Annotated in this window: 74 protein-coding genes, 7 pseudogenes and 1 other annotated feature (1 of these 82 cut by a window edge); of the genes and pseudogenes, 43 read left to right on the forward strand and 38 right to left on the reverse strand. The window is 57.6% G+C overall.

The window, feature by feature from the left end; genetic code table 11:
- Together AWB79_RS25125 and AWB79_RS25130 are read right to left on the reverse strand one after the other, a co-directional pair.
- A protein-coding gene (locus tag AWB79_RS25125; RefSeq protein ID WP_061170149.1) for a cadherin-like domain-containing protein crosses the window boundary here: on the reverse strand, positions 1 to 2,367 show its 5' end (the start). Its footprint begins 8,133 nt before the window's first position; the window shows 2,367 of its 10,500 coding nt (coding positions 1-2,367); the start codon lies at positions 2,365 to 2,367; its stop codon lies beyond the left edge, outside the window.
- Positions 2,368 to 2,603: 236 nt separating this feature from the next.
- On the reverse strand, positions 2,604 to 3,080 hold the full coding sequence (locus tag AWB79_RS25130) for a hypothetical protein (RefSeq protein ID WP_096031609.1): 477 nt from the start codon (positions 3,078 to 3,080) through the stop codon (positions 2,604 to 2,606).
- A gap of 659 nt (positions 3,081 to 3,739) precedes the next feature.
- Between AWB79_RS25130 and AWB79_RS25135 the strand changes: the two are divergent.
- Both AWB79_RS25135 and AWB79_RS25140 read left to right on the forward strand, forming a co-directional pair.
- Positions 3,740 to 4,546 (forward strand): annotated as a pseudogene (locus AWB79_RS25135) (transglycosylase SLT domain-containing protein); the annotation flags it as partial.
- Between the two features lie 85 nt (positions 4,547 to 4,631).
- On the forward strand, positions 4,632 to 5,396 hold the full coding sequence (locus AWB79_RS25140) for a bestrophin-like domain (protein WP_061170150.1): 765 nt from the start codon (positions 4,632 to 4,634) through the stop codon (positions 5,394 to 5,396).
- Positions 5,397 to 5,522: 126 nt separating this feature from the next.
- Here the strand turns inward: AWB79_RS25140 and AWB79_RS25145 are convergent, their stop codons facing one another.
- From AWB79_RS25145 to AWB79_RS25160, 4 genes and pseudogenes are all read right to left on the reverse strand, one after another.
- Positions 5,523 to 6,116, reverse strand: a complete 594-nt coding sequence (locus AWB79_RS25145) for a hypothetical protein (RefSeq protein ID WP_157695844.1) — start codon at positions 6,114 to 6,116, stop codon at positions 5,523 to 5,525.
- 342 nt (positions 6,117 to 6,458) lie between these two features.
- Positions 6,459 to 6,836, reverse strand: a pseudogene (locus AWB79_RS25150) (MFS transporter); the annotation flags it as partial.
- 508 nt (positions 6,837 to 7,344) lie between these two features.
- On the reverse strand, positions 7,345 to 7,836 hold the full coding sequence (locus AWB79_RS25155; protein WP_061170219.1) for a hypothetical protein: 492 nt from the start codon (positions 7,834 to 7,836) through the stop codon (positions 7,345 to 7,347).
- Positions 7,837 to 7,894: 58 nt separating this feature from the next.
- The gene (locus AWB79_RS25160; RefSeq protein WP_061170153.1) at positions 7,895 to 8,386 is read right to left on the reverse strand and encodes a hypothetical protein; all 492 of its coding nucleotides are present in this window, start codon (positions 8,384 to 8,386) and stop codon (positions 7,895 to 7,897) included.
- A 22-nt stretch (positions 8,387 to 8,408) separates the two neighbouring features.
- On the opposite strand from AWB79_RS25160, the gene AWB79_RS25165 reads away from it, so the two are divergent.
- From AWB79_RS25165 to AWB79_RS25185, 4 genes are all read left to right on the forward strand, one after another.
- The gene (locus tag AWB79_RS25165) at positions 8,409 to 9,434 is read left to right on the forward strand and encodes an IS30 family transposase (RefSeq protein WP_061170154.1); all 1,026 of its coding nucleotides are present in this window, start codon (positions 8,409 to 8,411) and stop codon (positions 9,432 to 9,434) included.
- 1,124 nt (positions 9,435 to 10,558) lie between these two features.
- Complete coding sequence (locus tag AWB79_RS25175; protein ID WP_061170156.1) at positions 10,559 to 10,753, forward strand: hypothetical protein; 195 nt, start codon at positions 10,559 to 10,561, stop codon at positions 10,751 to 10,753.
- A 471-nt stretch (positions 10,754 to 11,224) separates the two neighbouring features.
- On the forward strand, positions 11,225 to 11,419 hold the full coding sequence (locus tag AWB79_RS25180; protein ID WP_061170157.1) for a CsbD family protein: 195 nt from the start codon (positions 11,225 to 11,227) through the stop codon (positions 11,417 to 11,419).
- 130 nt (positions 11,420 to 11,549) lie between these two features.
- A complete protein-coding gene (locus AWB79_RS25185) occupies positions 11,550 to 11,735 on the forward strand; it encodes a hypothetical protein (RefSeq protein ID WP_061170158.1) in 186 nt (61 codons plus the stop codon).
- A gap of 42 nt (positions 11,736 to 11,777) precedes the next feature.
- Here the strand turns inward: AWB79_RS25185 and AWB79_RS25190 are convergent, their stop codons facing one another.
- From AWB79_RS25190 to AWB79_RS25200, 3 genes are all read right to left on the reverse strand, one after another.
- Positions 11,778 to 13,238, reverse strand: a complete 1,461-nt coding sequence (locus AWB79_RS25190; RefSeq protein ID WP_074169425.1) for a type II toxin-antitoxin system HipA family toxin — start codon at positions 13,236 to 13,238, stop codon at positions 11,778 to 11,780.
- A complete protein-coding gene (locus AWB79_RS25195) occupies positions 13,235 to 13,585 on the reverse strand; it encodes a helix-turn-helix domain-containing protein (protein WP_232471005.1) in 351 nt (116 codons plus the stop codon). The genes AWB79_RS25190 and AWB79_RS25195 overlap by 4 nt, the downstream gene beginning before the upstream one ends.
- Before the next feature lie 631 nt (positions 13,586 to 14,216).
- Positions 14,217 to 15,242, reverse strand: a complete 1,026-nt coding sequence (locus AWB79_RS25200) for an IS110 family RNA-guided transposase (protein WP_061170160.1) — start codon at positions 15,240 to 15,242, stop codon at positions 14,217 to 14,219.
- Positions 15,243 to 15,342: 100 nt separating this feature from the next.
- On the opposite strand from AWB79_RS25200, the gene AWB79_RS25205 reads away from it, so the two are divergent.
- The 5 genes from AWB79_RS25205 (at position 15,343) to AWB79_RS25225 (ending at position 23,569) form a co-directional block, all read left to right on the forward strand.
- Positions 15,343 to 17,571 (forward strand): AAA family ATPase, encoded by a 2,229-nt coding sequence (locus AWB79_RS25205; RefSeq protein WP_061170161.1) that lies wholly within the window; start codon positions 15,343 to 15,345, stop codon positions 17,569 to 17,571.
- A 1,237-nt stretch (positions 17,572 to 18,808) separates the two neighbouring features.
- Complete coding sequence (locus AWB79_RS25210; RefSeq protein ID WP_061170162.1) at positions 18,809 to 20,374, forward strand: ABC transporter ATP-binding protein; 1,566 nt, start codon at positions 18,809 to 18,811, stop codon at positions 20,372 to 20,374.
- A gap of 11 nt (positions 20,375 to 20,385) precedes the next feature.
- Positions 20,386 to 21,495 carry an ABC transporter permease gene (locus AWB79_RS25215; RefSeq protein WP_061170163.1) on the forward strand — a complete coding sequence of 370 codons (1,110 nt, stop codon included), beginning with the start codon at positions 20,386 to 20,388 and terminating at the stop codon, positions 21,493 to 21,495.
- A gap of 12 nt (positions 21,496 to 21,507) precedes the next feature.
- Positions 21,508 to 22,437 carry an ABC transporter permease gene (locus tag AWB79_RS25220; protein WP_061170164.1) on the forward strand — a complete coding sequence of 310 codons (930 nt, stop codon included), beginning with the start codon at positions 21,508 to 21,510 and terminating at the stop codon, positions 22,435 to 22,437.
- Positions 22,438 to 22,876: 439 nt separating this feature from the next.
- Positions 22,877 to 23,569 (forward strand): ferredoxin reductase domain-containing protein, encoded by a 693-nt coding sequence (locus tag AWB79_RS25225; RefSeq protein ID WP_061170165.1) that lies wholly within the window; start codon positions 22,877 to 22,879, stop codon positions 23,567 to 23,569.
- A 366-nt stretch (positions 23,570 to 23,935) separates the two neighbouring features.
- Here the strand turns inward: AWB79_RS25225 and AWB79_RS25230 are convergent, their stop codons facing one another.
- From AWB79_RS25230 to AWB79_RS25245, 4 genes are all read right to left on the reverse strand, one after another.
- Positions 23,936 to 24,895: a LysR family transcriptional regulator gene (locus AWB79_RS25230; RefSeq protein ID WP_198399098.1), complete on the reverse strand. Its 960-nt coding sequence runs from the start codon at positions 24,893 to 24,895 to the stop codon at positions 23,936 to 23,938.
- Positions 24,896 to 25,038: 143 nt separating this feature from the next.
- Complete coding sequence (locus AWB79_RS25235) at positions 25,039 to 25,398, reverse strand: BON domain-containing protein (RefSeq protein ID WP_063963539.1); 360 nt, start codon at positions 25,396 to 25,398, stop codon at positions 25,039 to 25,041.
- Positions 25,399 to 25,616: 218 nt separating this feature from the next.
- Entirely contained in the window at positions 25,617 to 26,717 is a 1,101-nt protein-coding gene (locus AWB79_RS25240; protein WP_061170220.1) for a BMP family ABC transporter substrate-binding protein, read from the reverse strand.
- Between the two features lie 58 nt (positions 26,718 to 26,775).
- A complete protein-coding gene (locus AWB79_RS25245; RefSeq protein ID WP_061170168.1) occupies positions 26,776 to 27,630 on the reverse strand; it encodes a hypothetical protein in 855 nt (284 codons plus the stop codon).
- A gap of 524 nt (positions 27,631 to 28,154) precedes the next feature.
- Between AWB79_RS25245 and AWB79_RS25250 the strand changes: the two genes are divergently transcribed.
- Complete coding sequence (locus AWB79_RS25250; protein ID WP_061170169.1) at positions 28,155 to 29,132, forward strand: isopenicillin N synthase family dioxygenase; 978 nt, start codon at positions 28,155 to 28,157, stop codon at positions 29,130 to 29,132.
- 110 nt (positions 29,133 to 29,242) lie between these two features.
- On the opposite strand, the gene AWB79_RS25255 is transcribed toward AWB79_RS25250, so the two are convergent.
- From AWB79_RS25255 to AWB79_RS25275, 5 genes are all read right to left on the reverse strand, one after another.
- Positions 29,243 to 30,205 carry a LysR family transcriptional regulator gene (locus tag AWB79_RS25255; RefSeq protein ID WP_061170170.1) on the reverse strand — a complete coding sequence of 321 codons (963 nt, stop codon included), beginning with the start codon at positions 30,203 to 30,205 and terminating at the stop codon, positions 29,243 to 29,245.
- 264 nt (positions 30,206 to 30,469) lie between these two features.
- Positions 30,470 to 31,813 (reverse strand): nucleobase:cation symporter-2 family protein, encoded by a 1,344-nt coding sequence (locus AWB79_RS25260; RefSeq protein ID WP_061170171.1) that lies wholly within the window; start codon positions 31,811 to 31,813, stop codon positions 30,470 to 30,472.
- A 206-nt stretch (positions 31,814 to 32,019) separates the two neighbouring features.
- Positions 32,020 to 33,117 carry an IolE/MocC family protein gene (locus AWB79_RS25265; RefSeq protein WP_061170172.1) on the reverse strand — a complete coding sequence of 366 codons (1,098 nt, stop codon included), beginning with the start codon at positions 33,115 to 33,117 and terminating at the stop codon, positions 32,020 to 32,022.
- Between the two features lie 38 nt (positions 33,118 to 33,155).
- A complete protein-coding gene (locus AWB79_RS25270) occupies positions 33,156 to 34,226 on the reverse strand; it encodes a Rieske 2Fe-2S domain-containing protein (RefSeq protein WP_061170221.1) in 1,071 nt (356 codons plus the stop codon).
- Between the two features lie 340 nt (positions 34,227 to 34,566).
- The gene (locus AWB79_RS25275; RefSeq protein WP_061170173.1) at positions 34,567 to 35,643 is read right to left on the reverse strand and encodes a Rieske 2Fe-2S domain-containing protein; all 1,077 of its coding nucleotides are present in this window, start codon (positions 35,641 to 35,643) and stop codon (positions 34,567 to 34,569) included.
- Positions 35,644 to 36,002: 359 nt separating this feature from the next.
- On the opposite strand from AWB79_RS25275, the gene AWB79_RS25280 reads away from it, so the two are divergent.
- The 8 genes from AWB79_RS25280 to AWB79_RS25315 all read left to right on the forward strand — a co-directional run bounded on the left by AWB79_RS25280 (position 36,003) and on the right by AWB79_RS25315 (position 43,723).
- A complete protein-coding gene (locus AWB79_RS25280; protein WP_061170174.1) occupies positions 36,003 to 36,665 on the forward strand; it encodes a GntR family transcriptional regulator in 663 nt (220 codons plus the stop codon).
- Positions 36,666 to 36,849: 184 nt separating this feature from the next.
- Positions 36,850 to 37,701, forward strand: a complete 852-nt coding sequence (locus AWB79_RS25285; RefSeq protein WP_061170175.1) for an aromatic ring-hydroxylating oxygenase subunit alpha — start codon at positions 36,850 to 36,852, stop codon at positions 37,699 to 37,701.
- A gap of 18 nt (positions 37,702 to 37,719) precedes the next feature.
- The gene (locus AWB79_RS25290; protein ID WP_063963540.1) at positions 37,720 to 39,486 is read left to right on the forward strand and encodes a Rieske 2Fe-2S domain-containing protein; all 1,767 of its coding nucleotides are present in this window, start codon (positions 37,720 to 37,722) and stop codon (positions 39,484 to 39,486) included.
- An 11-nt stretch (positions 39,487 to 39,497) separates the two neighbouring features.
- A complete protein-coding gene (locus tag AWB79_RS25295; protein WP_061170176.1) occupies positions 39,498 to 40,175 on the forward strand; it encodes a glutathione S-transferase family protein in 678 nt (225 codons plus the stop codon).
- 60 nt (positions 40,176 to 40,235) lie between these two features.
- Positions 40,236 to 41,342 carry an S-(hydroxymethyl)glutathione dehydrogenase/class III alcohol dehydrogenase gene (locus AWB79_RS25300; RefSeq protein WP_061170177.1) on the forward strand — a complete coding sequence of 369 codons (1,107 nt, stop codon included), beginning with the start codon at positions 40,236 to 40,238 and terminating at the stop codon, positions 41,340 to 41,342.
- A gap of 9 nt (positions 41,343 to 41,351) precedes the next feature.
- Positions 41,352 to 42,218 (forward strand): S-formylglutathione hydrolase, encoded by an 867-nt coding sequence (fghA, locus tag AWB79_RS25305; RefSeq protein ID WP_198399099.1) that lies wholly within the window; start codon positions 41,352 to 41,354, stop codon positions 42,216 to 42,218.
- A gap of 434 nt (positions 42,219 to 42,652) precedes the next feature.
- Positions 42,653 to 42,895: a hypothetical protein gene (locus tag AWB79_RS39680; protein ID WP_157695845.1), complete on the forward strand. Its 243-nt coding sequence runs from the start codon at positions 42,653 to 42,655 to the stop codon at positions 42,893 to 42,895.
- 528 nt (positions 42,896 to 43,423) lie between these two features.
- A complete protein-coding gene (locus AWB79_RS25315; protein WP_061170179.1) occupies positions 43,424 to 43,723 on the forward strand; it encodes a hypothetical protein in 300 nt (99 codons plus the stop codon).
- Positions 43,724 to 43,831: 108 nt separating this feature from the next.
- Here the strand turns inward: AWB79_RS25315 and AWB79_RS39170 are convergent.
- Positions 43,832 to 44,195, reverse strand: a pseudogene (locus AWB79_RS39170) (cation:dicarboxylate symporter family transporter); the annotation flags it as partial.
- Between the two features lie 431 nt (positions 44,196 to 44,626).
- Between AWB79_RS39170 and AWB79_RS25320 the strand changes: the two are divergent.
- Complete coding sequence (locus AWB79_RS25320; RefSeq protein ID WP_061170180.1) at positions 44,627 to 45,646, forward strand: IS110 family RNA-guided transposase; 1,020 nt, start codon at positions 44,627 to 44,629, stop codon at positions 45,644 to 45,646.
- Between the two features lie 481 nt (positions 45,647 to 46,127).
- Positions 46,128 to 47,301 (forward strand): annotated as a pseudogene (locus AWB79_RS25330) (IS3 family transposase).
- Positions 46,355 to 46,471, forward strand: a sequence feature (AL1L pseudoknot). Its footprint overlaps the pseudogene before it by 117 nt.
- 36 nt (positions 47,302 to 47,337) lie before the next feature.
- Here AWB79_RS25330 and ligD read toward each other — a convergent pair.
- The 3 genes from ligD to AWB79_RS38475 form a co-directional block, all read right to left on the reverse strand.
- Positions 47,338 to 48,351 carry a non-homologous end-joining DNA ligase gene (ligD, locus tag AWB79_RS25335; protein WP_232471006.1) on the reverse strand — a complete coding sequence of 338 codons (1,014 nt, stop codon included), beginning with the start codon at positions 48,349 to 48,351 and terminating at the stop codon, positions 47,338 to 47,340.
- Complete coding sequence (locus AWB79_RS25340; RefSeq protein WP_063963541.1) at positions 48,299 to 48,598, reverse strand: hypothetical protein; 300 nt, start codon at positions 48,596 to 48,598, stop codon at positions 48,299 to 48,301. Before AWB79_RS25340 ends, ligD begins: the two co-directional genes overlap by 53 nt.
- Before the next feature lie 322 nt (positions 48,599 to 48,920).
- The gene (locus AWB79_RS38475; RefSeq protein ID WP_074169427.1) at positions 48,921 to 49,118 is read right to left on the reverse strand and encodes a hypothetical protein; all 198 of its coding nucleotides are present in this window, start codon (positions 49,116 to 49,118) and stop codon (positions 48,921 to 48,923) included.
- 436 nt (positions 49,119 to 49,554) lie between these two features.
- Here AWB79_RS38475 and AWB79_RS25345 point away from each other — a divergent pair, with 436 nt between their 5' ends.
- Complete coding sequence (locus tag AWB79_RS25345; protein ID WP_061170183.1) at positions 49,555 to 49,785, forward strand: CsbD family protein; 231 nt, start codon at positions 49,555 to 49,557, stop codon at positions 49,783 to 49,785.
- Between the two features lie 545 nt (positions 49,786 to 50,330).
- Here the strand turns inward: AWB79_RS25345 and AWB79_RS25350 are convergent.
- From AWB79_RS25350 to AWB79_RS39685, 3 genes are read right to left on the reverse strand one after another with little or no spacing between them, the layout of a single operon-like run.
- Positions 50,331 to 51,224, reverse strand: coding sequence for a GntR family transcriptional regulator (locus AWB79_RS25350; protein WP_061170184.1), 894 nt, complete (start codon positions 51,222 to 51,224; stop codon positions 50,331 to 50,333).
- Positions 51,225 to 51,258: 34 nt separating this feature from the next.
- Positions 51,259 to 53,886 (reverse strand): aconitate hydratase AcnA, encoded by a 2,628-nt coding sequence (acnA, locus tag AWB79_RS25355; protein WP_061170185.1) that lies wholly within the window; start codon positions 53,884 to 53,886, stop codon positions 51,259 to 51,261.
- Entirely contained in the window at positions 53,873 to 54,106 is a 234-nt protein-coding gene (locus tag AWB79_RS39685; RefSeq protein ID WP_157695846.1) for a hypothetical protein, read from the reverse strand. Before AWB79_RS39685 ends, acnA begins: the two co-directional genes overlap by 14 nt.
- Positions 54,107 to 54,130: 24 nt before the next feature.
- Between AWB79_RS39685 and AWB79_RS25360 the strand changes: the two genes are divergently transcribed.
- The 4 genes from AWB79_RS25360 to AWB79_RS25375 all read left to right on the forward strand — a co-directional run bounded on the left by AWB79_RS25360 (position 54,131) and on the right by AWB79_RS25375 (position 57,983).
- Positions 54,131 to 55,192, forward strand: a complete 1,062-nt coding sequence (locus AWB79_RS25360; RefSeq protein WP_061170224.1) for a lactonase family protein — start codon at positions 54,131 to 54,133, stop codon at positions 55,190 to 55,192.
- 53 nt (positions 55,193 to 55,245) lie between these two features.
- Positions 55,246 to 56,568: an MFS transporter gene (locus AWB79_RS25365; RefSeq protein ID WP_061170186.1), complete on the forward strand. Its 1,323-nt coding sequence runs from the start codon at positions 55,246 to 55,248 to the stop codon at positions 56,566 to 56,568.
- A gap of 363 nt (positions 56,569 to 56,931) precedes the next feature.
- Complete coding sequence (locus tag AWB79_RS25370; RefSeq protein ID WP_061170225.1) at positions 56,932 to 57,678, forward strand: ABC transporter substrate-binding protein; 747 nt, start codon at positions 56,932 to 56,934, stop codon at positions 57,676 to 57,678.
- Positions 57,679 to 57,701: 23 nt separating this feature from the next.
- Complete coding sequence (locus AWB79_RS25375) at positions 57,702 to 57,983, forward strand: antibiotic biosynthesis monooxygenase family protein (protein ID WP_374728564.1); 282 nt, start codon at positions 57,702 to 57,704, stop codon at positions 57,981 to 57,983.
- Positions 57,984 to 58,097: 114 nt separating this feature from the next.
- Here AWB79_RS25375 and dctA read toward each other — a convergent pair whose 3' ends face one another.
- Positions 58,098 to 59,447 carry a C4-dicarboxylate transporter DctA gene (dctA, locus tag AWB79_RS25380; protein WP_061170188.1) on the reverse strand — a complete coding sequence of 450 codons (1,350 nt, stop codon included), beginning with the start codon at positions 59,445 to 59,447 and terminating at the stop codon, positions 58,098 to 58,100.
- Between the two features lie 279 nt (positions 59,448 to 59,726).
- Between dctA and AWB79_RS25385 the strand changes: the two genes are divergently transcribed.
- The 8 genes from AWB79_RS25385 to otnK all read left to right on the forward strand — a co-directional run bounded on the left by AWB79_RS25385 (position 59,727) and on the right by otnK (position 70,272).
- Positions 59,727 to 60,665: a GntR family transcriptional regulator gene (locus tag AWB79_RS25385; RefSeq protein ID WP_061170189.1), complete on the forward strand. Its 939-nt coding sequence runs from the start codon at positions 59,727 to 59,729 to the stop codon at positions 60,663 to 60,665.
- Between the two features lie 270 nt (positions 60,666 to 60,935).
- Positions 60,936 to 62,039, forward strand: a complete 1,104-nt coding sequence (locus AWB79_RS25390) for a porin (RefSeq protein WP_061170190.1) — start codon at positions 60,936 to 60,938, stop codon at positions 62,037 to 62,039.
- 28 nt (positions 62,040 to 62,067) lie between these two features.
- A complete protein-coding gene (gene pyk, locus AWB79_RS25395) occupies positions 62,068 to 63,546 on the forward strand; it encodes a pyruvate kinase (protein WP_061170191.1) in 1,479 nt (492 codons plus the stop codon).
- Positions 63,543 to 65,168 carry an NADP-dependent glyceraldehyde-3-phosphate dehydrogenase gene (locus AWB79_RS25400; RefSeq protein ID WP_061170226.1) on the forward strand — a complete coding sequence of 542 codons (1,626 nt, stop codon included), beginning with the start codon at positions 63,543 to 63,545 and terminating at the stop codon, positions 65,166 to 65,168. Before pyk ends, AWB79_RS25400 begins: the two co-directional genes overlap by 4 nt.
- 54 nt (positions 65,169 to 65,222) lie before the next feature.
- Positions 65,223 to 66,554 carry an MFS transporter gene (locus AWB79_RS25405; protein WP_063963542.1) on the forward strand — a complete coding sequence of 444 codons (1,332 nt, stop codon included), beginning with the start codon at positions 65,223 to 65,225 and terminating at the stop codon, positions 66,552 to 66,554.
- Between the two features lie 303 nt (positions 66,555 to 66,857).
- A complete protein-coding gene (locus AWB79_RS25410) occupies positions 66,858 to 67,928 on the forward strand; it encodes an isocitrate/isopropylmalate dehydrogenase family protein (RefSeq protein WP_061170193.1) in 1,071 nt (356 codons plus the stop codon).
- Positions 67,929 to 68,086: 158 nt separating this feature from the next.
- Positions 68,087 to 68,998, forward strand: a complete 912-nt coding sequence (locus AWB79_RS25415) for an amidohydrolase family protein (RefSeq protein WP_061170194.1) — start codon at positions 68,087 to 68,089, stop codon at positions 68,996 to 68,998.
- A complete protein-coding gene (otnK, locus tag AWB79_RS25420) occupies positions 68,995 to 70,272 on the forward strand; it encodes a 3-oxo-tetronate kinase (protein ID WP_061170195.1) in 1,278 nt (425 codons plus the stop codon). Before AWB79_RS25415 ends, otnK begins: the two co-directional genes overlap by 4 nt.
- 91 nt (positions 70,273 to 70,363) lie before the next feature.
- Here otnK and AWB79_RS25425 read toward each other — a convergent pair whose 3' ends face one another.
- Genes AWB79_RS25425 through otnC form a run of 3 tightly spaced genes read right to left on the reverse strand, consistent with a single transcriptional unit; the run spans position 70,364 to position 73,980 of the window.
- Entirely contained in the window at positions 70,364 to 72,097 is a 1,734-nt protein-coding gene (locus tag AWB79_RS25425) for a cobaltochelatase CobT-related protein (protein ID WP_232471007.1), read from the reverse strand.
- 2 nt (positions 72,098 to 72,099) lie between these two features.
- Positions 72,100 to 73,302: an ATP-binding protein gene (locus AWB79_RS25430; RefSeq protein WP_061170197.1), complete on the reverse strand. Its 1,203-nt coding sequence runs from the start codon at positions 73,300 to 73,302 to the stop codon at positions 72,100 to 72,102.
- Positions 73,303 to 73,341: 39 nt separating this feature from the next.
- Positions 73,342 to 73,980, reverse strand: coding sequence for a 3-oxo-tetronate 4-phosphate decarboxylase (gene otnC, locus AWB79_RS25435; protein ID WP_061170198.1), 639 nt, complete (start codon positions 73,978 to 73,980; stop codon positions 73,342 to 73,344).
- A gap of 157 nt (positions 73,981 to 74,137) precedes the next feature.
- On the opposite strand from otnC, the pseudogene eno reads away from it, so the two are divergent.
- The 4 genes and pseudogenes from eno to AWB79_RS25455 form a co-directional block, all read left to right on the forward strand.
- A pseudogene (gene eno, locus AWB79_RS25440) lies at positions 74,138 to 75,418 on the forward strand (phosphopyruvate hydratase); the annotation flags it as partial.
- Positions 75,419 to 75,477: 59 nt separating this feature from the next.
- A complete protein-coding gene (gene tpiA, locus AWB79_RS25445) occupies positions 75,478 to 76,248 on the forward strand; it encodes a triose-phosphate isomerase (protein ID WP_061170199.1) in 771 nt (256 codons plus the stop codon).
- Positions 76,249 to 76,780: 532 nt separating this feature from the next.
- Complete coding sequence (locus AWB79_RS39690) at positions 76,781 to 76,984, forward strand: hypothetical protein (RefSeq protein WP_157695847.1); 204 nt, start codon at positions 76,781 to 76,783, stop codon at positions 76,982 to 76,984.
- Between the two features lie 14 nt (positions 76,985 to 76,998).
- Complete coding sequence (locus tag AWB79_RS25455) at positions 76,999 to 78,306, forward strand: NAD(P)/FAD-dependent oxidoreductase (protein ID WP_061170201.1); 1,308 nt, start codon at positions 76,999 to 77,001, stop codon at positions 78,304 to 78,306.
- A 245-nt stretch (positions 78,307 to 78,551) separates the two neighbouring features.
- Here AWB79_RS25455 and AWB79_RS25460 read toward each other — a convergent pair whose 3' ends face one another.
- Positions 78,552 to 79,292, reverse strand: a complete 741-nt coding sequence (locus AWB79_RS25460; RefSeq protein WP_232471008.1) for an aspartate/glutamate racemase family protein — start codon at positions 79,290 to 79,292, stop codon at positions 78,552 to 78,554.
- A gap of 238 nt (positions 79,293 to 79,530) precedes the next feature.
- Here AWB79_RS25460 and AWB79_RS25465 point away from each other — a divergent pair, with 238 nt between their 5' ends.
- Positions 79,531 to 80,379 (forward strand): amidohydrolase family protein, encoded by an 849-nt coding sequence (locus tag AWB79_RS25465; RefSeq protein ID WP_082862463.1) that lies wholly within the window; start codon positions 79,531 to 79,533, stop codon positions 80,377 to 80,379.
- A gap of 325 nt (positions 80,380 to 80,704) precedes the next feature.
- Here the strand turns inward: AWB79_RS25465 and AWB79_RS25470 are convergent, their stop codons facing one another.
- The 3 genes from AWB79_RS25470 to AWB79_RS25475 form a co-directional block, all read right to left on the reverse strand.
- Positions 80,705 to 80,992: a hypothetical protein gene (locus tag AWB79_RS25470; protein WP_061170204.1), complete on the reverse strand. Its 288-nt coding sequence runs from the start codon at positions 80,990 to 80,992 to the stop codon at positions 80,705 to 80,707.
- 100 nt (positions 80,993 to 81,092) lie between these two features.
- Positions 81,093 to 81,320 (reverse strand): hypothetical protein, encoded by a 228-nt coding sequence (locus tag AWB79_RS40595; RefSeq protein WP_074169426.1) that lies wholly within the window; start codon positions 81,318 to 81,320, stop codon positions 81,093 to 81,095.
- A gap of 208 nt (positions 81,321 to 81,528) precedes the next feature.
- Entirely contained in the window at positions 81,529 to 81,732 is a 204-nt protein-coding gene (locus tag AWB79_RS25475; protein ID WP_061170227.1) for a cold-shock protein, read from the reverse strand.
- Positions 81,733 to 83,190: 1,458 nt separating this feature from the next.
- Here AWB79_RS25475 and AWB79_RS25480 point away from each other — a divergent pair.
- The 3 genes from AWB79_RS25480 to rpoD all read left to right on the forward strand — a co-directional run bounded on the left by AWB79_RS25480 (position 83,191) and on the right by rpoD (position 85,886).
- Complete coding sequence (locus tag AWB79_RS25480; RefSeq protein ID WP_061170205.1) at positions 83,191 to 83,472, forward strand: hypothetical protein; 282 nt, start codon at positions 83,191 to 83,193, stop codon at positions 83,470 to 83,472.
- Positions 83,473 to 83,621: 149 nt separating this feature from the next.
- Positions 83,622 to 83,837, forward strand: a complete 216-nt coding sequence (locus AWB79_RS25485; RefSeq protein WP_061170206.1) for a hypothetical protein — start codon at positions 83,622 to 83,624, stop codon at positions 83,835 to 83,837.
- A gap of 102 nt (positions 83,838 to 83,939) precedes the next feature.
- A complete protein-coding gene (gene rpoD / locus AWB79_RS25490) occupies positions 83,940 to 85,886 on the forward strand; it encodes an RNA polymerase sigma factor RpoD (protein WP_061170207.1) in 1,947 nt (648 codons plus the stop codon).
- Positions 85,887 to 86,415: 529 nt separating this feature from the next.
- Here the strand turns inward: rpoD and AWB79_RS38485 are convergent.
- The 5 genes and pseudogenes from AWB79_RS38485 to tnpC form a co-directional block, all read right to left on the reverse strand.
- Positions 86,416 to 86,640, reverse strand: a pseudogene (locus AWB79_RS38485) (transposase domain-containing protein); the annotation flags it as partial.
- Positions 86,641 to 86,771: 131 nt separating this feature from the next.
- Entirely contained in the window at positions 86,772 to 87,779 is a 1,008-nt protein-coding gene (locus AWB79_RS25500; RefSeq protein WP_061170209.1) for a site-specific integrase, read from the reverse strand.
- Positions 87,772 to 88,734 carry a tyrosine-type recombinase/integrase gene (locus AWB79_RS25505; protein WP_061170210.1) on the reverse strand — a complete coding sequence of 321 codons (963 nt, stop codon included), beginning with the start codon at positions 88,732 to 88,734 and terminating at the stop codon, positions 87,772 to 87,774. The genes AWB79_RS25500 and AWB79_RS25505 overlap by 8 nt, the downstream gene beginning before the upstream one ends.
- The gene (locus AWB79_RS40600; RefSeq protein WP_232471009.1) at positions 88,731 to 89,498 is read right to left on the reverse strand and encodes a tyrosine-type recombinase/integrase; all 768 of its coding nucleotides are present in this window, start codon (positions 89,496 to 89,498) and stop codon (positions 88,731 to 88,733) included. Before AWB79_RS40600 ends, AWB79_RS25505 begins: the two co-directional genes overlap by 4 nt.
- Before the next feature lie 640 nt (positions 89,499 to 90,138).
- Positions 90,139 to 90,849 (reverse strand): annotated as a pseudogene (gene tnpC / locus AWB79_RS25515) (IS66 family transposase); the annotation flags it as partial.

Here is a 90,849-nt window from a genome sequence, read left to right on the forward strand (position 1 = left end):
CGTCGACGAGTCGTCGCTCACCGAGCCGCCTGTCAGGTTGAGCCGGTCGAGCAGCAGCGTCGCGGCGACCGTCGCGTGGTTGCCGAACGAATCGCCCTCGTTGATGTCGCTTTGCGTGTAATTGCTCGCGTAGCGCTGGCCGACCACCGCGAGATAGTCGATGCGCGCCGTGGTCGCGCCCTGCCGGCTGCCATCGGAGATGATGTCGCCCGCCAGCGCGCCGGGCCGCAGCGCGCCCGCCGCCGCAATCGACGCGCCGACGTCGAAGGCGAGCGTGGTCGTGCCGTTCGCGTTGACGGTGCGCGTCGAGACGAGCGCGATGGTGTGCGTGACGCCGTCCTGCGTGTAGGTGAGCGTCGGGGTGCCGGTGAGCGTCTGGCCGTCGCCGAGCTGGTCCGTCACGATGAACTGTCCCGCGCCGAGCTGCGTCTTGCCGAGCGCGAAGTAATCGGACAGCGCGACATCGAGGGAATAGGCGAGCGTGTCGCCGGGCGTCGCACCCGCCGTGCCGGTGTCGGCTTGCTCGCTGACCTGCTTCTCCAGCGTCGCCGCCTTGGCGATGAATGTCGTGCCGGTGCCATCGGCGGTGTCGGTGAAGGCGATGCTCGTATTCGGCGGCGTGAGATCGCGCGGATCGAGCGGGACCCACTGGCCGCTTCCCGATGCCGTGCCGAACGCGATGCTCACCGGCGCGCCCGTGGTCGGATTGATCACGCTGGCGCCGGACGCATTCGTCTGCGGCACGTAGAAGCTGACCACGGTATCGACCGAACCGCTGAGACTCGCGTATTCCACCGAGTACGAACGGATGAACACGCTGTCGCTGCTGATCGCGGCACTGATGAGCGCCGCATTGGTCAGCACCGACCCGTCCTGCAACGTGAGCGACGTGATCGTGCCGCCCGCTCCCGGCGTGATCGCGGTGATTTGAACGTTTGCGGGGATGTCCTGATTGATGACCACGTCGGTGAGCGTCTGCCCGGTCGCGGCGGTTGCGGTGACGGTTTCCGTGCGCGTGAAGTTGGGGCCGGTGGCCGTCTCGCCTTCGGGCGTGTTGACGGTCTGCTTCAGCGATACGACCGTCGGATGCACGATGAAGTCCTGCAGCGCGGTCTCGATGATCGTCGGGTCCGCCGTGGGATTGTCGAGCGAGTCGTTGCCGAACTCGAATCCGCCGCGCGCGCCGATCGTCAGGTTGGGGCTGCTATTGGAGAACGACGTGTCGGCGAGGTTGCTCAACTGCGCGTTGACCTGCACCGTGATGCCGGGCTGACCCTGCGCGACGCTCGCGAACGGCAGTTCGAGCACGACGAGCTCGTCGCCGGGGCGCAGGCCGTAGGTGGCGGCGTTGACGACGAGCGCGTTGCCGCTCGCGTCCTTGGCGAGCGGATGCACCGCCCGGCCGTTGGCATCGAATGTGATGGTGAAGGCCGTGACCGCCTGGCCGAGATAGCTCGCGGAGACGAACGTGACGCCATCGTTGCCGTCGCGGCCGGTGGAGGGCATCAGGAGGTCGACATAAGGGCCGTATCCCACCTGAGTAGATGTGTTCGTGAAGGAGACATCGAAGGAGAACTGATTGCCGAGCAGGACGTTTTGCGTGGCGGTCGTGAGCGTGACCGTCGGGCTTGCGTCGGCGAGCAGGTGGTCATAGTGCGCGAGCGCGTAGGCGCTCAAGGCGATCGGTTTGTCGAGCGTGCCGCTCGTCACTTCGAGCGTCCAGTCGCCGCCGAGCGTGGCGCTGCCGGTTGCGTCGTCGGATGCGCCGACGGTTGCGCCCGTTGCGCTTGAAAGCGTCTGCACGAGTGCCTTGCCGGCATCGCCCGCGCCGATGTCGCATCCGTACAGCTCGATGTCCGCGTCGCGGTTCAGATGGCTGCGCCACGTGCCGAGCGCATCGGCCATCTGTATGAGTGTCGTGCTCGTGAAGGCCTGATTGCCGAGGGTGAACTGGCCCGCCGCGCCGTGCGAGAAGATCTGCACAGAGTCCGCGTGGCCCATGCCGGCGAGGGCGGCTGTGATCGCGCCGATCGCATCCTGCCCCGGCTGAACGACGAGCACCTGCGTGCCGGGCGGCGTTTGCGCAAGCAGTTCGCTGCCGTTCTCGACGCGGCTGTCCAGTACCACCAGGTTACGTGGCGCGACCGGCGCTGCCGCTGGCGCCGAGGCCGTTGCCGTGCCACTGCGCGCGTCCGGTGCTGGAGCGACTTCGGGCGCGGCTGCGGCATGGGCGGAATCGGAATGATGCTGGTGATCGGCGGCCGATGCGGCGGCGCCGTCGAACAGGATGCGCTGTTCGAGCGCCAGGGCCTGGCTGCGCGGCCGCAGATGAAGGGCGCCATTCGACGAACACGGGAAGTCGGCCATTTTCGCCTCGCAGATGCCTGCTGAATTGAAAGCGCTCCCCGGATTTCATTTTTCGACTTCAGAGACACGCAGAATTTCGATTTCCGAAACGAAACGGGTCCGTATGTCTATCTTGTTCGAAATGCATCTCGTTCTTTCGAATGAATTGGTATACGTAAATATATGAAGGACGGCTCCGAACGCAACACGCGGCTGGAGATTTTTTCGAGTTTTTCGCGCCGCGTTGCAGCAATCGGTCAGTCGCGTCGGGGAGGGAGGGGGCCGAAGAAGATTGTTTTGAGTCGATCTTGGCCGAATGCGCGGCCGAGTTCTGCGATCATGCAATAGTTGAATATCAGGGTGACGAGCAGAATCTGAATGGCCCAGAAGTGCGACCAGTTGATGCCGGCCCACAGGTCGTGATTTGCGGCGATGAGGTTGGGCGCGTCCTTCCAGAAATCGTACAGGCGCTCGAGGTAATGAACGAAGAGTGCGACGAGCGCATACATCAGCGTTTTCCAGGAGACGTTCCAGATCAGCGGCTTTTCGGGGAAGCGGTTGATGAACGGAAGCATATCGGCGACGAGCACCGACTTGCCGAGAATGAGCGACGCAAAAAGGACCGATGCCGACGACTCCATCGAAATGCCGGTGCCGCGGATCATCAGTGCGCGCATCAGTGCAACGATATGCAGAATCACAAAGAAGAAGATCGTAGGAGGCAGCGCCTTGATGAGTTCATGTTAGAGTTTTGCTGCGACCGTGCTCATGATTCGAACCTCCCAATGTTTCCCGGTACCGGCAGAGTCGTCGTAATGCAGACGTCCTTGCCGCTACGAAAGCGATTCGTTGTCAAACGGCGGACCTCGGCAAGGCCGCGAATACCACCCCGTCCACGCTGACCCGTCTCGCGTTCATCGCGGATATCGACAGACCGATAGGCGGAATGATCCACGTCGAGACCCGAGAGATGACAAGACTTATAACTTCTCTTGAACAGTAAAATAACGCGGATAAAAGGCAGTGTGAAATGGGTGACGGGCGCTTCGCCCACAGCTTCTGTCGCGCTGTAATCGTCTGAACGAAAATAATTCTTGCCAATCGCCCGTGGAAGCTATATCGCTTCGACGTGCACGTGTCAGCTATTGTTTGCCCTTCTCGCGGCCGTTGGTCCGGTACGCGGGTGATCAGCTTCCATGTGTCGTGCGTCGCAGCCCGGATGGTCAGGCCGATAGAACTACCTTTGCAGCGGAATCAAGTGCTTTCACGATCACGCGGGGTCTGCGCTCAACAACTTGCGAGGCAATGCGCGTGAGGGATCGCGTCGCTCATGGAGCGACGAGGACGCACGGGGAGACTGGATATGCTTCACTGCAGATTGTCGATCTGGGCAATGGCGCTATGCATTTCGGTCGCGTCCACGATTTCGCAGGCCGCAGAGCCGGCCGCGCCCGCATCGGCGCCGGCAGCCGCCAGCGCGCTTCCCGAATCTTCCGCCCCGCCTGCGGAGCCGAAGGGTGATGCCCGGCAATTGAGCCTCATGAACAAGCCCTGGACGGGCGACTTCGATGCCATACTCGACCGGCGCATGATCCGCTTTTTGGTGCCGTACAGCCGTACCCTTTACTTCGTCGACAAGGGACGCGAGCGCGGGCTTGCTGCCGAGCTGGCGCGCGACTTCGACCGCTATGTCAACAAGCAGTATGCGGCCCAGTTGAACAAGCGGCCGCTCACGGTCTATCTCATTCCGACGACGCGTGACAAGCTGCTGTCGTCGCTCAATGATGGGCTAGGCGACATTTCTGCGGGCAACCTGACCGCAACCGACGAGCGCCTGAAAATCGTCGATTTCATCGCGCCGCGCGATCGCAAGCCTGTGCGCGAACTCGAAATCACCGGACCGAAAGCGCCACCACTGGTCAAGCTCGACGATCTCGCGGGCAAGGAAGTCTTTGCGCGACGTTCGTCGAGCTACTACGAGAGCCTGAATGCGCTCAACGAGCGCTTTCAGAAGGGGGGCAAGGTGCCGATGCGGATCACGCCGCTGCCGGAAGCGCTCGAAGTCGAAGATAAGATGGAAATGCTCAACGCCGGGCTGCTAGGCATTATCGTGGTCGACGACTGGAAGGCGTGTCTCTGGGCTCAGGTGTTGCCGCGCATTGAAGTGCATGAGGATCTTTCCGTTAGCGGCGAAGGCTACCCGATGAACCGCCGGGCATTCGTCACAATGAGTTGTCTCGCATAAACCGGGCCGAGCGCGTCAAGTAGCAACATGGAGGCATCGTATGGCAGCATTTGTCGACCATCCGGCGATCTTGTTTCTGGTGCTCTTCGCCTTGCTCCTTGTCGCCGTGGCGTTTGGGGTCTACGTCATGCGGCGCTTCGCTCCGCTACGCGATGACGAAAGAGACGATTTCAATGCCGTCCAGGGCGCTACATTTACGCTGCTCGCGCTACTGATCGGCTTTAGTATCTCCATGGCGGTGAACCGCTATGACCAGCGAAAGAACCTTGAAGAAGCCGAGGCCAATGCTATCGGCACCCAGTTTGCGAGGGCGGATCTGGCGGAGCCACAGATCCGAGATTCAATGAGAGGAGCGTTGGTCCAGTACACACGGTTGAGATTAGCGGAGTATCAGACGCGCGACCCCGAGGCGCGAAAACGTCTTGACGGTGAAATCGCGAACCTTCAATCCAAACTGTGGCAGCAGGCAGCGCAGGTTGCGAAGATGCAGCCAACGCCTATCGGATCGCTCGTCGTTGCAGGGATGAATGACGTGCTGAATTCGCAGGACTATTCGGAGGCAGCGAGAATCAACCATATCCCAGTCGGAGCATGGGTACTGATGATCTTGATCGCAGTGTTCGGATGCGCCGTGCAAGGTTATGGCGCAAGGGGACAACGCCGCGCGGCACTGCTCATGACCATCTTGCCTGTGACGATATCGTTGTCTCTTGCCTTCATTGCTGACATAGATAGCCCTCGTGGAGGAATTATTCGGGTTCAACCACAAAACCTCACCCGCCTCCTTCAATCGTTGGAAAAGTAAGTCGTTCGCCGAGCGAACAGTTCTTACGGACGACCGCAAAGAGCAGCGCCACTCACGCTGGGGGCGAGTTCGTTCCACGCGATCGGTTGACATAACGCCGTCATAGCATCGACACAGCGTTATTTATTAGGAATGCTTATCTTGCTTTGTCGGCCTCGGTGACTCTGCCTCGCTTGGCAACTCGGCTGCGAGTTTTCGTGCCTCGACGCGAAGTTCGTTGGGCAGTGGGGACGCCCTTTGGCTGCGAATGAAGTGTTCGAGCCGTTCAATCGCCGTTGTCAGGTCTTTCAGTCTGATCGCGCTTAACTGGTAGTCGTGCAGGGCTAGGATTTGTTCCAGCAGCGATGCTGTCCGCGCGTCGACGAACCAGGCTTGGTCCTCTTTTCGTTTCGACAATGAGGCGTTCATTCCGAATTCGGCGCCCGCGAACACTTGCAGTGGTAGGGCGCCGAAGCCCATTTCCTGTAGGTGATACGCGATGTACAAGGCGCGCAACAGTTCGTTGAACTGGTACGAATTTCCGTTACCTTGCTGACGGCAGGCCGCTAGCGCGAGATGGAACTGGAGCGACATCTTCTTTGTTGTTGCCGCAGGCAGGGGCAACAACATCGAGCGAGTCATCGGACGACGGGAACCGGCCGGCTTGCCCGGCGTTCGTGTTGTTTGGTTGGCGCTGCGAGGCATGGAAAAGCCGGTAGAAAAGCGGAGAATTTCTGGCATGGGAATTTTAACGCAGCGACGCTCGCGAGCGGCTGCGTCTGCGCAGCTCTTCCAAGCAGATAGCCCGCGTTATCGACTCGCGGCGCGGCTGGCGGCATGCGGATTTTTCGAAAATCGTCGAAGCGTCGACCTCACGCAGCATCGAGCAGGGTAACTTGGCCGTGGGTCAGATGAACAAAGTCACGCAGCAGAAAGCTGCACTTGTCGAACAGGCATCCGGGACGGCGCACGCACTGGCGGAGCAGGCAGGTTAGCCTCAAGCGCGTCCGGCGCAAAACGGGGGACGATACTGCGGAAGTCGTCTCTGCCTGTCCTTCTAACAGCGCAGAACGGGTTGTTGATTTACACGGCTACGCGATGCTTCCGGATGAGTTGAATAGCCACCGCAGCGGTGCAGGCAACCGCAACAGCGCTGACGAGGAAAACGGCGCGAAGGCCGGCGTGGCCGCCCACCCACCCCAGAGCGGGACGGCCTACGGCCATCGCGACATCAAGAAAAACGGTGTAGACGCCCATCCCCATGCCGCGGTTTTTGGGCGTGATCCCGCGGACCGCTTCGACGCCTAGCCCCGGATAGACGAGTGAATAGCCGAAGCCTGCAAGAGCCGCCCCGGCGGAGGCGAGTAACGTGGTGTTCGCCAACCACATGAGCAGCAACCCTGCCGCCTGAACGATGACAAATATCGCAGCAACTCGCGCCCCTCCAAACCGGTCAGGAAGGTGCCCTGCCGTCGCGCGTGCTGTTGAGCTCCGTTAATTTTGCTACTGGGTGCACTAAATCCGCTAATGCAGGATAGTTCAGGCAAGTTGAGGACGTCTGCGGGGTATGTGCTCAAAGGCATGAGCAATCGTCCGCATTACATGGCAGCGGCGCATTCTTGTCTAAAGTCGTGCGACTGTTGTCCTGTGCGCCTTCGATGTTGCGACTTCGGAGCCCAGCCAGGTTCGTTACCAGCGAATTGCGGCTATGTATATAATTTTCACAAAGGGCTTCGAAAGTCGTACGGAGTGCGTATGGTCTAGCATTCGCCTAGACAACGTCCGCTTGCGTGCGAGCTTTATCGACCAATCTGCGGTAGCTTAATAAGCGCACCGGACCGGGGTATTAGCGGGATCAGCGCGCGCATTAAGGAGAAACGTTGCGCCGCGGCAACGGCATTTCGCAAGTCCGAAATCACAGCAATACTCATTAAATCAATGAGTTGCCGGGTCTTTTCCATTAGCGCTATTAGCACACATGGGTAGCAGAATTAATGCACCTCAACAGATGCGTCCCGCCATGCGCAGCGGCATAGTCGGCGAGCCGAACAGCGTCGATTTTGAGAGTTATATTTTCAGTCTTCCAACCGGATGGGAGCGTCCCGTCCAAAAGTCGCTGAATCAATTCGAGGTCGCCCTCGAAGTCATAGCACAGAATCGGCTTTGGCTTAGACGGGCACGCCCGCAACCACGCGCGAAGTTCATCACGTAACTGCAAAAATGGCATGGAGCGGCCAGGCGGGTGACCAAGTTGGGGTAGTACAGTAGCGCGAACGAAATCGCTGCAATGCACTCGATCGAAATCCGAGCATTCGGCATAAAACTCGCGTCGATCCTCGCCAACGATCGCTATGCTGATCAACTGACGGACGTCGAAGTCGGTGAACTCAGTATCGAGAAAATAGCGGATCTTCCACGGGTTTCGAGATATGCGGCTGCTTGAGGTTGCCGGCGAGTTCATTAGCATTTCGTTCGCGGTAGGGACTTCTCGGGCACCGTTCGCAAAACAGAAGCTCGGTCTAGAGCATCGGCTTCTGCGGCAATTGATTTGCTCGACCTTGCGATCTGCTGCAGGTGTTTCTTGGGTACACCTGCATAAGCTCGAAGTCAGTCGCAGTCGAGTCGCTGGATAAAAACAAACGTCTACCACGCGGTGTCACGACCAGGACGACGGTACGTTGCTCGTCGTGAGAAATCCACAATTCAGAAACCGGGTTGGACGTCCATGGCGGGCTGTCGGAGGTAGTCGGTGCCATCAAAACGCCGCCGAGGATCGTCGGTCCAGGCGTAGCGAACGCCGCAGCTATGTCGGCAGGCGCGGCGATCATGTCGAAGATGGTTTCTCCACCACACTCGGCCGCCATACTCTCATCCCGGTACCGGATTACGAGCCAGCAATTCTCTTTCGAAATCCAGCCGCATCGATAATGAACGAACTCCCGTGGCAATTCTTGAACGTCAGGCAATCGAACGATGTTTGAGCTGGCGGCCTCAAAAGCGAAGTGCAACACTTATCTCGTATAAGGTGTTGCAATGCCCGACAAAACTACTTCATACCAGCAGCTTCAACCTGAAGAACGCCTCGCCATCGCAAGCCTACGACTGCAGGACGTGAGCATTCGGGCCATGGCCCGAATGCTCGGGCGCTCGCCGTCGACCGTGAGCCGTGAACTGACGCGCAACAGCTCTCCTGCTGGCTACGCATCCGTGCCAGCTCAAGCACTTTGCGCCGCCCGCCGTAGCGCTGGGCGCGGCCCGGCCAAGCTTTGCACGCAAGGCGTTCGCTGGCGGGTTGTGCTCACGTTGCTGGACTGGAAGTGGTCTCCCCAGCAGATATCGGGCACACTTAGGCGAATGTATCCGACCGACCCAACCCAGCACGTATCGCATGAAACCATCTACACGGCTATCTACGCTCAGCCGCGTGGCGAATTGCGCCGCCAGTTGATTGCCTGCCTGCGCCACGGCCACAGCACCCGTATGTCCCGCACGCGCGGTACAGACCGACGCGGGCAGATTCCCGACATGGTCAGTATCCACGTGCGACCGCCTGAAATCGAAGACCGCCTGCTGCCTGGTCACTGGGAAGGTGACTTTATCAAAGGCGCTGGGAACCAATCCTCCGTTGGCGTACTGGTTGAGCGCACCAGCCGCCTGGTGTTGCTTGCCAAGATGGAGGATGCTACCGCCGCCTCAGCTCTGGCGGGCTTCTCGGCCAAACTCAATTCGATTCCCGAACCCCTGCGCCAGAGCTTCACCTATGACCAGGGCAAGGAACTCGCGCGCCATCAGGAACTCGCTGCGGCCACCGGCGTGCGCGTGTACTTCTGCGACCCCCATAGCCCCTGGCAACGCGGCACATGTGAAAACACCAACGGGTTGCTTCGTCAATATTTGCCCAAGGGAACCGACCTCTCGGTCTACACGCAGGACGAACTCGATGCTATCGCCGACAGTTTGAACAACCGGCCGCGCGCAACTCACGCGTTTCATTCACCGTTCGAGGTCTTCGCCGCCACGCTCGCCTCAGCAAGCCAACCTCAAGGCGCTAAGCATTAACCCCCCTTGTTGCACTTCGGCTTGAAACCGCCGCTCGAAATCACAGTACCTCCGCGAAGGACTAGCTGTCTACGGCAAGTCAGACATCGTAGAATATTCCCAATATGTTAGGAAGACCCCGGCATTCGAGCGCTGAAAATCCTCCCAATATGTTAGGAGGATCCCTCGAACACAAGGTCGCGTTAGGAAAAGTGCTTCGGCGCTTTCTGAAAGCGCGGGATTAAGCCAAGAGCAGTTGACGCTTGAAGCCGGCGTACGCCGTACATACGTCAGCCTGATCGCGGCAAGAGCGCGTGGTTTTTGATGCAAGAAGCTGGTCACAAAGCATGCCTGTTTCTTGATCGCTCACGCTCGTATGCAGCCTCTCTCCCCGTATCCCACAAATCCTCGCCACGAAGAGCGCTCAAGGCGATCGAATACGGCCAACGCCAGCGATACTCGCACCACGCATCTAACCGACTAACGCAGTCACTTCTTCCAACTCACTGTCAGTAAAAACAGCACCCGTGATAACTCTCGTTATCAACGGTGCGGTTTTTGGGAAAGCGCGGAGAAGGATTTTCACTGGTGAAAATGGCTGTCGAGCCGTCGTAGGTGTCCTACGCTAGGCGGCCAGCAACAACGAAACGCCGCGGCTGGTTTGCCAGTGCGACGCGAGCACTAGACAGCCAGTCGGCAGGTAGTTTCAGCGCATGTTTGTCTTCGTGAAACTGCGCGCGACGCAGGCCGCTCGCGCGACTCGGGACTTACCCACATGGTTGTCCCCATTTTCTGTGGATAAATAGACACGCTTCCCCAGGACAGCCTCAAAAAGTGTTTTTGACGTCGAGCAGGAAAGTGGACTTTTTCCGGCCTCGAATGGATGTCATCCACCGTACGCTTCGGGGAAGAAGGAGGCTGACGATCAGCAAAGCATCCGCTGCGCATCAGTTTTTCCGGTACACGCCGATAATGCGATCGGAGCGTTTCCTCGTCCTGATGTTGCCGGTTTTCCTGGCGACCACGGCCGAGCAAACGCGAATGACGTGGCCGCTGCTTGTTGATTCGACACGCGGGGCGTCTCTGATCGACCATTTTCCGCGGTCGGTCTACGTGCATCGGAGATAACAACGAATGAGGGAAGCATGACATTAGACGAGAACATTGACTTGCTGCGTAACCTGCAAAAGGCCGGTGCCCACCTTGCCCGCCTGACGGGATATATGACGATCGGCGTACAACCGAGCCGCGAAAATCTCTTGAACGCGCAACGCTGGTTTGAGGCAGCGTCCGCTGAAGTGGAGGTGATGCTGCACGCAATCGAGACCGACAAAGCCTGAACCATAGACCCTCTGCTATTTTTGACGCCGGAAGCGCGAGCCGGAAAGTCCAAGTCAAGTGACCCGAAGTTCGCATAGTTCAAAATTAAGTGAACCAGCAGTTCGAAGTTGAACGACCTCGGCGTTCGGAAAGCCTCCGCCTTAGCTGTAGCAGACGTTTCGAGGTGCCTGAATCCCGACATGGGCAGCGGTGACGCGTCCGGCTACCCACCGCGACGCGGCATCGTCCTTGGATTTTTGGGAAGGGCGGTGACGGGGATTTTCACTGGTGAAAATGGGCCAGCCACAGCGTCCAGTCCAACTACTCACCACGACGCGGCATCGTTCTTGGATTTTTGGGAAGGGCGGTGGCGGGGATTTTCACTAGTGAAAATGGGCCGGACACAGCGTCCGAGCTACCCACCCCGACGCGGCATCGTCCTTGCGCTGTCTCTGTTACACCTGCATGCCGCAGGGAAACGGGAGGCGATCATGAACGAAGACCAAGTGAAGGGCGTCGGAGAGAAGGTCAAAGGCAAGATCAACGAAGGCGTCGGGAAGATGACGAACGATCCCGCGCAAGAAGCGAAGGGCGACGCCCAACAGGTCGAAGGCCAAGTGCGCAAGGACCTCGGCGATGCCAAGGAGGATCTGAAGGACGTCACTGACGATACGGCGAAGCCGTAACTCGATCAGCGTTTAGCGCCGAGCTACCTCAGCGGCCTGGCCCGCGACGGCCTTCAGCACCCGCCTTGCGCGGCGCTTTCATTTGCTACCCTTCCGGGGAGCCCGCCGCGTTTCCTGTAGAAGGAGCTGAATGGAACACGACATAGACGAGACCGTTACCTTACGGATCTACCGCGCACCCTCGGGTCAATGGGCTGGCCGCATCTTCGCCGGAGAGGAGGAGATCGGCGCGGTTGCCGGGTGTGAGAGTCCGGCGGCAGTAGAGCAAGCGGCGCGGGAAACCGGCGTGTTTCCGAATCATGTCGAGGTGTATTAGCCGCGGTGGCCTGCGCTCGCCACGCCTTCGGCTTCTGGCGCGCTATCTCCCGCGACGGCGCCCGCGTGTTTTCGCCGGCCGGCCCACCGACGCATCGTGTAGTTGCCCATCTCGATACGAAACATGTAATTCAGCGCCCACCTTCAGATCCGCGAGCTTCGTCAGTGGGGCGCGCGGGTGCGCCACCGTCTCTCCGCCACCGGACGTCTGAAACACCGTATCTCGACGCAGCGCGATGATCCGACCGTCGTACTGGCCGTGCGCAGTGTTGGGCGGTACCGCTGCATCGGGCGCCTTCCCATACGCCGCGTCCAGTTGCCGATCGACCAGAACGAACCGCTGGCAGGCGTCAATGTCGCGCTCACTGACGCCCGCCTGCCTGAACGCCTCCGGCCAGCGCGACAACACCACCAGCATATGCTCGACTTCGGCATTCGCCTCCGCGCTCGTGAGCATGAAGCGGCCGGCGTGCGACAGCGCGTTTTCAATCGAGGGCTCGTGCGCCTGAGCGCCCACGATCAATTGCTGATAGCCGATGCCCTGAAGCTGAGGCTGCAGGTCGTAGGCGGGCGAGAGTTTCCACTTGCCGTTGTCATTCAAAAACGCATGGTTCTTCTCATGATCGTCCGTGTTCTCCATCAACACGTTGAAGACCATACGCCGGAACAGCTGCCGACTGTCCACTCGCGGATCCGGCGAGAAACGCCGGGCGACTTCCGCGACATCGCCATAGGCGACGTTCTCAATGTCATGACCTTCGGCTACGAGTAGCGTCTTCGCGCTCGCGAAGTGCCGCCGTGCGCCGGAGCGATCACGGTCGAAGCGCTCGACTATCAGCACGCTTTTGCCGCGCAGCGCCACCAGCCGGGAATCGGGCACTTCAATGCCACAAGCTTGCGCAAGACGCAGCGACGCGTGCTCGACGGCGCTGACGTCGACCTCATCGCCCTCGGCTGGGAACTTCGCGATCCAGTACCGGCCTTCGTCCTGAATGATGGCCTTGGGGCGCGCTCCACCGACGCTTCGACCAGGTTGGAGGAGTCGTCGCAACCGTTCATCGATCGGTAGATGGGCCTCGATCGCATGGGCGGCACTGACCAACGCTTCAAGATCGGCGGCATAGAATGCCTGATCCTTGGGCGTTTCGTAGTTCTCGGCTGACCACGAGAAACCCAGCGCACCGATGCGGTCCTCGCCGGCGAGCGCCAGATAATCAATCGGCGATTTGCGTTCCGGCCGGAAGGCCGTATCGATCACGCGTCGTCCCCATCGGTCGGGGCCGGCGTCCTCGAAAATCGGATGCAGGTCGAGCCCTTTCTCCGGCTCAAAGGCACCCGAGCGCAGCGGCAAGTCCGGCGACAACGGGAAGGCTCGCCGGTCACTCAGCCAGCTCTCAGCGTACGAAAACAAGCATCGGCGCCCGCCGATTAGATCGAGCGCCCCACAGTGCTGGGGCGCCAATTCGCCAGGCGGATAAATCCAGATGTGCAGCTCAGTCTTCATTTCTTGCTTTTTCGGCCCGTCAGATTTCGCAGTTCAAGCATGAGCGCAGTTTCGTCAGCGACGGGATCGGCAATCGCGCCGAGGAACTGGACGCGCCCGATGAGCCACAGCGCCGATGCGACGACGCCAATCGAAACGGTCGGATCGCCTTTTTCCATTTTCTGAAGCGTCGGCACCGACACCTGCATCCGTTCCGCGAACGAAGCTAGCGACTCCCCTCGGCGCTTGCGGGCGATGCGAAGGTTTGTCCCCAAAGTCGCCAGCGCTCGCGCAGCGGGCGTCGGGAGCATATCAACCGCTGTTGCGCGACGTGGCATAAAGAATAAGATCAAATATTGGCAATTCATGAAGCTATTTTTTATATTATGCTATCGGCAGGGAGTGATCAACAACAATGAATCGCGTGAAGCTCAGTTTCTTGCGGATTGCAACGGCCGAGCACCGTGATCGCTCCTGCAATCGACCGAGCGGTATTTAGGTTGCGACGATTTTCACTGGTGAAAATTCTCACGGTCGAGAAGACCGGCCGGTAACCTTTCTTGCTTGTCTGCCAGCGGCCCATTGGTGGAAGAGAACGTGTTGAACGAAGTGTGTTTTCCTCATACGATCACGCTTCCGCAGTCGGACACTGATCTTGTTGGCGCATTCGCAGCGCTCGGTGGGTGTCTAACGTTTCTGCGATGCAATTCCGTCCAACTTAAGCGGCAGAAAAAATCTATGGTCACCCCCGTTTTTGCAACCCCTGATTTTTGACGTTGTGGTTGGCTTGCTTAAATCTATCCGGCGTCGTTGTGGGGAAATCTCCCCGCGCCACGATGAGAGTCGCGCCTGACGATCCTGAAAAGTCCATCGGCTTCAAGAGCCAATTTTTTTGGCAGGTTGTTCGTCAGGCCGATGTACCGTTCACGTCATCAAATTTCAGGCTATCGCAAAACCAGATGGGTAGACTTCGGTAAAGCAGGAAGCGGGCGCGGCTGTTCAGGCAGGCATGGCGGCCGAGCCCGCATCGAATGTCGAATGATGGGTCGCCAGCGCCCACGCGGTGCGCGCCAGCTTGTTGGCGAGAGCGCAGGCCACCACGTTCGGGTGTCGCCGCGTCAGCATCGCGCGGACCCAGTCGGCCAATCGGCCGGCGTGCTTATCGAGCCGCTGCATGTACGATCTTGCACCCAGGACCAGCAGTCTGCGCAGGTTTTTGTCACCTCTCTTGCTGATGCCCAGCAGGTTGGACTTACCGCCGGTGCTGTACTGGCGCGGCACCAACCCGATCGAGGCGGCGAAGTCCCGGCTACAGCCGTATTGCTTGCCATCGCCCATTTCGGCGGCCAGCACGCTCGCCGTGATAGGGCCCACACCTGGGATGCTCAGCAAGCGCTGGCCGAGGTCGTCTGCAGCGAGCTGGCGGCCCAATTCCTTGTCGATCTCGTTGATTTGTTCGCTCAGGTACTTGAAGTGGGCGTGCAGGCGCTCAAGAATGGAAACCAGCGACGGCGGAAGGGAATGCTCGGCGAGTACCGCCGACAAGCGCCTGATCACAGCTTGTCCGATGGGCAGACTGATGCCGAATTCGAGCAGGAATGCGTGCATCTGGTTGCTCGTCTTTACGCGGTCGCGCACCAGCGACTCACGTACTCGGTGCAGGGCAGACAGGGTTTGCTGCGATTCGGTCTTCGGCGTGACAAACCGCATGGCTGGTCGCGACGCCGCCTCGCAGATCGCCTCGGCATCCACGAAATCATTCTTGTTGCTCTTGACGAAGGGGCGCACAAACTGGGGCGAGATGAGCTTGACCTGATGCCCGAACGATGCGAGTTTGCGGGCCATATGATGGGCCCCGGCACACGCTTCCATGACCACGGTGCAGGCGTGAAACGTGGCGAAGAACTCGACCAGTTGCTTGCGGCTTACCTTCTTGCGAAACACGGGTTTACCGTGCTGGTCCTGGCCGTGAAGGTGAAACGAATGTTTGCCCAGATCGATTCCAACCAGCGTCACGTCTTGCATGATGGCCCTCACCAGAGAGAAAGACACCCTACAGCGTAACCCGCTCGTAGGGTGGGGGTGACCATCTCATTAGTCCACATCTTCTCGTCAGGAGACGAGCGTGATCAAAAGCATTTCGATCAGTAAATACAAGAGTTATCATCCGACGACGCCGACGGTCATCAACATCGACACCGCTAAACAAGCGACGTTTATCTACGGGTCAAATGGAGCCGGTAAGTCTGCAATCGGCGAGGTGGTCCATGGTCGTTTCGTCAACGATCCCACTTTCCAACATTGCCATGTGGAAACGACTGGGATGGGTCCTTTTCGCCATCTTGTGTACAACCATGCGTTTGTGGCCCGGGTCATTGGGGAGGCCATGCAGGGCATCTTCACGATTGGCGAGATCGATACGGCGAAGCAAAAAGAAATTGACGCGCGAGAGGTCGAACTCAAAGCTTTGAACGCGCAACTCATCAGTGTCCGCGAAAAGATTGCCACCGCACAGAAATTAGTGAACGTAGAAACCGCCCGGGGAATCGATGAAGTGTGGAAGGGGTATGGCCTCGGTAAAGCGACAAAACTCGCAAAATTGCTTGAGGGCTATGGACGAGACAAGCGAAAGTTCTTCGACGAGCTGAGTCGCTATGCAACTGACAAGGCTGCATCACTTGACTCGATAGAGCGTCTTGAACAGCGCTGGGCAGATGCCTCCAGCGCGGAGAGTAGCAAGAGCTTCCCGCAAGTTGACTTGACTGGCTTTGCTGAGATCGAAGGCGACAGCATTTGGGCTGAGACGATCGAAGTGTCTTCAGCAAGCAATCTCGCGGCCTTAATCGCCCAATTAGGCAACGGAGACTGGGTCGATCAGGGGCGGAAATACCTGAAAGACGAGCAGTGTCCTTTTTGCCAACAAGGCCTGCCTCATGACTTTAAGCTCGAACTAACCAAGTTGCTGGAAGGAAACCGGAAGCAAAAAATCGAGAAAATCGATGCTCTAACGTCAAACTACCTTTTACGACTGGAACGTCTCGAACGCTCCATGAGCGTGGTATTCGAGGAGGCGCTTTCTAAGGGAACAGTGCTCGAGTCCGAATGGAGGGCGCTCCAAGCGAAAAAGAAAGCGAATCTTGCTCTGATGCGTCAAAAACAAGCTCGGCCAGGTCAACCTGTGACGGTCGAGGTTGTCGAGCAAACGGGGTTGCTTTTGACGCTCGCGTCGCTAAAAGAGAAGATAAGCGATTTCAATCAACGCATTCTCGACCGGAACGCAGAACGCACCAAAATAAAAGCAATGTTTTTTCAGGTCATCTGTGCAGATCGCTCAGATGCCTATGCAACCCACACAGCCGCGCTCGCGCCGCTGGCGGCCCAACTCGATGCGGAGACGACAGAAGCAAGAAAGATTGAAGACGGGATCAAGATGAACGGTCTGCTCCTGAAAGAACTTCGTAAGTCTCAGACGGGTGTCGATGCCTCAGTCGAGGCCATCAATGCTTCATTGAGAGACATGGGAATCGTCTCCTTCTGGATTGCCAGAAAAGAAGGGGAGGGCCATCTCTATTGCTTGGCTCGACCAGACGACGCAGACTCCGGAACGCATTCTCTCAGTGAAGGAGAAAAGACGCTCATCTCGTTTCTTTACTTTGTCGAGCTGATAAAGGGTTCGCATGAGGAGACGGGAGCAGTCGACGTCAGCAAGACCATCGTGGTGATCGATGACCCAATTTCCAGTCTGTCGCAGAACTTTATCTACGACGTTGCAACGATTATTCAGCACCAGTTGATCAAGCCTTCTGGCGAGGTTGCCAAGGTGAAGCAGGTGATCGTGCTGACTCACAATCTCTTCTTTTTTCACGAGCTCGTTCATCAACTTTCCGCGAGCAAGCTTGCCAATGCATCGAAAAAATGTCAGATGTTGAGGGTCCACAAGAACGACTATTCCGTCGTGCTACCGCTCGATCCAACAACGTTCATGAACGACTACGACGCATTGTGGCAAGTACTCCGAGACGCAAAAGAAAACCGCGCTCCTATTCAGGTCGTGCCCAACACGATCCGATGCATCCTCGAGCAATTTTTCACGTTCACGACTGGCATCGACGATTTTGACAAAGCGCTCGAGAAAATGACCGCTGAGGATCGGTCTCAAAAATTCAAGGCGCTGCATCGGTTTCTGAACCGAGGGTCGCATAAAGATGGGATTAACGGTCCCCCGATGGACTGGTCGCAATATGACATTGCCTACTATCTTGACAAGCTCCGTGCTCTTCTTACAGCGTGCGGGAACGAACACCACTACGTGAGAAAAATGGGAGAAGTCAAAGAAGAGGCCGTAGCAGGTTGATGCTTCTGACGCTGAAAGCTCTACCGCCACAAGCGAGTCCACGTGGCGGACTACAGTTCCGTTGATAGCCTTGTACTCGAACAAACGCACGAACTTTCCGCAGCTGCCGAAAAAGAAGAAGCCCCAGCTGACAACTTACGCCGGGGCCAACGGCAGCAACCTTCGAACTTCAACTTCAAAAACATACAGCGGTGCTGCGGTGTTTTATTTATTAAAGCCAACGCTGCGTTCCAGCGCCTGCTTGCGATCTCGATACGTCCTGACTTCCGGTAAGGATTGGTAGGTGAGCCGGCTCGTTCAGTCTGTATCGTCTCGGTGCGGCAGCGATCAGCTGCATCACGGAAAGCAGTGTAGCGGCCGATGATCAGGGTCAATTGCTCGAACATGGCGTCTATTCACCCTCTGTCCGGTGGTTGACGCCTCTAGCGTCCTTCGCGGCGTGACAAGAGCTGGGCGTTGTCAGTCGCAATGGGGCGTGTCCGTCGTCCTCCACGTCTGAGGGCGACTTCCAAACTACGAAAAGCGACATCTCGATGGGCCTCGCCGCCGCTATCGTGGCTATCGTTCCGGTGCGCTTGGGACAACGGGAGTGGACCTTAAGCCTGCCCTTGGGGGCTAGAGCTTGAGTGGAAGCATTGTTGGTACTGTTTTACTAATTCTTAATTCGTGGCTCTCCCTCAGTACTTGTCCCAACGAGATACTGCTTGCAGCGGCGTACTTTTTCGCTATACAGTCTGGTATACCAGCAATGAACTCTAGCGAACCAGCGTAGAGTTGGATCTTTCAACCGGCATCTCTTGGAACGACCGGGGCACGCATGCCATTGCCACAACGTGTACTGGCGTGCAGGTGTCTTTCGAACGGCTGGTTTGTCTCAAGCCACGACTCTTTAACGTGCTTCGCCCTTCGCGTACCAAAGCGATCAAGGGAAGTATTGCTCTGCCCTTAATGCTTATGCGGCAAGGGAATGGGCGTCCGGCTCAGTTGCAACAGACTATCGTCGGTTGAACTGCTGCTATGGAATCGAACGCTGCGGCGCGGACGTCGCCGGCAACCGGGTTTAGCAGGTGAACTTTGACAGTGGCCTCACTTATTGCGCAACCTTACGTACGCCATAAGACCGTTAGTATTCCATACTACATTATCGTTACTTCGTGCCGATTGATTTGCGGAATTCGAGGACCGGTAACTTTATACGAGCCTTGCCTAGTCCGCGGCCGGGCGCTAAGGAATCTCAATGGATCACTCCATTCTCGCGTCGACCAGGCCACCGCGCCTGGTGTTATCCGGCATCAGCAAGCAATATCCGTCGGTCAAGGCGAACGACGGCGTGAACCTCGTCGTCATGCCGGGTGAAATCCACGCCGTGCTCGGCGAAAACGGCGCGGGCAAGTCCACGCTGATGAAGATCATCTACGGCGCTGTGCGGCCCGACGAAGGCGAGATCCGCTGGCAGGGCGAAGCCGTTGAGATTGGCAGCCCGGCCGCCGCGCGCAAGCTCGGCATCGGCATGGTGTTTCAGCACTTTTCGCTGTTCGAGACGTTGACGGTGGCGGAGAACATCGCGCTCGCGCTCGACGATAGATTCGACATGAAGGCGCTCGGCAATCGCATCCGCGAAGTGTCCAAGGATTACGGGCTCGATGTCGATCCGCAGCGCCACGTGCATAGCCTCACGGTCGGCGAGCGGCAGCGCGTGGAGATCGTGCGATGCCTGTTGCAGAATCCGCGGCTGCTCATCATGGATGAGCCGACTTCCGTGCTCACGCCGCAGGCGGTTCAGAAGCTCTTCCTGACGCTGCGCCGGCTCGCGTCGGAAGGCTGCAGCATTCTCTACATCAGCCACAAGCTCGACGAAATCCAATCGCTTTGCGAGAACGCCACCGTGATGCGTGGCGGACGGGTAACCGGCAACGTCGATCCACGTCGGGAAACGCATGCATCGCTCGCGCAGTTGATGGTCGGCCATTCGCTGCCCGATTACACGCGCCGCGAGCACCGGCCGGGCGAGGTGCGCCTGGCGGTGACGAATCTGTCGGTCGCGAGCCCCGATCCGTTCGGCACGTCGCTCGACAACGTCTCGTTCTCCGTGCATGCAGGCGAGATTTTCGGCATCGCGGGCGTGTCGGGGAACGGTCAGGCAGAGTTGCTCGCGGCGCTGTCGGGCGAAATCCGCGACAAGCACGTCGCAGCCGATGCCATCTCGATCTGCGGCAAGCCCGCCGCGCGTTTCACAGCGGGCGGCCGCCGGCGCCGGGGCTTCGCGTTCGTGCCCGAGGAACGGCTGGGACGCGGCGCGGTGCCCGCGATGTCGCTCGCCGATAACGGCCTGCTCACCGCGCATCGCGAAAATCTGGTGCGCGGCGGCTGGATCAAATCGAACGCGGTGAAGGCGTTCGCGGACCGCTGCATCCAGTTGTTCGACGTGCGCTGCGGCGGCAGTCATTCGCTCGCGCAAAGCCTGTCGGGCGGCAACTTGCAGAAGTTCATCGTCGGACGAGAGATCCTTCAGGAGCCGAAGGTGCTCGTCGTCGCTCAACCGACCTGGGGAGTCGATGTCGGCGCGGCGGGCTTCATCCGTCAGCAACTGCTCGATTTGTCGGCGCGCGGCGTCGCGATCCTCGTCATTTCCGAAGAGCTCGAAGAACTGTTCGACATTTGCGACTGGCTCGCCGTGATCGCGCGCGGCAAGCTCTCGCCAGTGCGCAAGACGAGCGAAACCAACGCGGAAGAAATTGGGCTCTTCATGGCCGGTCTCTTTGAAGGGAAGCGCCAGAGAGCGGTCGAAATTGATACCGTCTGAACGAGAACACAATGACTATTTTCCCCTACCGACTCGAAGCGCGCTCGACACCGTCGAGCCTCATGCAACTCGCCGTGCCGGTTATGGCCACCGTCGCGACGCTTGTCATCGGCTTTCTGATTTTCAGTCTAGTCGGCCAAGACCCGTTGCGCGCGATGAACGCGTTTTTCATCGAGCCGCTCTCTAGCATCAACGGCTGGTCCGAGCTCGTGCTCAAGGCGTCGCCGCTTTGCCTGATCGCGCTCGGGCTCGCGCTCGGGTATCGCGCGAACGTTTGGAACATTGGTGCGGAAGGACAGATGCTGCTCGGCGGAATCTTCGCGAGCGGCATCGCGATTCATGCGGGCGACGCATCGGGCTGGTGGACGCTGCCGCTGATGATGCTGGGTGGCATGGTTGGCGGCATGATCTGGGCGGCGATTCCCGCGCTGCTCAAGAGCCGCTTTAACACGAATGAAATCCTGACGAGCCTGATGCTTACCTATGTGGCGACGCAATTGCTGATCTATCTCGTCAGTGGCCCGTGGCGCGACCCGGAGGGCATGAACTTCCCGATCTCGGCGATGTTCGTCGACGCCGCCTTGTTCCCGCGCCTCTACGGCGACTGGCACTGGACGTGGCTCAAGGGCACGCGCATCAACGCGTCGGTGTTTCTGACGGCGATCGCGATTCCGTTCGTGTGGATCTTCATGCGCAAGAGCTTCGCGGGCTTCCGGATGAACGTCGGCGGTCTTGCGCCGCTCGCCGCGCGCTATGCCGGTTTCTCCGACAAGAAGACGATCTGGACGTCGCTGCTGCTCTCCGGCGGTCTCGCAGGGCTCGCCGGCATGGGCGAAGTGGCAGGGCCGATCGGCCAGCTTCAGGCGGGCTGGTCGCCGGGCTATGGCTTCACCGCGATCATCGTCGTGTTCGTCGGGCGGTTGCATCCGGTCGGCATCGTGCTCGCAAGTCTGCTGATGGCGCTGCTCTATCTCGGTGGTGAAGCAGTGCAGACCACGCTGCAATTGCCGCAAGCGCTCGCGGGCGTGTTTCAGGGCTTGCTGCTCTTCTGTCTGCTCGGCTGCGATCTTTTCGTGAATTACCGCGTCACGCGCCGCGCGATCGCGCATCACGCCGCATAAGAGGACAAGAACATGGACATCAATCAAGCTAGCAATCTCACGTCGAGCGCTGTCATCGCCGCCATTCCGTTGATGTACGCCGGCGCGGGCGAACTCGTCGCTGAGAAGTCGGGCGTGCTCAACCTCGGCGTCGAAGGCATGATGTTGATGGGCGCGGTTACGGGCTACGCCGTCACCGTGATCACCGGCAATCCGTGGCTCGGCATCGTCGCGTCGATGTTCGCCGGGCTCGCGATGGCGCTGCTCTTTGGCTTTCTCACCATCACGATGCTCGCGAATCAAGTCGCGACGGGTTTGTCGCTGACCATCTTCGGCATCGGTTTTTCGGCCTATGTCGGCAAGCCGTACACGTCGGCGGCGATGCGCTCCACCATCGACGTGCTGCCGGTTCCCGGCCTTTCATCGATTCCCGTGCTCGGCCCGGCGATCTTCTCGTTGACGCCGCTCGGTTATCTCGCGTTCATCATGTTCGCTGTGATCGGCTGGTTTCTCTACAAGACGCGCGCGGGGCTCGTGCTGCGTTCGGTCGGCGAATCGCCTTCGGTCGCGCATTCCGTGGGCTTTCCGGTCATTGGCGTGCGCTATGGCGCGACGCTGTTCGGCGGTGCAATGGCGGGCCTCGCCGGTGGCTACTATTCGATCATCTATCTACACATCTGGCAGGAGCAACTGACTTCAGGCCGCGGCTGGATCGCGCTCGCGCTCGTCGTATTTGCGACGTGGCGGCCGGGGCGGTTGCTCATCGGCGCGCTCTTGTTCGGCGCGGTGATGGCGCTGCAGTTCTACGCGCAGGCCATCGGCGTCCCTGTGCCGACACAGTTCCTCGCGATGCTGCCGTATCTAGCGACCATCGTCGTGCTGGTGCTCATCTCGCGCAACCAGAACACGATCAAGCTCAACGCGCCGGCCTCGCTCGGCAAGCGCTTCTTTGCGATGAATTGATAATTGCCACAGAGGCCGTGCAATGGGCTTCGGCGTCATCGCACGGAGCACCCGATCGGCAGCGTGGCTGTGTGCGTGCGCGGCGCGCCGGCAGAAGGCAAGGGCATCGCGACATCGCGTGCCCTCGTGAGCTGGCCGCGAAAGCACCGGGTAACCCTCCAGCTCGCCGCTTGTAGATACGCGTTGGTTGGATCAGATGGCCGTTCTGGCAACGTTTCATTTCCGAGACGGTAGGTTTCGTAAATAGAACGAACTACAAACGACCGCTGCTTAGTATCGTAATCGGCATATACAAGCCATTCGCGTTTCATACCTTGTCGTAGTTTATTGGAGCGGCCTACCCTGAATCCAATAAGCAAAAGCAAAGCTCGGTCAACTGCAACGCTGCTTGTTACGCCGGGCAATCCCTAAAGTTCATCGGGCTTGTACTGGAGAAGACATGCACAGCAACATGATTGCCGCGATAATTACGCGCAGATGGCAACTCGCCCAGGGCTACCACGCGGTTGAAGTCGAAACTAAATATCGTTCGAAAGTTCCGCCGTTCGAAGACGGAGCAATCGTCGACCTTACCCCGAGCCACGGATGTCGCGCCGTGCGCTCTCATCCGCTGTGGCACCTTCCTTCCCGAGAGGATGCATTTGTCGTGGGTGTTAGGCAGGCCTCGGACGCCCAAGCGGCGCATGACGCCGACTTTATGTGGAATCGAGGCGACGAATTCTACATTGGCATGCCTCGAAACACCGAGATAGCGATGGACTCCAACTCCCGGTACATCCTGTTCTCTGCGGGGCTTGGAGTAACCGCAATTGCTGGCATTGCCAAACGACTTGCTGCCGCCGGCAAGCCATTCGAGATTCACAACTTCGCACGAACTCTTGAGCGGACGGTCTTTCGGGAAGAACTTGATTCACTTAGCGCGTACGGCCAAGTGCATCACAGAATCGGACTCAAGGAAGAAGAAATTGAGCGTGCTACATCGTTCGCGGTGAGCCCCACGCACGCGGACTCGCAGATCATACTTAGTGGGCCGCCATTGTTCATGAGGCAAATCGAGCGGCAGGCGCGCGAGTGGGTCTACCCATCGAACATCCACAAAATAGTGCTCGGCGATAAGGGAGTTCGAAGGTGAGTCTCGCGGCGGTCGGCATGCGTAAGCGGTTCATTGGTAAAGCGAGCGTCGCCCGCTCCTGATCGGAGGACGGATCGACGCTGGTGCTGCCATTGAAGGTCGACTTCCGTACGATAGTGACGTCGGGCAGGTGACAGACGTCTATCGAGCTATGGTGCCACCCGGAATCCCCAAAAATTGTCGACTGGGAGCCTGTGGACTTAGAGTGAAGTGTTGCCGATGGAAGGGACATCAGTGAAGATGCCTCCTTCCGCCCCGCCTATCCAAAGATGGCGCGTAGAACTTGCGTTGCTCGGTAGCGTGGGAACTGCCCGGCATTTCATAATCATTAGAGGAAGTCGAAGAGCTGCTGCGCCGGTACGCGTGTCAATCGTCCGCGATTCGCGCTTCTTCGAAACCCGTCCCGCATGCGGACCTTACCTTCGATGCAACCCAAGCAACACGAAGCGGGTCCTTGGTCGCATAGGTCGACGTTTGAAAATACTGGATGGTCGGCAAGTCCGCTTCCAGCGTCGCGGTATGAAGCGGCAGGAGTGTGGCGTAATACGCCGCGAACTTTCGGCTCGTGGTAAATAGAAGATCTGACCGCTGTAGAAGGTGCGGAATCACATCGGCGAAGGGCAGGGTAACGGAGTTACGACGCCGTATCCCGCAGTCTTGAAGAATCTGATCGAAGGTGGATCGTCGACTCCAGAGGTGTGAATTCAGCGCGACATGCTCGGACCGCTTATATTGAGCGCGCGTCAAACTTTCATGGCGGGCGAGCGGATGCCTCTTGCTCATCATACAAACGATGTCATCGGTTCCGACTAATTCATGCCCGGCAGGCGCCGCGCCGAAACCACTCACGATTGCGGTATCCAACCTGCCGGCGTCGAGTTCGACGAAAACGTCGAACGAGATCATCGAACGGAACTCTATCGAAATGCGCTCGGAGCTCGCGAGAACTTCTGCAGTAATGACCGGAATGAGGAAGGTTGAGATTTCATCAACGCATGAAACAGTGCATTTGCGCGGTACTATTACTTCCGACCTTCCTATCGAACGTGCAGTCATAAGATCGACGCACTCGCCGATAGTGGCCAGCGAAGGCATCATTTCCTGTGCGCGTTCGGTGGGAACCAGTCGTGACTTTCCGCGAACGAGAAGCGGGTCTCCATATAGGTTTCGAAGTCGTGCTAAAGCCGCGCTGACGGATGATTGTGACATGTTGAGCTGTACCGAGGCGCGCGTGACACTTTGCTCCTTCAAAATTGTATTCAGAATCGTAAAAAGATGAAGGCTGATCCGCTCTTGGTTCTGGCACTCGTCGTAACGATTCGTCATGGGCATAAACTTCCCTGCGCAGCCGGGCATAACGCTTAAAGACGGCTACCGTGTTTAGAATCCACGGTAGCCGCTGAAGGAATGGACTTATTGGAGCGACCAACGGCAGCGAGCGTCTCAGAGGGCTCGCTCGACATCGGGCATCACTTCCATGAGTAGTTCGGTCGCGCCACCGTGAGCGTGTTCTTCACGGAGATGACGCCAGGCACCTCCCTCGCGACCTTGCCGGCGAGGTCAATTTGTTCCTGATTTTTCACGCTGCCCTGGAGCGTTACTTCCCCGTTTTTCGCACGCACCGCAATGTCGTAAGCAGTCAGCCCCTTTGTCTTCTTCAGGGCTGCCTTTACTCGGCGACGTAGAGTGCCATTGCTAACCTGCGCCGACGAAGCGCCGGTCGCCTCCTGCGTCGCGCTTCCGGGTTGGTTTGGTTGGGCTGGCGCATTAACTGCCCAAGCCAATACCGCCGCGCTCAGCGTCATTCGGACAATTTCGTTTAACTTCATATCTCTTTCTCCTCTGTCGGTTCTCGTACATTCCTATCGGGAGCGGCCAGCGCGCTCTTCTGTCCTATTGGAGAGGCCAGCGCGCTCGCTCATCTCATTGAATCACCATCACATGAGGCTTGCAAAGCGAACGCTTTCGTCGACTCAGCCTTCAACCGCAGGTCGAAGACTTGCGTGCTTCCCGAGACATCCGACTGAGCAAGGCTCGCGGAGACTGGTCAAGGCGCCAGCTTCCCCTGAACGCCTTCGACGAACCAATTCATGCTGCCGACTTGTTCCGGAGACAGCGTTTTTCCAGATTCCACGCGAACCTTGCCGGAATCGTCTTTGATTGGCCCGGCGAACGGGTCAAGGCGGCCGCTTTTCAAACCGTCTCGCGCGTCGCTCGTTACTTTCTGCGCGCGTTCAGGAACGATGGTCGTGTTGACATGGGTGAGGTCCACCATGCCTTCCTTGACACCCCAATACACCGGCTTGTTCGTCCACGTTCCGTGCTGAATCTCGTCGATGACCTTGACGTAGTACAAACCCCAGTTGTACTCGACGGCACCCAGTTGAGCCTTGGGACCCCAGCTACTCATGTCGGCGTCGAAGCCGAAGGCGTACACCTTATGCTCCTCTGCGACAGACATCATCGCGGTTGAGTCAGTGTTCTGAGTAAGCACATCCGCACCGAGGCCGACCAACGTCTCCGCAGCTTGCTTTTCCTTGCCTGGGTCCCACCAACTGCTAATCCATACAACCTTGACCACCGTGTTAGGTGCGACGGAACGCGCCCCTAAGGCGAAGGCATTGATGTTACGCACAACCTCAGGAATTGGCATCGACCCAATGAAGCCCAAGACGTGCGATTTAGACATCTGACCCGCAAGAACACCGGCGAGATATTCGGCTTCATACACGCGCCCATTGTACGTTCCGAGGTTTGGCGCACTCTTATAGCCGGAGCTGTTGAGGAAAACCGTGTCAGGATAGTCCTTAGCTACTTGCAACATCGGGTTCATATAGCCGAAGGCCGTACCGAAAATGACCTTGTCGCCTTGGGATGCGCGGTTACGGAAGACGCGAGCGGCGTCCGCGCTCTCCGGAACGTTCTCAACCCGCGTGATTTTGACTTGGTTGCCGTATTTCTTCTCCGCCTCCTGGATGCCGATCTCGTGGGACCGAGTCCAGCCTCCGTCGCCGGGATTGCCGAAGTAGATGACGGAGACGTTCAAGGGTGCGCTTGCTGCGTGCGATGCAGTCGACAGTGTCAGAAGCGGAAGAGCGAGCAGTGCTAACGCGGTGCGATACAGCGCACCTCGGTATTTGTTCAACATGACGAACTCCAAGGGTCCTACAGCAATAAGGAAGTGAGTAGATCCGACGGGTTAAACGTTAGAAGTGCAGTTTCGCCTCGACGAACGGGGTGCTTTGAATATTCCCACCGACGGAATTATTGGCACCGAACTTGTGATACCAGTATTCCCAACCCACGCCGGCTTCAATCCAGTTTTTCTTGCCAAAAGCTAACTGGCCGATGTCAACCATGATTTTGGGATGCAAGAGCACCTCAGTTTTCGTCGGTTGCGTATAGTCGTTGCCCTTCGGACCGATCACGCTTAAGAACCCTTGAAGACTCAAAGGAACCGGACCTACAGCAAAGGGTATGTTCCAAGAACTCTCGACGCTGTAGGTCCAGTGAAAGCTTGTCGGACCGAAGTAGCCATCGTTGTTGAACTCCTTATAGGCGCCGACCGACACTTGCCAGTACCCGACAGGCACCTTCATTTGAAAGCTGGGACCAAACCGAACTGCGAACTCCCCGGAGGCGTAATAGTTATTCTTCGCGTCCCAGTTGAAACCAGAATTGAAACCGATATCTGAGAACGGACCAAAGGTGAACTTGTCCGTTTTGAAAATCTTGTTGAAGCTGAGGTCATTGCGGAACACGAACCACCCTTCGTAGGCACCTTGAGGTTGGTGACCGGTCGCGTTGGCCGGGTCTTGCCGGTTCGACATCAGCAATTGAGCGTCGAGGAAGTTCGTACCGTACTTGAAGCCGTCCGTATGGGTGAACTCGATGACGTTCAGCCCGACGTCATTGCCGTTGGGATGGTTAGGGCTCGTTGCCCCCGGCATTTTGAAGTACGGCCCGTACCAGTATGAGATGGAATCGTCCACCCATTCAAACGCATGTGCTTGTGAGGCAAACATGAGGCCCGCCGCCACTGCCAACAAACTTCTTTTCATATAGTTCTCCTAATGTCAGAACGTGGCATCTGTGCTCGATGCCGACCGTGCGCGTGCTTCTATCTTCCTTGCCAGTCCGGTGGCGGTCGGTCCGCTGAGCGGCGGCTGCGACCTATGTGGGGAATAGGCCGGTTGGGGTCAAGGAACTGACTTCACGCCATCGGTACTCACAAAAAGGCTTGACGATTTGGCCTTCTAGTGCGCAAAACTGGTACACCAGAAGGTATTCCAAAAAAGCCAAACGGCCAAGTGTTTCAAAATCAGTGAAAGCCCTACCGTCGCAGGTTTAACGTTTGACGGGTTCCCGTGACCGATATGCACAGTCATAACCAACGCCGTGAAACGCCCTATCGACGCGGCCTCAGTCACTTGAGGACGATTACATCCAGATCGTCCCAAAAGTGAAACGTTGCGTTTCACGAATGCCCTTCCGCACCGAAATCTGGAGCGATAGATTGGGACTACCACATGCCTAAGCCGTTTAGTGGTACCCCACATAGAACGTACGCATTGGAACGAGAATCATGCTTATCTATCAGCCGCCAACTGCCGCGAAGTTCATCCCGGTCATCGACCTTGAGGGAAGCTTCTCTGAAGACTTAGAGACAAGAAAGAAGGTCGCATGGGAGGTGCATAAAGCCAGCCGCGATACAGGCTTTTTCTACATTTCGAACCACCGCGTTCCGGAGGAGGTCACAGTCGGACAGCTCGCGCTGGCGCGCGAGTTCTTCGCGCTTCCAATCGAGGAAAAGCTAAAAATCAACGTCACGAACAGCGCGTCGATGCGCGGCTACGAACGAATGTCGAGCCAAGCTCTAGATGACGGTTCGATGCCCGATTTGAAGGAAGGCTTTATGGCAGGTATCGATGGTCTGCAGGCATATGTCACTAAGGGGGCGTACAACAGCAAAAATCAGTATCCCGAGTCTATGCCTGCGCTGAGCCACGCGACGGACACTTACCTCCAGACCATGCTTTCGCTAGGACGACATCTCTTGAGCGTCCTCGCACTGTCGTTGGACCTGCCAGAAGACTACTTCTCTCAAGGCGTGGAGAAGCCGATGATTACCACGCGACTGCTGCACTATCCGCCGCAGGACAAGATCGGCGAAGGGAACCAGCTTGGCGCTGGTGCGCATACTGATTGGGGGATGTTGACGATGCTGCTTCAGGACGACGTCGGCGGACTGGAGGTCAGAAATGCGGATGGTGAATGGGTGCGCGCGCCTTACATCCCTGGCACCTTTGTCGTCAATCTGGGCGACATGGTCCCCCTGTTGACGAATGGGCTGTATCACTCGAATATGCACCGCGTGTTGAATACAGCGTCGGACCGGCACCGCTACTCTGTCCCGACCTTCTTCGACCCGAATTACTTCTACCGTATCGAGCCACTCGCTTCTTGCGAGGCGGCACAGGATCGGTCAGCTGGAGAGTGCACGGTAGGGGAACACATTGCAGAGATGTACGCAAAGACCTACGGGAATGCCACCGCGGCGTAGGCCACACCGTGCAACACGGTCGAGCAGGAAAAGGTCCAAGCTCGGGGCCTTCCTGCTCTGCCGGGGCTTCGTTGAAAACAGAACGAGTCGTTGCGCAGGTGGGTAACGCCTCATCCTGCCGGCAGTTCTGGAAGTATGGTTGCCGAGGATGCGACGTAGTTGTTGAACGTCGGGATGTCCACGACGTTCTGAGCCACGAGATCGATGAAGGTCTTAAGTTTGTTGCTCCCGTAGCGTTGTCGATGGTAAGCGCAAAAGATTCGTCGCATCTCTGGCTTCCAGTCAGGAAGGACGGGTATCAAGCTACCATGCCGTATTTCCGGCTGAACAAAATAGTCGGGCAGTAGAGCAATCCCCATCCCATCGACACAAAACGTCTTCATCACCCAGTAATCATTCGTCTCGATGATGGACCGACTGATGTAGGCGCAAGAGGAGTGGTTCGAATGAAGGGTAACTTGGCCCGTATGCTCGGGCTCGCGTAAGGCGATCCGTTCGTAGCGAACCAACTCCTTCGGCTCCGTAGGCAGTCCCTGTCTCCGCGCATAGACTGGACTGGCGTATAGCCCGTAGCTGAGCCGTCCCACCGGCTTGGCTATGACATTCGGCAAGTCGGGCGCCTCTGAACAAATGTAGCAATCGGCGTCTTCAACCCGAGGTGATGAAGGGAGCCCAGCGGCATAAAGTTCGCAAACAACGTTGCTGTATTTGGCCAAGAACTGCCGAGTCACGTGACACACGAAAGTCGTCGTGAAATGATTCTCGGCAAGGATACACAGCCGTCCCTTCATACCACTGCTGAGTTCTTGCACCTCAGCGCGGGCAAGCTCCAAACGGCCGCCCATCTCCAAGAGTAGCGATTCGCAGCGGATATAAAACGCTTTCCCCGCCTCGGTCGGGACGACTCGCCTCGATGAACGCTCGATGAGTTCGACGCCGAGGTCCTCCTCAAGACGCTGGAGATGACGGCTGAGGGTTGACTTCGATATGCCAGTCAACGCCTCGGCCTTAGTGAGGCTGCACGTTCGCACGATTACCGCAAACGCTTCGATAAGCTTGATATCCAGTGCCATCGACGGTCAGAGCGACAAGCTGCGGACGCCAGCGCCCGCCGGAGGATCTGCGACGCTGAGCCTAGGGCACGACTTACCTGCCTCTCGTCGCAAATTAGCTCCAGAGTACCAGAACGGATCGACCTCGGCGAGGCGCAGTAGAACTTACCCGCTTGCGCCGCGTTTTGTATCTAGCTGCGACTCAGGCCGTCATAAAAAGTAAAGCGGCGCTGCGTTATCTAAAACACGCCGCGCCGCCCCCGCACCTTTTGGTGTGCAACCGCTCTAGACTTCGAGGTCTCGTGCTGTCTCCAAGGTGAGCCGCGCCGCTTCTTCGTTCGAGCTCAAACCATTCAGGACGACATTGAGGACAATGGCCACGACTGCGGTAAGCAGGATGCTGCTGCTCAAAATCGGGGCCAACGCGCTGGGAAGCTTGGCGAAGAGCTTGTCCGAGACCACGGGAATCATCCCGACGCCGACGCTGATAGCGACAATGTAAAGGTTGTGGGTATGATTAAAGTCCACCTTCGTGAGCGTCTTGATGCCGTTTGAAGCCACCATACCAAACATGACAATCCCGGCTCCGCCCAAGACGCACGGTGGAATTGAAGCAACGAGCAGAGACAGCTTTGGGACCAGACCCAGCATCATCAAAATGATGCCGCCAACAGCGCATACCCAGCGACTCTTCACACCCGTCACGGCAACGAGACCAACGTTCTGAGCGAAAGAGGTGTAGGGAAACGTGTTGAACAGGCCTCCAATGATGTTGCCGACGCCGTCGGCGCGAAAGCCGCGTGTCAGGGCTTTTTCGTCGATGGGCTTCCCAGTGATTTCACCAATCGCCAAGAACATCCCGGCTGACTCGACGAAGGTCACTAGCATGACAACACACATCGAAGCTGTCGCCCAGAGATCGAACTTCGGAAGACCAAAGTGAAGCGGCATTACCCATCCAATCCAAGCTGCATCTTGTAGCCCGGCAAGCGAGACCTGTCCAAGGGGCACTGAAATGGCGAAGCCAAAGACAAGGCCGAGGAGAATCGCAAGATTCGCAAAAAACCCGCGCGCAAATTTGACCATGAGCAAGACGAAAAGCAGTACGGCACCGGCGATTCCGAGGTACACCGGATTGCCGAAGTCCGGGCTCCCAAACCCACCACCGGACCACGCTGCAGCCACACCCATCAGCGACAGACCGACCATGAGAATCTCCGAACCGGTAACAATCGGCGGAAAGAATCGGAGCAACCTGCCCACGAGCGGCGCCATGAAGATGCCAAAGATCCCGGCAGCAATGGTGGCGCCGTAAATGCCAAGCAAGCCAAGCTCGGGATTGGACCCGATTGCAAGCATCGGGCCGAGCGCGGTGAAGGTGACGCCCATCATGATAGGCAATCGGATACCGACGCCCTTGAAGCCAATCGTTTGAATCAACGTGGCTATTCCTCCGGCCATCAAGTCTGCATTTATCAGAAAGGCTACTTGATCCTTCGGCAGTTTAAGCACAGCGCCAATAATCAGCGGCGTCGCAATCGCGCCCGCATACATAATCAACACGTGCTGTATGGCCAGGAGGACCAGCTCGCCCAATGGCAACTTCTCATTGCTTTCAGTATCTAACATGACTCACTCTCTTGGGCAGATTCAGAGTTCCACCAGCATTCACGTGTGTGCGTCGTTGATTCACGACGTTGGTTCTAAATCTTTGTGCAAAAGGACACTACGCGCAATAGTGCGGCGATTTGCCGGTAGCAAATCACCGCACGCTTAACACTCCTCCACGCGGTTCGACAGGCGTGTGCGCAGGGCTAGGAACGGTGTGCGCAGGGCTACGAACGGTGTGCGTTTACAAAGGCGTCCAACGTCTCAGCCTTTTTCTTAGCTTCGTACACCGCTACCCGCTCCGCGTACAACTCGCGAACAAACTTCGCAACCAGGCAACTATCGGCGAACATGTTGTACTTCCAACCTGTTCCGTAAGCGGCGAGGTTGATGTTATCGATGGTCATGATTTCCATCTTCGAATCGTCGACTTCCAGGTACTGGTCAATGACCTTGCGAACCAATTCCTTCGTTGTTGCGAGCTTGTGGGCATGCCACTCATCCGTATGCCACTCACCCGGCTTCGGATTCGAAAACGGGTACTGAATGGACCGACCGGGTCTGTTATACCCCAGACCATCCCATGGGCCGGTTTCGAATGCCCACCAGTTAAGCGGACCGTTGGGTGCCGCCGGTCGGACTTGCGTCCAGACAACCATGTTTTGCTTGAGCCATTCATCGGCAAAACTGTCATCGTTGAAAGGATCGAGCTTTCTGATGGACTCTTTGTCACCGCGCATCTGAGACACGGCATGCTCCACCTCATTCTCGATCTTGAAAATGCAGTGGCTGTAGTCCATACAGAAGTTGAATGGAATGCCTCGGCTCCGTACCATCTCTGCTACTTTCGTAACCCGGCGAAAGTCCTCCGACCACATGTCGACATGACCTTCATACGAGATAGTGATCCCGTGAAGCTTCGCAAGGTCATACGTGTGTAAGTAAGAGTCGGCCACCTCCTGGTCAGTCACGTAGTGTCCGTCCGCGTGCTTGGCCCAGACCATAAGGTTGTGAAACTTTGAGCCGACTTCGCGAGCGCGGACCAAGTTCGACTTCAGCGTTTCTTCGTCCCTGCCTAATACGTAAGTCCAACTGCCCGACAAAACGGGAAGGTTATATTTGTCGCTCGCCTTCAAATACAGCTTCAGTTGGTCATCATCTACGGGAATCCGATCCATACCGTCCCACAGACCCGTCTCGTGCAAAAGACGGAACTGTTCTTCGACTGGAAGTTCCTCGGCCAGCCAGTCAGTAACCGGCTTGTCCATCGATGACGGTTGAACGCCTCGGCCGGCGCACGCCAGCTTGAACATCTTTTTAGTCATTACATCTCCCTAGAAGAATCGGAATTCGCTCCAATGCTTTAACGAGCGCGCAAATCCGCGTACTGGCGATCGCTCTCAATTACGGGCTCGTGCAGAGCGGCCTTGAATGCTTCGGCGCCGTCTCGTGCTGCTTCGCTCAGTTCCCGCATCCACTTCCGGTACTGGACCGAGACCTTGTCAGTAACCACCGGAACCTCGTCGGTTGTCATTTGTGCCGGCCACTGCGATTCAATGACCGGCTTGTCTTCTGCGAAGACCACATCGTTGAATGTAATGTGGAGATGGTCTGAATCGTCTGCTTGCTCGCGCGCGAAGATAAGGAAGTTCTTCGTGTGCGAGTCGTCCAGAGGGCACGAGACGTTAAAGAGCACGTGCAAGGATTTGGTTGAATACTTCTCTACCGCAAGATTGATGGCGAACGGCATGCTGCAGTGGTAGGTGAACGTTCCAATCGCTGCATGGTTCGGGACATCCATATCCGGAGGCGTATCGTAGACGAAGCGGAACTGACCGTTGACTCGGTCCATCGGCACGATGGGCGGCTCGGCGTTGTTCGGGTCGAAAAGCGTACCCGGATGGATGAACGCGAAATGCGAGAAGTCCGTAAAATTCTCCCAGCGCCGCTCGGCGGAGGCGTCCCACCAGTACGGCTCTTGCACCACAATACGCATCTTCGGGTCTTCGGCCGCGCTGAAGTAGGGAATCTCCGTGCAGTTGAACGATGAATCGAGGCGAACCCAAATCAAGCCGTACTTTTCCTCGCAATCGAAGGTTTCGACGCGGGCCTTGTTTGGAATGGGACTGTCGGGACAAGCGGGAATCTTCGTGCAAGCGCCTGCCGTATCGTATTTCCAGCCGTGGTACGGACATTGCAATTCGCCGCCCACAACCTGACCACACGAGAGCTTCGCTGAGCGGTGCGCGCATCGGTCCCGCATCGCGACATACTTGCCTTCCAGTTTTGCTACCACCAGTTGCTCTCTGAGCAAGGTGACTGCGAGCGGGCCGAAGCTAGAGGGTTTGGCCTTCTCGAGTTCGGTAACCGTGCACACCGGATGCCAAAAGTGGCGGAGGTACTGGTTATCCTTTATTAGCGGTGCGTATTCCATGCCTGTCTCCATCGTTTCTTTGGGGAACTAAATAACAGACGTTCTTAGGAGAGCCCGCTCTCCTAGCGTCCCTTTAAACTACGACAGCCGTTCTTGGTCTCTTTGATTCATGAACTGGTACACCAAAAAGTACGAAAACAATATCGACGTGTCAAGCGCGTCTCGTAGCTGGAAGGGGGAGCGGTGCCCTGCAACTCAGGTAAGCAACTCTGGTAGAAGCGCTTACCTGAGAGGCTTAGGTACATTCGGTGCTAAAAACTTGCTGCCGCCGTTCTGTCAATCGCGTACTTTGGACGAACGGGACAGCTCGTCCGTGCCTGAGCAGTAAACAGACGGTCGTCTAGCTCGCCGTCTCGTCGATGATGTTGGTGCGCAGGGCCTCCCGGAATGCCTCTTTCCCGTGCGGAGCCGCGAGCGAGAGTTCGCGATGCCACTTCCGATACTGGATGGAGACCTTGTCGGTCGCGACGGAGATCTCGTTCGCAGAGACTTCGGCAGGCCATTGAGACTCGATGATGGGCTGGTCTTCCGCCAAAACGCGCTTTTGAAACGCAAGATGCATGTGGTCAGGCTGATTGTCGCGCTCGCGAATGATGACCATGAAGTTGCGGCAAGTCTTTTCGTCAACCGGACACGCGGTCGTCCACAAGATGAATCGCGAATCGTCGCGCCAAAGCTTTATCTCCAGATTGATGGAATAGGGCATGGTGCATCGATAGGTGAAGTCACCCATCGGCGCCTCTTCCGGAATGCCCTCCATCTCTCGCGGCGGTGCCAATTTGAACTGCAGCTCGCCGTCTACGCGGTTTACGAGAACCAGCGGGTGACTTGCAAAAAAGGGGTCGTAGAGCGTCCCCGGATGAACGAACGCGAAGTGCGAAAAGTCGGTGAAATTTTCCCAGCGCCGCTCGGCAACCGTGTTCCAGATGTAGGAGTCGGCGACAATGACCTGCATGTCAGGGTTGTCCCAATCGCCGAGGAACGGGATCTCGGTGCAGTCGTACGAGTTGTCCAGACGCACCCAGACCATTTCGTACTTGACTTCGCAGTCGTAGATCTGAATCTTCGCTCGCGGCGGCACTGGCTTGTCGGGGCAGGCGGGAATGGACTTGCATGCGCCTTCATTGTCGTACTGCCAACCGTGATAGGGGCATTGGAGCCTGTCTTGGCCGTCGCATTTTGCAATGGTTCCAATGGAAAGCTGTGCAGACCGGTGGGCGCAGCGGTCCGGCGCCGCTACGATTTTGCCGTTTAGCCTCGCCAATACCAGCTTTTCACCCAGCAGTGTGACCCCCATCGGGCCATGTCCCGAAGGATTTGTGCGCTCGAATTCGGCCAGCGTACAGACCGGGTGCCAGAAATGGCGAAGATACGACTTGTCTTCCAAAAGAGGCTTGTACTGCTCACGCGCACTCATCGTTGCTCCTGTGGGGTAGGGTGATGCAAATCGTTGTATCTGAGAGACCAAAACACTCATCTGGTATACCAGACTAGGCGGCAAAAAAAATGGATGCAATCAGGGATTTCCTGCATCCGGGTTCCGACGGTGACGCAGCCGTCATGAATTGTGCCAACGTAGCGTTTCTCCGGATATGCGTTTCGGGCGGCCTGATAGCAAAGAACGCTAGAATGTGTAATCGGACTGTCGGCTGACGAGACGGTTGCGCTGCTGGCGCACTTTCCCATTCTGTGGTGCCAAAACGCCCAACTCAAGTACCAACGTCTCCGATTGTTGCCCCAACCTCCTATGCGCCAGGCCGGCGTTCTGCCCATCACATGCTCACTCAGAAGATCGTAGGTGCAATCTCGGATGCGATTTACCACCGCAAGCTGCCGCCGGGCGCCAAGTTAAATGAACGCGACATCGCGGATCTCTACGGAGTCAGTCGAACCGTGGTACGGCAGGCACTGATCCGCCTTTCGCAAGATGGGCTCGTGGAAATTTCACCAAAGCGCTCGTCTTCGGTGTGGCGCCCGACATTCGACGACGCGTTTGAGCTCTACCAGATGCTGCTAGTGCTTGAAAGTGGGGTAATTGATCAGTTGATTAAAAGCATCACACCTGACCAACTTAAGACGCTTCGCGCGCACACCACCAAAGAAAAGGCAGCATTCGAGAAGGGGCGGCACGACTTGGGTGATAAGCTTGGGCGAGAGTTTCATGAACTGATTATTTCCTTCCTCAACAACGCAACGCTCACGCAGATCCATCATCATTTGAGGCGCCGCGAAGCACTCATCAACGCGATGTTTCGTGTGGGATTCGACTATTGTCAACTGCGCGGTGAGCATTCCCAGTTGGTCGAATGCCTGGAAAAGAAGGACGCTGACGCGGCCAAAGCGCTTCTCGCGTCGCACTACAACTTGGTCATCCGTGGTTATCGATTTGACGCCCTGGTTACGCCGGAAGTGGACCTCAGGCTGGCTTTAGCGCTCTAAACTCCGCTGCATTAGTCTGGCCCGCGTCCGTGGGCCGGAACATCCTCTCGACGGTTCATGCAGCCTTCTGACAGGCTACCTCAGTGTTACTCCCAACAAGAAATCGCTTGCCCCGGCGATTTTTTTTGTTATAGAGTCTGGTATACCAGTTGAGCTATCTGACAAGCCAATATAGGAGGGACATGTGAATTTTGACCAGCAATTGTTCGATGACTGGCACCCCGTCGCGGCATTGGAAGACATTCTTCCGGACCGCAGATTTCACACTTGCCTGCTCGGTCGCGTTATCTCGTACAGCCGCAAAGGTGCTGAGGTGACGGCGCAGTGGGATGACGACGGCACGGAGCGCCCGATGTCTGCGAAAGAGCAGTACGGCGCACTTTGGGTGTCGTTCTCATCAAACCCGAGAGATCTTTTCGAGGTGCCCGAATTCGCGGAGCCGGACCGGCGCGTCGTAAGCGCCGGGTCCACACGCGTGAACACGTCTGGTCTGCGCGCGGTTGAGAACTTCCTTGATATGGCGCACTTTCCGTTCGTCCACACGGACATCCTCGGCGCTGAGCCACACACCGACGTCGCGCCTTACAAGGTCAAATACGACGAGACGGTCGATGAAATCATCGCGACCGAATGCAAATTTCCGCAGCCCCGCGGTTCCGCGACGGCGACAGACGCACTCGACATGGACTACATCTATCGCGTCACCCGGCCATACGTCGCGATTCTGTACAAGACGTGTCCGCCGGATCCGTCACGCTGGGACGTCCTGTGTCTGTTCATACAGCCCGTCGACGAGGAATGGTGCATCGCTCATACGTTGATGTGCTACGTGGATGACGTGAATTCGGACGAACAACTCCGTCATTTCCAGCAAACCATCTTTGGCCAGGACCTGATGATTCTCGTCAACCAGGTGCCGCGGCGCCTTCCCCTTACGGCGAAGACGGAGAATCCGGTCCGTGCTGATGTTCTAGCAACGGCATATCGCAAGTGGATACGTGACGGTGGCCTTACATACGGCGCGATCCGGGACTGACATTAGGGATTGAGATTCATGAGTTCATTTGATTCGAATCGCTGGTATCCAATTTCCAGCAGCGAGGTCCTCAGTGAGCGTCACGTCTACCAGACGTCCCTCGCAGGTCAAGAGTTGGCGGTATGGCGCGATGACAACGGCATTGCAAACGCTTGGGAAAATCGATGTCCTCATCGCGGATTGCGGCTCTCGCTCGGCGTCAATCTTGGCCACGAACTGCGGTGCCAGTATCACGGTTGGACGTATGAGAGCGGATCGGGCGGCTGCACGTTTGTGCCGGCACACAGGGACGCAACGGAACCCAGTAAGGCATGTGTGAGCACATTCGCGGTACGTGAAGCCGGTGGGCTTGTTTGGGCGTCACTCGGCGCGCCTGTCGGCGATCCGCCCCTCATCAAAACGCAAGAAGGTGGCACCATCTTCACGTTCATGAGAAGCTTACCTTTCAATTTGCCTGTTGCCGAGGTTGCGAAAGGACTCCTCGAAGATGGCGTCTGCTTCGCGGAGTGTTTTGACCAAGAACCCGGGAGCGTAGGACTTCGGCAATTTGGCAATGACTCGGTTGCGCTGTCTGTTGGCGAGAACGGCCGGTCCGGATTGCATTTCTATATTCAGCCCCATTCCGCGGACAAGACGATCGTCCATGTGAATGCGCTCCTTCAAGAGCCTGTAAGCCGTAGCTTCGTCGAGCGCTTCTCGCATGTGTTCGGCGAGTTTCGACGAGCGCTTGAGCGGCCTCGAGTCGAGCAGCCGGTTACAAAGGTCGCCGCCGCTCGCAAGTCGACGCAGACACCCGTGCCCGTACCGGTCGTTGTCGCTGTTCCTCAGACTTCGTCGGCTGAGTACCGCTGCAAGGTCACCTCTCGCGTGCAGGAAACCGGTGACATCGTTTCGTTTGGCCTTACGCCGATTGGCCGGACGTTGCCGCAACTCACCCCGGGTATGCACGTGAGCGTCACCACGCCCTCTGGAGTCGTTCGCCAGTATTCGGTTATCAACGGGCCGCATGAGCGCGAAGCCTTCCTGATCGGAGTCAAACGGGAGCTGCAATCTCTCGGCGGCTCGAGATCCATGCATGACGACGTAAAGGAAGGTACAGAACTCAAAATCACGGTGCCTCGGAACGGATTCCCGTTGCGGCGTAACGGCCGCACGCCTGTCCTCATTGCTGGCGGCATCGGTATCACTCCGATTCTCGCGATGGCGCAGGCGCTTAACGCGAGCGGCGACAAGTATGCGATGCACTACTTCGTGCGCGGCCCGGAGCACACCCCGTTTGAGGAGCGGCTGCGTACGTTGGGGCGCAACGTCTTCATTCACACAGGCCTGGATGTCGAGGGTACCCGACGTCGGCTTGAGGAAATCGTCGAAAAACTCAATCCTGAGCAGACCGAGGTCTACACGTGCGGACCCGGCCCGATGATCGACACGGTTAAGGATGTCGCGTGTAAGCGGGGTATTCCGGAAGAGTCAGTGCGCTTTGAATACTTCAAGAACACAGATATTCCGACCGGTGGTGACGCCTTCGAGGTCACGTTGGCGAAATCCGGCAAGACTTTCATGGTGCCGTCGGACAAGACACTTCTCAAAGCTTGTTGGGACGAAGGCGTACCTCTCGAAGCCTCCTGTGAGCAAGGCGTTTGTGGGACTTGCATGACCGCAGTACTTAGCGGCGAGCTGGAGCACCACGACACCTACCTTTCAAAGCGGGAACGCGAAAGCGGCAAGTGGATTATGCCCTGCGTATCCCGATGCAAGAGCCAGAAGCTCGTGCTCGACGTCTAATGTGAGTCAATATGATTACGCTCTACGATTACGAACTTTCCGGCAACTGCTACAAGGTCCGACTGCTGCTCAACATCCTTGGTTTGGAGCACAAGCTGGAGCCTGTCGAGTTTTACCCGAGCAAGGCGCACAAGTCGGACGCGTTCCTTCGGATCAACCCGCTCGGCCAGTTGCCTGCACTCACCGATGGCGACTTCACGATTCGGGATGCACAAGCGATCTTGGTCTACCTTGCCTCAAAGTACGATAAGACCGGCCAGTGGTACCCGGTCGCAAACGCGACGCTCGCCGGTGAAGTCCAGATGTGGCTTTCCTTCGCCGATAGCCTCACGGGGTCCATTTCTGCTGCCCGCCTGCACGATCTTTTCTTCTTCGATTTCGATGCAGAGGCGTGCAGAAGGCGCGCGCACGAGTTGCTGAGAATCCTCGACGAACATCTTTGGTTGCGCGAGAAGGGCGGCGACAAATTTCTCTGCAGCGCTGCGCATCCGACCGTCGCCGATATTGCTTGCTTCCCGTACATCATGCTGTCCGATGAGGGCGGCGTTTCGCTGGGAGACTACCCGGCCGTACGTCGTTGGACCGACCGCGTCAAGCGCTTGCCCGGTTTTATCGTGATGTCCGGCGTGTTCCCCGCCGCTCAGTTGCCGACACGACAGCCAGAGATGCCGCGTGAAGCGTGCGCCTGACGCTCTGCTGGGGCACGCAATGCCGCAAAACCAATTCTTTAACAATTAAGGTTTAGATAGATGAAGACGAAAGCAGCAGTTGCATGGAAGGCGGGTGAGCCCTTGACGGTAGAAGAAGTGGATCTGGCCGGTCCGCGTGCGGGCGAGGTCTTGATTGAGGTCAAAGCGACCGGCATTTGTCATACGGACTACTACACGCTCTCTGGCGCAGACCCCGAAGGCATCTTCCCCGCGATTCTCGGTCACGAAGGCGCAGGCGTGGTTGTTGATGTTGGTCCGGGAGTGGGCACCCTGAAGAAGGGTGACCATGTTATTCCGCTCTATACGCCGGAATGTCGTCAATGTAAGTTTTGTCTCTCGCGCAAGACGAACCTGTGTCAGTCGATTCGCGCCACCCAGGGCAAGGGCTTGATGCCTGACGCAACCTCTCGTTTTTCGCTTGACGGCAAGCCCTTGTTCCACTACATGGGCACGTCTACATTCTCGAACTACATTGTGGTGCCCGAGATTGCCGTCGCAAAAGTACGTGAGGATGCCCCTTTCGACAAGATTTGCTATATCGGCTGCGGCGTGACCACCGGCGTGGGTGCAGTGGTTTTCTCTGCGAAGGTCGAGGCAGGTGCCAACGTTGTCGTGTTCGGGCTCGGCGGAATCGGTCTGAACGTGATTCAAGGCGCGAAGATGGTCGGTGCGGACAAAATCATCGGTGTCGACATTAATCCGGGACGAGTCGGACTGGCGAAGAAGTTCGGAATGACTCACTTCGTGAATCCCAAAGAAGTGGACAACCTTGTCGACCACATCGTGCAATTGACCGACGGTGGCGCAGATTACTCCTTTGAGTGCGTAGGCAATACGACGCTGATGCGCCAGGCACTGGAGTGCACGCATAAGGGATGGGGTCAGTCGTTCATCATCGGTGTCGCTGCCGCGGGCCAGGAAGTCAGCACGCGCCCGTTTCAACTCGTCACGGGTCGCGAGTGGAAGGGTTCCGCCTTCGGCGGAGCGCGCGGTCGTACCGACGTTCCGACGATTGTCGACTGGTACATGGAAGGCAAGCTCAACATTGACGACCTGATCACTCACCATCTGAAACTCGAGCAAGTGAACGAGGGCTTCGACCTGATGAAGAAGGGCGAATCCATCCGGTCTGTCATCATCTATTAAGGAGCTTTGATGGTGCTCGCTAAGGTCGAGGAACATGCAAGTTTCGGCGGTACGCAGGCGGTTTATCGGCACTCTTCAACCGCGGTCGGCGTGCCAATGAAGTTTTCGATTTACCTTCCGCCGCAGGCAGCTACGAGGAAAGTGCCGGCGCTTTTCTACCTCGCCGGGTTGACCTGTACTGAAGAGACGTTTCCCATTAAAGCCGGTGCTCAGCGCTATGCGGCCGAGCATGGCATTGCGCTAATTTCGCCGGATACCAGCCCCCGAGATACCGGCATTCCTTGGGAGACGAACTCATGGGAATTTGGTGCCGGCGCGGGCTTTTATGTCGATGCGACCGTGGCACCTTGGAACAAGCATTTCAAGATGTACTCGTACGTGAAGGACGAGCTTCGAGAACTTGCGTTGGAGCATTTCCCTATCGATGCAAGCCGCATTGGTGTCTTCGGCCATTCGATGGGCGGTCACGGCGCCTTAGTCCTGGCGCTGCGCAACCCGCATATCTATAAGTCGGTTTCTGCATTCGCCCCAATTGCAGCGCCGATGCAATGCGATTGGGGGTTAGGCGCGTTCAGCGGCTACCTCGGAGATGACCGCAACGAGTGGAGGCGCTACGACGCCAGCGAACTGATGTGGACCATGAGTAGTCGGTTTCCCGACGGCATTCTCATCGACCAAGGGCTGGACGACAAGTTTCTCACGGAGAAGCAGTTGAATCCGGAGGTGTTTGAAAAAGCATGCGAGACGATGGGACAGCCTCTTACGCTGAGACGGCACGAAGGGTATGACCACGGTTATTTCTTTATTTCGACGTTTATTGCCGACCACATCGCTCACCACGCAAGAGTATTGAACGGAGCGGCCGGCTTGAACTGATTTCGTTCTGGGGTCTCGGACACGCTGGCCTCCTCCGGCGCGTCCTTTTACGCCCCGGCATGTCTGGGGCTTTTTTCATTCTGTAACGTGCTTATGTACTTTCAGGGGCTGACCGTCGAGAGACGAAAGGCCCATGCCAGCTTCGGAGCCCACGAATCTCTCCTGTCAAGAACGGGCTCCGACCTCGTCCCCCGGTCACCGACCGGGGGCCTTTTTCGCCTATCAGCGAACACGGAAAGCACTGTGAATATAGGAGATCTGTACGGTGAGAATCAGGCGGGCACGCCGGAGGGGAAGGCCGTTACGCAGACCAGAGAATCGCTTCCTCAAAGCACCATAACCTTACCCGCAACGCGATGCCATCTCTCATTGCACCTCCTGCGAAGGGTCGCGGCTCGGCATCTTCCGTAAGGACGCCCCTAGAAGTCATCATCGTGGCGGGAATTTTGTCAGCGCGTGGGTACGAACTAGTGTGTGCTAAAAGCCTGCGTGACGCTGAACTGGCAATCACGCGCATCGTGGTGAAAGGAGCGAATCTTGGGCATTGGATGCTTACAGAAGACGAACTGCGTGCCATCAAGGAAGTCGTTGGTACTTTCGAAGAGCAGATAAGGAGGGCGCCAATCGCCGATATAGAAGCTGATTTTAAGAATGCGAAAGATATAGCAGGGTTTTGAGAAGGCATCGCGCGTCATGGGTTTGTCGTACTTGCACCCCCTTTTGCGATCCGCTAAGTTCTTCGCATCATGTTCGCATCCTCTTCATTTATGGCGGAGACACTCGGCAGCGACGACATTTGGGCCTCTGGCCCGAAGCGCAAGGAAGGAAAGGTCGCGTCAAATGCGAAATCGGAGGTGAGCAAAATGTTAGTCAAACCTGTAGGCACGAAGCCAGGCGTTGGTCGCAAACAAGCAAATCGACAGTCAAAAAGACGGTCTTCATCGGATGCTATCACTGAAAGCGAGTATGCACGATTGCTCAAAGCGCCTATGACCTCGCTCGTGGGTATCCATCACGGACGTCCAGACGTCATGTTTGCGGCTATTCTAGGCTACAACTGAAAAGACAGAGGATTCTCGGAGACCCCGCAGAACGCAGGAAGCAAGCAGCAGGCCGTATGGTAAGGGCAGCACGTTACTTATTGCTGTCTCGGGACGCGCCGCTTCCGCTATTCCGTTTCAGAAACCCGACATCCGGAGCCAACAATGGCGAATCGAATCAGAATTTATACAGGACTACGCGACGCTGCCTATGCCCTCGATGAGCAGGCGTCCGGACGTACTCCAGACTTCTCACGGCTGCTATCGGGCGCGATTACCCTCGACACGATGTTCCGACAGCGCGCGCTTGACGCCGACTTGCAGGATGCAGCACTCAATTTGGAGCGTGCCGTGAGGGAGGGTCAGCTGTACCTTGACGCAAAGGGACGAACGCGTGCAGCTAATCTGGCAGAAAAGGTTCGGATTCTCGCGGTCTCTTCCATTGAAGCGCTACAGGTCCACTGACGGAATCTCGAGGGACTTGCGATGATGCGTTGACAGCACGCAGACATCCTCAAGCTTGGGTCGGTTCCGGCTTGACATCGCAGCTACTACACGGAGGTATTAGTCGAATCAAGACGTATTTCGAGCGCCGTTGACCGGGATACCATGTGGATGCGGATTCGCATCGTTGGTGTCTTCAGGCAGCAGGTTGCCGTCGGCAAGGTTCTCGTCGGCCCTCGCCGTTTCGGGCTAGCGTTCGGGATACAGATGTCGCTCCGCGATGCTCCCATCGAAGGTCCGCGACCAACTTGGCGATCACGCCCGTTGCGAGGCTGTTGCCGATCGTGTTGCATGTTGCAATGGCCATCGACATGAAGCGGTACACGCCGAAGATCAGTGCAAGACCTTCGACGGGAAGCATGCCAGTCGAAGTGACCGCGGCTGCAAATACGACGAAGGAACCGCCCGACACCGTAGCCGCGCCCTTCGACTGTGGCGCGACAATCCGGATGAGAGACGCGCGACAATCAAGTTGAGAATGTCGCGGCAGAAATGATGATGCCGATGTTGATTGACGCTGGCAAGCGTTTATTGATTGACGCGCGGCGTTGATTGACGCGGGCGAGTGGGTGTCGCGCGACAATCAAGCTGAAGCCCCCAGTCGTTTTGGATTGCTGTGTAATGGTGACGCCGCAGGTATTCTGGCTGCGCGACAATCAGGATGAGAATGTGTTGGCGTGGAAGATGATGCCGGAGTTGATTGACGCCGGCTAGCTTTGCCTGCGAGCCGCGCGTCAAATGGAATGAACGCCCCCACCTACGAAGTGGGTGGCGCCGAAGAGGCGGACCCTCACGGGCCGACGGCATCAAAGTGCCCAAATGGAAGATCATTGAGGTCTTCACAGGCTAACCGGAGGGTCCAAAATGAAGTATACGACGGTCGGGGTAGACATCGCGAAGAACGTCTTCCAGCTTCACTGGATGGATGCCGGCACGGGCGAGATTGTGAACAAGCAACTGAAGCGTGCCGCGTTCCTCGAGCATTTTGCGAATCGCGAACCTTGCCTCATCGGGATGGAAGCCTGCGGTGGTGCGCAGCATTGGGCACGGCGATTGATTGAGATGGGCCATCAGGTCAAGCTAATGCCGGCGAAGTTCGTCAAGGCCTTCAATATCGGCAACAAGAACGATCCTGCCGATGCTCGCGCGATCTGGATGGCCACGCAGATGCCGAGCAAGCCCGTCGCTGTAAAGACCGAAGCCCAGCAGGCTGTATTGGCGCTGCATCGGTTGCGGCAACAGAAGATCAAGTTCCGCACGATGCAGATGAACTGTCTACGGGGCTTGCTGACAGAATACGGCGAGGTGATGGCCAAGAGTCGCGCCGCGCTGGATAGAGCGATTCCCGGGGTACTGGCGAAGCTGGCCGAGCGTCTACCGGCGATGCTGATCGACTCATTACGCGAACTCTGGAATGACCTTGATCGACTGGACAAACAGATCGCTGACATTGAGCGACGTTTGCAAACGTGGATGAAAGAGGACAAGGCATGCAAGGCAATCGCTGCGATTCCCGGCGTTGGTCTGCTGACGGCAACCGCCACGGTTGCCACGATGGGTGACGCGAAGGCGTTCAGGTCCGGACGGGAGTTTGCTGCGTGGCTCGGTCTCGTACCAAAGCAGATCGGCACTGGCGGGAAGATCCAGCTCCTGGGTATCAGTCGACGCGGCGACACGTACGTCCGTACCCTCCTGATTCACGGCGCGCGCAGTGTGCTCTTCCATGCGAAACATGCTGGGGGCTGGGTCGAGCAGATCAGAACGCGACGACCATCGAACGTAGTAGCCGTTGCATTGGCCAACAAAATGGCGCGGATGATCTGGGCTGTTCTCGCCCACGATACACCGTACAGTTCCGATCACGTCAGCTTACGTGGAGTTTGAAACTGAAAGCTCAGAGATGTTAAGAAGTCCAGGCACGACGCCGAAAGGTTGCGCTGGCAATTGAGTGTGATGACGAGACAGGTCGGACCGTGATTCGCGAACCCTGAATCCTGATTTGAGCTTTTAGCTCGCGCGTCAAATGAGGGGCGAGTCAGCGGATTTCATCGGGGCCAGCAGCGAATGAGGCTGCAAAAAGGCCGAATATAAAGCTGCAACCTATCCTGTCAATCTGAGCACAAAAAAAACCTGGCGCATCGGGGGCGTTCATATAATCAGGATGAGAGTAATGGCGTTGCGGCAGCGGTGAAGGGCATAGCCCGGAACCGCTGTCGCGACGCCGCGCCAAAGGAGTCCGCCCCGCTGCTGGGGTGCCTTATTGGTGGTCGCGGTAAATCGGGTATGAACAGCTCTTTCGTGTAGCGAACGGAGGCTGCGTAAGCGGCTCGGCGCGGCCGGTCAAGTGCGCGAACGTGCGGTACGGATGGTTCTGGAGCATCGGGGCGAGCCCGGTTCGCAATGGAAGGTGATCGCGTCAATTGCGGCGAAGTTCGGCTGCTCCGGTGAGACGCTACGCAGCTGGGTGCGGCAGGCAGAGCGGGATCGCGGGCTGCGACCGGGATCGACAACGCAGGAACAGGAGCGGATCAGGGAGCTTGAGCGAGAGAACCGGGAGCTGCGGCAGGTCAACGAAATCCTGCGTAAGGCGTCCGCATATTTCGCGCAGGCGGAGCTCGACCGCCGACCGAAGTGATGGTGACATTCATCAATGATCACCGGGCGGTCTACGGGGTCGAGCCGATCTGCAGGGTGTTGCCGATCGCTCCGTCGACCTACTACACGCATGCAGCAAGACTGGCCGATCCGGAATTGATGTCAGCACGGGCGAAGCGGGACGCATCGCTGAGCGACGAGATCCGTCGTGTCTTTAAAGAGAACTTCGAGGTGTATGGGGCGGCCAAGGTCTGGGGGCAGTTGCTGCGTGAAGGCATCCAGGTAGCACGCTGTACGGTCGAGCGACTGATGAAAAACTCGGCCTGCAGGGCGTGCGGCGCGGCAAGAAGATCCGGACCACGGTTAGTGATCCCGCTACACCGTGCCCGCGGGATCGCGTGAACCGACAGTTCCAGGCCGATCGACCCAACGCACTGTGGGTGTCGGATTTCACCTATGTTTCGAGCTGGCAGGGATTCGTCTATGTCGCGTTCATCATCGACGTGTTTGCTCGCTACATCGTTGGCTGGCGCGTGTCGGCATCGGCCCGCACGGACTTCGTACTGGACGCGCTGGAGCAAGCACTTTACGCGCGCCAACCTGAGGAGCAGGACCGGTTGATCCATCATTCCGACCGCGGCGTGCAGTATGTCTCGATCCGCTACACGGAGCGCCTGAAGGACGCTGGTATCGAGCCGTCTGTGGGCAGTGTTGGCGACTCGTACGACAATGCGCTGGCCGAGACGATCAACGGCTTGTACAAGGCGGAAGTCATTCATAAACGCGGTCCGTGGCGCAATCTGCAGGCCGTCGAACTGGCGACGCTCGAATGGGTCGACTGGTTCAATCACCGCCGCCTGTTCGGACCGATTGGCAACATTCCACCCGCCGAAGCCGAAGCAGCTTACTATCGTCAACTCGCTGGGTCCGCCATCGGGGCGTGACTCAAGCAAAATGGTCTCCGGGAAACCCGGGCCGATTCAAAGGGCGTGGAATACGGGATGCCGGATTTCGCCGTTGGGCGTCCACTCCAGGAACGACACTTCAGCCACGATGTCGGGCACGAGCCAGTAAAATTCGCGATCGCGCTCGGGTTGAGGTGCGTTGTAGAAGGCGGGCTGAGCCTGAAGTAAGGCTTGAGCGCGCTTGCCGAGCGCGGCAGCACGTGAGGGCGTCAGATGAGGCGCAACGTGGCCCGCGTACCTGAGCGTTCCATCTTGCTCGTAGACGCCCAGCAACAGCGAGCGCACGCCCGTCTTGGCGCCCTTCACACGCGAGAAGCCGCCGATCACGAACTCTTGCCTGAGATTGCATTTGAGTTTTTGCCAGTCGTTTGAGCGACCCGACCGATACGGCGCGTCCGCGCGCTTGCCGATGATGCCTTCAAGTTTCATCTTGCAAGAGGAGGCTACGAGCGATACCGGATCCTCGGCGAAGTCGTCGGAATAGCGAAGCAGGGGGCTTTCGACGCTTTGCATTAGTTCGTGAAGCAGGGCGCGGCGCGTCCGGAGCGGCTGCTCGCGAAGGTCAGTGCCGTTGAACCACAACAGATCAAAGACGTACAGGACGATGTTTGCCGTGCTGCGCCGGTCGAAAGCGTTCTGCAGTGAGTTGAAATCGGGCTTGCCGCTGGCGTCCAGCACGACTGCCTCCCCGTCAATCCAGGCACTATCGGCCGGCAGGTCCGCCAACGCGTCTCGTAGGCGCGGCATGCGCTCAGTCCAATCGTGTCCGTTTCGAGTGATCAGCTTGACGTCGCCCGACTCAATGCGCGCGAGCATTCGATAGCCGTCGAACTTGATTTCATAGGACCATGCCCCTTCCACGGGGTGACGTTCGACCAGCGTCGCCAATTGAGGCTCAATGAGAACCGGCATTTCGCCGGGCGCAGTCTCGGGCGCGCGTACGCGCGTCGCGCGCGAACAGTTCCAACGCCCCATGTCACTTGTCGCCGGCGTCCGGCGGCACGCCGTCGCCATCGTGCTGATGGTCACCGTCGCCATCGCTCCAGTCGAGCACCGGCGGACAAAGCGGTTGCTGCGTGTCGATGCCCGCCATCTGGAGCGCCGCGTCGATGCGTTCGAGCTCGGTCCTGAAACTGACGCGCCACCGCGTGGGTGGTTCGTCATCCCCCAAGAGCGTCATGCCGTCATGGATGACGAGTGCATAGCGCGCAACGAGAAGCGCATCGACGAGCTTCGCTTCTCGTTTGGCCTGTTCTAGAAATGCGGTCGCTTTCATGGTGGCACCTCCCGCCTGCAAATACGCAAGCGTTGCGCCCGTAGGGAACCCGGAAAAAAGCGAACCGTTGACTATCTGCTGCAGGTCGAAAAAAGGACTTGCAGTCGAGCCGTAAGGGTTTATACTAAGTTCGTCTCCTCCATGTCCACCGATATGGATTCAACCCGCTCAATCGAGCGGGTTTTTTATTTTCCACGCAAGTTGCGACGTCGAAACGTGCTGCCCTAGGGTCGTAGCGAGAGGCGCCAACACTCCCGCGTCGAACGGCGAACTGTAGGCGCGTAAAGGGGCTGAGGGCGCAGCCCTATAACCGCCGCGCGAGTCAGTGCAAGCGAGCTACGGCTTGCAGTACGGCACGGCCATCAACGGTCAAACGAGGACGCGGAAGACCTGAGGCAAGTTGTTCGAGTTCGACCAACTGACGTTCCATCAGAATGTCGAGTTCTTCGCGATCAAGGTCAATCTGATCCGGTGCGGTGCTGACAAGCATTAGCGTGGCAAACTCATGGGGACTTAGCATGTCTCTCTCCCAGATAAATGCTGATATTTTTATTTTTGCGAAACGACTTGGTAGCCCAGCCGCAGCGGCCAACGACCTCATAGTGGATCTGACGAATCGTTTGGTTCCGCGGGGAAACATTCTGTCGCGGTCTAATTTTTGTCGACCGGGCAGGGATTAAAACATGCGTCTAACCGTCATGTTAATCAGGGTTAACAATACGGCAAAAAACAATCCGGCCGTTCGTATTAGATAATCGCTCACAACAAAATGCGAGGCAGTACTTATTCGAATCTGCGCAAAATAGTACCTGTGATTACTTCTCGTTATCAACGGTGCGATTTTTGCGAAGGCGGAAAGAGGGCGTTTTCACTGGTGAAAATCGGTCAGAGGCGAGATCCGGCGATAGACGCCGCCTGCCGTCGTGACGCGGCATCGTCTTTGCGCTGATGTCGTCATGCCTGCATGCCGCAGGCAAACTGGGAGAGAGATCACGAATGAAGACCAGGCGAAGGCCGTCGGGGAGAAGGTCAAAGGCAAGATCAACGAGGGCGTCGGCAAAATGACGAACGATCCCACGCAGGAAGCGAAGGGCGATGCGCAGCGGGTCGAAGGCGAAGTGCGCAAGGACGTCGGTGACGCCAAAGAAGACCTGAAGGACTCAACGGACGATACGGCAAAGCCGTAAGCGAACCGTGATTGGCCAAGCCGTCTTAAGCGGCTCGATTCACCTATTACAGCGATGCCCGCCTCTCGCGGGCGTTTTCGTTCACCGAATTGCAGCCGACCTTCCGGTGTCTTCCGGTGTCAGCGGCTGCGATTTTGACGCACCAGCGAATGCATTTCTGCAATCCTGGGCTTGAGTTTCTAGTTGCGCGCATTCACCCGAGCCGATCTCAAGCAATCGTGCAGGTTGCGCAGCAGTATCGGTAAAGAACGGCACAAGCTGCGCGGTTTGAGAACCTTGCTGTGAATGGCGCCGGTTTTGGGTTCGACGTCGTGAATCTGGAAAACGCGCTTAGCTAGGTCGATGGGCAATGATCGCGGGTTCCATCTAGTTCTCCTTGGCGGCGGGAACGCCGAACCATCAATGTCGCATGTCCACGGCGAGAGCCTGCAGCGCCTGTTTGGCCGTTGAGACGGGAGGCGACCATCCCACCATCTGGCCGTGACATGACATCCTAAGCATGTGTAGGGTCGTTGTCGGAAGGCGATTTGAGGGCTTGAACGCTCTCAAGGTCCGAGAATTTGACTGATACTTGCAAGTGAATCGAGCGTATGAAGTAAATGCCGGCGCATCGCTTCGGATGCTTCTTCGTTCTTTTCGCGCTCAAGTAGATCGAGCACTTCGAGATGCTGCTTCGCATGCTCGGCGTAACGTTCCCGATGCTGCATCGAACGATAGGAAAGCAGGCGTCGCACGCGATTCACTCGTTTAATTGTGTCGATGAAAAAGCTGTTCCCCGATGCCTCGACAAGCGACTCATGAAAGCGCACCCCGCGCTCGTGCAATTGATCGGCGGTGTCGGTTTCGATGCCGCCCGCAAGCAGATGCTTTTCCACATCGCGGCAGCGCTCCAGTACTTTTCTCTCCAACCGATAACCCGGTTCGAGCAACGCGGCCGGCTCCAGCGCGAGACGCAGGCGATATGACTTGAGCAGGCTGTCGGGCGTGGTGAGCATTGTCGAGAACTGCCAGCCGTAGCCAGGTTTGCGCTCGGCCCAGCCTTCCTGAGAAATGCGTGTGAGCACGGCGGTAAGCTGTGCGCTCGTCAGACCGTAGCGAGTGCGGATCATCTGCTCGGAGAACTCCTCGGGCAGGGCGCCTTTGAGCCGATCATCGGCGATTCGAAAATACACGCTCGTCACGACATCGGTTTCGGCGAGCCCGAGCTCATCGACGACATCCGATAGTGACTCGGTCACCGGCTTGGCGACAAAGAATCCGCGATTTTTTTCGCGCGTAAGAACGCCCTTTTCGTGCAGCAGGGCGAGCGCCTCGTTGACGGGCGAGCGCGATACACGCAAGCGATCCGCCAGCATTTGCGCTGGCAGGTGTGCGCCGGCCATCAAGCCTTCGTTCTTTATAAGCTCGACAATCTGAGTCGCAATTGAGCGGTCGATCATTTTCAATTTCCTTCTACGCGACGCAGCGACGCGCTCAGGCCTCCTCTTCCCGCGTGAGGTGTTTTTGCAGTATCAGCGGGATGACGCCGCCTGAGCGCAGCAAGCGGCATTCGAGTTGTGTTTCGACGGCGGCAGTCGCATTGACCGGCTCCACGCTGCCGTTCGCACGCATGATTTTGACTGACACTTTACAGCGCGGCGACAGCATGCCAGCGGGCGCGTCGACTTCGAGCCTATCACCTGGCTGCAGATCGAGCGTGTCAGGGCCAATGCCAGCCGCGAAGCGCAGTGGCAGGATACCCATGCCGATCAGGTTGGAGCGATGGATGCGCTCAAAGCTCATCGCCAGCACCGCGCGGATGCCGAGCAGGCGCTGCCCCTTCGCGGCCCAGTCGCGCGACGAACCTGTGCCGTAGCGCTCGCCCGCGACCAGCACGACTGAATGACCTTCGTCGTGATAACGCTGCGCTGCTTCGAAGATCGGCATCACGTCGCCACTCGGCACATGCAGTGTGTGTGCGACGGGTACGCCGGGGGCAAGCTTGTTCACGAGAGTCTTGCTGTAAAAAGCGGCGCGCACCATCACTTCCCAGTTGCCGCGGCGCGATGCGAACACGTTAAGGTCGTTGCGATCGTCGCCCCGCTCGACGAGAAAATCAGCTACAAAACTGTTCTTCGGGATCGCGCTAGCCGGTGAGATGTGATCGGTCGTCACGTCGTCGCCGAGCACGAGCAGCGGATAGGCGCAGTAGTTGCCGAGCTGGCTGCCCTCCGACGCCGACGCAAACGGCGGCCGGCGCAATGCCGTCGATGCCGGGGTCCACGGGAAGCGTGCGGTGTCTGGCGCTTCAAGATCGTGCCAAGCGGGGTTTTTGCTCGCGATGGCGAATGCGCGCGGATAATCTCGAGGATCGGCGGCCGCAGCGACCAGTGCGGCGACTTCTTCGCGCGTCGGCCAGATGTCGCGCAGGTAAACCGGCTTGCCGTCCTGCGTATGCTGAATCGCATCACGGCTCAAATCGGCTTCGGCATCGCCGGCGAGTGCGAACGCGATGACGAGAGGCGGCGACATGATGAAGCCGAGGTCAAGATCGGGATGAATGCGGCCGGGGAAGTTGCGATTGCCAGACAGCATCGCGACGGGATATATGCTTTTGTCGGCGATCGCGTCGCGGATCGGCGCTGTCAGCGGCCCCGAATTGCCGATGCACGTCGTGCATCCGAAGCCGACGATATCGAATCCAACCGAAGACAGATCGTCGATTAAGTTCGCACGTTCGAGATACGCGGCAGCGGCGGGCGAACCGGGACCTAGCGAGGTCTTGATCCACGACGGCACCTTAAGACCGAGCGAACGGGCCTTGCGCGCCAGTAGTCCGGCGGCGACCAGCAGCGCCGGATCCGACGTGTTCGTGCAGCTCGTTATGGCAGCGATCGCAACCGGATGCTTCGGCATGGACGCGTGCTTTGATGCAGGCAGGAAATCAATCTTAGCGAGCGCGTCGCGAGTCTGCGAATAATCGAGCAGATCCTGCGGACGACGCGGACCGGCGATGTGCATGCCGATATTGCCCAGATCGATATCGATCGTGCGCGAGTAGCGGGGCGCGCTTTCGGGATCGAACCACACACCCGCCGCGCGCGTGAACGCTTCGACCAGGCGAATCGATGACTCGGGACGATTCGTCGCGCGCAAATAGTCCAGCGTGTGCTGATCGACGGGGAAGAAACCCGTCGATGCGCCATATTCCGGCGCCATGTTCGCGACAACGGCTCGATCACCTGCCGTCAACGTCGATACGCCCGGCCCGAAGAATTCCACGAACTCGCCCGAAACACCGATCGCACGCAGTCTTTGCGTGACCGTCAACGCCAGATCGGTCGCGAGCACGCCCGGCTTTAGGGCGCCCGTGAGCCGCACGCCGATTACATCGGGAATGCGCTGCATCACCGGCATGCCGAACATCACCGTCTGCGCTTCCAGTCCGCCTACGCCCCAGCCGAGCACGCCGATGCCGTTGATCATCGGCGTATGGCTATCCGTACCGATGAGCGTATCAGGCACGGCCCAGGTTTCGCCATCGCGCTCGACCGTCGTGACGACGGTCGCGAGCTGTTCGAGGTTGATTGTATGCATGATCCCGGTGCCCGGCGGATGAATTCGCACGCCCGTCAGCGCCTTCGACGCCCATCGCAGAAAGCGATAGCGCTCCGCGTTGCGCCTCAGTTCGAGCGCAAGATTCTCTGGTGCTGCGTCGGGCCGCGCGAAATATTCGACGGCGAGCGAGTGATCCACTGAGGAATCCACCGGCAACACCGGATTGAGCGCGGACGGATCGGCGCCGGCTTCGGCGAGCGCGTCGCGCATGCCGGCGATGTCGACGAGCGCGGGAGTGCTGGTCGTGTCGTGCATCAGTACACGATTCGGCTGAAAGGCTATCTCCGCTTCGCTGGTCGCTCGTTGCGTCCAGCCCAGGATGCCAGCGACCGCGTGCTCGCGCTCCGCGCCTTCCGTGTTGCGGACGACGTTCTCGAGCAGAAGCCGCAGCACCACGGGCAATTCGCGCAATTTGTCGCCGAAAAGAGCGGGCAGATCGACGTAGAGATACGGCATGCCGTCGACGCTCAAACGGGCTTGAGAGGGGGCGTTAGTGTTTTCCATGACTGTATTTTTGCATTTCAATGGTTAAAAATGCAATATAGTGCAAACCCCAGATCACGAAAAAACAGGAGACACCGTGGAGAAAACCAGCGCAGAACGCGCCGATACTGACGTGGCGGGCCGCCGCAAAGCCTTGCAGGGCATCGCTTCGCTCGGCGCGCTGGCCGTTCTGGGCGTGATAACCCCGTCGGTTTTCGGAAGCGGAAAGACTGTCGGCCAATCCAACATCAAGGAAAGAACACCCATGTTTGCTTACGTCGGATCGCGGACCACACGCGAACGCAACGCACGCGGCGACGGCATCAGCGTCTATCGCGTCGATACCGCGACGGGCGCGCTCACGCTCGTACAGCTCGTTAAGGATCTCGTCAACCCGTCGTTTCTCGCGCTATCCGCCAACGGCGAGCGTCTCTACACCGTGCACGGCGATCTGAGCGACATCAGCGCGTTCCGGGTCGATAAAGCTACCGGCGAACTGAAGTTCCTGAACAAGCAAAGCACCGAGGGCAAGAACCCGGTGCACCTCGCGATCGATCCGACGGGACGTTATATCGTCGTGTCGAACCATATCGGCGCGAGTCTCGCCGTGTTGCCGATCGCCGCCGACGGCTCGCTCCAGCCGCTCACGCAACTGGTGAAGCTCGAAGGCCCGATCGGTCCGCATCGCGTGGAACAGAAGCAGGCGAAGCCACATTTCAATCCGTTCGATCCGACGGGCGAGTTCGTGATCGTGCCGGACAAGGGACTGGACCGCGTGTTTTCGTTCCGCTTCAAGGACGGACAATTGACGCCGGCGCAAGCGCCGTTCGTGACCACGCGCGAGACGGCGGGGCCGCGACACATCGCGTTCCATCCAAAGGGCACGCATGCGTATGTCATCAACGAACTCGATTCGACCGTGACGACGTATCGCTATGACAAGGCCACGGGCGCGCTGCAACCGTTGCAGATCGTTTCGTCGCTGCCTGACACGTACACGGGCAACAGCCGCGCATCGGAGATCGAAGTCGATCGCACTGGGCGTTTCGTCTATGCGTCCAATCGCGGCTACGACAGCATCGCGACGTACCGCATCGATCAGTCGACGGGCCATCTGACCTTCCTCGGCGTGACGCAAACCGCTGGGCGCACGCCCCGCTTCATCACCAGCACGCCCGATGGCCGCTTCATGTATGCATTGAACGAAGACAGCGACAGCATCGTCGCGTTTTCCATCGATGTCGAGAACGGCGCGCTCAAGCCGACGGGCTTCTCCATCCAGTCCGGCAGCCCGGTCTGCATGGTGTTCTCGACGCATCACGCGTAAGGCCGCTTCCATCTCTTTTGAAGGTCCGGCGGCATGCCGCCGGAAAGCGAAACATGCAAACATCCACTGCAATCGACGAACGCGCGCTGGTCCGCAAGATTTCCTGGCGCATCATTCCGTTCGTGTTCATCCTCTACATCATTTCGTATCTGGATCGCGCGAACATCGGTTATGCCGCGCTGCAGATGAACAAGGAACTCGCCTTGAGCAGCGAGGCGTTCGGCTTCGTGTCGGGCATCTTCTTCATTGGATATTTCCTGTTCGAAGTGCCCAGCAACGTGATGCTCAACAAGTTTGGCGCGCGCGTGTGGATCGCGCGGATTCTGCTCACGTGGGGCGTGGTCGCGGTAATTTCGGCGTTCGTGCAAAACGCCACGCAGCTCTATGTGCTGCGCTTTCTGCTGGGCGTCGCGGAAGCGGGATTCTTTCCCGGCATCATCGTTTATCTGACGTACTGGTTCCGCGCGAAAGAACTCGCGACGACCGTCGCGCTTTTCACGGCGGCAATTCCGGTGTCGTACATCATCGGCGCGCCGCTTTCAACGTGGATCATGGACAACGTGCACTGGCTCGGGTGGAGCGGCTGGCGCTGGATGCTCGTGCTCGAAGGCGCGCCCGCGCTGATCGGCGGCGTCATGTGCTTCGCCTGGTTGACCGACAAGCCGTCCGACGCCAAGTGGCTCAAGCCCGAGGAACGCGAGTGGCTACTCGATCAGCTCGCGGGCGACGCGAAGGCGCGGCCTGGCGCGAAGCACTTCGGCTCACTCAAGGCGATGACCAATCCGAAGGTGCTGTACCTTTCGTTCATCTATTTTGTGTATCAGTGCGGCAGTCTCGGCGTCGGTTACTGGATGCCGCAGATCATCAAGGGCTTTTCGAAGACGCTGAGTCATACGCAGGTGGGCCTCATTGCGATGGTGCCGTATCTTTTCGCGACGATCGTGATGGTGCTGTGGTCGCGCAGGTCGGATCGCCGCAACGAACGCCGCCTACATTCCGCGATTCCGCTCGCGCTGGCGGCCGCCGCGCTGCTCGGCGCAGGTCTTGCGACGAACCCGTATGTATCGATTACGATGATAAGCCTGAGCCTTGCCGGTCTCTATGCTTTCAAGTCGCCGTTCTGGGCATTGCCGACGCTGTTCCTCACGCGCTCGACCGCGGCCGTTTCCATTGCGGTGATCAATTCGGTGGGCAATCTCGGCGGCTTCGTCGGGCCGTTCGCAATCGGCTATATCAAGGGCTCCGACGGCAGCGCGACGCATGGCTTGCTATTCCTGTCGGGTCTGCTCGTCGCTTCTTTCCTCATGACCCTCTTCATTCGACTCGCAGAACATGGACCAGAAGGGTCGATCGCGGTGGCAAAGCCAGGTCACTGACTAACTGACTGATTAGCGTCAGGTTATTCCTCGCTCGGACGACCTAGCCTTTTCCACAATAACAGCGAGTAGAGCGTCGGCGCGTGCGACACGCCGACAGCGCTTGTCCTTGATCCGCAGCGCGTGCATTTCCGCGATGCGCCACCTTAATCTCGACGCCTCCTATTTCGGCCAGGGAAAAAGTGTCGCAGTCAAACCGGCCCACGACCAGATTCCGTTCCGAAAGCTTAGATTGCGGACGAACCGGTCCATACTTGTCTTTACTTCTTCGAAGTACAAAATCAGCGGCGAGTGCTCGCTTGTGCTGTGCCACAGCGCGCGCACGCCTTTTTCTTTTTCCTCTTTTCGCTCCATGAGGTCGGCATGTTCGTTGACAAATCCCTTATCGATACATTTGCGCCCGACGGCAAACTGCGGGCTTCGATCAATCTCGGCAATCCAGTTCTGGCAAACCGCCCGGATGCGCAGGTCTTACCTACGGGTATTTCGGTCGACCTCGCAAGGAAGCTGGCAGAGAAACTGAGCGTTGAACTTGAGTTGGTCGTATTCAACACCGCCAGAGACTCCGTGGAGGCCGTCGCAAGCGAAAGGGCGGACATTGGCTTCTTCGCGGTCGATCCAGCTCGGGGTGCAGCGATCGCTTTCACCGAACCCTATCTGCTGATTGAGGGCTTTTATTTGGTACGCCACGATTCGCCCTTCAAAGATAACGCCGATGTCGATCGCGAGGGCGTCAGAATCGCGGTAGGGAAGGGAACTGCATACGATCTCTTTCTTTCTCGCGAGATCAAGTCGGCGACGCTCGTGCGGGCCGCGTCTTCTCAGGTAGTGGTCGAAACGTTCCTGAGCGACGAGCTCGATGTAGCCGCTGGTGTGAAGCAAGTTCTGGAGCAAGAGCTCAAGCGTTCCCCTAACTTGCGACTCCTTGATAAGCGCTTTATGGTCATTCAGCAAGCGATGGGACTTCCCAAGTCAAAGGGCGAACCCGCTGCGCGCTTTCTGCGCGAATTCGTTGAAGAAATGAAATCTACCGGTTTCATCGACGAAGCGATGCGAAATCATCGCGTCGACGGCGCCACGTTGGCCCCAAGCGCTAGTTCCAACAAGTGATGAGGTGACTGATGGTATTTGAAATGGCTCAGATCGAGATTCTGCCTGGAAAAGGGGCCGAATTCGAAGCAGGCGTTGCGCAAGCCGTACCGCTGTTTCTGCGCGCAAAGGGTTGCAGCGAAGTGAAGCTGCTTCGAACCATCGAGCATGCGGAGCGGTACACGCTAATGGTTCGATGGGATACGGTGGCAGACCACATGGTCACCTTCAGGGAGTCCGAGGACTTTCAGGAGTGGCGACGGCTCGTTGGATCGTTCTTCAAGACACCTCCAACTGTTACGCACGCCGAGGTCGCGGTCGGATAGAAAAAGGGCGTCGCTCTCGCGAGAAAAGGTAGGGCGACCTTCGGTGTCTGATTTGACTCTCAATGCAGTCGATGGTCGAGCGTCGCTTGGACGCTCGTTACGGTACTGACGGCGTTATCGTTGAACGACGGCGTCTTGTCCCGCGGTTAATTCTTGACTCGAAATTGAGGCGTCGACGTCAGAAAGTTCTGCTTCGACCTGCGCCTGATGATAAAGCGCCTGGTGCGCTTTTTCGGGATCGAAAGCCTTCTCCCATTTGGCGACAACCACAGCGGCTACCGCGTTTCCGATGATGGAAGTGACAGACCTCGCTTCGCCCATGAATCTATCGATTCCGACAAGGAGGGCGATTGCGCTGAGTGGTAGGACGTGAACGCTCGACAAAGTAGCCGCGAGCGCGACGAAACCACCGCCCGGCACTCCGCTCATGCCTTTTGATGTGACCAGGCCCATTGCCAGTACGACGATCTCCTCACCTAACGTCATTGGGGTGTTAGTCGCCTGAGAGATGAAAACAACCGCCATTGTCAAATAGATACACACGCCGTCGAGGTTGAATGCGTACCCAGTTGGCACCACAAGCCCGACGACTGATTTCTCACAGCCCATGCGTTCCAGCTTTTCGAGGAGCCGTGGCAGCGCAGGTTCTGCGCTGGACGTACCGAGCGTGATCAGGATCTCCGTTTTCAGGAATGCGATGAAACGGAAGACGTTAATTCCACAAAACTTCAGGATCAGTCCAAGCACGACCAAAACGAAAAGAATACATGTCACGTAGAACGCGAGCATCAATTGGCCTAGCGCAAGCAGGCTTGCAAGACCGTACTTCCCGACGGTGAAGGAAATCGCGCCGAACGCGCCGATCGGGGCGAAGCGCATAACGAATGTCACGACACCAAACATCGTATGAAGAAACTCATCGACGATGTTGACGAGAGATTTCGCGCAGTCGCCTGCGTGCGCAAGCGCCAAGCCGAAGAGGACGGCGATAAATACGACGGGAAGAATATCACCGTGTACAAACGCGCCAAAAAAGCTGTCTGGAATGATGTGCATGAAGAAATCCTTTACGGATTGCTCCGACGCTACTTTGGCATAGCCCGCAACGCTCGCGAGGCTCAGCGTCTTGGGATCGACGTTCATGCCTCCGCCGGGATTCATCACGTGCCCCACGATGAGACCGATGGCAAGCGCGCCGGTCGTGACAATCTCGAAGTAGATCAGCGCCTTCAACCCAACCCGGCCGACAGCTTTTATATCTCCCATCTTCGCAATGCCAGTGACCACTGTCGCGAAAACGATCGGAGCGACGAGCATCTTGACGAGCTTGATGAAAGCGTCGCCCAGCGTTTTCATGTCTGCGCCGAGTTTAGGCTCAATCGCACCGAAGGCAATGCCGAGCGCCACGCCAATTAGGACTTGAACGTATAAGGGCTTGATCACCCCCCGAAGAGAAAAGCGCACGTCTGTCTCCTGATGTTTCGCAAGGCCTGCATTCCGGTCAAACCCGGCTGCGGGACCTGATGTTTTCCCGGTAATTACTTCTTCGATGCCTCGCCGGCGCGATCCGGTCCGTGCTCAGCATATTGTATTGGATGGCAATATAGTACATTCTTGGAATTTGTAATGCTCGGGAAGACCCGAGGTGGAGCTCCCAAGCCATCGCTACAATGTCAGTGAAGGCTTGTGCTATCTTCCAAATCGCAACAATCGGCCGAAAATCGCAAAGACGGTGACACTCGAATGAAAACTGAGACGGGCGGCGCACTGGCAGACCAGGTGGCAGCCAAGATTATCGACATAGCCCGCACCCGGGCGCTCAAGTCTGGGGAGCACCTACGTGAAGAGGCGCTTGCCGCGGAGCTCGGGCTGTCGCGCTCGCCGGTTCGCCGGGGGCTGGCGCTTCTAGCAGAACAGGGAATTGTGATAAAGGAGCGTAACCGAGGCATCTTTCTGGCGGTTGACGCACACGGCATTGACATCGCCAAGTTGGAGCTAGGCGTGGATCCCCTTGAGGATCTCTATTTGCGCGTCGCAGACGACTGCCTGACTGGTGAACTTCCTCAAGATTTCTATGAGGCCGAGTTGGTGCGCAGATTTGACGTCCCACGTGGACAACTGCTCAAGATTTTGTCGAGACTGGCCAACGAAGGGATGATTTCACGTAAGCCAGGGCAGGGATGGCGCATCAATCCCTTCTTGCACGACCGTGAGGCACACATTCAAAGTTATCGTTTTCGAATGGCCATTGAGCCAGCGGCGATTCTTGAACCCGGCTTCAAGATCGACAAGGCCGCATTCGCACGGGCACGCAAGGTTCAGACGGAAATGCTCGAAGGCGATATTTTCAAGCTGCCGCGTTCGATGCTGTTCAAAAACGGGTCGGAGTTTCATGAAATGCTTGTTCGATGTTCCGGCAACCGGTTTTTCCTCGAAGCACTCGAGCGTCAAAATCAGCTTCGTCGCTTCATGGAATACAAGGCGGCGACCGATAGACCGAGGCTCATCCGCCAATGTCAGGAGCATCTGGAGATGCTCGATCTGATCGAGAGCGGCGGCCGGGAGCATGCCGCCGCGTTCATGCGTAAGCACCTCGACGTAGTAAGCAAAATCAAGGCGAAAGCTGAAGAAAAAGAAGAGCAAGCGGCAGCCGCGCGTGGTCTGCCGGAAGCGCACTTCTGACGCCTGACAGAACCGGCCGCGCGACGCACTAAGCAGGTGCTGTAGCGCTCTGCCACACACTTAGGCGAAACACCACTGTCGGGTAAACGAGAGGTCCCGACTTGCTTCCGATGTCGTAAATTGTATCCTGTAGAGAGAAAGTACATTTTTCGCTGCTGTTCTCTCTTTTCCCACAAAAAAACCTATTACGGACCGGTCGTTCGCGGCGTGATTTTGCTTAGGTTCTATTGTACTTAGTAGACGTATAAAACAATATTTGGAGCGTCGGAGATGCGGAAGACTTTATTGGGTGTCGGTGCAACTGCCGGATGCTTGCTTAGCTTGGGTGCCCATGCGCAAGGCAGCGTGACCTTGTATGGGATCGTCGATGTGGGCATTCAATATGTCGACAATGCGGGCGGCCATGCTCAAACACAAGAAGCCAGCGGTATGTTTAACGGTAACCGCTTCGGCCTCAAGGGTGTCGAGGACCTCGGTGGAAATTGGCACGCTCTCTTCCAACTTGAAAACGGCTTCAATACAAACAACGGAACTTTCGGTCAGGGGACTTCCGCCTCCGGTACTACGCAGGCGGTGACGCGTATGTTCGGTCGTCAGTCATGGGTCGGGTTGCAGTCGCCATGGGCAACGATCAGCTTAGGCCGTCAATACGACTTCTTCTACGACAACCTCGCGCCGATCGCCGCATCGAACTACGTCGGCTCTTTCATGCACCGCCCGGGTACGGCTAACGCGATCTTTGGAAACAACGGCAGTACGACCGACTTTGACCGCATTGGCGGCGTTCGTGTTGACAATTCGGCAAAGCTGACGAGCGCTCCGATCGGAGGCTTCACGCTGGGTGCGATGTACGGTTTCGGCGGCCAGGCCGGAGCCTTCTCGAACGGCAGCACTCAAAGTTTTGGCGCCAAATATGCAAATGGCGGCCTGTTGGCGGGCGCCGTCTACACGAATTACAAGGAAAACAACGCCGCCAGCAGCTATCAAACTTACGGTGGCGGCGCACGTTATCAGTTCGGACCGGTGCGCATCGCAGGCCTTTACACCAACGCTCGTTGGTCGGCGACTGGTGACCGGGTAGATACGATTGAATTTGGTGGACAGTACCGCATTACGCCGTCACTTGCTGTGGCGGCCGGCTACTTCTATTCGAAGCCGAACAACGAGAGTACCAACGTGATCATGAAAGGTACCCGGAACCAAGTCGGCTTCATGACCGATTATTCGCTTTCTAAAACAACAGACATCTACGCAACGGTCGACTACCAGCGCGCCAAGCATGGCTACGCGGCCCAGATCTACAGCCTTACTCCCACTGACGCCAAAACCAATCATCAACTGATGATCGGTGCCGGCCTGCAGCACTTCTTCTAAAGCCTACAACCGGGCAACAAAATTCCAGATGCAAAGAAGCAGGGCAACAAAGGTTCTTGCCACCCTCGGGCCAGCTAGTTCCACAGAGACCGTGATCGAAGCGCTCGCTCGGGCAGGTGCGGACGTATTCCGTCTTAATTTCAGCCATGGCAATCATGCCGAGCACGCGGCCAGGCACTCCGCTGTGCGCGCCGTTGAGAAAAGACTGCGAAAGCCGCTTGGAATCCTGATGGACCTGCAGGGGCCGAAGCTCCGTGTCGGCAGTTTTGCAAACGGAAAGGAAGTCTTGGAGGAGGGGCAACAGTTCTGTTTTGACGTTGACCCTACGCAGGGGAATCGGGAGCGCGTGCATCTGCCTCACCCCGAAATCTTCGCCGCTGTACGACCAGGTCACCACTTGCTCGTGGATGACGGCAAACTGCGCTTCAAGGTCCTGATGGTCGCTGAAGGCCGTATCGTCACTGAGGTCATCGTTAAGGGACAAATTTCCGATAGAAAAGGAGTGAGCGTCCCCGATGCGAGCCTTTCTATCGCTGCCTTGTCCCCTAAAGATCGCGCAGACCTCGAGTTTGGTCTGTCGTTGGGCGTGGATTGGGTTGCCCTCTCTTTTGTCCAACGTGCTCAAGACATCATCGAGACGAAGTCGATTGTCCAAGGCCGCGCCGGGATAATGGCCAAGATCGAAAAGCCTCAGGCTGTCGACAATATCGTCGAGATCATTGATGTGGTCGATGCGCTCATGGTGGCGCGAGGAGACCTTGGCGTAGAAATGCAGCCCGAAGACGTGCCACTCGTGCAGAAGCGCCTGATTCGTCTGTCAAGAGACGCCGGCAAACCCGTGGTTGTCGCGACGCAAATGCTCGAGTCCATGATTTCAACATCGACGCCCACACGCGCTGAAGCGTCCGATGTCGCGACCGCCGTATATGACGGAGCGGACGCAGTGATGCTATCTGCTGAGTCAGCGTCTGGTTCATACCCCGTCGACGCCGTCTCGATGATGTCGCGAATCATCCGTCGTACGGAGTCTGATCCCCTCCAGCGTCAATTGATGAACGCTGTCGCCGCCCAGCATACAGCTAACCCCACCGACGCGATTGGCGCCGCGATTAACACCGTGTCCGACGTCCTGCCGCTTGGGGCGGCTGTCACGTATACGTCGTCCGGCGCAACCGCCTTGAGGATCTCTCGGGTCCGACCGCGAACACCCATCTTAAGCCTTACGCCCAATGTTGAAGTCGCGCGCCGGCTGGCTTTGGTATGGGGCGTAAATTCGAGAGTCAGTTCGGACGCAAACAGCATAGAGGACATTGTCGCAATCGCTTCTGATGCAGCACAAGCTGAGGGCCTTTGTCAAAGCGGGCGCCCGCTGGTTGTCGCGGCAGGCGTGCCATTTGGAACACCGGGCTCGACGAACTTGATGCGAATCGTATGGCCGTCAGAATTGGCTCCGGCGGTTGAATTGAACAACGCCTCGACGGCGCAGACGCAGGAGTGCACCTCTTGAACTCAGTGAATGACTTGGCGAACCTGTTTCCTCGATTGAGCGATGTCCCTGCCGAAACGAGGATTACGCCGCTGCATCAACGTGAGACGTTAGTTGGCGGTGAAATGCGTCGTATCGACCGCGGTTGCAAAACAGCGCTGTCTGCGATTCAACTGCGGCAAGAGGACGGAACGTTGGCTCCGTTCGAGGTAGGTAGCTATCCCCTCGGCGGTGTAAACGAAGCCAGGGACGCCCTTGAAGCTGCTGTGCATGCCTACGACAGCGGTCGCGGGCGTTGGCCGACGATGCCGGTCGCCGGACGAATCTCGTGTGTTGAACACTTTGTACGCCTGATGGTTGCTCGTCGCGAGGAGGTGGTGCGCCTGATCATGTGGGAGATCGGTAAGGCAAGGCCTGATGCGGAGAAGGAATTCGACAGGACGGTCGAATATATATCCGCGACTGTCGAAGCGCTTAAAGAGCTCGACAACGGAAACTCCAAGTTTCACGTTGTCGAAGGAACCATTGCCCAAATTCGCCGCTCACCGCTCGGCGTCGTGCTGTGTATGGGACCGTACAACTACCCGCTAAACGAGACGTTCACCACCCTCATTCCTGCTCTGATCATGGGGAATACGATCGTCCTGAAGCCGCCCAAATTCGGCGCACTATTGTTCTATCCATTGCTCTTTGCTTTTCAGAAGGCCTTCCCCCCGGGCGTGGTTAACACGATCTACGGTCGGGGAGAAGAAGTTGTTCCTTACCTGATGGCCAGCGGAGACATCAACGTACTCGCACTGATTGGTTCAAGCCGTGTCGCGGACTCGCTCAAGAAGCAGCACCCGAAATCGAATCGGCTGCGAGCGGTGCTTGGCCTGGACGCAAAGAATCCAGCGATCGTTCTTCCAGACGCAGACATCGATACGGCAGTGCGCGAGTGTGTCGCGGGATCATTGTCGTTCAATGGGCAACGCTGTACTGCGCTGAAACTGATTTTTGTTCATCGGTCAATCGCTGACACGTTTGTCTCGCGGTTCTCACGCGCTGTTCAGGATCTGAAGTGCGGGATGCCCTGGGAAAAAGGCGTCCAAATCACGCCGCTTCCCGATCAGCAGAAGCCGCGCTACCTCGACGAATGCGTAGCACAGGCCGTCAGCCTCGGGGCATGCGTGGTCAACCCGGGCGGCGGCGATAGCGCTGGGACTTTGTTTCGGCCTGCCGTCGTCTATCCGGTAACGGATGAAATGAAGTTGTACCACGAAGAACAGTTCGGTCCGGTCGTGCCGATCGTACCATTCGACGACGTGAGCGAACCCCTCGAATACATCATCCGATCGCCATACGGCCAGCAGGTCAGTCTTTTCGGAAACGATGCGGAGCAGATAGGGGCGTTAACCGACCAACTCGTGAATCAGGTCTGTCGTGTGAATCTGAATTGTCAGTGTCAGCGCGGCCCCGATGTCTTTCCTTTCGCCGGTCGCAAAGATTCGGCGGAAGGGACGCTGTCGGTGAGTGACGCGCTGCGTTCGTTCTCTATCCGATCGATGGTGGCGACGCGCAAGTCGTCCTCCGATAAAACGCTGCTGAACGCGATTGTCGACGGACGCCGTTCGAATTTTATCGCGACCGGATTCTTGCTTTAACACCGCGACGTCTCCTGGAGACGGAGACGTCGGTAACAACGGGAGTTCCCAACAATGAAACCTGAGATTCATACTCGGACAATGGCGAAGGTGTCGCGGCGGTTAATTCCGTTCATGATCCTTATGTTTCTTATTAACTTTTTGGACCGGGTGAACATTGGATTCGCCGCGCTGGAGATGAACAAGGATCTGGGGTTATCGCCCAGTACCTATGGCTTCGCAGCGGGGATTCTTTTCATTGGATACGTGGCGTTTGAAGTGCCCAGCAACTTCATTCTGCAACGAGTGGGCGCTCGCGTGTGGCTTGCTCGAATCATGATCACCTGGGGCGTGCTTGCTACGCTGATGGCATTCGTGTTCAACACCACGTCGTTGTATACGCTGCGTGCTCTCATCGGCGTAGCTGAGGCTGGCTTCTTTCCCGGCCTGGTGTTTTATATGATGCGATGGTTCCCGGCGGAAGAACGCGCCAAGGCCATCACCGTGTTTATGTTGGGCAACCCCATCTCCGTCATCATTGGCGGTCCGCTCTCCACCGCGATCCTACACTTCGGCAATCATCTGGGCGGTCTGGCTGGGTGGAAATGGCTATTTATCATTGAGGGCATACCGGCGATCATCATCGGCGTGTTGACCCTTTGGGTACTGACCGAGCGCCCTGAAGATGCGAAGTGGCTGAAATCCGACGAGCGTGACTGGCTGGTTACGAAGATCAGCGAAGAAACGAAGGCAAAGGAAAGCCGCGGACATAGTCCTGTCCGTGTACGAGACGTGTTTCTTCATGGTCCCACGCTTGCTTTTGCGCTCTCGAAGTTCTGCGTGTTGCTGGCTTTTTTTGGGATCACCTTGTGGCTGCCGCAAATCATTAAGAGCCTGGGCACGTTGACCACAGTTGAAGTCGGTATTGCATCTGCCGTTCCTTATGTATTCTCCGCTGTGGCAAGCGTCCTTATCGGCAGACATTCGGATAAGACGGGCGAACGGAAGTGGCACATCGCGCTGCCTGCGTTTCTCGGAGCCGTCGGTTTCGTCGTGGCCAGCATTGCCGGAAGTCCCTGGATCGCCATGGTGGCGCTGTGCGTCGCGGCCACCGGTCTTTGGGTTTCGAACACAGTTTTCTGGACCCTACCCGCGAGCATTCTTTCCGGGACCACGGCTGCGGTCGGCATTGCCTTTATCAACGCCTTTGGCAATCTCGGTGGCTTTGTCGGTCCCTATCTGACTGGCTGGATCCGGGAGACGACACACTCGTATGTGTGGGCACTCGCGATGTTGGGTGGATTCTTGGCGCTGAGTGGCGTGATTGTTCTCATTGTGGCTCGCTCTGAGACGGGCGGAGGACGTGATCAAAGGCCGTCGCGGCACCCCACTTTCAAGAAAGTCTAGCCTGCAGCAGACCCAAGCCGAACAAGCGGAAACGAGCTTCCAAGTCGAACGGTGAAAGAGCGGGCAGAGCGAGCGACTTGAGCGTTCTAGGAACGAGAATTCAGCTTTGTCCTCGATCGTCAACAACTGCATCCAGTTGAAACCGGCGCGCCGGCGCATCTTCCACGGTGCGCGATAACGGCGCCCGCCCGGTGCAGCCGAAAAACTAGAGCAAACCCTTAGATTGTATCGTACGTTTATGAAGTACAATCGGTGCCATCAACACTTGTGGCTCATGAGCAGCCGAATCTCTGGAGACTTGTAATGCGTATTCTCGTTCTGCCGTGCGACGGCATCGGTCCCGAAATTACCGCAGCTTCGATGGCTGCTTTGCAGGCCGCTGACAAGAAGTTCGGCTTGAATCTGTCCTTCGACTACGACGATGTCGGTTTCGTAAGCCTCGAAAAGCACGGCACGACCCTGCGCGACGAAGTGCTCGAAAAAGCGAAAACCTACGACGGCATTATCCTGGGTACGCAGTCGCACGCCGATTATCCGGTTCCCGAAAAAGGTGGCCGAAATGTGTCGGCGGGCTTCCGCATTGGACTGGACTTGTATGCGAACGTGCGGCCGGCGCGCACGCGTCCGTTCCTGACTTCCAACATGCGCGAAGGGAAGACGATGGACCTCGTGATCATGCGCGAGGCGACCGAAGGCTTCTATCCGGACCGCAATATGACGAAGGGCTGGGCGGAACTGATGCCGAGCCCGGACATGGCTATCTCCCTGCGCAAGATCACCCGCCACTGTAGCGAGCGCATCGCACGCCGCGCCTTCGAACTCGCGATGAAGCGCAAGAAGAAGGTCACCGCGATCCACAAGGCCAACAGCTTCCACATGACGGATGGCCTGTTCCTCGAGTGCGTGCGTGATGTGGCGAAGGACTTCCCCGAGGTTCAGGTGGACGACTTGCTCGTGGACGCCTCGACCGCGCACCTGGTGCGTTCGCCCGAGCGATTTGACGTGCTGGTCGCCACCAACTTCTATGGTGACATCATCAGCGATCTCGCGAGCGAGCTTTCGGGCAGCCTCGGTTTGGCGGGGTCAATGATGGCGAGCGACACGCACTGCTGCGCTCAGGCTCAGCATGGCTCGGCGCCCGACATTGCCGGTCAGGACAAGGCAAACCCGGTTTCGATGATCCTGTCGGTGGCCATGCTGATTCAATGGATGGGGGAGCATCACGGCAAGGCGGAGTACGTCGAAGCAGGCAACGCGATGGAAGCGGCGGTCGATAAGGTCTTGGAAAACCCGGCCACTCGCACGCCCGACCTGGGCGGCAAGTTCGGCTGCAAGGCCTTCGGTGATGAAGTCGCGCGAGTGATCGCTGGCTAATGAAGGGAAACCGACGCGGGGATGTGTCACCCGCGTCGATTTGAGCGAGCTCGAGGACGCCGGAGCGATATGCCTCTGTGACGTCCTTGGTTGCCGGGCGCCGGCAAGCGACACCCGTTATTCGAACTCGGAAACGTCATGGGAAAGGAGTAGGGTATATGTCCCCGATCGGCTTCGCCGTTCCAGAGGGCGTCGTAGACTCGCATTGTCATATCTTCGACCCGCATCAGTTCCAGTACTCCCCAACGCGGAAGTACACACCTCCCCCTGCGACAGTCCAGGAATTGCAACGATTCCATTCTGCGATCGGAGTGCAACGCACTGTTCTTATCCAGCCGAGTGTGTACGGTATTGACAATTCTTGCTTGGTCAATGCGCTTGAGCAGCTTGGCGCGAATGCGCGTGGCATCGCCGTTATCGACGGTTCCTTCTCAGATCAGCAACTGGACGACCTCATCGGAGCAGGCGTTGTAGGCGTTCGAATCAACCTTGAAGTAGGTAAAGACCGCAACTTCAACGCTGCGATTAATCGACTCGAGCAGACCGTTGAGACGTTGCGGGGCAAGCCGCTGATCGTGCAGATTTATGCTGCGCTTCCCATCTTAGAAGCGCTTGAGGGCCGAATTCAATCGCTGCCGCATCGCGTCGTCATTGATCATTTTGGATTGGCAAAGGCGGCTGCGGGACCGGAGCAATCAGGAATATCGACGCTGCTCGACATGATGGAGTCTGGAAAGGTCTTCGTTAAACTCTCTGGCCCCTATCAGATCTCCTTGTTAAAGCCTCATTACAGGGATACTGCAGCGATCGCGCAGAGGCTAGTCGAAGCGGCGCCCAGCCAAGTCATCTGGGGCAGCGATTGGCCCCACACGGGTGGTAGCGAACGTTCTGCTAATGCCAAGCCGACCGACATAGAACCTTTCCGAAAAGAAGATGAAGGGCACAACTTCGGCCTCGTGAGAGACTGGGCGCGAGCGTCGACCGATAGAACTCGATTGCTGGTGAATAACGCGACAGCCCTCTTCGGCTTTGAGTCAACCGCGGTGCAACCGCAAAAGGACATATCTTGAGCAAGCCACTTCTGGGTTGCATCGCCGATGATTTCACTGGCGGAACAGACCTCGCAAGCACGCTCGTGCGTGGTGGCATGCGAGTCGTCCAGGTCATCGGCGTTCCACGGGACCTAAATATCGCAGACGCGGATGCGGTTGTCATCGCGCTGAAGACTCGAACGGTTGAAGCGGCGCAGGCTGTGAAGGAGTCGCTCGATGCGCTGGACTGGTTAGAGAAGGCGGGCTGCGAGCAGTTCTTCTTCAAATACTGTTCGACCTTCGACTCTACGCCGGAAGGCAACATCGGCCCGGTCGCGGACGCACTCGCGTCGGCGCTTGGCGTCGACTTCGCCATCGCATGCCCAGCGTTTCCGGAAAACGGAAGAACGATCTACAAGGGCTATCTTTACGTCGGCGACGTATTGTTGAGCGAATCCGGGATGCGTAATCATCCGCTCACGCCTATGAGCGACGCCAACCTCGTTCGCGTTCTGCAGAGTCAGACGCAGGCGAAGGTCGGTGCGGTACATCTGGGAGATGTGTCGCGCGGTGCGGAGGCGATAGTCGCAAAGTTCGAGCAACTGCGCCAAGGTGATGTGAAATACGCGATCGTTGACGCGGTTAGCGATGCGGATCTTTGCCAGATCGGACGTGCGTTGATGGGTCACCGGCTGATTACGGGTGGTTCGGGTGTCGCAATGGGCCTGCCCGCAAACTTTCGCGACGCTGGGAAGTTAAGTGCGCCCACGAGTTCGGCCGCCAAACTCCCGCGTGTTGAAGGTCGCAGCATCGTCCTATCTGGAAGTTGCTCCCTTGCGACGAACGCGCAAGTCGAAGCGTGGAAGGCATCCTCTCGACCTGCGTTCAAGCTCGATCCTCTCGAACTTGCCAAGGGCGATGAGACAATCTTGGAGGCCGTCGAATGGGCCACGCAGCAGCTCGAATCAGCGCCGGTTCTGATTTACGGCAGCGCGAATCCGGATGAGGTGAAGCGCGCTCAGCGCGAATTGGGCGTGGAGAAGGCAGGATCACTGATGGAACGTGCTCTCGCACAGATCGCCAAGACATTGGTGGACGGAGCAGAGGTGAGGAAAGTCGTCGTTGCAGGAGGCGAGACGTCCGGTGCGGTCGTGAAAGCGCTCGATGTCAAGGCGCTGCGGATTGGCGCGCCGATTGACCCTGGCGTGCCCTGGACGATCGGCACCGCGGCAGTTCCTCTAGCACTGGCGTTGAAGTCGGGCAACTTCGGGACCGAGGATTTCTTTGAGAAAGCGCTTCGCTGCGCGCCCTGACGCCGGAGTATCGTTAAGCCTTTCATGAATGTCCGGGGACAGCCCGCCTGAGAGGCGGGCTTGTTCATTGCGCTGGTCACTTTAGTCAATTTCACTGCGGCTCCAACATCCAGTTGCGTCGACTCAGCAAAGTCTGCCCCAGTACGCTAAAAGCGGCAGTGGGCAGTTCTAGAAGCCGCTCCACGACGACTGCTGTCGGGTAAAACGTCTCGACCGCATCGGCGAGGATGCCCACCCCGATAAGTTCGACGCCGCGTGCGTGTAGATCAGCGATACGGGCCAGCAGATCAGTACGCAGGATGGCCGGGTTGCCATCTCCGGTCGCAGGATAGCCATCTTGCAAAACCATCAGAATGTGGCGGTGTGCGCGCCGCGACAGCAATCGATCTGCAGCCCAAGCAAGAGCCTCGCCGTCTGGGTTCTCGTGTCCGCATTCGATGCACGCAAGCCCGCTAAGGTCACCGGAATCGAACCTTTTGAAGACGCGAAGATCGAGTCGCTCGACGAACCGATTGAAACCACGAGGGGAGTGGCCCGCCGCTAGCCATTGCTCGTGGAATGCGCGCATCCCGGCGTCTTCAATCGAGCTGTATCCGAGCACTTCGCAGGGAAATCCCAGCTGAACCAACGCGTCTGAGATTGCGGCTACGCACATGCGCGCGAGTTCGATCTTTCGACCGGCCATGGAACCGCTGAGGTCCAGAAGCAGCGTGACCGCCGCGTCACGCCCCGGACGCTTGTACCGAGAGCGGAACGGCGTGCGATATGCCGGAGATGTTGCGAGCCGCGCCAATGAGGACCGATCGAGCTCCCCGCGCTCCTGTTCCCGCTTCCAGTGCGTCTGCTCGTCGACTTTCAGCGCACGTTCGAGGCGCGCCTTCAGCGTCCCTGTCTGTGCTCTTGCGGCCGCTCGCATTTTTCTCCAGATAGTAGGGTCTCCTTGCCCGGTCAGGTCCGTAATCTGGTCGAACTGCGTTGTAATTGGAATTGAGCGAAGAGGCCGCTCAAAAGATTCGACGCTTGTTGGAAGGGCATCGGCGTCGCCCGAGGGCTTGGCGACGGGATCACTGGCATCGGAGACCGCCGATGCGTGCGACGGCGGGCCATCTAGCGTGTCATTGCTGCTATCAGACGCGCGCGAGTCCCAATCAAGTCCCTCGGCAAGCTCGCATGCCTCATGAGACTCGCCACTCGAAGTGAACATCATGTTGTTGATCTTGCCCGAGCGAAATGCCGCGACCCGCTGAACAATTTGTTCTGCAAGACGAATGCTTTCGCCTGTCGAGGAACTGGACTTGGATCTTTCGAGAAGATCGTTCAATAAATGCAGTGTGGAATCGAGTGAGGCGCTCTGCTCGGCGGTTGTGGGCTGTTCGTCCCAAAGAATCCGCTCGATCCGCCATCGAACTTTTTCAATCCACGGAAGTTCCGTCCAATGCTGTAGAACATCGCTTTCCGTATGCCTGCGAAAGGACGAAAGATATGATCGGGCGCCAGGATACGACTCAGCGAGGGCGCTGACTGCGCGCCAATCGTCGACGACTTGTGCAATGAGCCTTGTTCCCGTTGTTGTCCCGTCCAGCGTTGCACTGTTGCAGTGCAATCGCCGCGCGGCCAGCATATCCATGTAGCCTGTGAGGATGTCGACGGAGACGGAAGGCTCGCGCAGGCTATCGGGCAAGACAAGCACATTTCCTTCTACCGCGGGACCTTGAGCACCAAAACGAATCTCGATATCGTCCGAATGCGTGACGATCCGGGCGAGCTTCTCGACGGTGCTCAGCCTGTCATCCTCATCCGGCCTGGAATTGGACCCCTTGACCACGATCAGTCCTCGAGCGCGATGTGATGCCGGATGATGTTGCGAATCAGGGCAGCATCTTCCGCGCTGACTTTCGCATAAATCGTCGATCCCGCAGCCAGTTCAGGATCCGACGTTCTGAGCATTAGCTCGGTCCAATCGAGCAATCGCCTGGTCGAGAACGCGCCTGCGAGGTCCTCGCGAGCGAATGCATCGCGACAGTCGGCGGCAATGGATGCGAGCGTCTGCGCCATGGCTGGTGTGAGTCGTTCGCCGAACGTGCGCACGAGCACCAATGCCTCATTAGCCGGGCTTAGGTAGTCGATTTGATGCACGCGCCACCGGTCCAAGAATGCCTCGTTCATTACGTTGGCCCCTTGGTAAAGATGACGATACTCGCCCATCGCTCCTACGGCATTCGCAGTAGCGAACAAACGGAAGGACGGGTGCGGGACGACGACTTCGTTTCCCTTTTCCTTCAGCAACAGCCGCCCGCCTGGCTCCAGAACGGCGGTCAGCACTGCGAGGATGGCGGGCTCCGCAAAATCGACCTCGTCGACTATGAGCCAAAGACCTTCGCGCATCGCCGTGGGCAACACCCCGTCGACCCAAATTGTCTCTCCTCCCTTCACCGTCCAGAAACCCACGAAATCGCCAACGGTGGTCTGTCCATTCATGTTGGATCGCAGAACACCTTGATTGGTGTGCGCAGCAACCTGTTCGATGAGGCTGGTCTTTCCCGTTCCCGTATGTCCGATCAGCAGGATGCGCCGGTTCTCGACGATATCCCATAACACGTTCTCGGACCTGGCAGCAAACAGGTAGCTCGGGTTCAACGGCGGAACGAGCGGACCGCCGTTTCCCACGGGCAATGAAACGTTGCCAATCCTGTGAATGACGCGGAGCTCGTCGGTGCTCGCTTTGTGCATTGAGACCGCTCGCCGCAGGTCTGCAAGGAACGTGGATCGGTTCGGGGAGGGCGATTCGTGGTTGACCGTCTGCCTCACAAAACCTTCTCGATGCCATTTTTGCAACTTGGCTTGAAGATTGTCGAGATCAACAACTGTATCGACGCGTGCGGCACCAACGTCGCGCCGATGGACGATGCGGTACATGTGCGGACGATCCGCGTGGGAGACGGTCCATTGACCTGCAGCCGCATCGTCCGGTTGCCAGTAGACACCCAGCAGTGACTGGTCACTTCGCGAGGTTTCGGGGTTCGTGCGCATGAGCCGTTCGAAATTTGCAATTTAGGCTTGGAATCTATCCTACCAACGCGCCCCGAAGGTCTGGCACAGCTCAGCTATCGCTTCATCGCCCAGCGGTTCGACCGAACGACCCGTTGCGAGCCATAGTGCGGCGGTCTCTTCGAGTTCTTCCAGTGCATAGGACGCCTGGGAGACGGACTTTTCCCACACGACCGGACCCGATCGTTCGAGGAGCACCGCGCGGACCTCTGCAGCAAGCTTCGCAACCTCGTCCGCTACTTCCGATGCACCGGGCCGACGGTATGCAATCAACGGAACGTGCCCCACTTTCATCACATAATAAGGCGTGATCGGCGGAAGCACATCGCTCGGTCGCCATACTCCTGCAAGCGTCAGTGCAACAAGATTCGTCGAGTGGGTATGTACGACCCCTTTAGTCTCAGGCGAGGCCTCATAGATACGCCTGTGCAAAGCGAGGGTTTTTGAGGGGCGCGATCCTGAAAGATGTTGGCCGTCAAGCCCGACCTTTGCGATGTCAGCCGGATCCAGGCGGCCAAGGCACGCATCGGTGGGAGTAATGAGCCAGCCATCTTCCATACGCGCGCTGATATTGCCCGCACTCCCGACTGTGTATCGACGACTGTACAAGCTGTTTCCAACGTCGCAGATTTCTTCGCAAAGTTTTGATTCGACGCTCATGGCCTGAGAACTCCAAGAAAGTAGATGTGAGCAAGTGACTGGCGAAAAACCAACGCATTGGTGATTGTACTACATTGATACACGATACAATTTATTGCACAATACATACGGTTGGAGAACCGACCCATCCTCACTCAAACCCAAGAGGCGAAACCGCATGACTTCGATTGTGGATGTGATTGGCCGTGAAGTTCTTGATTCGCGAGGTAACCCGACTGTCGAATGCGACGTGTTGCTCGAATCGGGCACGATGGGCCGCGCGGCGGTTCCGTCCGGCGCGTCCACTGGTTCGCGCGAAGCCATCGAACTCCGCGACGACGAACCCGGCCGCTACAACGGCAAGGGCGTGCTGAAGGCCGTCGAACACATCAACACCGAGATTTCCGAAGCCATCATGGGCCTCGACGCCTCGGAACAGGCTTTCCTCGACAAGACCCTGCTCGAGCTCGACGGTACGGACAACAAGTCGCGCCTCGGCGCGAACGCGATGCTCGCCGTGTCGATGGCCGTCGCCAAGGCCGCCGCTGAAGAAGCCGGCCTGCCGCTGTACCGCTACTTCGGCGGCTCGGGCGCGATGCAACTGCCGGTGCCGATGATGAACATCGTCAACGGCGGCGCGCATGCGAACAACAGCCTGGACATCCAGGAATTCATGATCGTGCCGGTGAGCCAGCCGACGTTCCGCGAAGCGCTGCGCTGCGGCGCGGAAGTGTTCCACGCGCTCAAGAAGATTCTCGCCGAGCGCGGCATGAGCACGGCAGTGGGCGACGAAGGCGGCTTCGCGCCGAACTTCGGCAGCAACGACGAATGCCTGTCGACCATTCTGCAAGCCATCGAGAAGGCGGGTTATCGCGCGGGTGAAGACGTGCTGCTCGCGCTCGACTGCGCGGCGAGCGAGTTCTATCACGACGGCAAGTACCAGCTCGCGGGCGAAGGCCTGCAACTGTCGTCGACCGAATTCGCGGACTATCTGGCTACGCTCGTCGACAAATTCCCGATCGTCTCCATCGAAGACGGCATGCACGAAAGCGACTGGGACGGCTGGAAAACGTTGACCGACAAGCTCGGCAAGAAGATCCAGCTCGTCGGCGACGATCTCTTCGTCACGAACACGCGCATCCTGAAGGAAGGCATCGAGAAGGGCATCGCGAACTCGATCCTGATCAAGATCAACCAGATCGGCACGCTGACGGAAACCTTCGCAGCCATCGAAATGGCCAAGCGCGCGGGTTACACGGCGGTCATCTCGCACCGCTCGGGCGAGACCGAAGATTCGACCATCGCGGATATCGCCGTCGGTCTGAACGCCGGCCAGATCAAGACGGGTTCGTTGTCGCGCAGCGACCGTATTTCGAAGTACAACCAGTTGCTGCGCATCGAGGAAGATCTCGGCGATATCGCGAGCTACCCTGGCAGAACAGCTTTCTATAATCTGCGCGCGCTAAACGGCGTCCTTACGATGCCCCTTCTAATCGATCATGTCGAGGTTCACTCCGAATGGGAAAGCAGTTCGTATTAGGCAACTGGAAAATGAACGGCTCGTCGGTCGCTAACGCCGAGCTCCTTAAAGGCGTCTTGACGCAAGAAGCAGATCCGCGCATTAGCGTCGGCGTATGTGTTCCATCGATCTACATTTCGCAAGCGCAAAGCTTGCTCGCAAATACAGGCATTGCTTTGGGGGTCCAAGACGTATCAGCGCATACCTCGGGCGCCTATACGGGCGAAATCTCGGCTGACATGGTCGCTGAGTTTGGCGTCTCTTACGCGTTAGTTGGCCACTCTGAACGTCGATTCCATCACCGGGAGTCGTCGGACGTGGTCGGCCGCAAAGCAGCAAGATGTATAAGTTCGGGAATCACCCCCGTGGTCTGCGTCGGCGAGACATTTGAGGAAAGGCAGGCCGGTGAGACGAACCATATCATTGAGCGACAACTGACTGCCGTATTGGAAAGCGTTGGGTCAGAGGGCATCGAAAAAATCATCGTTGCGTATGAACCCGTGTGGGCGATCGGAACCGGCCTAAGCGCGAGCGCCTCACAAGCGCAAGAGGCGCATGCATTCTTGCGAAGCATTCTTCAGGAACACGCACCGAACGTGGCAAGAACTCCGATCCTTTACGGCGGGAGTGTGAAGTCATCATCGGCGTCGAACATCTTCGCGCAACCCGACGTTGACGGCGGCCTCGTCGGCGGAGCTGCACTGGATGCTGCCGAGTTTCTCGCGATTATCAACTCGTTCCCCGCAGCCGTGTCATCCCACAATGCCTAAGGACGGAAGGTTGCGGTCATCAGCGAATTGCTCGGCCGGAGACATTCGACACCGATTGCCTCTCGGGCAGCGGTTCGTCACAGATCTGCTGCTGAGGGCTTATCTGTCGCTCGCAGTCTGTCGTGAAGGGCAGGGAAGCAAGCACGCCATCTATGAGATGGTCCGCGCCACATACCTGTCTTACCTTCTCTGGCAGTCCGGCATTGGTAGGGCGGAGTACTCGCAATTTAGCGCTGCGGAAGAAGCCTTGGAGCGTGTTTCCCAAGATGCTCATCATGGACTCGGGTGTGGAGTTGATGAAAGTGGGGCAAGTGCTATCGCTCGCGTTTTTGTGACTTTCTCCACACAACTGTCAACCGTCCCATCAGGCGTTTTCCTAGATTGTTATGCCCGCCTCGACGAATTGCTCCGAGTCAATATAGCCTCTTCGGCGCATTGACTCGCAAACTCAGTGTCGAGAGATTGCAGCTTGTCCCATCCCCAGTACTCGACCGGACCTTGTCCCGGCGGCCTTTGAATTATAGGAATTGAGATGAACGACATAATCCGCGTGACTGAGTCCGAAACAGAAGGACGGGCAGCATCGCACGCAATATCTCGTCAGCCCAACATTGCTGCGCAACGCTACATTTCGTCTCCTTATGAATTGTTGCTTCAGCCCCCCATGGCGGCACTCGCAAGCAACACCTCCGACCGTGCTGACGTTCGTTCAATTGCGATCCTCGGCTACAACTGAAATGAGGGAACCATATGCATCGCATCGTTATTGTAGGAGGAGGCGCTGGTGGCCTTGAACTGGCTACTCGTCTAGGCGACACTATGGGCAGGGAACAAAAAGCGCTCATCACGTTGGTGGACGCCTGCCCAACCCATGTCTGGAAGCCGCTTCTTCACGAAGTTGCTGCGGGAAGTCTCGATGTCGATGCGCATCAAATTGAGTACGCTGCTCAGGCGCACTGGCATCATTTCAGTTTTGCGCTAGGCGAGATGGTAGAGCTCGACAGTGGTTCGCGTCGACTCCGCTTATCCGAGATTCGCGACGACGAGCGACCGAACGAGGTCGTCCTACCCACACGCTGGATTGAATACGATACGCTCGTCCTTGCGCTCGGTAGCCGCACTCACTCTTTTGGCATAAGCGGCGCCGAAACTCACGCGGTTACCATGGACACACTTGAACAAGCGGAACGGCTTCGCAAGAGGCTGCTGCATACCTGTGTTCGAAATAATGCGTTGAAAGAAGCCGGCCTTCACCGCACCGTCAAGATTGCAATTATCGGCGGGGGAGCCACGGGTGTCGAACTCGCAGGCGAGCTAAGGAGGATGGAAGAGAGTTTCCGGAAATTCGGCCTACACGCTTCGGAACCGACGGGCGACTTCGAGATCACCGTTTTTGAGGCTGGGACGAGGATTCTTCCCGCGCTGCCCGAACGGATATCGGCGATGGCCCAGCAAATGCTTCAACAGCTAGGCGTATCAGTTAGCTTGTCAGACCCCATTGTCGAGGTGTCCCGAGACCAAATACGGACGAGAAGCGGGCATATTGCAACTACTGACATCGTAATCTGGGCTGCCGGCATTAAAGCCCCAGCAGTATTGGGATGTATCAATGGCCTTGCTGTAAATCACATCAACCAAGTGACGGTCGACGGCAAGCTACGAAGCGTCAGCGATGATAATATTTTCGCACTGGGCGACTGTGCGAGTTGCAGTTGGACGAACGACCGGAGCGTGCCTCCTCGCGCCCAAGCAGCACATCAGCAGGCCGTATATCTTGCCAAGGCAATCAGTGCTCGGGCCCGCGGAATGGCGATCGGTGACTTTCACTACACCGACTATGGTTCCTTAGTCTCACTTGGATCCTCAAAGGCGATAGGCCATTTGATTGGTGGCTTCCCCGGCGCGAGCCTGCTGCTTGAGGGCGGGCTCGCGAAGCTGATGTACACCGCGCTATACCAAAAACATCGGACTGCAATTTCCGGGCTGAGGCGTACCATAGTCGATGTTTTGGCACATCGTCTTAGACGCATGGCGCGCCCAAGAGTGAAACTTCACTGATCCTTACCGGCGCTTGCGCCGGCTTTTCTCTCTCGGCGAAAAGCTGGGACTGGCGTTTGGGCTGTCTCAAAATGCAGAGGGCTCCACCGTTGTTGTCTGATCGAATAGATTTCGTCGAGCGCCGGTCCTGACGCCCGCGACGACTATCACCAGCCGTCTGATACCTCAGTCAAGCGTCAACATGCTTTGGAAGAACTTGGCGGTTCCGCAGCGATCCGCAAACCCACCACCGTCGCCCCCGATCTTCAGGTGCGGCCCAAAACACTCATAAGCTTTTTTACTGCGCTATCGGGAGTAGACAGCGTCGGTCGCCCGGTCGCCTGTTGTGCTTGGGCTTGTGCCGTTGTCATTGAAAATTGAGCGAAGCACACCACGTCGAACCCCGACAGTTTCGAGCAAGTTTCAACGATCAGATGGTCGTGGCGCTCTTTGTCGCCGTGCTGAATGGCGTCCCAAGCGCCGTTCACCAGGAATGGCTCAAGAACCAGAGTGCGGCCAAGAGTTGCGGCGTGAGCCTGAAACTCAACACTGATTGGTGCGAGCGCCGGTTCGAACGTGGCGACCAAGGCGATACGTGAACCGAGTTCCACCGCTTCTTCAATCATCGCTTCATTCGGTTTGAGCACCGGCGCGATGACCGAGGCCTTCGCAGTCTCAATAGCTGGACCGAAAGCGGAACAGGTGAACAGAACAGCGTCAGCGCCACTCCCTAATGCGTACTGGGTCAACTGGACAAACCGAGGTGCCATGGCGCTGATATCCCCGCTCAGTCCACGAAGATCGTCGGTGAGCGAATCCTCCAGCAGGTTGTAGATTTTCGCGTCGCTCCACAAACGCTTAAAGCTGTCCGCGATGGGTTGAATTGACAGCGGCGTCGCGTGAATCAAGCTGATACGTGGATGTTGACTCGACATGGTGAAAATCCAAGATTGTTTTTCGTTACCACAATAGTACAACAAACGTAAAGAAATCGGCCAGCCGAACAATCAAGCACCTCCGGTTTTGTGCTGTTCGCACGTAAGTGGAAGGCGGGCTCAGTGTTAACGCTAGCTTAAACATTGTTCTATGTGAACGTACAGTACGAAATTACCATACTTTCACAAGAAGGAGGAGACTGTGACTACACGTAGGTCAGTACTGAAAGCGATCACATCCGCAGCAGCTGTCGCCGCGTTTCCCGTCGGTGCTGTCGAGAAGCCCACCGGGAAAAGATCGCGTTATTCGATGCCGGCACACGCATGTGACTGCCACTCGCACATCATCGGTCCATACAATCGCTATCCGATGGTTCAGTCACGGGTGTACACGCCCCCCATGGCTTCGGTCGACCAGCTTCGTGAGATGCACGAGCAACTCGGGATCGAGCGCTCGGTCCTCATCCAGCCTAGCTTTTACGGAACCGATAACTCTTGCTTATTGGACGCACTTGAACAGTTGGGAAGTAGCGCTCGAGGAATCGCAGTGCTACCTGAAAGCACGACTTCCAGTGAATTGGACCGTTATCGTGCGGCTGGGATTATGGGCTTGCGAGTTAATCAGACGGGCGGTGCGAAGGATCCGACGCTTCTCAAAGGAGTCCTCGAACGCGCCGGTAGGCAAGCTGCAGAGCTGGGGTGGCATGTCCAAGTATATCTGCCGATGAAAGTCATCGCGTCCTTGGCACAGACGATCCAAAGCTCGCCAGCACCGTTCGTCTTGGACCACTTCGCCGGCGCTGACGGATCAGGAGTAACTCAAGAAGGCTTCGATCGAGTCAAGGGCCTTATAGAAGATGGAAAAGCGTTCGTTAAATGGACCGCTCCGTATCATGAGGCCACCGCCCCCGGGTACGGACGTATGGGCGAACTAGCGGCAGCGTTCATCAGGGCGAACCCGAAAAGAATACTTTGGGGAAGCGATTGGCCGCACACTGATTCAAGAAGAGTTGCCGGTCGGAAAAAAGATGACATTAGCCCGTTCTATCCGATCGACAATGCGAACCTTCTAGCGCGCTTCTTCGAATGGGTTCCTGATTCGTCCACACGCAAGTCAATTCTCGTTAGCAATCCTGCATCTTTGTTCAAATTCGCTTAGCGCATCTCAAACCCGTGTTCAGCGGATCCGACTTTTGCGGTCGTCCTCAGACGAAAACTTCGAGCAAGCTCAACTTGAACTGTCGGTCGAGCACTGCTCGCGGTCACTACGCCGTCGAGAAGCGAAGCTACCGGTTTCATCCAATTTTGGGTTTGACATAAAGGAATTTAACACTCCTCCATTAGGAGTCCTAATACATTTGATCGGGGAGCGCAGCAGCGCCTCTGCTCCATCAGTCGGGCACGACCAACAGCAGAGCGTCTCGCTTGACCGAACGGCGGTGACAGGCGTTGTATGTGGTATGGGGCGTGTAACAGACGCGAGGTTACAGGTCGCTCACGTCCGCACCATCAATCTTTCCGTCGATGATGTCCTCGCCTTGCTGCCACGCGGCACGTCGTGCGGCGCCGAAATCCGAGATTGACGCCGTTAGCTTCAACCGGAATACGCGGCTCGCGCCGGCTACGCCCGCAGCTTCTTGCCGGCACACCCGTACAGCGACGTCGTAGCCTTCATCATAGCGGGAGTGCCGGTCGAACCGATCGAATGTGCGTTCGAAGACAAGGGGATAGAGCTCGAAGCCCTTGTAGATGCGAGGTGACAAGGCTGACATGAGCTTTCTCCAAGGGCGTGCCCCACTATACGCGCGAATTCGCGCCCGAATTAAATTTTTCGCAGGTGGTGGTCCGGGTCGGCCGAGTCAAACGTTTTGACTATCCGCAGTTGTCAACCCAGCTTTGGGCCCAACGAGAGGAGTGTCGGATTGCCTCATGCTCGCTGGCGAAATAGTCGAGCGAAAAAAAGCGGTACTGCGCATCGGCAGACCCCGGCCGCAGCCGTTCCAACAGGAGGTCCGACGAAAACGAACCGTCGGGCAGGCGATGCGCGGATGGATGAACGGCGTAGCCGCGGTAATGATGATCGGAATTTTGTGTTTGCATTTTATAGTTCTGTATGGAGGCTTACGCGCGCCGCGCCCGATGATGGGCGCACTGATCTGCATCCGGTGCACGTGTTGTTGCGAGCGAGGGCGTCTGGTAGCGCGTCCTACGAGGGTATGACGAAACGCTGGTGACGGAAAGGCGGGTTCGCGTGAGGTCAGGCGAGAAGTCCCAGCGCCCACGTCGGGACGCTGGGCAAAACGGTGCGTTACAGCGGCTTGATATTCGCTGCCTGTAGACCCTTGGGGCCACGCTTCGTTTCGTAGCTCACTTTCTGGTTTTCAGCGAGGGTCTTGAAGCCTTCGCCACTAATTTCGGAGAAGTGCGCGAAAAGATCGTCGCCGCCACTGTCTGGGGTGATGAAGCCAAAGCCCTTGCTGTCGTTGAACCACTTTACGGTGCCGGTATCCATGATAATCCTTGAGAAAATAGCGATTTGCTCCACGAGGAGCAGCGGAAGCATCAAGGAAGGAGAGGGCAACGAATACCGCAGAGGGGAACGGAACTATTGATGAACAGCAATCGAATTCTTGAACTTTCGCGCCTTACACTATCACTGCGGCGTCGGTTCGTCAAGGAATCCGTTTTTTCACATCGTCGACTCACACGATCGCCGGCTGCACCTGGCCCATTGAGATGGCTGTAGCCGCTCAGGGCGGATATTTCAGACGTGTCTCCGATCAAATAGCGCATCAGCGGCGGGCTCCATAACAACCGGGACAGGTCTCCATGCCGTTGGGCTACAGTGTCCCTCTCGGGCGAGCGTGACATGGATCGCGTTAGAACCGGAGTGCCGAACCTTTTTTTGGAATTCTTTCCTCGACCGGATTCTGGCTCGCTGCGAGGTTTGAACGGCGGGCCGGACGAGCGGTGCCTGTCGACAAATGGAGGCGCATCTCTTCGAGCAAGTGCGAGAAGCCTCGAAGTCCTCGATCTTGAATAAGAGCCGCATGGTTTTTCATTGTGTTCGCCTGGGTCATCGTTCAAGTTGCATCTACGCACGTCTGAAGTGATCGACGTTCCTGAGTTTAGCAGGTCGCGATTCGTGGCTTGTAGAGTCGTCATACCCGCAGGGAGACGCTGCGACCTTTAGAGAGTGGAGGCAGCTGATTCTGACTTACAGGAGAAGGCGGAGGCCGGTGGGCCCTGACTTTGCCGACAGCGACGACGAATCAGAGAATCCGGACCCGGAGGCCCCACGCAGCGAGAGCCGATCGAACCGTTGCGCTCACCCGGCGCGCGGGACTTGGCACCGGATCGTGCGGATGAAGCCATTCATATGCGGATCAGAACGAGCCGCGCTGAATTAATCATGCTGAACGCGCTGGCGCAGCCTACGCGAAGTTGGTGTTCGGCGATGACTTGCTCAGAAGCGCCGACGGAACGTGGGAAGTGTTGTCGTGACGCTGTTGCAGCATATGGTCGGCCGACCCTATCAGGGCGTCGAAGAAATGAGGCAGCACGGAGCGTCAAACTTTTGGAGGATGCGAAACGATCTTCGAGGCGATGTGCCGCAAGTTGGGGCGTCGGTAACACTGGTCGTACGGGTAAGAGGACGATCATCGTCCAAACGTTGAGACGGTACAGCGTCATAGAGAAAGACGGGGGTTCCGACACGGGACGGCGACTACGCATGAATTTCGCTATACAAAATCTTTTAACGGCGTAGGATGGATGCATCCAGAGATGCCAAGCGCCTCAGAGAGCCAAGCGCCCGTTCGCAGCATGCGTCAGCGCTCAAACGCTGGCTCTGAACGGGATCAGCCTCAGATCGGAGACCGTGCAACGCGGTCAAGTTTGTCAGCATTGCCGATACTGTTCCGCGCACCTTTACCTATTTTGCCGCATGAGTGCGGCGCGAGATCATTCAATGACAGCCGAAATCCGCCTTTATCGTGGCCTGGAAATTTATCCGCTCGTCTTTCCGCATCGGCCCATCGGCGCCCGGCAGGCACACCACCACGACGACGAATTTGATGCTGCCGTGCGCATTCAGGAACCATCGGCGAAGACCGGAATAGCGCGCGGTCGTGTTTTCAAGGTAAGTCCTGACGAGCCGTTCCAGAGCGCCGGCGACGCGCGGCGCGCATCGATTGCATACGCCGAGCAGATGATTGATACGAGTCCGCAGGCGAGGACATTCCTTGACTAGCACTGCGAGTGCGCTCGCTGCGTCAAGATCTACACGGAACGGCCAGCACGATGTGGGCCGCTTCAATCGAGACCCGGTGGGGCGCCTGGTGTAACAACGAGAAATTGCCGCGATTCAGAGCTTCTCGCGGCGATCAGGGAGGAAACGATATGCAACTCAACACCTGCAACTTTCGCATCGATCCGACGCCACGCCGGGCCGATGGCGAGTATATGGCGCACGCGCGCATTAGCACCAACCGTGAGGACGGCGCTGAAACGGAGCTTTTTGTGAGCGGCGACCTCGCCGGCTTCGACCGGCGTGACGAAGCCATTGCCTTTGCGAAGAACTGGGCGCAGGAATGGCTTCAAGTTCGTTTTGGTTGAAATGATCTCGATAGATCGAGACGCCGCGAATTCGTCTGCGAAGGCCGCCGTGCCTCTGCCTAACGTTCGCCTATCAGCAAAGACGCCTGTCGCGAAAAGAGAATGACCAGTTCCCATCGAAAAGAAACGGAAGATTCGCACGCAGACCCGCAAAAAGTCCGCGTCACCACGGCTAAAAGGGGCAGGTTGTCCACCGCAGTCTCCCGGCGTGCGGCTGCGGACCCGCTGCAACTAGACCGGCAGCCAGGTACAGACGAACAGCAACGGGCGCTACGCGCCTTGATCCGTGTGGGCAAGGATCAAGGCTTTGTCACGCATGCGCAAATCAGTGATCATTTGCCCAGTGAGCTTGCGCAACCGCGCGAGCTAGAAGATATTTCGCGCACCTTCCATGAAATGGGCATCGCCGTTTACGAACATGCGCCCAACACTGAAACGCTGCTGTTCGACGACGCGGTTCCGATCGACATCGCCGACGATCAGTCTGAGGAAGACGCCGAAAACGCGCTTTCCGCTGTGGATGTCGAATTCGGCCGAACGACCGATCCAGTGCGCATATACATGCGCGAGATGGGCGGGAAGAAGTTACTGACGCGCAAGGCCGAGGTTCAGATTGCCCGATCTATCGAACATGGTCTTAATGAGATGATTCAGGCCATCGCGTCGTGTCCCCCGACCATCTCGATGATCCTCGCAAAGGCCCAGCAGGTCGCGGAGGGTAACCTTGGCATCGAAGAACTGATCGACAGTATCGATGACAAGGGCATGTCGGCGGCGACGGAGGTCGACGAATCGGCGCGCGGCGATAGCGAATGCGATTCTGAAGCCGGGGACGACGCAAACCCATTGCGTCTGACGCAACTCAAGAACGACGGACTCGCGCTCTTTGCGCGGGTGCGCGAGTGTGTTGATCAGCTACGCGAAGCGGGAGCGGGCCCTGCTCAGAACGCTCAAGAGACCATTCGAAAGGAATTTGCGCGGGTGCGCTTCACAGCCCGCACAGTCGGCTTGGCTTGCGACGACATGCAGCAGCGGCTGGCGCAAGTGCGGCAAATCGAGCGGCGAATAGCGAGCATTGCGATCGACCGGTGCGGCATGCCCCGTGAGCGGTTCATTGCATCGTTTCCCGGCCACGAGACGGACCTCGACTGGACCACCAAAACCGCTGCGAAATCGCTCGATTATGGCGCTTCCCTGGAACGCAGCGTGGCCGCTGTTCGGGCCGAGCAATACCAGTTAATGGATATTGAACGGCATGCGGCGATGCCGATTCAGCGGTTAAAGCAAACCAGTCGACATTTGCTTGCGGCTGAATCTCGCATGCGGCGCGCAAAAAGCGAGATGATTGAGGCCAATCTGCGGCTCGTGATCTCGATCGCCAAGAAATATGTGAATCGGGGCGTACATTTTTTGGACTTGATTCAGGAAGGCAACATCGGCCTGATGAAGGCCGTCGACAAGTTCGAATACAAGCGCGGCTGGAAATTCTCGACTTATGCAACTTGGTGGGTTCGCCAGGCGATCACGCGCGCGGTCGCGGACCAGGCGCGCACCGTCCGCATACCCGTGCATATGGTGGAGATTATCAACAAGCTCAACCGGATTTCAAATGAGCTTCGGCAGCACACTGGCAAGCCCGCGCTGCCCGCAGCTTTGGCCGAACGTATGGAGTTACCAGAGGCTCAAATCCGGGGCATTCAGAAGATGGCGATGCATCCGATCTCGCTTCAAACGCCGGCGAACGATGACGCTGACGCAACGCTCGGGGACCTGATTGAGGATGCGAACGTGGAATCGCCTCTTGAGGTCGTCGTGCGGACCGGAATGCGTGTCGCCATCGACGATGCGTTGAACGCGCTTTCGCCACGCGAGGCAAGAGTGCTTCGCATGCGCTTCGGCATCAATGTGCCCACCGAATTCACACTTGGCGAAGTAAGCTCGCATCTGGGCGTGTCGCGGGAACGCGTTCGTCAGATCGAGAGCCAGGCTATCCGCAAGCTGATGCATCCTAGTCGCGCAGATAAGCTACGCTCGTTCATTGATCGCTAGACATTGGGGGCGTCAACGCAAAGGTTCGCTTTTGACCTATCAACTGTCCTTACAGCGAGGAGAAAATCGTGCAAGAGAGCGACATCGTAGACCGTTTGTTTGCTGCTCACGTGACGATCGTTATCCACTACAGGGGTTCGCAATGTCACGGATGTTAAAAGTTGGAAGCCATGAATTCCACGTTGTTGTTCAACCGCTAGTTGCCGGTGGCTTCACTTACGCATGTGTCGACGTTGATTTGAGCGGGCCAAACGTCAGCGAGATTCGTTACGACAGCCACCTTCGCTTTGAGACTGAGGACGAGGCCTACGAAGGCGGCTCAGCTCACGCGCGACGCCAGGCGACGAAGATGAGGCGATGAAGGTCGTAAGACTTCTTTGAACGCCATTGACCCAAACGTAAGCGGCTCGGCAGGGCCGGTCCCCGATCCGCGCGCGCGTGGGGCATGATGTGAGAGCGTGGGGAGGTCCGGGTAGATCACATGAGATCGTTCCATGATCGTGGACACGATCTATCTGGATCTACCCGGTCAAACTGTGGGCGTGGGCGCAGCGGCCGGCTTCAGTTTGTCGGCCACGTTCCAGGGAAGCAGTTCGTCGACGCGGTTGACCTTGTGGTCCGCAATATTTGTGAGCACGTATTCGAGGTAGGCACGTGGGTTGATTTCGTTGAGTTTGCACGTACCGATGAGACTGTACATCGCCGCTGCACGCTCACCGCCGCTGTCGGAGCCGACGAACAGGTAGTTTTTGCGACAATGCACATAATTGCATTGTCGCAATAATGCGCAGCCGGAAGTTATGCGGAGTCCATCACTGTCGAAGAATGCCTTGCGAGTCGCCGAAGCGATCCGCAAGGATTCGCGGTTCGGCGAGCTACGCATAATTACAGCGACTCCAGGAACTGCAGGATGCGGTCCGGTGGTCGATATCGACGATTCTTTACTTGCGGCGGCTGAATCCTGTTCAACGCTTGCTCCTTCATTGTCAGATCAGCTTCCATATAGCCATGTGTTGTCGAAGGGCTTTCGTGTCCCAGCCACAAAGCGATGACCGACAGGTCGACGCCTGATTGAAGTAGATGCATGGCAGTCGCATGCCGAACCAGATGAGGAGAAACGCGCCGTCTGGCGAGCTGCGGACATTGGTCCTTCGCGCGCGTTACGGCAATTCTCATCCGATCGGCGACATTGGAGCGCGTCATTGTGTTTCCCGATCGATTTGGAAAGAGCCTCTGACTTGATGCATCCTGGATCTGCGGCAACCACGCCTTGATGAGCCTGGCCGTGGATCGCCATAAAGGTACCGTTCGTTCTTTGCGTCCTTTGCCAAGAATATGAACGAAGGGTGACGTACCCAGGACGACATCACTGACGCGTAGTGCCAGGATCTCCGAGACGCGCGCCCCCGTGTTATACATCGTTGCCAGCAGAACCCTGTCGCGTTGGCCCGACCAGGTGTCCGGGTCTGGCGCCGTTAACAGTTGCTGAATCTCGTCGCGTGACAGGAATCCGACCATAGGTTTATCGCAACGCTTCATCGGCACGGAGAGTGCGCGCTGTATAACGGCCAACGACGCGACGTCACGGTGTGCCGCGTACTTCAGGAACGAACGCAACGCTGCGAGTCGAACGTTACGGGTCCGCGTGCTGTTGCGCCGCTCAACCTCGAGATGTCGCAGAAACGCCAGGATCAGCGGCGCATCCATGTCCGACAGCGTCAGATCAGTTGGGGACCTGCCAAGGCGATCCGATGCGAACTGAAGAAACAAACGAAACGAATCGCGATAGCTCGATATCGTCTCCGCGCTCACCGCACGTTGCTGCATCAACCGTTCGACGAAGAAGTCCTGCAGAAGCGTCGCGAAGGTAGGAACCTTGCAGGCTTTAGTCATGACGTACCCCTTCGGCAAAGCATGCAAATTTCTGGCTCACGATTTCCATGAGATCGGGAACCGCAGTCAGATACCAGTAGGTATCGCTCGGCTTCACGTGCCCCAGATATGTCGACAGCGCAATCATCCGGTTGTCGACGTTCACGCCGTCCTGATACCACTTGAGGATGCACCGGCACACGAACGTGTGGCGAAGATCATGGATTCGAGGCAACGCGTGGTCACCCCGAGAGGTCCACCCGAGTTGCTCGCGAATCCGCCCGAACACCCAGTGCACTGTTCGGGCCTGCAACTTTCTGCCATCAAGATTCACAAAGAACGAATCGCACGGCTCTGCGGCGACGACCAGCACACGGCGAGCAGCGTAACGCTTCATCGCCAGAGTTACGGTAGGATGCATCGGAATAAGGCGCGATTTGTGAAACTTCGTCTCACGCACCGTGAGCGTACGCTCGGCAAGATTCACGTCGTCTCGCGAGAGATTGATGGCTTCCGAGATACGCATGCCGGTTGCCGAAATCAAACCAAACAACGCTTCATATGTAAGCGGTCTGATCGAACCGACGGGTAACATCGCCGCCGACGCCGTGAGGAGTTCGCCGAGCTCCTGCTCCGTGTAGATGTGCGGTGCCAGACGACGATGGGCCCGCCCGCACAATTCGCGTCGCGGAACAACCGTATCGGGATAGAACTGCCTGAGATACTTCGCGAAGGGGCGCATTACCTCGATCCGACGCGCCCAGGTAATGGACCTTTCGCTCGGTGTCGAGTGTGCCCAGGCAAGGGCCAGACTTTCGGTGATCGGACCGCGGTGGTTCACCGTATTCGCGAAGCGGGCGAAGTTCATCAGCACCTGCCCCGAGATCACAAGGTCGAAGCCGAGACAGCGTCGCTCTGCGAGATACGTTTCCACCAGCGATACCATTGTGTGTGCCGATTTGACGGGACGCTTCATGATTTGCTCCCCGGCCAGGGAAGCGCCACGGCCTCCAGGCTTCGCAGGTCGATCTTCGTGTAGATCGCGGTGGTATCGATGCTCTGATGGCGCAGTACGTCAGCCACTTCTTTCAACGACGATCCGCAACGAAGCAGCCGTCGGGCAACGCTGTGCCTCAGTAGATGGGTTCCAGAGCGGTCAGTCCAACCGCAACGGACATATGCGTCATGCACGGCCTTGTGGAGGCGGCCCGTTCCTAATGGAAGGTCAGCAGGTGCGTAATGGCGTACAAAGACTGCGCGGGAGGTTGTCGTTGCCCGTCGGCCTGACCGGATATAGTCGGCGATCGCATGACCGGTCGGCTCCGGCAGCGGAATGATGTAGCCCCGCCGCGATTTGGTGCGACGGATTTGCAGCGTGCCTTCGCGCCAGTTTAAATCGTCGAGTTGGATCTGCACGACTTCCGCAGCCCGCAACCCAAGATCAGCTAGACAGCGCACCATGGCGTAATCACGTAAGCTTGCCGCAGTCTCGCGATCGAAGGAGTTCAGAAACTGCTCGATCGCGGCGTCAGAAAGCGTTTCAGGCAGCGCCGCCAACCTCCATCCAGCCACCTTTGGCACAGCTGCGATCAACTCTTCGACCTGATCGTTATATTGCATGGTCCTGAATCGCAGATAACTGCGCAACGTTACGCCCGCTACGTGAGCGGCTCCAGCATTGCATCCGTCAGGGTAGTGCGTAACGAAACGACGAATATCCTGAATCGTTACCAGCTTCATGTCTATGTGTTTTCGACCAAAGCGCTGATGCAAGAAATCGCGAATGATTCGCCCGCGCTGATATCGCGTGCATTCCGCTAGGCCGCAAACGTCCCTGAGATGGTCAGTAAAGCGACGCACCTCCTGTTGCACCGAGTCCGATTCCGCCCGCAGAAACCGCGGGACAGCGCACGCGCCCATGACGACCAGCAAATGCCGAAGTGCAGCATTTACGTCCGCCCGACCCCTTGGAATCGGATCGGGGCATGTACACCGCCGCAAATGATCGTTCACGAAGCTGCAAACAAGTCGATCGTCGACGCGTGCTACGGCTAAACGGTGGGTTGTAAGCCAATACGCAAAGTGCGCGACGCACCTTACGTAGATGTTGATGGTACGAGCCGCGTAGCCGGTATCAACGAGATATTCGCAGTAGCGCGCTGCGAAGGGAGAAAGGACGCTGCGCCACAACCACGCCTGAGGCTGCGGTCGAAGAGGAACCAAGCCGATCATGATGATTCTCCTGAATGGGTTACAACCCAAACAGGAAAGCACCTTTTTATGTGCAGTTTCCTGCAAGCGACAGATCTCTGCAAGGCGCGTCGCACCGGTGCGCGTGACGAGCCGGACGACGCAAACTCCGCATAATTTTTAGCTGCGCATTATTCCTACCCAACGCTACACAGCGCAGGGCATTTTCCGCGAGCACGTTGCTGATCTCGGCGCGTCCGTCCTCGCAGTAGAACGTGAGGGCCGCCCAGTGGTTCAGCGAGTAGTTGATCGCGCCCGTGAGCGTGGACTTCTTCGACAGCGTCGCAAGCTTGGCTCTGATCGTCGATTCGAACGTGTTGAGCAGGGGCTTACTCTTCTCCTGCCGCACACGCAACCGGTCATCGGGAGGTTTGCCGCGAATGTCAGCTTCGATGCGGTAGAGCTCGCCGATCATCTCGAGCAGTTTCTGGGTATCCGGAGTCGGCGTACGCTCGTGAACGTCGAATATGTACCTCCTCGCGTGATCCCAGCATGCCGCTTCGAAGACGTCGCCGCTTGCGTACAGCTGATCGAAGCCGGCGTAGGCATCCGCCTGCAGGATTCCCTTGAAGTTGGCGAGATGCGTTTGCGGATGAACACCCTTGCGGTCCGACGAGTAAGTGAACCAGACTGCCGCAGGTTCCGCCGAGCCCGAGCGTCGATCGTCGCGCACATAGACCCAGAATCGGCCGGTTGTCGTCTTCTGGTTGCCCGGTGTGAGGACGGGAACCGTCGTGTCGTCGCCATGGAGCTTGCCGGCAGCCAGCACGTAGCGCTGGATCGCCTCGACCAGCACCATGCAGAGTTCAACGATCTGGCCGACCCAGCGGCCCATGCTGGC

Source organism: Caballeronia hypogeia (assembly GCF_001544875.2).
Classification (GTDB): Bacteria; Pseudomonadota; Gammaproteobacteria; order Burkholderiales; family Burkholderiaceae; genus Caballeronia; species Caballeronia hypogeia.

Coding starts and splice junctions, on each gene's coding strand:
- AWB79_RS25140 (WP_061170150.1), top strand. CDS start 4,632: ATGGCAGCATTTGTCGACCATCCGGCGATCTTGTTTCTGGTGCTCTTC.
- AWB79_RS25145 (WP_157695844.1), bottom strand. CDS start 6,116: ATGCCAGAAATTCTCCGCTTTTCTACCGGCTTTTCCATGCCTCGCAGC.
- AWB79_RS25155 (WP_061170219.1), bottom strand. CDS start 7,836: ATGAACTCGCCGGCAACCTCAAGCAGCCGCATATCTCGAAACCCGTGG.
- AWB79_RS25165 (WP_061170154.1), top strand. CDS start 8,409: ATGCCCGACAAAACTACTTCATACCAGCAGCTTCAACCTGAAGAACGC.
- AWB79_RS25175 (WP_061170156.1), top strand. CDS start 10,559: ATGACATTAGACGAGAACATTGACTTGCTGCGTAACCTGCAAAAGGCC.
- AWB79_RS25180 (WP_061170157.1), top strand. CDS start 11,225: ATGAACGAAGACCAAGTGAAGGGCGTCGGAGAGAAGGTCAAAGGCAAG.
- AWB79_RS25185 (WP_061170158.1), top strand. CDS start 11,550: ATGGAACACGACATAGACGAGACCGTTACCTTACGGATCTACCGCGCA.
- AWB79_RS25190 (WP_074169425.1), bottom strand. CDS start 13,238: ATGAAGACTGAGCTGCACATCTGGATTTATCCGCCTGGCGAATTGGCG.
- AWB79_RS25195 (WP_232471005.1), bottom strand. CDS start 13,585: ATGAATTGCCAATATTTGATCTTATTCTTTATGCCACGTCGCGCAACA.
- AWB79_RS25200 (WP_061170160.1), bottom strand. CDS start 15,242: ATGCAAGACGTGACGCTGGTTGGAATCGATCTGGGCAAACATTCGTTT.
- AWB79_RS25210 (WP_061170162.1), top strand. CDS start 18,809: ATGGATCACTCCATTCTCGCGTCGACCAGGCCACCGCGCCTGGTGTTA.
- AWB79_RS25215 (WP_061170163.1), top strand. CDS start 20,386: ATGACTATTTTCCCCTACCGACTCGAAGCGCGCTCGACACCGTCGAGC.
- AWB79_RS25220 (WP_061170164.1), top strand. CDS start 21,508: ATGGACATCAATCAAGCTAGCAATCTCACGTCGAGCGCTGTCATCGCC.
- AWB79_RS25225 (WP_061170165.1), top strand. CDS start 22,877: ATGCACAGCAACATGATTGCCGCGATAATTACGCGCAGATGGCAACTC.
- AWB79_RS25230 (WP_198399098.1), bottom strand. CDS start 24,895: ATGACGAATCGTTACGACGAGTGCCAGAACCAAGAGCGGATCAGCCTT.
- AWB79_RS25235 (WP_063963539.1), bottom strand. CDS start 25,398: ATGAAGTTAAACGAAATTGTCCGAATGACGCTGAGCGCGGCGGTATTG.
- AWB79_RS25240 (WP_061170220.1), bottom strand. CDS start 26,717: ATGTTGAACAAATACCGAGGTGCGCTGTATCGCACCGCGTTAGCACTG.
- AWB79_RS25245 (WP_061170168.1), bottom strand. CDS start 27,630: ATGAAAAGAAGTTTGTTGGCAGTGGCGGCGGGCCTCATGTTTGCCTCA.
- AWB79_RS25250 (WP_061170169.1), top strand. CDS start 28,155: ATGCTTATCTATCAGCCGCCAACTGCCGCGAAGTTCATCCCGGTCATC.
- AWB79_RS25255 (WP_061170170.1), bottom strand. CDS start 30,205: ATGGCACTGGATATCAAGCTTATCGAAGCGTTTGCGGTAATCGTGCGA.
- AWB79_RS25260 (WP_061170171.1), bottom strand. CDS start 31,813: ATGTTAGATACTGAAAGCAATGAGAAGTTGCCATTGGGCGAGCTGGTC.
- AWB79_RS25265 (WP_061170172.1), bottom strand. CDS start 33,117: ATGACTAAAAAGATGTTCAAGCTGGCGTGCGCCGGCCGAGGCGTTCAA.
- AWB79_RS25270 (WP_061170221.1), bottom strand. CDS start 34,226: ATGGAATACGCACCGCTAATAAAGGATAACCAGTACCTCCGCCACTTT.
- AWB79_RS25275 (WP_061170173.1), bottom strand. CDS start 35,643: ATGAGTGCGCGTGAGCAGTACAAGCCTCTTTTGGAAGACAAGTCGTAT.
- AWB79_RS25280 (WP_061170174.1), top strand. CDS start 36,003: ATGCTCACTCAGAAGATCGTAGGTGCAATCTCGGATGCGATTTACCAC.
- AWB79_RS25290 (WP_063963540.1), top strand. CDS start 37,720: ATGAGTTCATTTGATTCGAATCGCTGGTATCCAATTTCCAGCAGCGAG.
- AWB79_RS25295 (WP_061170176.1), top strand. CDS start 39,498: ATGATTACGCTCTACGATTACGAACTTTCCGGCAACTGCTACAAGGTC.
- AWB79_RS25300 (WP_061170177.1), top strand. CDS start 40,236: ATGAAGACGAAAGCAGCAGTTGCATGGAAGGCGGGTGAGCCCTTGACG.
- fghA (WP_198399099.1), top strand. CDS start 41,352: ATGGTGCTCGCTAAGGTCGAGGAACATGCAAGTTTCGGCGGTACGCAG.
- AWB79_RS25315 (WP_061170179.1), top strand. CDS start 43,424: ATGGCGAATCGAATCAGAATTTATACAGGACTACGCGACGCTGCCTAT.
- AWB79_RS25320 (WP_061170180.1), top strand. CDS start 44,627: ATGAAGTATACGACGGTCGGGGTAGACATCGCGAAGAACGTCTTCCAG.
- AWB79_RS25340 (WP_063963541.1), bottom strand. CDS start 48,598: ATGAAAGCGACCGCATTTCTAGAACAGGCCAAACGAGAAGCGAAGCTC.
- AWB79_RS38475 (WP_074169427.1), bottom strand. CDS start 49,118: ATGCTAAGTCCCCATGAGTTTGCCACGCTAATGCTTGTCAGCACCGCA.
- AWB79_RS25345 (WP_061170183.1), top strand. CDS start 49,555: ATGCCTGCATGCCGCAGGCAAACTGGGAGAGAGATCACGAATGAAGAC.
- AWB79_RS25350 (WP_061170184.1), bottom strand. CDS start 51,224: ATGATCGACCGCTCAATTGCGACTCAGATTGTCGAGCTTATAAAGAAC.
- acnA (WP_061170185.1), bottom strand. CDS start 53,886: ATGGAAAACACTAACGCCCCCTCTCAAGCCCGTTTGAGCGTCGACGGC.
- AWB79_RS25360 (WP_061170224.1), top strand. CDS start 54,131: ATGTTTGCTTACGTCGGATCGCGGACCACACGCGAACGCAACGCACGC.
- AWB79_RS25365 (WP_061170186.1), top strand. CDS start 55,246: ATGCAAACATCCACTGCAATCGACGAACGCGCGCTGGTCCGCAAGATT.
- AWB79_RS25370 (WP_061170225.1), top strand. CDS start 56,932: ATGTTCGTTGACAAATCCCTTATCGATACATTTGCGCCCGACGGCAAA.
- AWB79_RS25375 (WP_374728564.1), top strand. CDS start 57,702: ATGGCTCAGATCGAGATTCTGCCTGGAAAAGGGGCCGAATTCGAAGCA.
- AWB79_RS25385 (WP_061170189.1), top strand. CDS start 59,727: ATGAAAACTGAGACGGGCGGCGCACTGGCAGACCAGGTGGCAGCCAAG.
- AWB79_RS25390 (WP_061170190.1), top strand. CDS start 60,936: ATGCGGAAGACTTTATTGGGTGTCGGTGCAACTGCCGGATGCTTGCTT.
- pyk (WP_061170191.1), top strand. CDS start 62,068: ATGCAAAGAAGCAGGGCAACAAAGGTTCTTGCCACCCTCGGGCCAGCT.
- AWB79_RS25405 (WP_063963542.1), top strand. CDS start 65,223: ATGAAACCTGAGATTCATACTCGGACAATGGCGAAGGTGTCGCGGCGG.
- AWB79_RS25410 (WP_061170193.1), top strand. CDS start 66,858: ATGCGTATTCTCGTTCTGCCGTGCGACGGCATCGGTCCCGAAATTACC.
- AWB79_RS25415 (WP_061170194.1), top strand. CDS start 68,087: ATGTCCCCGATCGGCTTCGCCGTTCCAGAGGGCGTCGTAGACTCGCAT.
- AWB79_RS25430 (WP_061170197.1), bottom strand. CDS start 73,302: ATGCGCACGAACCCCGAAACCTCGCGAAGTGACCAGTCACTGCTGGGT.
- otnC (WP_061170198.1), bottom strand. CDS start 73,980: ATGAGCGTCGAATCAAAACTTTGCGAAGAAATCTGCGACGTTGGAAAC.
- tpiA (WP_061170199.1), top strand. CDS start 75,478: ATGGGAAAGCAGTTCGTATTAGGCAACTGGAAAATGAACGGCTCGTCG.
- AWB79_RS39690 (WP_157695847.1), top strand. CDS start 76,781: ATGAACGACATAATCCGCGTGACTGAGTCCGAAACAGAAGGACGGGCA.
- AWB79_RS25455 (WP_061170201.1), top strand. CDS start 76,999: ATGCATCGCATCGTTATTGTAGGAGGAGGCGCTGGTGGCCTTGAACTG.
- AWB79_RS25465 (WP_082862463.1), top strand. CDS start 79,531: ATGCCGGCACACGCATGTGACTGCCACTCGCACATCATCGGTCCATAC.
- AWB79_RS25470 (WP_061170204.1), bottom strand. CDS start 80,992: ATGTCAGCCTTGTCACCTCGCATCTACAAGGGCTTCGAGCTCTATCCC.
- AWB79_RS40595 (WP_074169426.1), bottom strand. CDS start 81,320: ATGCAAACACAAAATTCCGATCATCATTACCGCGGCTACGCCGTTCAT.
- AWB79_RS25475 (WP_061170227.1), bottom strand. CDS start 81,732: ATGGATACCGGCACCGTAAAGTGGTTCAACGACAGCAAGGGCTTTGGC.
- AWB79_RS25480 (WP_061170205.1), top strand. CDS start 83,191: ATGACAGCCGAAATCCGCCTTTATCGTGGCCTGGAAATTTATCCGCTC.
- AWB79_RS25485 (WP_061170206.1), top strand. CDS start 83,622: ATGCAACTCAACACCTGCAACTTTCGCATCGATCCGACGCCACGCCGG.
- rpoD (WP_061170207.1), top strand. CDS start 83,940: ATGACCAGTTCCCATCGAAAAGAAACGGAAGATTCGCACGCAGACCCG.
- AWB79_RS25500 (WP_061170209.1), bottom strand. CDS start 87,779: ATGACTAAAGCCTGCAAGGTTCCTACCTTCGCGACGCTTCTGCAGGAC.
- AWB79_RS25505 (WP_061170210.1), bottom strand. CDS start 88,734: ATGAAGCGTCCCGTCAAATCGGCACACACAATGGTATCGCTGGTGGAA.
- AWB79_RS40600 (WP_232471009.1), bottom strand. CDS start 89,498: ATGAAGCTGGTAACGATTCAGGATATTCGTCGTTTCGTTACGCACTAC.